The 115,343-nt window shown below is 73.0% G+C and carries 91 protein-coding genes, 1 tRNA gene and 1 pseudogene (2 of these 93 running past the window's edge); 26 read left to right on the plus strand and 67 right to left on the minus strand.

Annotated elements, in window-relative coordinates:
• The 12 genes from pgi to ACZ4M8_RS00580 form a co-directional block, all read right to left on the minus strand.
• Positions 1–568, minus strand: the beginning of a protein-coding gene (gene pgi, locus ACZ4M8_RS00525) for a glucose-6-phosphate isomerase (RefSeq protein ID WP_467603415.1). Its footprint begins 1,085 nt before the window's first position; only the first 568 of its 1,653 coding nucleotides appear in the window; its start codon is at positions 566–568; its stop codon lies off the left edge, out of view.
• A gap of 210 nt (positions 569–778) precedes the next feature.
• Positions 779–1,114: an RNA polymerase-binding protein RbpA gene (locus tag ACZ4M8_RS00530; protein WP_078653942.1), complete on the minus strand. Its 336-nt coding sequence runs from the start codon at positions 1,112–1,114 to the stop codon at positions 779–781.
• A 157-nt stretch (positions 1,115–1,271) separates the two neighbouring features.
• The gene (gene secG / locus ACZ4M8_RS00535; RefSeq protein ID WP_467601999.1) at positions 1,272–1,508 is read right to left on the minus strand and encodes a preprotein translocase subunit SecG; all 237 of its coding nucleotides are present in this window, start codon (positions 1,506–1,508) and stop codon (positions 1,272–1,274) included.
• Between the two features lie 154 nt (positions 1,509–1,662).
• Positions 1,663–2,439: a triose-phosphate isomerase gene (gene tpiA, locus ACZ4M8_RS00540; RefSeq protein WP_467602002.1), complete on the minus strand. Its 777-nt coding sequence runs from the start codon at positions 2,437–2,439 to the stop codon at positions 1,663–1,665.
• Between the two features lie 6 nt (positions 2,440–2,445).
• Positions 2,446–3,657, minus strand: coding sequence for a phosphoglycerate kinase (locus tag ACZ4M8_RS00545; RefSeq protein ID WP_467602005.1), 1,212 nt, complete (start codon positions 3,655–3,657; stop codon positions 2,446–2,448).
• 141 nt (positions 3,658–3,798) lie between these two features.
• Positions 3,799–4,803, minus strand: coding sequence for a type I glyceraldehyde-3-phosphate dehydrogenase (gap, locus tag ACZ4M8_RS00550; protein WP_467602008.1), 1,005 nt, complete (start codon positions 4,801–4,803; stop codon positions 3,799–3,801).
• 227 nt (positions 4,804–5,030) lie between these two features.
• Positions 5,031–6,020: a DNA-binding protein WhiA gene (whiA, locus tag ACZ4M8_RS00555; RefSeq protein WP_030282946.1), complete on the minus strand. Its 990-nt coding sequence runs from the start codon at positions 6,018–6,020 to the stop codon at positions 5,031–5,033.
• On the minus strand, positions 6,011–7,066 hold the full coding sequence (locus tag ACZ4M8_RS00560) for a gluconeogenesis factor YvcK family protein (protein WP_467602011.1): 1,056 nt from the start codon (positions 7,064–7,066) through the stop codon (positions 6,011–6,013). The genes whiA and ACZ4M8_RS00560 overlap by 10 nt, the downstream gene beginning before the upstream one ends.
• Positions 7,063–8,025, minus strand: a complete 963-nt coding sequence (gene rapZ / locus ACZ4M8_RS00565) for an RNase adapter RapZ (protein ID WP_384589397.1) — start codon at positions 8,023–8,025, stop codon at positions 7,063–7,065. Before rapZ ends, ACZ4M8_RS00560 begins: the two co-directional genes overlap by 4 nt.
• On the minus strand, positions 8,025–10,106 hold the full coding sequence (gene uvrC, locus ACZ4M8_RS00570; protein WP_467602014.1) for an excinuclease ABC subunit UvrC: 2,082 nt from the start codon (positions 10,104–10,106) through the stop codon (positions 8,025–8,027). The genes rapZ and uvrC overlap by 1 nt, the downstream gene beginning before the upstream one ends.
• 186 nt (positions 10,107–10,292) lie before the next feature.
• The gene (locus tag ACZ4M8_RS00575) at positions 10,293–11,129 is read right to left on the minus strand and encodes a hypothetical protein (RefSeq protein ID WP_467602017.1); all 837 of its coding nucleotides are present in this window, start codon (positions 11,127–11,129) and stop codon (positions 10,293–10,295) included.
• Between the two features lie 4 nt (positions 11,130–11,133).
• Positions 11,134–11,763: a papain-like cysteine protease family protein gene (locus ACZ4M8_RS00580; RefSeq protein ID WP_467602020.1), complete on the minus strand. Its 630-nt coding sequence runs from the start codon at positions 11,761–11,763 to the stop codon at positions 11,134–11,136.
• Positions 11,764–12,000: 237 nt separating this feature from the next.
• Between ACZ4M8_RS00580 and ACZ4M8_RS00585 the strand changes: the two genes are divergently transcribed.
• The gene (locus ACZ4M8_RS00585) at positions 12,001–12,936 is read left to right on the plus strand and encodes a hypothetical protein (RefSeq protein WP_467602023.1); all 936 of its coding nucleotides are present in this window, start codon (positions 12,001–12,003) and stop codon (positions 12,934–12,936) included.
• Between the two features lie 106 nt (positions 12,937–13,042).
• Here the strand turns inward: ACZ4M8_RS00585 and ACZ4M8_RS00590 are convergent, their stop codons facing one another.
• Complete coding sequence (locus tag ACZ4M8_RS00590; protein ID WP_467602026.1) at positions 13,043–13,450, minus strand: Rieske (2Fe-2S) protein; 408 nt, start codon at positions 13,448–13,450, stop codon at positions 13,043–13,045.
• A 138-nt stretch (positions 13,451–13,588) separates the two neighbouring features.
• A complete protein-coding gene (locus ACZ4M8_RS00595; protein WP_467602028.1) occupies positions 13,589–14,590 on the minus strand; it encodes a zinc-dependent alcohol dehydrogenase family protein in 1,002 nt (333 codons plus the stop codon).
• A gap of 326 nt (positions 14,591–14,916) precedes the next feature.
• Here ACZ4M8_RS00595 and ACZ4M8_RS00600 point away from each other — a divergent pair, with 326 nt between their 5' ends.
• On the plus strand, positions 14,917–15,999 hold the full coding sequence (locus ACZ4M8_RS00600; RefSeq protein ID WP_467602031.1) for a LacI family DNA-binding transcriptional regulator: 1,083 nt from the start codon (positions 14,917–14,919) through the stop codon (positions 15,997–15,999).
• Entirely contained in the window at positions 15,996–16,967 is a 972-nt protein-coding gene (locus ACZ4M8_RS00605; protein WP_467602034.1) for a carbohydrate kinase family protein, read from the plus strand. The genes ACZ4M8_RS00600 and ACZ4M8_RS00605 overlap by 4 nt, the downstream gene beginning before the upstream one ends.
• Positions 16,968–17,401: 434 nt before the next feature.
• Here the strand turns inward: ACZ4M8_RS00605 and uvrA are convergent, their stop codons facing one another.
• Entirely contained in the window at positions 17,402–20,425 is a 3,024-nt protein-coding gene (gene uvrA / locus ACZ4M8_RS00610) for an excinuclease ABC subunit UvrA (RefSeq protein ID WP_467602037.1), read from the minus strand.
• Between the two features lie 278 nt (positions 20,426–20,703).
• Positions 20,704–21,402 (minus strand): TetR/AcrR family transcriptional regulator, encoded by a 699-nt coding sequence (locus ACZ4M8_RS00615; protein ID WP_467602040.1) that lies wholly within the window; start codon positions 21,400–21,402, stop codon positions 20,704–20,706.
• 76 nt (positions 21,403–21,478) lie between these two features.
• Between ACZ4M8_RS00615 and ACZ4M8_RS00620 the strand changes: the two genes are divergently transcribed.
• From ACZ4M8_RS00620 to ACZ4M8_RS00630, 3 genes are all read left to right on the plus strand, one after another.
• Positions 21,479–23,062 carry an FAD-dependent oxidoreductase gene (locus ACZ4M8_RS00620; RefSeq protein ID WP_467602043.1) on the plus strand — a complete coding sequence of 528 codons (1,584 nt, stop codon included), beginning with the start codon at positions 21,479–21,481 and terminating at the stop codon, positions 23,060–23,062.
• Between the two features lie 259 nt (positions 23,063–23,321).
• Positions 23,322–24,053, plus strand: coding sequence for a maleylpyruvate isomerase family mycothiol-dependent enzyme (locus ACZ4M8_RS00625; protein ID WP_467602046.1), 732 nt, complete (start codon positions 23,322–23,324; stop codon positions 24,051–24,053).
• Between the two features lie 9 nt (positions 24,054–24,062).
• Positions 24,063–24,719, plus strand: a complete 657-nt coding sequence (locus ACZ4M8_RS00630) for an MBL fold metallo-hydrolase (protein WP_467602049.1) — start codon at positions 24,063–24,065, stop codon at positions 24,717–24,719.
• Between the two features lie 104 nt (positions 24,720–24,823).
• Here the strand turns inward: ACZ4M8_RS00630 and ACZ4M8_RS00635 are convergent, their stop codons facing one another.
• Positions 24,824–25,807 (minus strand): TerC family protein, encoded by a 984-nt coding sequence (locus ACZ4M8_RS00635; RefSeq protein ID WP_467602052.1) that lies wholly within the window; start codon positions 25,805–25,807, stop codon positions 24,824–24,826.
• A 295-nt stretch (positions 25,808–26,102) separates the two neighbouring features.
• Positions 26,103–28,247, minus strand: coding sequence for an excinuclease ABC subunit UvrB (uvrB, locus tag ACZ4M8_RS00640; RefSeq protein ID WP_467602055.1), 2,145 nt, complete (start codon positions 28,245–28,247; stop codon positions 26,103–26,105).
• Between the two features lie 779 nt (positions 28,248–29,026).
• Here uvrB and ACZ4M8_RS00645 point away from each other — a divergent pair.
• The 3 genes from ACZ4M8_RS00645 to ACZ4M8_RS00655 all read left to right on the plus strand — a co-directional run bounded on the left by ACZ4M8_RS00645 (position 29,027) and on the right by ACZ4M8_RS00655 (position 31,135).
• Positions 29,027–29,911, plus strand: coding sequence for a glycerophosphodiester phosphodiesterase (locus ACZ4M8_RS00645; RefSeq protein WP_467602058.1), 885 nt, complete (start codon positions 29,027–29,029; stop codon positions 29,909–29,911).
• A gap of 91 nt (positions 29,912–30,002) precedes the next feature.
• Positions 30,003–30,566 (plus strand): methylated-DNA--[protein]-cysteine S-methyltransferase, encoded by a 564-nt coding sequence (locus ACZ4M8_RS00650; RefSeq protein ID WP_467602061.1) that lies wholly within the window; start codon positions 30,003–30,005, stop codon positions 30,564–30,566.
• A gap of 26 nt (positions 30,567–30,592) precedes the next feature.
• A complete protein-coding gene (locus ACZ4M8_RS00655) occupies positions 30,593–31,135 on the plus strand; it encodes a DUF1697 domain-containing protein (RefSeq protein WP_467602064.1) in 543 nt (180 codons plus the stop codon).
• 83 nt (positions 31,136–31,218) lie between these two features.
• Here ACZ4M8_RS00655 and ACZ4M8_RS00660 read toward each other — a convergent pair whose 3' ends face one another.
• Complete coding sequence (locus ACZ4M8_RS00660) at positions 31,219–31,680, minus strand: type II toxin-antitoxin system PemK/MazF family toxin (RefSeq protein ID WP_467602067.1); 462 nt, start codon at positions 31,678–31,680, stop codon at positions 31,219–31,221.
• 140 nt (positions 31,681–31,820) lie between these two features.
• Here ACZ4M8_RS00660 and ACZ4M8_RS00665 point away from each other — a divergent pair, with 140 nt between their 5' ends.
• Positions 31,821–33,251 (plus strand): WGR domain-containing protein, encoded by a 1,431-nt coding sequence (locus tag ACZ4M8_RS00665; RefSeq protein WP_467602070.1) that lies wholly within the window; start codon positions 31,821–31,823, stop codon positions 33,249–33,251.
• A gap of 37 nt (positions 33,252–33,288) precedes the next feature.
• On the opposite strand, the gene ACZ4M8_RS00670 is transcribed toward ACZ4M8_RS00665, so the two are convergent.
• The 4 genes from ACZ4M8_RS00670 to ACZ4M8_RS00685 all read right to left on the minus strand — a co-directional run bounded on the left by ACZ4M8_RS00670 (position 33,289) and on the right by ACZ4M8_RS00685 (position 36,543).
• Positions 33,289–33,927 carry a nucleoside/nucleotide kinase family protein gene (locus ACZ4M8_RS00670; protein ID WP_467602073.1) on the minus strand — a complete coding sequence of 213 codons (639 nt, stop codon included), beginning with the start codon at positions 33,925–33,927 and terminating at the stop codon, positions 33,289–33,291.
• Positions 33,928–33,968: 41 nt separating this feature from the next.
• A complete protein-coding gene (locus tag ACZ4M8_RS00675) occupies positions 33,969–34,406 on the minus strand; it encodes a hypothetical protein (protein ID WP_467602076.1) in 438 nt (145 codons plus the stop codon).
• Between the two features lie 136 nt (positions 34,407–34,542).
• Positions 34,543–35,457: an IclR family transcriptional regulator domain-containing protein gene (locus ACZ4M8_RS00680; protein ID WP_467602079.1), complete on the minus strand. Its 915-nt coding sequence runs from the start codon at positions 35,455–35,457 to the stop codon at positions 34,543–34,545.
• 108 nt (positions 35,458–35,565) lie between these two features.
• Positions 35,566–36,543: a quinone oxidoreductase family protein gene (locus ACZ4M8_RS00685; RefSeq protein ID WP_467602082.1), complete on the minus strand. Its 978-nt coding sequence runs from the start codon at positions 36,541–36,543 to the stop codon at positions 35,566–35,568.
• 711 nt (positions 36,544–37,254) lie between these two features.
• Between ACZ4M8_RS00685 and ACZ4M8_RS00690 the strand changes: the two genes are divergently transcribed.
• Both ACZ4M8_RS00690 and ACZ4M8_RS00695 read left to right on the plus strand, forming a co-directional pair.
• Positions 37,255–38,808: an FAD-dependent monooxygenase family protein gene (locus ACZ4M8_RS00690; RefSeq protein WP_467602085.1), complete on the plus strand. Its 1,554-nt coding sequence runs from the start codon at positions 37,255–37,257 to the stop codon at positions 38,806–38,808.
• Positions 38,809–39,154: 346 nt separating this feature from the next.
• Positions 39,155–41,047, plus strand: a complete 1,893-nt coding sequence (locus ACZ4M8_RS00695; protein ID WP_467602088.1) for a CDP-glycerol glycerophosphotransferase family protein — start codon at positions 39,155–39,157, stop codon at positions 41,045–41,047.
• 85 nt (positions 41,048–41,132) lie between these two features.
• Here the strand turns inward: ACZ4M8_RS00695 and ACZ4M8_RS00700 are convergent, their stop codons facing one another.
• The 4 genes from ACZ4M8_RS00700 to ACZ4M8_RS00715 form a co-directional block, all read right to left on the minus strand.
• A complete protein-coding gene (locus ACZ4M8_RS00700; protein ID WP_467602091.1) occupies positions 41,133–43,271 on the minus strand; it encodes a hypothetical protein in 2,139 nt (712 codons plus the stop codon).
• An 89-nt stretch (positions 43,272–43,360) separates the two neighbouring features.
• Positions 43,361–45,292, minus strand: a complete 1,932-nt coding sequence (locus ACZ4M8_RS00705; RefSeq protein WP_467602093.1) for a helicase-associated domain-containing protein — start codon at positions 45,290–45,292, stop codon at positions 43,361–43,363.
• Entirely contained in the window at positions 45,289–46,926 is a 1,638-nt protein-coding gene (locus ACZ4M8_RS00710; RefSeq protein ID WP_467602096.1) for an SWIM zinc finger family protein, read from the minus strand. The genes ACZ4M8_RS00705 and ACZ4M8_RS00710 overlap by 4 nt, the downstream gene beginning before the upstream one ends.
• Positions 46,923–49,889, minus strand: coding sequence for a DEAD/DEAH box helicase (locus tag ACZ4M8_RS00715; RefSeq protein ID WP_467603416.1), 2,967 nt, complete (start codon positions 49,887–49,889; stop codon positions 46,923–46,925). The genes ACZ4M8_RS00710 and ACZ4M8_RS00715 overlap by 4 nt, the downstream gene beginning before the upstream one ends.
• 807 nt (positions 49,890–50,696) lie before the next feature.
• On the opposite strand from ACZ4M8_RS00715, the gene ACZ4M8_RS00720 reads away from it, so the two are divergent.
• Complete coding sequence (locus ACZ4M8_RS00720) at positions 50,697–51,011, plus strand: DUF6343 family protein (RefSeq protein ID WP_467602098.1); 315 nt, start codon at positions 50,697–50,699, stop codon at positions 51,009–51,011.
• A gap of 84 nt (positions 51,012–51,095) precedes the next feature.
• Here ACZ4M8_RS00720 and ACZ4M8_RS00725 read toward each other — a convergent pair whose 3' ends face one another.
• The 3 genes from ACZ4M8_RS00725 to ACZ4M8_RS00735 form a co-directional block, all read right to left on the minus strand.
• Positions 51,096–51,503: a tetratricopeptide repeat protein gene (locus ACZ4M8_RS00725; RefSeq protein WP_467602101.1), complete on the minus strand. Its 408-nt coding sequence runs from the start codon at positions 51,501–51,503 to the stop codon at positions 51,096–51,098.
• A 230-nt stretch (positions 51,504–51,733) separates the two neighbouring features.
• Entirely contained in the window at positions 51,734–52,324 is a 591-nt protein-coding gene (gene coaE / locus ACZ4M8_RS00730) for a dephospho-CoA kinase (RefSeq protein WP_467602103.1), read from the minus strand.
• Between the two features lie 264 nt (positions 52,325–52,588).
• Positions 52,589–53,536, minus strand: coding sequence for a proteasome assembly chaperone family protein (locus ACZ4M8_RS00735; protein WP_467602106.1), 948 nt, complete (start codon positions 53,534–53,536; stop codon positions 52,589–52,591).
• 445 nt (positions 53,537–53,981) lie between these two features.
• On the opposite strand from ACZ4M8_RS00735, the gene ACZ4M8_RS00740 reads away from it, so the two are divergent.
• Positions 53,982–54,959, plus strand: coding sequence for a right-handed parallel beta-helix repeat-containing protein (locus ACZ4M8_RS00740; protein WP_467602109.1), 978 nt, complete (start codon positions 53,982–53,984; stop codon positions 54,957–54,959).
• A gap of 205 nt (positions 54,960–55,164) precedes the next feature.
• On the opposite strand, the gene rpsA is transcribed toward ACZ4M8_RS00740, so the two are convergent.
• Entirely contained in the window at positions 55,165–56,679 is a 1,515-nt protein-coding gene (gene rpsA, locus ACZ4M8_RS00745) for a 30S ribosomal protein S1 (protein ID WP_467602111.1), read from the minus strand.
• A gap of 371 nt (positions 56,680–57,050) precedes the next feature.
• Here rpsA and ACZ4M8_RS00750 point away from each other — a divergent pair, with 371 nt between their 5' ends.
• Positions 57,051–57,878: a class I SAM-dependent methyltransferase gene (locus tag ACZ4M8_RS00750; RefSeq protein WP_467602114.1), complete on the plus strand. Its 828-nt coding sequence runs from the start codon at positions 57,051–57,053 to the stop codon at positions 57,876–57,878.
• Between the two features lie 81 nt (positions 57,879–57,959).
• Positions 57,960–60,836: an ATP-dependent RNA helicase gene (locus ACZ4M8_RS00755; RefSeq protein ID WP_467602117.1), complete on the plus strand. Its 2,877-nt coding sequence runs from the start codon at positions 57,960–57,962 to the stop codon at positions 60,834–60,836.
• A 423-nt stretch (positions 60,837–61,259) separates the two neighbouring features.
• On the opposite strand, the gene pgfA is transcribed toward ACZ4M8_RS00755, so the two are convergent.
• The 4 genes from pgfA to polA all read right to left on the minus strand — a co-directional run bounded on the left by pgfA (position 61,260) and on the right by polA (position 67,631).
• Positions 61,260–62,246, minus strand: a complete 987-nt coding sequence (gene pgfA / locus ACZ4M8_RS00760; RefSeq protein ID WP_467602120.1) for a cell envelope lipid trafficking protein PgfA — start codon at positions 62,244–62,246, stop codon at positions 61,260–61,262.
• Positions 62,247–62,290: 44 nt separating this feature from the next.
• A complete protein-coding gene (locus ACZ4M8_RS00765) occupies positions 62,291–62,425 on the minus strand; it encodes an SPW_0924 family protein (protein ID WP_467602123.1) in 135 nt (44 codons plus the stop codon).
• Positions 62,426–62,554: 129 nt separating this feature from the next.
• The gene (locus tag ACZ4M8_RS00770) at positions 62,555–64,402 is read right to left on the minus strand and encodes a lytic transglycosylase domain-containing protein (RefSeq protein WP_467602126.1); all 1,848 of its coding nucleotides are present in this window, start codon (positions 64,400–64,402) and stop codon (positions 62,555–62,557) included.
• Positions 64,403–64,892: 490 nt separating this feature from the next.
• Positions 64,893–67,631 (minus strand): DNA polymerase I, encoded by a 2,739-nt coding sequence (polA, locus tag ACZ4M8_RS00775; protein ID WP_467602129.1) that lies wholly within the window; start codon positions 67,629–67,631, stop codon positions 64,893–64,895.
• A gap of 271 nt (positions 67,632–67,902) precedes the next feature.
• Between polA and ACZ4M8_RS00780 the strand changes: the two genes are divergently transcribed.
• On the plus strand, positions 67,903–70,209 hold the full coding sequence (locus tag ACZ4M8_RS00780; RefSeq protein WP_467602132.1) for an FdhF/YdeP family oxidoreductase: 2,307 nt from the start codon (positions 67,903–67,905) through the stop codon (positions 70,207–70,209).
• A gap of 82 nt (positions 70,210–70,291) precedes the next feature.
• Positions 70,292–70,765, plus strand: coding sequence for a PaaI family thioesterase (locus ACZ4M8_RS00785; protein WP_467602135.1), 474 nt, complete (start codon positions 70,292–70,294; stop codon positions 70,763–70,765).
• Between the two features lie 139 nt (positions 70,766–70,904).
• On the opposite strand, the gene ACZ4M8_RS00790 is transcribed toward ACZ4M8_RS00785, so the two are convergent.
• Positions 70,905–71,582 (minus strand): ANTAR domain-containing response regulator, encoded by a 678-nt coding sequence (locus tag ACZ4M8_RS00790; protein WP_467602137.1) that lies wholly within the window; start codon positions 71,580–71,582, stop codon positions 70,905–70,907.
• 95 nt (positions 71,583–71,677) lie between these two features.
• Between ACZ4M8_RS00790 and ACZ4M8_RS00795 the strand changes: the two genes are divergently transcribed.
• A tRNA-Leu gene (locus ACZ4M8_RS00795) sits at positions 71,678–71,752 on the plus strand.
• A 247-nt stretch (positions 71,753–71,999) separates the two neighbouring features.
• Here ACZ4M8_RS00795 and pyk read toward each other — a convergent pair.
• From pyk to ACZ4M8_RS00820, 5 genes and pseudogenes are all read right to left on the minus strand, one after another.
• Positions 72,000–73,436 (minus strand): pyruvate kinase, encoded by a 1,437-nt coding sequence (pyk, locus tag ACZ4M8_RS00800; protein WP_467602140.1) that lies wholly within the window; start codon positions 73,434–73,436, stop codon positions 72,000–72,002.
• Positions 73,437–73,590: 154 nt separating this feature from the next.
• Positions 73,591–75,003 (minus strand): lysine N(6)-hydroxylase/L-ornithine N(5)-oxygenase family protein, encoded by a 1,413-nt coding sequence (locus tag ACZ4M8_RS00805; protein WP_467602143.1) that lies wholly within the window; start codon positions 75,001–75,003, stop codon positions 73,591–73,593.
• On the minus strand, positions 75,003–76,607 hold the full coding sequence (locus ACZ4M8_RS00810) for a pyridoxal phosphate-dependent decarboxylase family protein (RefSeq protein WP_467602146.1): 1,605 nt from the start codon (positions 76,605–76,607) through the stop codon (positions 75,003–75,005). Before ACZ4M8_RS00810 ends, ACZ4M8_RS00805 begins: the two co-directional genes overlap by 1 nt.
• Before the next feature lie 1,377 nt (positions 76,608–77,984).
• Positions 77,985–80,630, minus strand: a complete 2,646-nt coding sequence (pepN, locus tag ACZ4M8_RS00815) for an aminopeptidase N (RefSeq protein ID WP_467602149.1) — start codon at positions 80,628–80,630, stop codon at positions 77,985–77,987.
• Between the two features lie 455 nt (positions 80,631–81,085).
• A pseudogene (locus tag ACZ4M8_RS00820) lies at positions 81,086–81,955 on the minus strand (helix-turn-helix domain-containing protein); the annotation flags it as partial.
• A gap of 139 nt (positions 81,956–82,094) precedes the next feature.
• Here ACZ4M8_RS00820 and ACZ4M8_RS00825 point away from each other — a divergent pair.
• Entirely contained in the window at positions 82,095–83,861 is a 1,767-nt protein-coding gene (locus tag ACZ4M8_RS00825) for a glycoside hydrolase family 35 protein (protein ID WP_467602151.1), read from the plus strand.
• Between the two features lie 63 nt (positions 83,862–83,924).
• Here the strand turns inward: ACZ4M8_RS00825 and ACZ4M8_RS00830 are convergent, their stop codons facing one another.
• Positions 83,925–84,092: a hypothetical protein gene (locus ACZ4M8_RS00830; protein WP_467602154.1), complete on the minus strand. Its 168-nt coding sequence runs from the start codon at positions 84,090–84,092 to the stop codon at positions 83,925–83,927.
• 98 nt (positions 84,093–84,190) lie between these two features.
• Complete coding sequence (locus ACZ4M8_RS00835) at positions 84,191–85,000, minus strand: S1 family peptidase (RefSeq protein WP_467602158.1); 810 nt, start codon at positions 84,998–85,000, stop codon at positions 84,191–84,193.
• A gap of 535 nt (positions 85,001–85,535) precedes the next feature.
• Between ACZ4M8_RS00835 and ACZ4M8_RS00840 the strand changes: the two genes are divergently transcribed.
• Positions 85,536–86,051, plus strand: coding sequence for a hypothetical protein (locus tag ACZ4M8_RS00840; RefSeq protein WP_467602161.1), 516 nt, complete (start codon positions 85,536–85,538; stop codon positions 86,049–86,051).
• Between the two features lie 473 nt (positions 86,052–86,524).
• Positions 86,525–87,010: a PPOX class F420-dependent oxidoreductase gene (locus tag ACZ4M8_RS00845; RefSeq protein WP_399092485.1), complete on the plus strand. Its 486-nt coding sequence runs from the start codon at positions 86,525–86,527 to the stop codon at positions 87,008–87,010.
• A 259-nt stretch (positions 87,011–87,269) separates the two neighbouring features.
• Here ACZ4M8_RS00845 and ACZ4M8_RS00850 read toward each other — a convergent pair whose 3' ends face one another.
• The 14 genes from ACZ4M8_RS00850 to hisI form a co-directional block, all read right to left on the minus strand.
• Positions 87,270–88,730 (minus strand): glutamate synthase subunit beta, encoded by a 1,461-nt coding sequence (locus ACZ4M8_RS00850; RefSeq protein WP_467602164.1) that lies wholly within the window; start codon positions 88,728–88,730, stop codon positions 87,270–87,272.
• Positions 88,723–93,330, minus strand: a complete 4,608-nt coding sequence (gene gltB / locus ACZ4M8_RS00855; RefSeq protein ID WP_467602166.1) for a glutamate synthase large subunit — start codon at positions 93,328–93,330, stop codon at positions 88,723–88,725. The genes ACZ4M8_RS00850 and gltB overlap by 8 nt, the downstream gene beginning before the upstream one ends.
• Positions 93,331–93,620: 290 nt before the next feature.
• Positions 93,621–94,361 (minus strand): VIT1/CCC1 transporter family protein, encoded by a 741-nt coding sequence (locus tag ACZ4M8_RS00860; RefSeq protein WP_467602169.1) that lies wholly within the window; start codon positions 94,359–94,361, stop codon positions 93,621–93,623.
• Positions 94,362–94,739: 378 nt separating this feature from the next.
• The gene (gene lgt / locus ACZ4M8_RS00865; protein ID WP_467602172.1) at positions 94,740–95,744 is read right to left on the minus strand and encodes a prolipoprotein diacylglyceryl transferase; all 1,005 of its coding nucleotides are present in this window, start codon (positions 95,742–95,744) and stop codon (positions 94,740–94,742) included.
• 97 nt (positions 95,745–95,841) lie between these two features.
• Complete coding sequence (locus ACZ4M8_RS00870) at positions 95,842–96,651, minus strand: DsbA family protein (protein WP_467602175.1); 810 nt, start codon at positions 96,649–96,651, stop codon at positions 95,842–95,844.
• 120 nt (positions 96,652–96,771) lie between these two features.
• Entirely contained in the window at positions 96,772–97,599 is an 828-nt protein-coding gene (gene trpA / locus ACZ4M8_RS00875; RefSeq protein WP_467602178.1) for a tryptophan synthase subunit alpha, read from the minus strand.
• Positions 97,599–98,843, minus strand: coding sequence for a tryptophan synthase subunit beta (trpB, locus tag ACZ4M8_RS00880; protein ID WP_467602181.1), 1,245 nt, complete (start codon positions 98,841–98,843; stop codon positions 97,599–97,601). Before trpB ends, trpA begins: the two co-directional genes overlap by 1 nt.
• 409 nt (positions 98,844–99,252) lie before the next feature.
• On the minus strand, positions 99,253–99,561 hold the full coding sequence (gene trpM, locus ACZ4M8_RS00885) for a tryptophan biosynthesis modulator TrpM (protein ID WP_467602184.1): 309 nt from the start codon (positions 99,559–99,561) through the stop codon (positions 99,253–99,255).
• A 16-nt stretch (positions 99,562–99,577) separates the two neighbouring features.
• Positions 99,578–100,387: an indole-3-glycerol phosphate synthase TrpC gene (gene trpC, locus ACZ4M8_RS00890; RefSeq protein WP_467602187.1), complete on the minus strand. Its 810-nt coding sequence runs from the start codon at positions 100,385–100,387 to the stop codon at positions 99,578–99,580.
• 148 nt (positions 100,388–100,535) lie between these two features.
• Positions 100,536–101,000: a DUF2752 domain-containing protein gene (locus tag ACZ4M8_RS00895; protein WP_467602190.1), complete on the minus strand. Its 465-nt coding sequence runs from the start codon at positions 100,998–101,000 to the stop codon at positions 100,536–100,538.
• Between the two features lie 127 nt (positions 101,001–101,127).
• A complete protein-coding gene (locus tag ACZ4M8_RS00900; protein WP_467602193.1) occupies positions 101,128–101,367 on the minus strand; it encodes an HGxxPAAW family protein in 240 nt (79 codons plus the stop codon).
• Between the two features lie 85 nt (positions 101,368–101,452).
• Positions 101,453–102,100: a TIGR02234 family membrane protein gene (locus tag ACZ4M8_RS00905; RefSeq protein WP_467602195.1), complete on the minus strand. Its 648-nt coding sequence runs from the start codon at positions 102,098–102,100 to the stop codon at positions 101,453–101,455.
• A 79-nt stretch (positions 102,101–102,179) separates the two neighbouring features.
• The gene (locus ACZ4M8_RS00910) at positions 102,180–103,718 is read right to left on the minus strand and encodes an anthranilate synthase component I (RefSeq protein WP_467602198.1); all 1,539 of its coding nucleotides are present in this window, start codon (positions 103,716–103,718) and stop codon (positions 102,180–102,182) included.
• Positions 103,719–103,729: 11 nt separating this feature from the next.
• Positions 103,730–104,161, minus strand: coding sequence for a phosphoribosyl-AMP cyclohydrolase (gene hisI / locus ACZ4M8_RS00915; protein WP_467602201.1), 432 nt, complete (start codon positions 104,159–104,161; stop codon positions 103,730–103,732).
• A gap of 81 nt (positions 104,162–104,242) precedes the next feature.
• On the opposite strand from hisI, the gene ACZ4M8_RS00920 reads away from it, so the two are divergent.
• Positions 104,243–104,875, plus strand: coding sequence for a TIGR03085 family metal-binding protein (locus ACZ4M8_RS00920; protein ID WP_467602204.1), 633 nt, complete (start codon positions 104,243–104,245; stop codon positions 104,873–104,875).
• Between the two features lie 194 nt (positions 104,876–105,069).
• Here the strand turns inward: ACZ4M8_RS00920 and hisF are convergent, their stop codons facing one another.
• From hisF to hisD, 8 genes are read right to left on the minus strand one after another with little or no spacing between them, the layout of a single operon-like run.
• Positions 105,070–105,837 carry an imidazole glycerol phosphate synthase subunit HisF gene (gene hisF / locus ACZ4M8_RS00925; RefSeq protein WP_467602207.1) on the minus strand — a complete coding sequence of 256 codons (768 nt, stop codon included), beginning with the start codon at positions 105,835–105,837 and terminating at the stop codon, positions 105,070–105,072.
• 4 nt (positions 105,838–105,841) lie between these two features.
• On the minus strand, positions 105,842–106,276 hold the full coding sequence (locus ACZ4M8_RS00930; RefSeq protein WP_467602209.1) for a RidA family protein: 435 nt from the start codon (positions 106,274–106,276) through the stop codon (positions 105,842–105,844).
• Positions 106,277–106,299: 23 nt separating this feature from the next.
• On the minus strand, positions 106,300–107,028 hold the full coding sequence (gene priA / locus ACZ4M8_RS00935) for a bifunctional 1-(5-phosphoribosyl)-5-((5-phosphoribosylamino)methylideneamino)imidazole-4-carboxamide isomerase/phosphoribosylanthranilate isomerase PriA (protein ID WP_399092430.1): 729 nt from the start codon (positions 107,026–107,028) through the stop codon (positions 106,300–106,302).
• Positions 107,028–107,675: an imidazole glycerol phosphate synthase subunit HisH gene (gene hisH / locus ACZ4M8_RS00940; protein ID WP_467602211.1), complete on the minus strand. Its 648-nt coding sequence runs from the start codon at positions 107,673–107,675 to the stop codon at positions 107,028–107,030. The genes priA and hisH overlap by 1 nt, the downstream gene beginning before the upstream one ends.
• Positions 107,666–107,830 (minus strand): hypothetical protein, encoded by a 165-nt coding sequence (locus tag ACZ4M8_RS00945; RefSeq protein ID WP_399092424.1) that lies wholly within the window; start codon positions 107,828–107,830, stop codon positions 107,666–107,668. Before ACZ4M8_RS00945 ends, hisH begins: the two co-directional genes overlap by 10 nt.
• A complete protein-coding gene (hisB, locus tag ACZ4M8_RS00950) occupies positions 107,827–108,420 on the minus strand; it encodes an imidazoleglycerol-phosphate dehydratase HisB (RefSeq protein WP_345083166.1) in 594 nt (197 codons plus the stop codon). Before hisB ends, ACZ4M8_RS00945 begins: the two co-directional genes overlap by 4 nt.
• Positions 108,417–109,562 (minus strand): histidinol-phosphate transaminase, encoded by a 1,146-nt coding sequence (locus tag ACZ4M8_RS00955; protein ID WP_467602213.1) that lies wholly within the window; start codon positions 109,560–109,562, stop codon positions 108,417–108,419. The genes hisB and ACZ4M8_RS00955 overlap by 4 nt, the downstream gene beginning before the upstream one ends.
• Complete coding sequence (gene hisD, locus ACZ4M8_RS00960) at positions 109,559–110,926, minus strand: histidinol dehydrogenase (RefSeq protein WP_467602215.1); 1,368 nt, start codon at positions 110,924–110,926, stop codon at positions 109,559–109,561. Before hisD ends, ACZ4M8_RS00955 begins: the two co-directional genes overlap by 4 nt.
• Before the next feature lie 270 nt (positions 110,927–111,196).
• Between hisD and ACZ4M8_RS00965 the strand changes: the two genes are divergently transcribed.
• The 3 genes from ACZ4M8_RS00965 to ybaK all read left to right on the plus strand — a co-directional run bounded on the left by ACZ4M8_RS00965 (position 111,197) and on the right by ybaK (position 114,376).
• Positions 111,197–112,822: an oxidoreductase gene (locus tag ACZ4M8_RS00965; RefSeq protein WP_467602216.1), complete on the plus strand. Its 1,626-nt coding sequence runs from the start codon at positions 111,197–111,199 to the stop codon at positions 112,820–112,822.
• A gap of 228 nt (positions 112,823–113,050) precedes the next feature.
• Positions 113,051–113,797: an LON peptidase substrate-binding domain-containing protein gene (locus ACZ4M8_RS00970; protein WP_467602218.1), complete on the plus strand. Its 747-nt coding sequence runs from the start codon at positions 113,051–113,053 to the stop codon at positions 113,795–113,797.
• Positions 113,798–113,860: 63 nt separating this feature from the next.
• Positions 113,861–114,376 carry a Cys-tRNA(Pro) deacylase gene (gene ybaK / locus ACZ4M8_RS00975; RefSeq protein WP_467602220.1) on the plus strand — a complete coding sequence of 172 codons (516 nt, stop codon included), beginning with the start codon at positions 113,861–113,863 and terminating at the stop codon, positions 114,374–114,376.
• 160 nt (positions 114,377–114,536) lie between these two features.
• On the opposite strand, the gene ACZ4M8_RS00980 is transcribed toward ybaK, so the two are convergent.
• Together ACZ4M8_RS00980 and ACZ4M8_RS00985 are read right to left on the minus strand one after the other, a co-directional pair.
• Positions 114,537–115,220, minus strand: a complete 684-nt coding sequence (locus ACZ4M8_RS00980; RefSeq protein ID WP_467602222.1) for an ABC transporter permease — start codon at positions 115,218–115,220, stop codon at positions 114,537–114,539.
• Positions 115,221–115,290: 70 nt separating this feature from the next.
• On the minus strand, positions 115,291–115,343 hold the final stretch of the coding sequence (locus tag ACZ4M8_RS00985; RefSeq protein WP_467602224.1) for an ABC transporter permease. The gene runs 805 nt beyond the window's last position; 53 of the gene's 858 nt are visible here — the last part of the coding sequence; its start codon lies off the right edge, out of view; the stop codon is at positions 115,291–115,293.

Genomic DNA, 115,343 nt, shown 5'->3' on the forward strand with positions numbered 1-115,343 from the left:
CGCCGTCGACGTTGGAGACGAAGCGGAACTGCATCTCCCGGTGGGTGTAGGCGCGCAGCGCCTCGTACGCCATGGCGGGGCCCAGGTCGGAGCCGCCGATGCCGATGTTGACGACCGTTTTGATACGGCGTCCGGTGTGGCCCGTCCAGTCGCCGGAGCGGACCCGGTCGGCGAAGGTCGCCATCTTGGTGAGGACGGCGTGGACGGCGGGGACGACGTTCTGCCCGTCGGTCTCGATCACCGCGGAGCCGGGGGCGCGCAGCGCGGTGTGCAGCACCGAACGGCCCTCGGTGACGTTGATCTTCTCGCCGCGGAACATCGCGTCCCGCAGTTCGCTCACGCCCGTCGCCGCCGCCAGCTCCCTCAGCAGCAGCAGCGTCTCGTCGGTGATCAGATGCTTGGAGTAGTCGATGTGCAGGTCACCCACCTGAAGGGTGTAGCGCCCGGCGCGCTCCGGCTCCTGGGCGAACAGATCCCGCAGCTGGGGATCGCCCAGCTGCGCGCGGTGCGCGCCCAGCGCCGCCCACTCAGGCATCTGATCGAGCCTGCTGCGGCCTTCTGCGTTCATCTCGGACATCAGCCTTCTTCGTCTCGTACCGGCCCCGCCGCTCTCCAATTTAGTTGATCAGGGCGCGATATGAGGGGTCTGTCCGCTGTCGGCACACGGGTCGCCGGACGGCGCCGCGCACCGCCCCGTACCGCGCCCGGAACGCCAACGGCCCGGCCGGGGAAGGGTGTTCCCTCCCCCGGCCGGGCCGGTCGTGCGGGCGATGCGGCGTCAGATCTCGCCGCGGAGTTTGGCCAGCGCCTCGGCGAGGATCGCCTCGCCGTCCGCGTCGCTGCGGCGCTCACGCACATACGCGAGGTGGGTCTTGTACGGCTCGGTGCGCGGCGGGTCCGGCGGGCTGTCCCGGTCCTTGCCCGCCGGGAAGCCGCAGCGCTGGCAGTCCCAGGTGTCGGGAACCTGTGCGTCGCCGGCGAAGCTGGGCTGCGTCTCGTGCCCGTTGGCGCACCAGAAGGAGATCCGGGTACGCGGCGCGGACTCGCCGCGCTCGGCCTCCCCCATCGGCCCCGCCCCGACCCGGCTTCCTCGGATCGCGTTGCCACTTGCCACGGTCGTAACTCCCTGCGTAATGGTGCTGCACAGCATCGCGCGGCAGCTGCGCTGCGGGCGCTCCGGTCTCTGAAAGGCCCAACGCGCGCCCCGCGACGGGAGTTACCGCCCGCGACAGGACGCCGCCCCCATGATAGGCCGCGTCCCCGACACCATGTCAGCTGCCGAGCTTCATCAGGACACCGAGCACGACGATGCAGGCGAACCACAGGAGACCCACGACGACCGTGATGCGGTCGAGGTTCCGCTCGGCGACGGAGGAGCCGCCGACGGAGGACTGCATACCGCCACCGAACATGTCGGACAGGCCGCCGCCCTTCCCCTTGTGCATGAGCACCAGCATCATCAGCAGCAGGCTGAAGACGATGAGGGCGATCGAGAACCCGATGACCACGGCTGGACCAACTCTCTAGGACTGCGGACGGTATCGATGGCGCCGGTGCGGGCCGCGCGGCACACGGCGGCGACATCGTGCGGGGCCGGACCGCGCGCTGAGCGCCGGACCGGCCCCGACAGGGTACGACGGGCCGGGCCCGTCGTCATAGCTGCTACTGGTCGCGGAAGCGGACGATCTTCACGAACTCGTCCGCGTCCAGCGCCGCGCCGCCGACCAGGGCGCCGTCGACGTCGGGCTGCGCCATGATCGCGGCGACGTTGCCGGACTTGACGGAACCGCCGTACTGGATGCGGACCTTGTCCGCCAGCTCCTGGCTGTACAGCTCGGCGAGGCGGCCGCGGATCGCCCCGCAGACCTCCTGTGCGTCCTCGGGCGTGGCGACCTCGCCGGTGCCGATGGCCCAGACGGGCTCGTAGGCGATCACGAGGGTCCCGGCCTGCTCGGCGGGGACGTCCTTGAGGGCGCCGTCGACCTGGGCGAGGGTGTGCGCGACCTGGTTTCCGGCCTTGCGGACGTCCAGGCCCTCACCGACGCAGAGGATCGGCGTGATGCCGTGCTTGAAGGCGGCCTTGACCTTGGCGTTGCAGATCTCCTCGTTCTCACCGTGGTACTGGCGGCGCTCGCTGTGGCCGATCGCCACGTACGTGCACTTCAGCTTGGCGAGCATGGCGCCGGAGATCTCACCGGTGTAGGCGCCGGAGTCCTGCGCGGAGATGTCCTGGGCGCCGTACTTGATCTTCAGCTTGTCGCCGTCGACCAGGGTCTGCACCGAGCGGAGGTCGGTGAAGGGCGGCAGGACCGCGACCTCGACGGCGTCGTAGTCCTTGTCGGTGAGCGCGAAGGCGAGCTTCTGGACGTGGGCGATGGCCTCGAGGTGGTTGAGGTTCATCTTCCAGTTGCCCGCCATCAGCGGGGTACGAGCAGTCACGGTGGTTCAGTCCTCCAGAGCGGCGAGGCCGGGGAGCGTCTTGCCTTCGAGGTATTCGAGGCTGGCGCCGCCGCCGGTCGAAATGTGGCCAAAAGCATTCTCGTCGAAGCCGAGCTGACGGACCGCGGCGGCGCTGTCGCCACCGCCGACGACCGTGAAGGCGGACGAGTCCAGCAGTCCCTGCGCGACGGCCTTGGTACCGCCCGCGTAATCGGGGTGTTCGAAGACGCCCATCGGGCCGTTCCAGAAGATGGTGGCCGCGTCGGCGAGCTTCGCGGCGTACAGCTCGCGGGTGCGGGGGCCGATGTCCAGGCCCTCCTTGTCCGCCGGGATGGCGTCCGCGGCGACGGTGTCCGGGTTGGCCGGGGCCTTCGTCTTCAGGTCCGGGAAGTCCGCGGAGACCAGGACGTCGACGGGGAGCACGAACTCCACACCCTTGGCCGCGGCCCGTTCCAGGTACTCCTGGACGGCCGGGATCTGGTCCTTCTGGAGCAGCGAGATACCGACCTCGTGGCCCTGGGCGGCGAGGAAGGTGTACGCCATACCGCCGCCGATGAGGATGCGGTCGGCGCGCTCCAGCAGGTGGTCGATGACGCCGAGCTTGTCGGAGACCTTCGCGCCGCCGAGCACCACGGCGTAGGGACGCTTGACGTCCTCGGTGAGGCGCTTGAGGACGGAGACCTCGGTGGCGATCAGGTCGCCGGCGGCGTGCGGGAGACGCGCGGGGAGGTCGTAGACGGAGGCGTGCTTGCGGTGCACGGCGCCGAAGCCGTCGCCGACGTAGAGGTCCGCCAGCTCGGCCAGCTGGTCGGCGAAGGCGCCGCGCTCGGCGTCGTCCTTGCTGGTCTCGCCGGGGTTGAAGCGCAGGTTCTCCAGCACGGCGACCTCGCCGTCGCCCAGGGAGGCGACGGTGGCGCGGGCGGAGTCGCCGACCGTGTCGGTGGCGAAGGCGACGTCGCGGCCCAGCAGCTCGCCGAGCCGGGCGGCGGCGGGGGCCAGCGAGAACGCCGGGTCCGGGGCGCCCTTGGGGCGGCCCAGGTGGGAGGCGACGATGACCTTGGCGCCGTTCTGGGCGAGCTTGGCGATCGTCGGCTGGACGGCGCGGATACGGCCGTCGTCGGTGATGGTCGCGCCGTCGAGCGGCACGTTCAGGTCGGCGCGGACGAACACCCGCTTGCCCCCGACCCCGTCGGCGATGAGTTCGTCGATCGTCTTCATTGAGGAATGACTCCGTTGCATCAGATCAGCCATGGCTCGGGGCTCGTACGACGCGTCGTCGCGTCGTACGAGCCCCGACCGTACATCTCGGTGCGTGGGTGCCCGTGGCACGGGGCACCCGCCGGCCTCAGCCGGTGGAGATCAGAGCTGACCGCCGACGAAGGTGGTCAGGTCCACCAGGCGGTTGGAGTAGCCCCACTCGTTGTCGTACCAGCCGATGACCTTGACGCTCTTGCCCTGGACCATGGTCAGGGAGGAGTCGAAGGTGCAGGACGCCGGCCAGTTGACGATGTCCGAGGAGACGATCGCGTCCTCGGTGTACTCCAGGATGCCCTTGAGCTGGCCCTCGGACGCCTTCTGGAAGGCGGCGTTGACCTCGTCCTTGGTGACCTCGCGCTCCAGCTCGATGACGAGGTCGGTGACGGAGCCGGTGGGGACCGGCACGCGCATGGCGATGCCGTCCAGCTTGCCGGCCAGCTCCGGGATCACCAGCGCGGTGGCCTTCGCGGCGCCGGTGGTGGTGGGGATGATGTTCTCCGCGGCGGCGCGGGCGCGGCGCAGGTCCTTGTGCGGGAAGTCGAGGATGCGCTGGTCGTTGGTGTAGGCGTGGACCGTCGTCATCATGCCCTTGACGATGCCGAAGTTCTCCAGGAGAACCTTGGCCATCGGTGCCACACAGTTGGTGGTGCAGGAGGCGTTGGAGATGACGTCGTGCTTCGCGGCGTCGTACTTGTCCTGGTTGACGCCCATGACGATGGTGATGTCCTCGTCCTTGGCGGGCGCGGAGATCAGGACCTTCTTGGCACCGGCGGCGAGGTGCTTGGCGGCGTCGGCACGCTTGGTGAAGATGCCGGTGGACTCGACGACGATGTCGGCGCCCAGCTCGGCCCACGGGAGGTTGGCGGGGTCGCGCTCCGCCATGGTCTTGAACGTCATGTTGCCGACGGTGATCGTGTCGGCCGTGTGGCTGACGTCCTGCTTGAGGCGGCCCAGGATGGTGTCGTACTTCAGCAGGTGGACCAGGGTGGCGTTGTCGGTCAGGTCGTTGACACCGACGATCTCGATGTCCGCACCCTGCTCCAGGAGCGCGCGGAAGTAGTTGCGACCAATGCGGCCGAATCCGTTGATGCCTACGCGGATCGTCACGAAACCGATCTCCTCGTTGGTGCGCCGGCAGCGATACCGGCGAGCTGTATGGGATGTCCCCGACCGACTTCGACCCTACCCCCATTGCGAGACATACGTGACATTGACATCGGCCGCCACCGCACACTCACCACCGAAGACGAAAAGCCCCCGGCACCACCTCGGACACCGGGGACAGACCGCCTCTGACCTGCGAATCAGCGGGATTTCCGCATACTGTGACGCGGTCAGCCGACCATTCCGTCGGCCAGCTCCTCGGTGAGATTCGACTCGGTACCGGGGATACCGAGGTCCTGCGCGCGCTTGTCGGCCATCGCCAGCAGACGGCGGATCCGGCCGGCCACCGCGTCCTTGGTGAGCGGCGGGTCGGCGAGGGCACCCAGCTCCTCCAGGGACGCCTGCTTGTGCTCCATCCGCAGCCGCCCGGCCGCCGCGAGGTGCTCGGGGACCTCCTCGCCGAGGATCTCCAGGGCCCGCTGGACCCGGGCTCCGGCGGCGACCGCGGCGCGGGCCGAGCGGCGGAGGTTGGCGTCGTCGAAGTTGGCGAGGCGGTTGGCGGTGGCGCGCACCTCGCGGCGCATCCGGCGCTCCTCCCAGGCCAGCACCGACTCATGGGCGCCCAGCCGGGTCAGCAGGGCGCCGATCGCGTCACCGTCGCGGACCACGACGCGGTCCACCCCGCGGACCTCGCGCGCCTTGGCGCCGATGCCCAGCCGCCGCGCCGCGCCGACCAGCGCGAGCGCCGCCTCGGGGCCGGGGCAGGTGACCTCCAGCGACGAGGAACGGCCCGGCTCGGTCAGCGAACCGTGGGCGAGGAAGGCCCCGCGCCAGGCCGCCTCGGCGTCGCAGGTCGCCCCGGACACCACCTGCGGGGGCAGTCCGCGGATCGGGCGGCCGCGGCCGTCGACCAGACCGGTCTGACGGGCCAGCTGATCACCGCCCGCCACCACCCGGACGACGTACCGGCTGCCGCGCCGCAACCCGCCCGGGGCCATCACCACCAGGTCGGAGGAGTGCCCGAAGATCTCCAGGATGTCCTTGCGGAGCCGGCGGGCCGCGATGCCCGTGTCCAGCTCCGCCTCGATCACGATGCGCCCGCTCACCAGGTGCAGACCGCCCGCGAACCGCAGGATCGACGAGACCTCCGACTTCCGGCAGCAGGTCCGGGTGACGGGGAGCCGGGAGATTTCATCCTTCACCGCTGCCGTCATCGCCATGGGCCGATCCTTCCATGCATCCGAAAAATACGGTCGTACGCGGCGGCCAGCAGCTCGGGGTCGTGCCGGTCGGGGGCGCCGCCCGTCGGCCGGGCGGCGTCGCCCCGGGCGGCGACCGCCGCCAGCTCGACCTCGCTGCCGACGAGCTGCTTGGCGGCAGTCGTCAGACCCTCGATGTCGGGCACGGCGTCCCGGTCGGCCAGCACCACGTCGAAGGCGAGTTTAGGGGCGTGTCGGGCCAAAACCTCCAAATGACGCTGCGGGGAGAAGCCATCGGTTTCACCGGGTTGCGGTGCGAGGTTGAGTGAGAGGACCTTGCGCGCCTTGGTCTCCTCCAGCGCCTCGCGCAGCTGCGGCACCAGCAGATGCGGGATGACGGAGGAGAACCACGAGCCGGGGCCCAGCACCACCCAGTCGGCGTCGCGCACCGCGGCGACCGCCTCCGGGACCGCCGGCGGCGCCTCCGGGACGACATGGACGGACTGCACCTCACCACGGGTGAGCGCGACGGTGGCCTGGCCACGGACGGTCGTGACCTCCTCGGGCCGCGCCGCGTCGTGCCCACGGACCTGGGCCTGGAGCTCCAGCGGGACCGCCGACATGGGCAGCACCCGGCCGTGCGCGCCGAGCAGCTTGCCGACCAGGTCGAGCGCCTGGACGTGATCGCCCAGCTGCTCCCACAGCGCGACGATGAGGAGGTTGCCGACCGCGTGGTCGTGCAGCTCACCGCCGCTCTGGAAGCGGTGCTGGATGACGCGCGCCCAGGTCTGGCCCCAGTCGTCGTCACCGCACAGGGCGGCCAGCGCCTTGCGCAGATCGCCCGGGGGGAGCACACCCAGCTCGTCACGGAGGCGGCCGCTGGAGCCGCCGTCGTCGGCGACGGTGACGACGGCGGTCAGATCGCCGGTGATCCGGCGGAGCGCGGTCAGCGACGCGGAGAGCCCCATGCCGCCGCCGAGCGCCACCACCTTGGGTGTGCCCTTGTGCGGGCGGGCGCCGGGGACCAGCTTGCGGACGCGGCGCAGCCGCAGGGCACGGCCGGTCACTCGCGCCCCATGTCGCGGTGGACGGTGACGGTTTCCACCCCTTCGCCCACGAGGCGGCGGGCGAGCTTCTCGGACATCGCCACCGAGCGGTGCTTGCCGCCCGTACAGCCCACGGCGATGGTGACGTAGCGCTTGCCCTCGCGGCGGTAGCCCTCGGCGACGATGCGGAGCAGGTCGGCGTAGCCGTCGAGGAACTCCTTGGTGCCCGGCTGGTCGAAGACGTAGTCGGAGACCTCTTCACTCAGACCGGTGAACGGGCGCAGCTCGGGGACCCAGTGCGGGTTGGGGATGAAGCGGCAGTCGATGACCATGTCCGCGTCGACCGGCAGGCCGTACTTGAAGCCGAAGGACATGACCGTGGCGCGCAGCTCGGGGACCTCCTCGCCGGCGAACTGGGCGTCCATCTTGGCGCGCAGCTCGTGGACGTTGAGGCTGGAGGTGTCGATCACGAGGTCGGCGTCGCCGCGCAGCTCGCGCAGCAGGTCGCGCTCGGCGGCGATGCCGTCGACGATCCGGCCGTCGCCCTGGAGGGGGTGCGGACGGCGGACCGATTCGAAGCGGCGCACCAGCGCCTCGTCGGAGGATTCCAGGAAGACGATGCGGCGCTTGACGTTCTGGGCGTCGAGCGTGGCGAGGGACTCCTTGAGGTTGTCGAAGAAGCGGCGGCCGCGGACGTCGACGACGACGGCGATCTTGGCGACGTTCCCCTGGGAGCGGGCGCCGAGGTCGACCATCGGGGGGATCAGCTCGGGCGGAATGTTGTCGACGACGAACCAGCCGAGGTCCTCCAGGCATTTGGCCGCGGTGGAGCGGCCGGCGCCGGACATCCCGGAGATGATCACCAGCTCGGGGATGGCGGCGCTCTCCCCCTGGTCGGACTCGCGCATCGTGCCCGTACTCACCTGTGCACCGTCTTTCTCGGATGTCGCGGTTTCGTGCGTGTTGTGCGGTGTGCTCATCAATCCCGCCCCCGTTCGGATGACAACGTGGCCGGGGCGGCCCCGTCATCCTCAATGATCTCTCCTGTGGCGGTGTTCACCGCGGGTCCGGCGGGTGTCGCACCGGCCAGTGAGGCGAGCACCGACTCGGCGGTCTTCCGGCCGACGCCGGGGACCTCGCACAGCTCCTCGACCGTGGCCGCCCGGAGCTTCTTGAGCGAGCCGAAGTGCTTGAGCAGCGCCTGACGGCGGCTCTCGCCCAGCCCGGCCACGGCGTCCAGCGGCGAGGACTTCAGCCGCTTGCCGCGCTTGGTGCGCTGGTAGCGGATGGCGAAGCGGTGGGCCTCGTCGCGGACGCGCTGGAGGAGGTAGAGGCCCTCGCTGGAGCGCGGCAGGACGACCGGATCGTCCTCCCCCGGCAGCCACACCTCCTCCAGCCGCTTGGCCAGACCGCAGACGGCGACGTCGTCGATGCCCAGCTCGTCCAGGGCGCGGCGGGCGGCGGCGACCTGCGGGGCGCCGCCGTCGACGACGACGAGCTGCGGCGGGTAGGCGAACCGCTTGGGGCGGCCCTCCTCGTCCGTGGGGCGGCCGGCCATCGGATCCGGCTCCCCGGACGCGGCCTCGGCGCGCGCGGCGGCACCGGCCTCGCCGTCGCCCCCCTCGGGCGCCGCGGGCTCTTCCGTCCACTCCCCCGAGCGCTGCTTCTCCTGGAGGTAGCGCCGGAAGCGGCGGCCGATCACCTCGTGCATGGAGCGGACGTCGTCCTGGCCCTCGAAGCCCTTGATCTGGAAGCGGCGGTACTCGCTCTTGCGGGCGAGCCCGTCCTCGAAGACCACCATGGACGCGACGACGTCGTCGCCCTGGAGGTGGGAGATGTCGAAGCACTCGATGCGCAGCGGCACCGCGTCCAGGCCGAGGGCCTCGGCGATCTCCTCCAGGGCGCGGGAGCGGGTGGTCAGGTCGGAGGCGCGTTTGGTCTTGTGGAGCGCGAGGGCCTGCTGGGCGTTGCGGCCGACGGTGGCCATCAGGTCCTTCTTGTCGCCGCGCTGCGGGATGCGCAGCGAGACCTGGGAGCCGCGCCGCTCGGAGAGCCACTGCGCGACCGGCTCGACGGGCTCGGGCAGCGCCGGGACCAGCACCTCCTTGGGGACCGCGTCGCCGCGCTCCTCGCCGTAGAGCTGCTGGAGGGCGTGCTCGACCAGACCGGCGGTGGTGACGGCCTCGACCTTGTCGGTGACCCAGCCGCGCTGGCCGCGGACCCGGCCGCCGCGGACGTGGAAGATCTGGACGGCGGCCTCCAGCTCGTCCTCGGCGACGGCGATGAGGTCGGCGTCGGTGGCGTCGGCGAGGACGACGGCGCTCTTCTCCATGGCCCGCTTGAGCGCCCCTATGTCGTCCCGCAGGCGGGCGGCGCGCTCGTACTCCATCTCCTCGGCGGCCTCCTGCATGGCGCGCTCCAGGCGGCGGAGGTAGGCGCCGGTGCGGCCGGCCATGAAGTCGCAGAAGTCCTCGGCGAGTTCGCGGTGCTCCTCGGGGGAGACGCGGCCGACGCACGGTGCCGCGCACTTGCCGATGTAGCCGAGCAGGCAGGGGCGGCCGATCTGCGCGGAGCGTTTGAAGACGCCCGCGGAGCAGGTGCGGACGGGGAAGACGCGGAGCATCAGATCGACGGTCTCGCGGATGGCCCAGGCGTGGGCGTAGGGGCCGAAGTAGCGGACGCCCTTCTTCTTGGCGCCGCGCATCACCTGGACGCGGGGGAACTCCTCGCCCAGGGTGACCGCGAGATACGGATAGCTCTTGTCGTCGCGGTACTTGACGTTGAAACGCGGGTCGAATTCCTTGATCCAGCTGTATTCGAGCTGGAGCGCCTCGACCTCGGTGGAGACGACGGTCCACTCCACGGAGGCGGCGGTGGTGACCATCGTGCGGGTACGGGGGTGGAGGCCGGCCAGGTCCTGGAAGTAGTTGGCCAGGCGCTGGCGCAGGCTCTTGGCCTTGCCGACGTAGATGACCCTGCCGTGCTCGTCGCGGAATTTGTAGACCCCCGGCGAGTCGGGGATCTGTCCCGGCTTGGGTCGGTAGCTGCTGGGGTCTGCCATGACCACCACCCTACTGACCGCCACTGACAATCCGCGGGCCCGTGCGGGGCGGGAGGCGGGACCGCGGCGGCGCGTCCGGGGAGGGCGGCGGACGGGGGCCACGGCCCGGTGCGTCCCGGGCCCGTGGCCCCGTGCGGCACGGGGCACCCCGCCCGCCGCGGGGAGGCGGACGGACGGGGCGCCCGGTCAGCGGCGGCGCAGGCGGCGTACCGCGGTGGCGCCGGTCAGGCCCAGGGCGGCCAGGGCGGCGGCGCCGGCGACGGCCGAGGCGGCGGTCACCGGGACGCTGTCCCCGGCCGCGGCGACGGGCTCCTCCCGGGGGCCGGTCCGCGGTGCGGGGTCCTCCGCCGCGGGGGCGCCGTAGCCGCCGGCCTCGCCGCGCCGGTCGTAGGCGGAGCCGGGCAGCTTGTCGCCGTAGGCGGCGGCGACCCGGCGCTGGTAGGCGGCGACGGTGGTGCCCCGGTCACCGATGGCCTTGCGCGCCTCGGTGCCGAGCGGCCGGATGCGGTCGCCCTGCTGGACGTACCAGGCGTTGATCTGCGGTTCGTGGAAGACGGTGCCCCCGGCGGCGAGGCGCGATCCGGCGGCGACGGCGCGGGTCTCGTCGTCGCCGGTGGCGATGTTGACGACCTTCCAGGAGCCGCCGCGCCGGACCGTCCACACCGACGCGGTACGGCCGTCGGAGGCGGTGGCGCCGGTGGCGAGGAAGTCCAGCCGGGCCACGGGGGCGCCGGGCGTGCGGCGGACGAAGTCGGGCGACAGCGTGTAGACGGGGACGGTGCGGTCCCCGACGCGCGGTGCGGCCTTCGCCGCGGTCAGCGAGCCGTCGTGGGCGAAGAACTGCGCGAGGGTGGCGACGGTGGCGGGGGCGGCGGCGGCCTCGTGCGCGGCGGTGACACTCGCACGGGACGGCGCCGCGGGCGGCGCGGGCACGGCGGCCCAGGAGGTCTGGGCGGCGAGGCCGCAGAGCGCGGTGGCGAGGGCGCCGGCGGCCGCGGCCCGCAGGACGGTGCGCTGCGTCATGGCCTCAGGCTCCTATCCGGTAGAGGGAGTGGGTCCAGGAGAAGTCGCTGCCGTTGACGTAGTAGCCGTAATCTCCCCAGTTGTAGCGGTTGTTGGAGGGCCAGGGGTCGCCCCAGCGCACCCAGTTGCGGTCGGCGTCGTACCCGTAGAGGACGTGCATGTGGCCGCCGCCGGAGGCCCACTGGATGCGGGTCTCGACGGGGCGCCGGGCGTCGATCTCGCCGCGGACGGTGGCGTAGTTGAGGTAGCCGCTGACGTACGAGCCGGGGTTGAGGCCCATCCAGTCGAAGGCGTTCTGGACGTTGCCCAAGGTGGCCTGGTCGTTGGGGCAGTCGGTGTTCTGGGGGCGCCCGAAGGCGGCGTTGCAGAACTGGTTCTGGCTGTAGTGCCTGCCGAACCAGGCGGCGATGGTGCTGCCGGAGCCGGCCCAGCACCAGTTGCTGTTCTCCTGGGCCTGCATGGCGATGTCCAGGCTGTTCGCGGCGGCGCGCGGGGCGGCCCGGTGCGGCGTGGCGGACGGTGCGGACGCGGCGGGCGCCGCGGTGGCGGAGGCGGCGGGCAGGACGGTGAGGGCGACGGCGGCGAGCGCGGCGGCCGGCAGCCGTCTGCGGCGTACGGTGCGGGGACGGGACATGGCGTTCCTCCCGGACAGGGCGGTGGGGTGTGGAGGAGCGCATCCGGATGCTGCGAAGGAGCATCCGGTGTTGTCGCAGGCAGGTCAACACGCTTCAATGCGGGGTGACATGGGGGTGTGGACGAACGGGCCCGGGTGTGAACGGCCGGTGCCCGGCGTACTGCAGTGAATCAGCGGTCAGGGCGCGCGCCGTGCGATCCGGTAGTGAACGTTCACCCGCGCGCCGGAGGTTGAGAGATGGCACGGAACACTCCCGAGGCGGCCGAGCTGGCACAACTGCTGCGGACCGGCCCCTTCCACCTGGCCCTGCGGAGCGCGCTGAGCGTCCGCGGTCTGGCGCTCAACCGGGTGCAGCACAAACTCGCGCAGCGCGGCATCAAGGTGGGCGTGACGAGCCTCAGCTACTGGCAGCAGGGCGCCCGGCGCCCGCAGCGCCCCGAGTCGCTGCGGGCGGTGCGCGCCCTGGAGGAGGTGCTGGAGCTGCCCGAGCGGTCGCTGCACCGGCTGCTGGTCCCGGAGGGCGGCGCCCGGGACGGCGACCGCCCGTCGGCGCGCTCGTACCGCGCGCTGGTGGAGCCCGCCGACGCGCTCCAGCAGCTCTTCGCCGAGCTGGAGACCCCCGCGGACGACGGGCTGCACACCGTCGGCCACCACGAGCGGGTACACATCGGCCCCCGCCGTGAGCTGGGCGAACGCGAATCGTTCCAGGTGGTCCGGGCACACCGGGACGGGGTGGACCGCTATGTGGCCATCCACCGCGGCGACGTGGGCTGCGATCCGTCCCGGGTGACGGTCCGGGCGGCGGAGAACTGCCGCCTGGGACGGGTACGCGGCGACGCCGAGGCCGGGGTGGTGGTCGCGGAGCTGCTGTTCGACACCCGGCTGCGCGCCGGGGACACCCACGTCTTCGCCTACGCCTTCGAGGACGGCACCGGCGGCCCCAGTGCCGAGTACTTCCGCGGCTTCCGCTTCGCCGGCGGACAGTACGTCCTCCAGGTGCGCTTCGACGAGACGGCGCTCCCGGTACGCTGCCGCCGCTTCACCCGCTCCTCGGCCGGCGCCCCGCCCGCCGGCCGCCAGGAGCTGACGCTGAGCGGCCGCCACCGCGCCGTCCACCTGGTGGAGCAGGGCGTACGGCCCGGGATCGTGGGGATCGCGTGGGACTGGGGATGAGCGGCCGGACGGTGCCCCGGGCGGCGGCGTGCCAGGCCACGGGGAAGGTCCACTCCGGGGCGTGAGCGACCGGGCCGCGCGCCCCAAAAGCACACCGGCCGGGCGCTCAGCCCGCGATCAGCTTGCCGCCCTTGTTCCTGACCGGGACCTCCGGGAGCGGCTCGGTGGCCGGGCCCTGGAGGACCTGGCCGGTGGTGACGTCGAAGCGGCTGCCGTGGCAGGGGCAGTCGCCCTCCTTCTTGGTCACCTCGGAGAGCACACAGCCGGCGTGGGTGCACTTGGCGCTGAAGCATTTGAACGTGCCCTCGGAGGGCTGCGAGACGACCAGCCGGTTCTCGCGGTAGAGCTTCGCGCCGCCCACCGGGACCTCGGCGGCGTCCCCCAGCTCGATCGCCTTGTCGGGCATGCCGTCGTCCTTCCGGCCGCCGCCGGAGCAGGCCGCCACCCCGAAGCCCGCGGCGCCCACCAGCGCGGCGCCACGCAGGACGGTTCGGCGGGCGGGTGGCTGGCTCATGGCTGCTCCAGAGGGGTCACGGGGTCGGCGTCTACCGGATCCCGACCTTACCGGCACCCCCTCGGGGCCTTCCGTCCGGCCGTGTCCGGCGGAGGCCGTTCCGCGAGTGGCGGGCCCGGGGGCTCCGGTCCGGCCGTCTCAAGCGGGCGCCAGGTGGATCTTCCGGCAGCTGCCCGCGCGGAAGCGGCGTACCGCCTCGGCGGCGTCATCGAGCGGCAGCACATCGCTGACCAGCGGGTCGAGGTCCAGCCCGGCCGCCAGCACGTCGATGGCGGGCCCGAAGCTGTGGTGCACCGCCATCGAGCCGAGGATGTCGATCTCGTGGTGGTAGACGCGGTACGGCGAGAACGACGCCGTACGGGCCGGGTCGGCGACGCCGAACTGGAGGAACGTCCCGCCGCGCCGCACCCGTCCGAGACCGTCCTCGATGGCCGCGACGACACCGGTGGCGTCGATCACCACCTCGAATCCGGGTGTCCGCCCCAGGGCGTCCGCGTCGGTCACCGCCGCGTCCACACCGAACGACTCGGCGAAGGCCAGCCGGTCCGCGTTGAGGTCGACGACCGACACCGATGCGGCGCCGGCGGTCCGCACGAGCGCGGCCATCATCAGGCCCATCGTCCCGGCGCCGTAGATCAGGTAGTGCTCCCCGGGGCGGCGGGGCAGCCGGTTGAGGCCGTGCACCGCGCAGGAGAGCGGTTCGACGAGCCCGGCGGCGGCGGCCGAGAGCCCGTCGGGCAGTGCGTACGCGCAGCCCGCGGGGACCGCGACCAGTTCGGCGAAACCGCCGTCCCGGGTGACGCCGACGGCGCGGTAGTCGGCGCAGAGGTTGCCGCGGCCGATCCGGCAGTAGTGGCAGGTGCCGCACGGCATGTTGGGGTCCACCGCGACCCGGGTGCCGACGGGCGGGGCGCTCACCCCCTCGCCCAGCTCGACGACCTCGCCGGTCAGTTCGTGCCCGGGGATCAACGGGTAGCGCGCGGCGGGCAGTTCACCGTCCAGCAGATGCATGTCCGTACCGCACAGCCCGCAGGACGCGACGCGCACCAGCACCTCACCGGGCCCCGGACGGGGATCGGGCACCTCGGTGACGGCGATGCCGTCGGGGGTGCCCGGTTCGGTGACCACAAGAGCGCGCATCGGCGCCTCCTCACGACGTCGTGCGGGTTCGATGCCGGGAAGGTAGCCCGCGCGTAAACGCTTACGCAAGCGTTTACGCCCCTGTGCGGGGGCCGCTACGGTGGGCGGGTGCACCCTCCCGGCCCCCGCGCTCACGCCCCGTTCCCGCGCCGCACGCCGCCCGCGGCGGCGGACGACCGGAGCCTCTTCGGCTGCGCCCCCGGACCCGTACGGGGCGGACCCGTACGGGGCGCCCGGTGCCCGGCCGTGCGCCCCTGCGGGCGCGGAACCGCCACGGCACCCGCCCGCGGCGCCGCACGTGCACAAGGACCGGAGGGGGGAGCCGGATGACGACGATGGCGGACGTGGCACGGCACGCGGGGGTCTCCGTCGCCACGGTGTCGCACGTTCTCAACGGGACCCGTCCGGTGCGTGACACCACCCGCGCCGCGGTGCTCCGCGCCATCGACGAACTCGGCTACACCCCCAACACCCTGGCCCGTTCGCTGGTGACCGCCCGGACCCGCTCGATCGGGCTGGCGGTCTCCCCGACCAGCAATCCGTACTTCACCGAGATCCTCCAGGGCGTCGAGGCGAGCGCGCTGGAGGCGGGGTACGGCCTGCTGCTCGCCGATCCGCACGACGATCCCGTCCATGAGCGGAAGGTCGTCCAGCTGCTGCACGAACGGCGGGTGGACGGTGTGATCGTCGCGCCGTCCGCCGAGCCGTCGGAGACGGTCAGCTATCTGACCCGCCGGTCCGTGCCCGCCGTCTTCCTGGACCGGCTGGCCGGCGACGCACACGATCAGGTGTGCGCGGACAACACCGCGCCCATGCGGCAACTCGTCGAACACCTCGCCGACCTGGGGCACGTCCGTATCGGGCTGATCGCCGGGCTGCCGGGGCTGAGCACCACCACCGAACGCGTCGCCGGATACCGCGCGGGGCTCCGCTCGCGCGGGCTGCCGGACGACCCCGCGCTGCTGGCCGGCGGCAACTCCGAGGCGGCGGGCGCCGAGGCCGCCACCCATCAGGTGCTGGCCGCCGCCGATCCGCCGACCGCCCTGGTCACCGCCAACAACGCGATGACCATCGGCGCCCTGCGCGCCCTGGGCACCCGTGGTCTGCGGGTACCGCACGACGTGGCGCTGGCCTGCTTCGACGACTTCTCCTGGGCCGATCTCTTCACGCCCCGGCTGACCGCCGTCGCCCAGCCCGGCAGGGAGATCGGGGCGGCGGCGGTCCGGCTGCTGCTGGACCGGCTGGCCGACCCCGGCCGTGCGCCGCGCACCCTGCGGCTGCCGTGCACGCTGGCGCACCGCACCTCGTGCGGCTGTCCCGAGCCTCCTGACGGCGCCGTCACCACCCACCGGCCGGGCACGGCGCCGCCGACCACCCCGGCCACCGACGGAAGGAAGTCCGCCCCGTGATCGTTGTCGCCGGTGAGGCACTGATCGACCTCGTTCCCGCGCCGCGGGACGGCTCTCCCGAGGAGGGGCTGCCCGCCCTGCTGCCCCGGCTCGGCGGCGGACCGTACAACACCGCCGTCGCCCTGGGGCGTCTCGGCTCCGCGGTCGCCTTCTGCTCGCGGCTCTCCCGGGACACCTTCGGGACCGCGCTCCTCGGCGGTCTGCGTGCGGCCGGGGTGGAGGCCACGCTGGTGCAGCGGGGGGACGAGCCAACCACGCTGGCCGTCGCGGACATCTCCCCCGGCGGTTCGGCGGGCTACGGCTTCTACGCCGACGGCACCGCCGACCGCCTGTTCACCGTGCCGGACGCGCTGCCCGACGCGGTGCGCGCGCTCTCCTTCGGCACCTGTTCGCTGGTGCTGGAGCCGGGCGCGACGGCGTACGAGACGCTGCTGCGGCGCGAGGCCGGACGCGGGCTCTTCACCGCGCTGGACCCGAACGTCCGGCCCGCGCTGATCCCCGATCCCGCGGCCTACCGCGCCCGGTTCCGCACCTGGCTCCCCCACGTGACGCTGCTGAAGCTGTCGGAGGAGGACGCCCGCTGGCTCGCGGGGGCGGAGGACGGTGACGGGGCGGGGAACGGTGACTCCGTGGTGGCGTCCGCGATCCGGGAGTGGCTGGCCGCCGGGCCCGCCGCGGTGGTGCTGACCCGCGGCGGCGACGGACTGTCGGTGTGGACCGAGGGCGGCTCCGCGGTGTCGGTGCCCGCGGTACGGGGCCCGGTGGTGGACACCATCGGCGCGGGCGACACCGTCAACGCGGCGCTGCTGCACCGGCTCCGCGGTCACGACGCGCTCTCCCGCGCCGCCCTGACCGCACTCGGCGCCGACGACTGGCGCGACATCCTCACCTTCGCGGCCCGTGCGGCCGCCCTCACCTGCGCCCGCGCGGGCGCCGAACCGCCGTGGGCCTCGGAGTTGACGCGGTAACGCACCGGGGCGGCGGGGGTGAGACCGGGTTGCGGCCATGGGTGCCCCCCGAGTTGCGGGTGCCCGGGGCTGCGGTTCTGCGGGGCGTGGGTGCCCCGGGCGCTTGGGTGCCCAGGGGACGTTGATGCCCGGGAACGGGGCCGGCTGTACGGGATTCCGTGGAGCCGGGGCCATGGGCGGCTGTGCGGTTTCCTGTGGGTGCCGGGGCTGTGAATCGCTTGGCCCCCGGGTTTCGTACGGGGTCGGTGTTCCGTAAGTGGGTACGGGGCCGTCCGGGGGTTCGCGTTCCGTACGGGAGGTGGGCCGCGGCCGGTGGCTCCGCAGGCGGCGGGGCGAGGCGGCGCAGCCGTCTCGGGGTGGTGGTGGGCGTACGGGTCGCCGCTCTGCTCGCTCCGGGGAGCGGGCGGGGCGGCGACCCGTACGCCGACGCGGTGTCAGGAGGACCGGCGGGCCTTGGTGGTCGCCTTCTTGGCCGTGGTCTTCGCCGCACTCTTCTTGGCGGTGGCCTTCTTGGCCGTGGTCTTGGCGGCGGTGGTCCTGGCAGCCGCCTTCTTCGCCGCGGGCTTCTTCGCGGGCTTCGCCACCGCGGGCGCTCCCGAGGTGGCCGCGTCGCTGACCCGGTCGCCGAGGATGTCCCGCAGGAACTTGCCGGTGTGGCTGGCCGGGGTGGAGGCGACCTGCTCCGGGGTGCCCTCGGCGACGATCATGCCGCCGCCGTTGCCGCCCTCGGGGCCCATGTCGACGATCCAGTCGGCGGTCTTGATCACATCGAGGTTGTGCTCGATGACGATGACCGTGTTGCCCTTGTCGACCAGCCCGGACAGCACCGTGATCAGCTTGCTGATGTCGTCGAAGTGCAGCCCGGTGGTGGGCTCGTCCAGGACGTAGACCGTGCGGCCCGTGGACCGCTTCTGGAGCTCGCTGGCCAGCTTGACGCGCTGCGCCTCACCGCCGGAGAGGGTCGGCGCGGACTGGCCGAGACGGACATAGCCCAGACCGACGTCGTGCAGCGTCCTGAGGTGACGGGCGATGGCCGGCACCGCCTCGAAGAAGCTCAGCGCCTCCTCGATGGGCATGTCCAGCACCTCGGCGATGGACTTGCCCTTGTAGTGCACCTCCAGCGTCTCGCGGTTGTAGCGCGCCCCGTGACAGACCTCGCACGGCACGTACACGTCCGGCAGGAAGTTCATCTCGATCTTGATGGTGCCGTCGCCGGAACAGTTCTCACAACGGCCGCCCTTGACGTTGAAGGAGAAACGCCCCGGCAGATAGCCCCGGACCTTCGCCTCCATCGTCTCCGCGAAGAGCTTGCGGATGTTGTCGAACACCCCGGTGTACGTCGCCGGGTTGGAGCGCGGCGTACGGCCGATGGGCGACTGGTCGACGTGGACCACCTTGTCGACGAGCTCGTCGCCGTCCACCCGGGTGTGCCGTCCGGGCACCGTCTTGGCGCCGTTCAGCTCGCGCGCCAGGTGGGTGTAGAGGATGTCGTTGACCAGCGTGGACTTACCGGATCCGGAGACTCCGGTGACGGCGGTCAGCACACCCAGCGGGAATGAGGCGTCGATGTCGCGGAGGTTGTTCTCCTTCGCGCCGCGCACCGTCAGGCAGCGGGCCGGGTCGACGGGGCGCCGGATCTCCGGCGTCACGATGGACCGCCGCCCGGAGAGGTACTGGCCGGTGATCGACTCCTTGTTGGCCAGCAGCTCCTTCATGGGGCCGCTGTGCACAACCTTGCCGCCGTGCTCACCGGCGCCGGGGCCGATGTCCACGACCCAGTCGGCGACCTTGATGGTGTCCTCGTCGTGCTCGACGACGATCAGGGTGTTGCCCATGTCGCGCAGCCGCACCAGCGTCTCGATCAGCCGGTGGTTGTCACGCTGATGGAGGCCGATCGACGGCTCGTCGAGGACGTACAGGACGCCGACCAGACCGGAGCCGATCTGGGTGGCGAGCCGGATGCGCTGGGCCTCGCCGCCGGAGAGGGTGCCCGCGGCGCGGTTGAGCGAGAGGTAGTCAAGACCGACGTCGACCAGGAACTTCAGCCGCTCGTTGACCTCCTTGAGGACCCGCTCGGCGATCTTCTTCTCGCGGGCGTTGAGCGTCATCTCACGCAGGAAGTCGGCGCAGTCGCTGATCGACATGGCCGCGACCTCGGCGATCGACCTGCCCTGCACGGTCACCGCGAGGACGATCGGCTTCAGCCGGGTGCCCTCACACGTCGGGCAGGGCACCTCGCGCATGTAGCCCTCGAAGCGCTCGCGGCTGCTGTCGCTCTCCGCCTCGCTGTGTCGCCGCTTGACGAACGGCACCGCGCCCTCGAACGGCGTGGTGTAGGCGCGCTCCCGGCCGTAGCGGTTGCGGTAGCGCACCTCGATCTGCGTGCGGTGGCCGTTGAGGAGGGCCTTCTTGGCACGCTGCGGCAGGCCGGCCCACGGGATGTCGGTACGGAACCCGAGGGCGTCGGCGAGCGCGCCGACCAGACGGCCGAAGTACTCCTTGGTGTGGCCGTGCGACCAGGGGTGGATGGCCCCCTCGTCGAGCGAGCGGTCCTCGTCGGGAACGATCAGCTCCGGGTCCACCTCCATGCGGGTACCGATGCCGGTGCAGTCCGGGCAGGCGCCGAAGGGGGAGTTGAAGGAGAAGGAGCGGGGCTCCAGCTCCTCGAAGGAGAGGTCGTCGTAGGCGCAGTAGAGGTGCTCGGAGTACATCCGCTCGCGCTGCGGGTCGTCGGCGTCGAGGTCGACGAAGTCGAGGATGACCATGCCACCGGAGAGTCCGAGGGCGGTCTCGACGGAGTCGGTCAGCCGGCGCTTGGCGCTCTCCTTCACCGTCAGGCGGTCGACGACCACCTCGATGGTGTGCTTCTCCTGCTTCTTCAGCTTCGGCGGCTCGGCGAGCTGGATCGTCTCGCCGTCGACCCGGGCACGGCTGTACCCCTTGGTCTGGAGATCGGCGAAGAGGTCGACGAACTCGCCCTTGCGCTCACGGACCAGCGGCGAGAGCACCTGGAAGCGGCTGCCCTCGGGCAGTTCCAGCACCTTGTCGACGATGGCCTGGGGCGACTGCCGGGCGATCGGGCGCCCGCACTCGGGGCAGTGCGGCTTGCCGATCCGGGCGAAGAGCAGGCGGAGGTAGTCGTAGACCTCGGTGATGGTGCCGACCGTCGAGCGGGGGTTGCGGGACGTCGACTTCTGGTCGATGGAGACCGCGGGGGAGAGCCCCTCGATGAAGTCCACATCGGGCTTGTCCATCTGCCCGAGGAACTGCCGGGCGTAGGAGGACAGCGACTCGACGTAACGCCGCTGCCCCTCGGCGAAGATCGTGTCGAAGGCGAGCGAGGACTTGCCCGACCCGGAGAGCCCCGTGAAGACGATGAGGGAGTCGCGGGGGAGGTCGAGCGAGACGTTGCGCAGATTGTGCTCGCGAGCGCCACGGACGATGAGACGGTCGGCCACGCCGGTCGGCACCTTTCTTGGAGTGGGCGGGGAGCCGCGGGTACCGCGTCCGCCGCCCGGGTGATGAGCAGAGGCGGCGGAGCGGAGCGGAACCCCTTCCCAGGGTATGGGGACCGCCACGGCACTGTCTGATGTGATGCCACACACGAGCCTATAGCACGCGCATTCGAATTCTGGTCGTCGTTACCCCGCTTCACTCGAACGTGTGGCGGCGCCGGATCCTTCCCGATCACCACCGCCCGCCGCCCCGCCCGCAGCCGCGCAGGTCAGCCGGGCCGTCACCGCCCGCCGAGCACCGGCAGGGCCCGTTCCAGCGCATCGAAGGTGCGCTCCAGCACCTCCGCCTGCTCAACGGCGACCGCCTCCGCGGGGTCACCGTCGAGCTGCCGGCGCACCGCCGTCGCGTACGCGGCCCGCCACCCCGCGGCGATCAGCGCGGCCGCGAGCCGGGGCTCCGGATCCCCCGGCGCCGCACCGGCGGCCCGGCCCAGCTCCACCGCGAGCAACTCCTCAAGCTCCTCCAGGACCTCGCGCCCCCGGGCCCGCAGCGCGGGCGAGTCGAGAACCGTACGCCAGAAGCTCCCGAACCCCTCCCCCACCTGCGCCAGCGGATGCCCCGACGCCAGCAGCCCGGTCGCGAGCCGCCGCAACGCGGCGAGCGGCGTCTCGTCCGGCTCACGCTCCCGCACCGCGCGGACGAGCAGCCCGGCGGCCTCCGGCGCGCGATCGAGGAAGAGATCCTCCTTGCGCGGGAAGTAGTTGAAGACCGTCATCGCGGAGACCTCGGCGGCGGTGGCCACCTCGGCGACGGTGACCTGCTCGAAGCCGCGCTCGATGAACAGCCGCGTCGCCTCGCCGGAGATCCGCTGCCGCGTCCGCCGCTTCTTGCGTTCCCGCAGCGTGAGGCCCGCCTCCTCCGGATCCACGCCCGCCGGCCCGCCGCCGGCCCCCTCGTCCACCGCTCCCGTCGCATCCATGGGCGATATTTTACTTGCCATATTTTTTTAGTCACTACACTCTTGGTTCGGTAAGCGATACGGACAGGGGTGGGACATGCGCACGGACATCGCGGCGGGCATCGGGCCGGACACGGAGGTCGTCGTGGCGGGCGGCGGGCCGGTGGGGCTGATGCTGGCCTGCGAACTCGCGTTGGCCGAGATCGGCGTCGTGGTTCTGGAGCGGCTGACGGAGGTGGACACCACCATCAAGGCCGGAGCGATCAACACACCGACCGCGCAGGCCCTCCACCGGCGCGGCCTGCTGCCCGCCCTGGAGGAGGTGCAGCGCGCGGCCATGGAGCAGTTCGCGTCGTTCCTGCGGCAGCAGGGGGTCGCGTACGGGGACGGCCCGGTACGGCCACCGCGCTTCGCCGGGCACTTCGCGGGGATCACGCTCCGCGGCGATCTGCTGGACCCCGAGGATCCGGACTTCCGCGCCGCCGGTGCCGTCGAGGGCATCCATCTCGTCCCCCAGGCGGAGCTGGAGCGGCTGCTCGCCGACCGCGCCGCGGAACTGGGCGTCACCGTCCGCCGCGGCGTGGAGCTGACCGGCTTCGACGAGGCGGCGGACCATGTCACCGTCCACACCAGCGGCGGAACGCTGCGCGCCGGGTGGCTGGTCGGCTGTGACGGCGGGCGCAGTACGGTCCGGCGGCTCGCGGGCTTCCCGTTCCCGGGCACCGCACCGGAGATCACCGGCCGTCAGGCACTCGTCGAGATGACCGGCGGCGAGGGCCTGAAGCCCGGGTGGAACGGCACGGACACCGGCATCTACGTGTACGGGCCGCTGCCGGGGCGGATGCTCACCGTGGAGTTCGACGGTCCGCCCGCCGACCGCGGGGCGCCGGTCACCGCGGCGGAGCTGCAGGCGTCGCTGCGGCGCACCTCGGGCGTCGATGTCACGGTCACCAAGGTGCTGTCGGCGACCCGCTTCACGGACAACGCCCGGCAGGTCCCCGAGTACCGCAAGGGGCGGGTGCTGCTGGCGGGGGACGCCGCCCATGTGCACGCGCCCTTCGGCGGCCAGGGACTGAACCTCGGCATCGGTGACGCGGTGAACCTCGGCTGGAAGCTCGCCGCGACGCTCCAGGGGTGGGCCCCGGAGGGCCTGCTGGACACGTACACGGCGGAGCGGCACCCGCTCGGCGCCTGGGTGCTGGACTGGACGCGGGCCCAGGTGGCGCTGATGCGGCCGGAGTCGCACGCCCGGGCGCTGCGCGGCATCCTCACGGAGCTGGCCGGGACCGCCGAGGCGACCGCCTTCTTCGCGAAGCGGATCTCCGGCGTCCTGCACCGCGTCGATCTGCCCGGCGACCATCCGCTGATCGGCCGCAGCGCCCCCGACCTGCTGTTCTCCGACGGCACCCGGCTCGGCGACCAGCTGCGCCCCGGACGCGGCCTGTTGCTCGACCTGGCGGACGACGCCGCGCTGCGCGCCCGCGCCGCCGGCCACACGGACCGGCTGCGGGTGCTGACCGTCCGCCCCACCGGGCCCGCGCCCGCCGGGATGCTGATACGTCCCGACGGTTGTACGGCGTGGGCCGTGGCGGCCCCCGGGGACGGCTCCCCGGTGCCGCTGGACGGGTTGGACGACGCGCTGCTGCGGTGGTTCGGTGCGCCTCGCGAGGTCGCTGTGTGACGGCGCACCCGATGGCAGCCGGGGCGCACACCTCGGGAAGGGGGCGCACCCCGGGATGGCGTGCGCGGTGCGGCCCCGGACAGCCAGCGGGTGCGTACGGGCCCCGAGCCTGCTGCGCCGTGGTGCCGCGCCACCGGCGTGCTCCGGACGTGGCCGGGCTCCCCCGGGCGCACCGGCTCGTACCGGGGGCGCTCGGGGGAGCGGTGCGGCCGGTCGCGGCGGTCTCCCGCAGCCGCGTCCGCGGCGTTAGCGTCGGGGCATGACCGATACCGCGCCTGATTTCGCGCACGATGTGGCCGCCGTCCACGAGGCCACCGAGCGGCTGCTGACCGCCGTCGCCGGTCTCGACGATGCCGCGATCACCGAACCGTCCCTGCTTCCCGACTGGACCCGCGGCCATGTCCTGGCCCATCTGTCCCGTAACGCGGACGCCCTGGTCAACCTCCTCACCTGGGCGCGTACGGGCGTCCCCACACCGATGTACGCCGACGCCGCGACCCGCGCCGCCGACATCCGGCGGGACGCGCTCCGTCCGCTGGCGGCGCATCTGGAGGATCTGCGGGAGAGCGGGGAGCGGTTCACCGCCGCCGTACGGGCGCTCCCGGCGGACCGGCGGGGCTTCCGGGTCGAGATGCGCAACGGCGTGACGGAGCGTGCCGACCGGCTGCCGCTGCGGCGGCTCGGCGAGGTGGAGCTGCACCACGTCGACCTGGGGATCGGCTACACCCTCGACCGGCTTCCCGCGGCCTTCACCGACTCGGAGCTGGACTTCCTGACCGGCGTGAAGTTCGCAGGCCACCCGGAGCTTCCGGCACTGGAGCTGCGCACGCCGGACGGGCGATCGCGGCGCACCGGGCAGTCGGCGGAGGGCGCCTCACCGCTGGTGGTGGCGGGTCCCGCCACCGCGCTGCTGGGCTGGCTCACCGGGCGGGCCGAGCCGGACGAGCTGACCGTCGACGGCGGCGCGCTGCCCGTCGTACCCCCGCTCTAAGCTGGCGTCATGGCCTACAGCGGAGCAGTGAAGGTCGGCGGACCGGCCGACGTGCACGAGCTGACCGACCTGATGATCTCGAAGGTCGCGGTCGGTCCGTCGAACAACAACGCCTACGTCCTGCGATGCCGGGCGACCGATGAGCAACTGCTGATCGACGCGGCGGCGGAGCCGCACACCCTGCTCGCCCTGATCGGCGACAGCGGCATCGCCTCGGTGGTCACCACGCACCGGCACGGTGACCACTGGGGCGCCCTGCGCGAGGTCGTCGACGCGACGGGCGCCCGGACGTACGCGGGGCGGTACGACGCCGAGGGCATCCCGGTGCCCACTGACGTACCGGTCGACGACGGCGACGTGCTGCGCGTCGGCCGGGTCGAGCTGACCGCGCGGCATCTGCTCGGCCATACCCCGGGCAGCATCGCGTTGATCTACGACGACCCGCACGGCGCGCCCCACGTGTTCACCGGGGACTGCCTCTTCCCCGGCGGCGTGGGCAACACCTGGGGCGACGCGGAGCGCTTCACGAGTCTGATCGACGGCGTCCAGGCCAAGCTCTTCGATCAGCTCCCCGACGAGACCTGGGTCTATCCGGGGCACGGCGCCGACACCACGCTCGGTGCGGAGCGCCCGCATCTCGCCGAGTGGCGCGAGCGCGGCTGGTAGCCGCGTCCGCAGCATCCGGGCGGCGGGCCCCACACGCTCCGGCGTGCGGGGCCCGCCGTTGCCGTCCGGCGACCGGAACGCCCCCGGCCCGTTCGGCGTCGGCGTCAGACGCCCGCGGTGTCCCGCTGCTCCGCTTCCCGCTCCGTCTGCTTCCGGGCGGCGATGAGGCTGGTGACGGTGGTGACGACGAGGACCGCGCAGATGACGCCCAGCGAGACCGGAATGCTGATCTCCGGCACCGCGACCCCCGATTCGTGCAGCGCGTGCAGCACCAGCTTCACCCCGATGAAGCCGAGGATGACCGACAGGCCGTACGAGAGGTGGACCAGCTTCTTGAGCAGCCCGCCGATCAGGAAGTAGAGCTGCCGCAGCCCCATCAGGGCGAAGGCGTTGGCCGTGAAGACGATGTACGGGTCCTGGGTGAGGCCGAAGATCGCCGGTATGGAGTCCAGGGCGAAGAGGACGTCGGTGGTGCCGATCGCCAGCATGACGATCAGCATCGGCGTCATCAGCCGCTTGCCGTTCTCCACGACGAAGAGCTTCGTGCCGTGGTAGACGTCCGTCGACGGGAAGCGCTTCTCGACGGTCTTCAGGAAGCGGTTCTCCTCGAACTCCTCGTCCTCCTCACCGGCCATGGCCTCCTTGACGAGCTTCCACGCGGTCCAGATGAGGAACGCGCCGAAGAGGTAGAAGACCCAGGAGAAGTTGGCGATGATCGCGGCGCCGGCGCCGATGAAACCGGCGCGCAGCACGAGCGCGATCAGCACACCGACCATCAGCACCCGCTGCTGGTAGGCGGCCGGGACCGCGAACTTCGCCATGATCAGGACGAAGACGAAGAGGTTGTCGACGCTCAGGGATTTCTCGGTGATGAAACCGGCGAAGAACTCACCGGCCGGGCCGCTGCCGCCGAACAGCAGCAGTCCGAGTCCGAAGAGCGCGGCGAGCGTCATCCAGACGCCGGTCCAGATTCCGGCCTCCTTGAGGGAGACCTCGTGCGGGGTGCGGCCGCCGATGAAGAAATCGGCGGCGATCAGGGCGCAGAGACCGAGGATGGTCAGCACCCACAGGGTCAGGGAAACGTCCACTGCTCCTCCGGCAGAGTCGTACGGCACGTACAGCGTCGTGGCTGCCGGAGGTCTCTTCCGCCCGGCTCCCGAAGGCTGCCGGGCCGACGCCCCGGGATCGCGTCACACTCGTGATCCGTGATGACGGGGACGTCGTTGCAGGAGTACTCCCCTCCGCGGAGTAAGAGTAAAAGAACACCAAGAGAAAGTAAATGGAAAGGTAAAAACTGCTGGTGGGAGCGAGCTTTCCGTGCGGAGAGGCAGGTGCGCCGCGCGCCCGGCCGGGGCCGGCGCGCGGCGGTACGGCGCCCGGTGGTCAGCTCACACCGGCCTCCCGCATCTGACGCAGCTCCTTCTTCAGCTCGCCGACCTCGTCCCGGAGCCGCGCCGCGACCTCGAACTGAAGATCCGCGGCGGCGGCCCGCATCCGCTCGGTCATCTCCTCGATCAGCTCGGCCAGCTCGGCGGCGGGCCGGTCGGTCGGCGCCGTCGCCTTGCCCGCCTTGGCTCCCTTACCGGCCTTGCCGCCCTTCGCCGCCTTGCCGCCCAGCTCCGGAACGGGCGCCTTGGCCGATCCCCCGGAGTCGCCCTTGCGGTAGCCCGTCCCCAGCAGCTCCTGGGTGTCGATCTCCTCGCGCGCCAAGGTCGCCACGATGTCGCCGATCTTCTTGCGGAGCGGCTGCGGGTCGATGCCGTGGGCCTTGTTGTAGGCGAGTTGCTTCTCCCGGCGGCGGTTGGTCTCGTCGATCGCCCGCTCCATCGCCGGGGTGATCTTGTCGGCGTACATGTGGACCTGACCGGAGACGTTCCGCGCGGCGCGCCCGATCGTCTGGATCAGCGCCGAACCGGACCGCAGGAACCCCTCCTTGTCGGCGTCCAGGATGGAGACGAGGGACACCTCGGGGAGGTCTAGTCCCTCCCGGAGCAGGTTGATGCCGACCAGGACGTCGTACTCGCCCGCCCGCAGCTCGCGCAGCAGCTCCACCCGGCGCAGGGTGTCGACGTCGCTGTGCAGATAGCGGACCTGGATGCCCAGCTCCAGGAAGTAGTCCGTGAGGTCCTCGGCCATCTTCTTGGTGAGGGTCGTGACGAGAACGCGCTCGTCCTTCTCGGTCCGGGCCCTGATCTCGTGCACCAGGTCGTCGATCTGCCCGTCGGTGGGCTTGACCACCACCTCCGGGTCCACCAGCCCGGTCGGGCGGATGATCTGCTCCACGAAACCGTCGGACCGCGCCAGCTCGTACTTCCCCGGGGTCGCGGAGAGGTAGACCGTCTGGCCGATCCGCTCCAGGAACTCCTCCCACTTCAGCGGGCGGTTGTCCATGGCGGACGGCAGCCGGAAGCCGTGCTCGACAAGGGTCCGCTTACGCGAGGCGTCGCCCTCGTACATCGCGCCGATCTGCGGCACCGTCACATGCGACTCGTCGATGACCAGCAGGAAGTCGTCGGGGAAGTAGTCCAGCAGGGTGTTCGGCGCGGAGCCGGGCTCGCGGCCGTCCATGTGCATGGAGTAGTTCTCGATGCCGGAGCAGGAGCCGACCTGGCGCATCATCTCGATGTCGTAGGTCGTCCGCATCCGCAGCCGCTGGGCCTCCAGGTGCTTGCCCTGCTTCTCCATCGTGGCGAGGCTGTCGGCCAGCTCCGCCTCGATCCCGGCGATGGCACGCTCCATGCGCTCGGGCCCGGCGATGTAGTGGCTGGCGGGGAAGACGTAGAGCTCACGGTCCTCGCTGATCACCTCGCCGGTCAGCGGATGGAGCGTCGACAGCGCCTCCACCTCGTCACCGAACATCTCGATCCGGACGGCCAGCTCCTCGTAGACCGGGAAGATCTCGATGGTGTCGCCGCGCACCCGGAAGGTGCCGCGGGTGAACGCCACGTCGTTGCGGGTGTACTGGATGTCGACGAAACGGCGCAGCAGCTGATCGCGGTCGATCTCGTCGCCGACCTTGAGCGGCACCATGCGGTCGACGTACTCCTGCGGTGTGCCCAGGCCGTAGATGCAGGACACCGAGGCGACCACGACGACGTCCCGCCGGGTGAGCAGGGAGTTCGTCGCGGAGTGGCGCAGCCGCTCGACCTCCTCGTTGATGGAGGAGTCCTTCTCGATGTACGTATCGGACTGCGGGACGTACGCCTCGGGCTGGTAGTAGTCGTAATAGGAGACGAAGTACTCGACGGCGTTGTGGGGCAGCAGCTCGCGGAACTCGTTGGCGAGCTGGGCCGCGAGGGTCTTGTTGGGCGCCATGACGAGCGTCGGGCGCTGCAGCTTCTCGATCATCCACGCGGTGGTCGCCGACTTCCCGGTGCCGGTCGCGCCCAGCAGGACGACGTCCTTCTCACCGCCGCGGATGCGCTGCTCCAGCTCGGCGATGGCCGCCGGCTGGTCGCCGCTGGGCTGATAGGGGCTGACGACCTCGAAAGGCGCCACCGTGCGTTCGATCTTCGATACGGGCCGCATGGAAACCACCGTACGACCCACCACTGACATCCGGCCGGGAAACCCGTCCGACCAGCGCGTTCATCCGGTGGGCGGACCCCGCCGGCCCACCGGATGCCCGGCCCGCCGGGCGGCACCCGGGCCACGCGCGGTTACCGGAGCACACGCCCGTACGGCGCAACCGCCCGCTGTCTCCCGCTACGGGCGCGGCGGGACGTGAGGTCCGGGCGGGCGCCGCACGGCCGGGCGCGCGGCGGAGGTGCCCGGCGGAGAGGACAGACGGCCGGGAGTGGCCAGCAGGGCGGACGGGAGCGGCCGGCCGGGAGGACGGGAGCGCACGCCCGGCGCCATGGGCGTGGCATCCGGGTGCCAGGCGCTCCGGGGCCGCCCACGGCGGCCTGATCCGTCGGACCTCGCGAACCCCACTCTCCCCCGTGGCCGTCAGGCGCCACTCCCATGATCCGGAGTAACACCCTCCGGTCTTCCGGTAAGGCCAAAACCGGTCAGAGACGCGAAGGGTGACGAACCGTCGGTCGGGATGCGGGTTCGCCGTCACTCCGGCAAGTTGGACGGCGCCGGAGCGTCCATCTGTTGCACGGCGATTCCGGACAACCTGTCACCGCGCGTCTCAAACACGGAACACCGGCCACTTCTCGTTCAGTTTCTGTCCATCCCTCGCCTCCCTCTCCGTACCGCCCGGCTGCGAACCTCTGGCCGTCCGGCACGGCGTCAGGCCACGTCGCACCCCTCTCCGCACACCTCACACCCGGTCACGTCCACGACGTCCACGAGGAGTCCGTATGCGTCTTCGCACCGTCGCCACCACCCTCACCGGCGCACTCCTGGGGCTGTCCACGCTCGTCCTGCCCCCAGCCACCGCCCAGGCCGCCGGCGGCGGCCACAGAACCGTGACGGTCGCCCACCGCGGCGCCCCCACCCACGCGCCCGAGAACACCCTGGCCTCCGTCGACGAGGCCCACCGGCGCGGCTCCCGCTGGGTGGAGAACGATGTGCAGCGCACCAAGGACGGTCAGCTGATCGTCATGCACGACACGACGCTCAACCGGACGACCGACGTCGAGAAGGTCTTCCCGGGCCGCGCGCCCTGGAAGGTCGCCGACTTCACGCTGAGCGAGATCAAGAAGCTGGACGCGGGCAGCTGGTTCGGCGCGAAGTTCACCGGCGAGCGGGTGCCGACCCTCAAGCAGTACATGGCCGCGGTCACCCACAACCACCAGCGGCTCCTGCTGGAGCTGAAGTCGCCTGAGCTGTACCCGGGCATCGAGCTCCAGGTCCTGTCCCAGCTGCGCCACCAGGGCTGGCTCGACCGCGAGCACGTCAAGAAGCGCCTGATCATCCAGAGCTTCAACGGTGACGCGGTGAAGACCGTCCACCTGCTGCGGCCGGACATCAAGACCGGCTTCCTCGGCAACCCCACCGTCGCCGAGCTGCCCGAGTACGCGCGGTTCTGCGACCAGATCAACCCCTCCTACACGGTGACCACCCCGGCGTACATCAAGGCGGTGCACGCGCTGCGCGGGCCGCACGGCCGCCCGCTGGAGGTCTACACCTGGACCGTCGACAACGCCGCCACGGCGGTGAAGCTCGCCGGTGCCGGCGCGGACGGCGTGATCAGCAACACCGCGGACACGATCCGCGCCGCACTGCGCAAGAACGGTCTCTGACCTGGCCGTACGGCCTGGCGGGCGGATCCGGGGAGCAGCTCCCGGATCCGCCCGCCGCCGCGTTGTCAGTGCCACGCCCTACGCTGAAGGCGTGACGGATGCAGCGCAGGAATCAGCGCGGAACCCGCGGCGCGACTGGGCGTGGACGCGGACGGACTCCCCCATCGGGCCACTGCTGCTCGCGGCGACGGAGCAGGGCCTGGTCCAGGTCTCCTTCCACGCCGACGAGCGGACGACCCGGCGGGCCCTGGCCCGGCTGGAGGGGCTCTTCGGCACCGCCCCGCGCGTGGAGATACCGCATCTGTCCGTGGCGGTGGCGGAGCTGACGGCGTACTTCTCCGGTGAGCTGACCGTCTTCACCGTCCCCCTGGACTGGTCACTGACCTCCGGGTTCCACGCCCGGGTGCTGCACGCGCTCGACGCGGGTGTGCCGTACGGCAGCGTGGTCGGCTATCAGGACCTCGCCGACCGGGTCGGTGAGCCGGGCGCGGCACGGGCGGTCGGCGCGGCGATGGGTGCCAATCCGCTGCCCGTCGTCGTCCCCTGCCACCGGGTGGTGGCCAGCGACGGCGGTATCGGCGGTTTCGGCGGCGGTCTGGAGGCCAAGCGCATCCTGCTGGCCCTGGAAGGCGTCCTGCCCGCTCCCCTGTTCTGACCGCGCGGCGCCCGGAAGGCGGCACCATGTCCACACAGATCGCGCTGCTGCGCGGTATCAACGTCGGAGGGCACAACGCCTTCCCCAAGGCCCGTCAGCTGGAGCTGGCGCGGTCGGCGGGGTTGCGGGACGTCACCGTCCTCCTCCAGACGGGCAATCTCGTCTTCGCCGATCCCGGCACGCCGCCCGAGGAGACCGCGCGGCTGCTCCAGGAGCGGATCCTCGCCGACCTGGGGCTGACGGTCCCGGTCGTGGTGCGCACCGCGGCGGAGTTCGCCGCGGCCGTGGCGGCGAATCCGTACCCGCAGGCGGTGACGGAGCCCCGCACCCTGCACGTCACGTTCCTGTCCGCGGCGCCCGCCGACACCTCACGGCTGGACGCCCTCGATCAGGCGGCGTTCGCCCCCGACAGCTTCCGGCTGGTCGGGCGGGAGCTGTATCTGTACTGCGCAGACGGCATCGGCCGCTCCAAGCTCGCGCAGGCGGTGGGCCGGGCCCCGCTCGGCGTCACCGCCACCTCCCGGAACTGGAACACCGTGAGCAAGATCCTGGCGCTGGCCGGGGTCTGACCGTCCGGCCCGGGGCGCCGTGGTCCGGCGCCGTGCGACCGGCCGTCCCGTGGGCCGCCGGTCGCAGGCCGGGCCCGGCCGGTTCAGCGCCAGCCGTAGCGCTCCTGGAGCCGTCGTGCGACGAGGCCGAAGCGGGCCCGGTCCAGCGCGCACGCCTCCCGGCGCATGCCCCGGGCGTGGATCCGCAGGACCCGGTCCAGATCGACCCACGAGTCACGGCCCGCCCGGTCCCACGGCCCGGTGCCTATGGCCAGCCACTCCCGGTCCTGGTCGTGCGGCTTGCTGGACAGCCGCACGGCGAGCAGCGTCCCCGCCGCTTCCCGGGCGACGACCAGCACCGGCCGGTCCTTCCCCCTCCCGTCCCCTTCCTCGTACGGCACCCAGGTCCACACGATCTCGCCCGGGTCCGGGTCGCCGTCGGGGTCGGGCGCGTAGGACATCCGTACGGCGCCGACGGAGGCGGGCAGGGCGTCCGTCGTCGCGTGGGGTCCCCGGCTGCCGGGGAGCGCCGGGCCGTCGCCGGTCGCGTTGCTCGAAAACGTCACGGGCTCAACGCTAACCGCCGCCCGCTGAGCGCCCGTCAGGGGCCGGGCGGCGGCCGCGGAACCGGTCCGTTGTCAGTGGTCGGCCGTACGGTTTTCAGCAGCGGGGAAGGTCAACGGGACCGCCCGGGGAGGGGATCACCATGTCCGAATCCACGACGTATCTGGAGCTGTCCCAGGAGGGCGGCGGGGCGCACAAGTTCTACGAGGTGACGGTGGACGGGACGGAGGTGGCGGTCCGCTACGGCCGGATCGGCGCGGCCGGGCAGTCGCAGCGTTCCTCCTTCCCGACGGCGGAGAAGGCGCGGGCGGCGGCGGCCAAGAAGATCGGCGAGAAGGTCCGCAAGGGGTACGCCCCGGCGGTCCAGGGGCAGCGCGCCGCCCGGCCGGTGACGCGCCGCCAGGTCACCTCGGCGCCGTCGACGGCGCGCGCGGTCGCTCCCGTCCTGTGGCGGTTCCGCACCGGCTCCGCCGCGTTCGGTATCCACGTCGACGCCGACCGCTGCTGGGTCGGCAATCAGAACGGCGACGTCCACACCCTGGGCCACGACGGCGAGGTGCTGGCCCGCTACCAGCTCCCGGCGGGCGTCAAGTGCCTGGTGGCGGACGACTTCTGGATCTACGCCGGCTGCGACGACGGCTCGGTGTACGACCTCTCCTCGAAACTGCCGTTCGCCGCGTACGACATCGCCCCCGACGTCGACATCTTCTGGCTGGACATCCGCGAGGGCGTCCTCAACGTCGCCGACCGCGACGGCGGTCTGACGGTCATCGACCACGAGGACGAGTACCAGTGGTCGCGCCGCAGCAGTGGCAGCGCCGCCTGGATGGTGCGCCGCGACGACCGCGCCGTCTTCCACGGCCACAGCTGCGGCGTGACCGCGTACGCCGCCGACGGCAGCCGGGAGCTGTGGCACGCCCCCACCCGGGGCGCGGTCCTCTTCGGCTGGCAGGAGGACGGTTCGGTCTACGCCGGTACGGACCGCCGTGTGGTGCAGCGGCTGGCGAAGCGGGACGGCGCGGTCGAGGCCACGTACGCCTGCGACACCGTCGTCTACTCCTGCGCCACGGCGCCCGGCGGCCGGTACGTCTTCGCCGGTGACTCGGCGTCCTCGGTGTACTGCTTCGCCGCCGACGGCACCCGGCTGTGGAAGCTCGGCACCGGCGGCGGCTCCGCCCTGTCGATGCAGTACCTCGACGAGAAGCTGTACATGGTGACCACGGACGGTTCGCTGGTCTGCGTGGACGCGAGCGACGCCGCCGTGACGGCCGCGCGGGCCGGTACGGTCCCGGTCGCCAGGGACGTCAAGTCGGCCGCCGCGCTGCCCACCTACACCCCGTCGGCCACGGTGCAGACGGTGACGGCGACCGCCGCCTCCGGCATCGTCGTGGAGTGTGCCCAGGAGGGCGGGCGGCTGCGGGTGCACGTCGTGTCCGACGGCTTCGAGCCGTCCTGGAACGTGCAGTTCCCCCGTCACATACGCCGCCCCGGAGCGCGCTACGTCGTCGACGGACTCGCTCCGGCGGCAGGGGGTTTCTACCGCGTGCGGGGCGAGATCCGGCAGCTGGTCTGATCCGGGCCCCGGCACGGAGCACCCCCGGTCCCCCGGGTCAGGCCGGTCCGTTCCAGGCCGGGCGGCGCGGATCGTCGGCCCGTACGACGACATCCGCGGCGTCGGCCGGACGGGTCTCGTCCTCGTAGCGCGCGAAGGCCGGCAGCGTCCAGCGCTCCTCCTGCGGAGTGCGGCGGGCGAGGGCCGCGGCGGACAGCTTCAGGTGCACCGTGAGATCGAAGGGGAACCAATGACCGAGCAGCAGCGGTCCGTGCAGCAGCAGGACACCGCCGGGCGGCAGGGTCACGTAGGCGCTGCGGGTGGCCCGGTCGGCGGCCGGGTCCCACAGGTCCGGCAGGATCCGGCCGGTACCGCCGGGGTCCAGCGGCTGGAAGACCTCACGCCACAGGGCACGCCGGTCGAACCACTCGTCGTGGTAGGCGTCCGGGTCGGTGTGTCCGTACTCGAGGCGCAGCGAGGCGGGGCGCAGGAAGCCGTGGGTGCCGATGCGGCGCGCGGGCCGGCCGCGCAGCCGCAGGGCCTCCGCGAGCGCTGCGGCGAGCTGTCCCGGGTCGGCGGCGGGTGCGCCGTCGATGGCGATCCGCAGCCAGGGGCCGCCGTCCTGCGCCGGGGTGGCGGCGATGCGTTCGGCGAGCGCGTCGGTCAGTCGTTCCCAGGTGATCGGATGGAGCCGCACCCCGTCATTGTGCACGCCGGCGGGGTGCGGCCTCCCGTGGGTCAGCGCGGGGAGGGCCCGCCTCCGTTGTGGAGGTGGGAGATCACCCCGGCCTGGATCACCGTGCCCTGCTGCACGGTGCCGCTCATGACGTTGTGCACGTCGCGGACCGACACCGCGTCCGGTGCGGGCCGCCACTCCGCCTCCAGGGCCGCCAGCTCCTCGGCGGCGCCCGGGTCCTCGCGCAGCAGCCGGCGCAGCTGGCTCCGCCAGGTGGCGAGGACGTCGGCGGCCGATTCCTCGTCACCGTCCTGCTGCGCTGCCGTCAGGTCCTCCCGTGAGGCGTCGAGTTCCTGCCGGAGCGCCTCTTCGTCGTCCCCGCGCCGCCGGGCGAGGAAGGCGGCGAACCGCCCGCGCACCTGTGCCCAGCCCTCCGTGGCCATCTGCTGTACGAGGGCCGTCGCCCCGGCCGTGGCGAGTGCCGTCAACTCCGCGTCCATCGGTTCCCCTTGTCCCCGTTGCCGTTCCGGTGCCGTCGTCGGTGCGGCGGCCGTCCGACGGTACGCCGCGGCCGCCGCCCGCGTCACCGCGTCCGGGCCGCGGGGCGGTGAGCGGGGGACGGCGGCGTCCGGCGGCTCAGCTCTCGTCGGCTCCCGGGCGGGCCGCGCCGTAGCGGCTGAGTTCGGCCGCCGCCTCCTTCGTCGCCTCGATGACGCTGTGCGGCGCCTCCGGCATCACCGACTTCTGCTTGAGCAGCAGCACCGCCCCCATGATCGCGCCGTCCCAGATGATGGGCGCCGCGCAGGAGTTCCACCCGGCCATGCACTCCTCGTAGCCCAGGGCGTGGCCGAGATCACGGACCTCGGCCAGCGAGGCGCTCAGCGCGTCGTTGTCCCGGTAGACGCCGGGCCCCGCCTGGTCCGGCACGGGCTCGGCCAGCACCCGCTGCTGCAGCTTCTCCGGCAGGTACGCGAGGATCGTCCGACCGGAGGCCCCGGTGCGCAGGGAACGCGTCACGGACAGCACGTCGCGGGGTGTCATGCCCAGTTCGGCGAGGTCGGAGTCGCCGACGGCCATGTCGACGCACTGCCGCTGTGCCCCGGAGAACGGCGCCACCATGTAGAGGAACGCCAGGCCGCCGTCGGTGGCCATCCGCAGCTCGCGCAGCACCGTCTGCGAGACGGCGCCGTCGAGGCGGTGGTCGAGGGCGGTGAAGGCGAGCCGGGCGGCCGAGGTGCGCAGCCGGTAGAGGCCGCGGTCGACGCGCTCGAAGATCTGCTGGTAGATGCCGGACTGCAGGATGCGGTAGACGACGGAGTCGTCCAGGCCGGTGAACTCCGCGATCTCGCCGGGGCCGTGAGCGGATCCGCCGAGTTCGGCGAAGGCGGTCTGGACGAGGAAGACCCGCTCCGCATGGCCGGATCCTGTCGTCCGCGCGGTGCCCCCGGCGACGCGCGGACGCCGTGTGGTCTTCCTGCGGGCGGTGGCGCCCGCAGCGGCCGGGCCGGTGGACATGGCGACGGTGTCGGGCGCGGTGATGCGGTTACCCATCGTGTGCTCTCTCCCCTGGCAGTGGTCAGCGCCCGTGGGCGCACGGTGGTGGCGCCGGGCGCCGCCGGATGCCACGCGGCTCGCCGGTGGCGGACGCCCGGACCGGTCTCAGGCCACGCTCCCCGGCACGGCCGCGGTGGTCCGGTTCCTGACGTCGAGCGTGAGCTTGCCGGTCGGGGTGCGGGCGGCCAGATCGCGGTGGGCGCGCGCCGCCTGGTCGAGCGGGTAGCGGGCCCCGGTGAGAGGGGTGAGGGTGCCGGCCTCGACCGCGTCGAAGAGCGCTCGCATCGAGGTCGGCAGGGCGGTCCGGTCGCCGTAGAGCTGCGGCAGCCAGAAGCCGGAGACGGTGAGGGACCGTTCCATCAGGTGCCGGGTGGGTACCTGCGCCATCTCGCCGCTCGCGTAGCCGTACACCGCGAGGCGGCCGCGCGGGGCGACGGCGTCGAGGGTGCGGTGGAAGGTGTCGCCACCGGTCATCTCCAGGGCGGCGTGGACGGGTCCGCCGGCGGCCTCCAGGATCTGCTCGGTCAGGTCCTCGGTGGTCGAGTCGACGGCCGCGCGGGCGCCGAGCTCCACGGCCAGCTTCCGCTTCTCCTCGCTTCCGGCGAGGGCGATGACCTCGACCCCGGCGTGCGCGGCGAGCTGGACGGCCAGCGAGCCGACCCCGCCCGCGGCGGCGGGCACCACCAGCTTCTCCCCGGCGGTGACGCCCAGCGTGGTGAAGAGCAGGTGCCAGGCGCTGTTGCCCTGGAGCGCCAGCGCGACGGCCTGCTCGTCGCTGACGCCGTCGGGGACGTCCCAGGTGACGCGGCGGTGCAGCAGGGCCTGTTCGGCGTAGCCGCCGCCCCGGGACAGCCCGATGACGCGGCGTCCGCCGTCCGCCGTTCCCATGACCTCGTTGCCGGGGATGTACGGCAGGTCGACCGGCGCCAGGTAGGTGTTGCCCCGGACGTGCATGTCGGCGTAGTTGATCCCGGCGAGGTGTACCTCGACCGCCAAGTGGCCGGGGCGGGGTCCGGGTTCGGGGACCTCCTCGCTCCGCAGCACCTCGGGGCCGCCGAATTCTCGCATCACGATCGCGTGCACGACTCTCCCTCAGGGGTCTCGGTGCTGTGCCCGCACAGGGTAGGCACGCCTCCCGTGTTCCAGGTCCCGTCCGACCATTTCACGCCAACCCCAGTGGGTTTCCCGGCCCGTTGTGCCGCGTCAGACGAGAAAGTCCGCCGGCTTTTCTCTCCTCGCGAGAAACTGCCCGCACGCTTTCCGCCCATTGCGTCGTTTTGCATCAGATCTACGCACCGGTATCAGCGGGGTGGCTCCCGTGTGCCCCTCGGATACTTGCGGGTATCGCATGCGATCTCCGCGGCCTACGATCCGGTGTCGTGTCCGCCGTCGCCGGGCCGGGACGGCCACGCTCCCAGGGGCTGCACGCGCTCCGCCACGGGGCAGCCGCCCACGGGGTGCGCGACGGGCGGACGACGGGGCGCACCACCGGGCGGTTTCACGGGGTGTGCACGGGCTGAGGGGGGTCATGATGCGGAAATCCGTCGGCGTACCGGCGTTCGCGCCGCGGTGTCAGGACGTTCAGCTACCGGAGTTACCCCTGACGGCGGGGGTCCGCCGGGTGCGCGCGAGGCTGTCCGCCCTCCCGTCGGTATCAGCCTCCTTCACGGCTGTCTCCGGCGCCGTCGTGGCGGCCGCGCGGCGCCGGGCGCGCCCTGCGCCGGTGCCCCCGTTCCTCCCGGCACCCCTCGCCCGCCCGGTCATCGCGCGCACCTGCGGAGAAAGAGGCTGCCCATGAACACGCCCAGCGGTATGAGCAGCGGCGGGCTCCACTTCACCCACCCGTATCTCGCCGTGGTGACGGGGGGCGGTGTCGCGGGGATGCTCGCGGCGGCGGCGCTGTCCGGGCACGCCGATGTGGTGATCGTCGAGGAGGAGACGGTGCCTCGCGAGTCGGCGTCACGGCGGGCGCTCCCCCATCCGCGGCAGGCGCCGTTCCTCTCCGCCGCGGTCGCCGAAACCGTCGAGGAGCTACTGCCGGGGGTGACGGGACGGCTGCTGGAGGTGGGCGCCCGCCGGTTGCCGCCGGCCGCGGAGCCCGCCCCCGCAGCGAGCCGGGTGCGGCGCCGGACAGTGCCCGGCTCGCTCCTCTCCTCCTCCCACGATCTGCTCGAACGGGTGGTCCGCGAGCAGGTGCTGTCGCTACCGGGCGTCACCCTCCTCGACGGCGCCGAGGCCGAGGGCCTGACCGGCACGCCGGAGGACGTCACGGGCGTACGGATCCGGGAGACGCTCAGCGGTGTGGCGCAGCGGCTCGACGCGGATCTGGTGATCGATGCGACGGGGCGGTCCTCCCGGACCCCGGAGCATCTGGTCTCCTTGGGCCTGCCGGAGGTCCGCGAGACGGTCGTGGACGACGGCTTCACCTTCGCCACCCGCGTCTTCCGCGCCCCTTCCGGAAGCGGCCCAGCGGTACTCGGCACGGCCCCCGGCGCCGGGCGCGGGCTCGACCGGTACGCGAGCCTGGTGCCGATCGAGGACGGATGCTGGCTGGTCACACTGGCGGGGGCGCCGGGTGCGGAGCCGTCGCACACCGCCGACCGTTTCGTGCCCTTCGCCCGCGAGGTGGGGGACGGCGTCATCGGAGAGCTCATCGCCGACGCCGAGCCGTTGAGCGAGGTGCGGCTCTCCCGGAGCGCGAGGTACCACCGGCGGTGGTACGAGGAGCTGGCGGCCTGGCCCACGGGGTTCGTCGTGCTGGGTGACGCCGTGGCCACGTTCCCCGCCGCGGACGGCCGAGGGCTGAGTGCCACCGCGCACGCCGCCGTGGCGCTGCGTGACGGGCTGCACCGCCAGGGTCTGGACGCTCCGGCGCTCGCCCGCGGGCTGCAGCGGACCGTCGGCCGTCTCCTCCACACGCCGTGGACGCTCGCCACCGGCCAGGACACGCGGCGGCCGAACGCCTCCGGGCCGCTCCCTTCTGCGGTCGCGCGCCTCGCCCGCGGGCCGGTGCACCGCATGCTGCGTTCGGCCGCGAACCGGCCCACGGACCGCGGCGCTCACCCGGACCTCGCGGCTCCGGCCACGCTCGGCACCCGCCCCGTGCCCGGGGGACGGCTGCCCGTCGCCTCCCCCCACCCGTTGATCACTCCGCCGCCCTCGGCGTCCCTCCCCTCGACGGCCCTGCCTCCGCGCCGCCCGGTGTCCCCCACCGGCGCCTTCGCCGACGGGTCCCGTCTCGCCGACGGCGAACCGGTGGCGGACGGAATGCCGCCGGTCCCACCGCGCGAGTCGGGACCGACTCCGGGGCGGACGGGGGCGGGGGACGAGACGGCGACGGAGTGGTGAGAGGGGGCCGCGTTCCTGACCGCCCCTCACACCCCCGCTTCCCCTGCGGTTGCGCGCCCCGCTTTCCGGCCCGGCCCCTCGCGGCACGGACTCGTACGAAGCGGGCGGGGGCGTACCTGCTCCGACGGTGTCTCAGCCACTGACTTACGGTGGTGGATTCACGGAAACATCGGAGAAGGACAGAGGGTTGCGGGAACCGGTGAAAGGCGCTAATGGCAGGCTGGCCGCGAACCGCGAACCGCGAACCGCGAACCGCGAACCGCGAACCGCGAACCGCGAACCGCGAACCGCGAACCGCGAACCGCGAACCGCGAACCGCGCGGAGTGCGGATGCCGGTGCGGGGACATGCTCGACACCAGTCACGGCCTGATCCCTCCGCTGCGGGTGCCGGTCGGGGCGGACCCCGAGCGCTGGCGGACCTTCCCCACGGAGCGGACCGTCGTGGTCATCGCCCGGACGGTCACCTCCACCGTCCGGGTGCTCGATGTCCTGGGCCCGGTCTTCCGCGACGAGTCCCGCGTCGACCTGGTCTTCGCCTTCGACCCCAGCTCGGCCTTCAACGACGGTGTCCACGACCTGATCCGCTCGGTGGGCGCCCGGGTACTGCCCTGGCACCAGTACCGGGATCTCGCCCCCGACCTGGTCATCACGGCCACCGAGAATGCCGATCTCGCCGTCGAGGGGCACACCGCTCCCGTCCTCGTGCTGCCGCACGGCGTCGGATTCCACAAGGTCGTACCGGACTCCCGCAGTGACCAGGACCGTCTCGCCGGTGTCGTCCCCGACGCACTGCTGCGCAGCGGCCGGGCGTGGCTCGCCGTCTCCCACCCCGATCAGGCCGAGCAGTTGGCCGCCGCTCACCCCCTGACGAAGGGCCGCACGCTGCTCATCGGCGATCCCTGCCACGACACCTTGGTCAACGGCGCGGACCTGCGCACCACGTACCGCGACGCCCTCGGCGTCACCGGCAACCGCCGTCTCATCGCGCTCAGTTCGACCTGGCGCGACCGGTCGCTCCTCGGGCAGAACCCCGCACTGCCCGCCCGGCTCCTCGCCGAACTGCCGATGGACGATTACGCGGTGGCGCTGGTGACCCACCCCAACATCGTTTCCGCGCACGGCGTCTACCAGCTCCGTTCACTGCTCGCCTCCCCGCTGAGCGCGGGGCTGTTGCGCATCCCGCCGACGGACGGCTGGCAGGCCACCCTGATCGCCGCGGATCTGCTGATCGGTGACCACGGCTCGGTGACGTTCTACGGAGCCGCGCTGGGCAAGCCGTTGCTGCTCGGCACGTTCAGCGAGGAGGAGGCGGTTCCGGGTACGCCGATGGCCGAACTGGGCAGGCGGGTGCCGCGTCTGGAAGCCCGTGCCCCGCTCCGTCCGCAGATCGAACGCGCCTTGAGCGACGCCGCCCATGGGCCGGGCGACGGTGAATCCATGCGCGACCTGGGGGCGATGGCTCTCGTCGCCCCCGGCCACGCGCTGCGTCGGCTGCGTACCGCGATCTACGGTCTTCTCCGCCTCAGCCTTCCTGAGCGTCCCGCTCCTCTGCCGCGGTTCGCGCCGGAGGCCCCCTGCCCGGCTGACCCGCTTCCGGACATCACCGCGGTTCACCTCACGACCGAGGTCCGTGACACGCCCGACGGCCCGCGGGTGGACATCGGCCGGACGCCTGCCGCGGTCGGCCACTTCGCGGATGCGGCAGGCCCGGAGGCGACGACCGGCACCACAGGTGAGACCGGCGGCGGGGACGATTCCCCTGCCGCGGACCCCCCGCTGCCCTCCGGCGACACCTTCCGGCATCTGTCGTGCAGCGACCTGGAACGCGACCGGGAACTGCCGGAGAACGCGTCCGTACTGGTACGAGATACCACCGCCGCGTCCACCGCCGAGGCCGACCGGTGGAGCGCGGAGGTCTTCTCCCGCTATCCGGGCTCTCTGCTCACCGCGACCTCCGTCACCGGTGCGGGCTGCCGGGTGGGGCTCCGCGACGGCCGGACGGTCGTGGCTTTGCTCACGGAGGACCGCCACGGCGCCATGATCACGGCAACGCTCGTCTACGCGTTGCTCCGGTCGGGACGCCCGCTGGCAACCGTCACCTTCGCTCTCGGCGACCACTCCGGGTCCACCGAGCTCCGCGTCATCGACCAGGACGGTACGGCGCCCCCGCACCCCGCCTCGGCGCCGGATACGTGTCGGACACCGCCGGTCACCGAGGGGTGCGCGGGCCGGGCCTGAGCAGGACCGCCTGCCGCGCGGTTTCCGGTGCGGGTGGCCGCGTTCGGCCGTGCCGTGAGGAGGGCAGCTCCAGGAGCCATCGACGTCAGGCCCGCGGTGGTTCCTCGGATTCCTCCCCGGTCCGGGACAGCCGGCGGCGCAGTTCTTCGGCCCGGGGTGCTCCGCCCTCTTCGTAGATGGTCAGCGCGGTGGTCAGGTGGCGGCGCCACAGCTCGCGGTCGCCCCGCTCCTCGGCGATGACGGCCAGTTTCTCCCGGGCCGGTGCCTCGTAGTGGAGGGCGCCGCGCTCCCGCAGCATGCCGACCGCCTCTTCGAGGGCCGCGACGGCTTCATCGCTCCGGCCGAGCCGGTGTTCGGCGCTCCCGATGGCCGCCAGGGCACGGGCCCCCATCCTCCGGTCGTCCAGAGCCATGAACCGGTCGTAGGCGTCCCGCAACGTGCTGAGGGCCTGTTCGGTACGGTCGGCGGCGTCCTCGGCGCAGCCCATGAAGTAGAGGCCGATGGCGATGCCCCGGGCGTCCCCGGCGGCGCGGTAGAACGTCATCGCCTCCTCGTACGTCGCGATGGCCCGGGACGGATCGCAGCTGTCCCAGTACCGGCCGTAGAACTCCCGGACGGAGGCACGGAGCAGGGTGTGGCCGGAAAGGTCGGCCTTGGCGAGGGCGGTCTCCAACTCGCCGCGGGCACGCTCCGGTTCGTCGCGGTCCATCAGCGGACGGGAGAGGAGGGCCCGCAACCGGGCCTCGGCCGCCGGATTGCCGTCGGCGGCGGCGTGGGTGGCGCCCAGCTCACCCGACCTGACCCAGTCGTGGAGGTAGCGCCTGTTGAGGTAGAGCGCGGTGAGGGCCTCGGCGAGCTCCCAGGCCGGCCGGTGCCAGCCGTGCTCGGCAGCGGTGCGCTGCGCCGCGAGGAGTTCGCCCCGCCAGGCGTCGAGCCAGTCCAGTGCCTGCTGCCGGTCGTCGAAGGCGGGGACTCCCCCGGCGCTGTCCAGCCGCTCGACGTACGTTCCGATGCGCATCCTTCCGGCCATCACGGAGAGGTCGGCCTGCGCGGCGCGGGCCAGGAGGTGGTCCACCACCCGCCTTACGGCCTCGACGCGTTCAGGGCCGGGATCGGTGCGGGTGGCCTGTTCGCGTGCGTGGAGGCGGATGAGGTCGTGGAAGGTGTAGCGGCCGTCGGGCGCGACGGTGATCAGGTTCGCTTCTTCCAGGCCGTCGAGCTGTTCCTGGGCCTCGGCGGGCGTCGTGCCGGCCAGTGCGGCGGCGGAGGCGGCGTCCCAACTGCGTCCCGGGTGGAGGCCCAGGAGCCGGTAGAGCCGGGCGTCCTGCGCGGGGAGGCCGTCGTAGGCGATGGAGAAGACGGCGGCGACCTTGCGGTCCCTGCCGATACGCAGGGCCTGCAGACGGTGGTGTTCGTCGGCGAGTTCGGCGGCGAGGGCCGCGGTGGTCAGCCGGGGATGGGCAGTGAGGCGGGCGGCTGCGACGTGGAGGGCCACGGGAAAACCGCCGCAGTACTCCACGATGCGCCGGGCGTCCGCGTCGTCCGGGGCGATGCGGGCCTCCCCGCACAAGCGGCGCAGCAGTTCGAGGCCGTGCTCGGGCGTGAAAGGTGTCAGGGGCATCAGCTGCGCTCCGTCCATCGTCAGCTCGCCGAGCCGGTCCTGGCTCGTGGCGAGGACCACGCTTCCGGGGGCGCCCGGAATCAGGGCCCGGACCTGGGCGGGCTCCGTCACGTCGTCGAGCACCATGAGCACCCGGTCGCCGGCGGTGCGGGTGCGGAACATGGCGGACAGCTCGCCGAGGGTGCGGGGGAGGTACTGATCCGCGACGCCGAGGGCGCGCAGGCACTGGCTCACGCCCGCGGAGACGTCGCCGCCCGCCTCTTTGCGCAACGCGGCGAAGTCGACGTAGAAGGCTCCGCCGGGGAAGCGGGCTTCGTCCTGGCGTGCCCATCGGCATGCGGTCGTGGTCTTGCCGACGCCGGCCATGCCGCTGAGGACGGCGACGCGTGGGGCGGCGTGGAGGTCGCCGGTCCAGTTGTCGATGGCTTCCAGTACGGGCTCGCGGTCGACGAACTGGGGGTGCTCCGCCGGGACCTGGCGCGGGGTGGGCGCTTTCGGGGGCGGGGGTGGTGGGGCCTGCCAGAAGTTCTCGATCGTTCCGGCCTGGATCACTGTGCCCTGGACGTCGCCCGAGACGCTGTTCGCCACGTTTCCGCCGCTCACACCGTGTGTCCCCATTCCGGCCTCACCCTCCCCGTTCGCCGTGCTCGACTCCGTACGGTGAAACGCTACTTGACGCGAGCAGCGGCGTGTCAGGGCTGTGGACAACCCGCGGGGGGCGGGGCGGGGGTGCCGAGGAGGCGATGGGCGAGGGCCAGTGTGGCGTCGGGGTCGCGGACGGGGACGGGTGTCCGGGTGCGGTGGGTGGGGCGGCGTTCCACCTCGGTGACGCCGGTGTCGGATTCGAGGGCGGGGGCGTAACCGGCCGCGCGGAGGGCTTCGAGGGTGTCGGCGGGTGGGTGGTTGCTGACCAGCACGGTGGGGGCGAGGGCGCGGAGTCCGAGGTGGCTGAGGGCGCGGTGGGCGGCGAGTTCGGCGATGAGGCTCTCGTCGTCGGAGCGGAGGGCGCAGGCGGCGGGGACCACCCGCACCCGGCCGTGGGCCCGCGCGGCGTCCTCGACGAGGTAGGTGAGGGGCTGGGGCAGGCGGCCGTCGGCCGAGGCCGCGGCGAGGGCGTCGAGGAGGGCGGTGGGGCGGTGGCCGCCGTCGAGAGCACGGCGTACGGATGCGGGCGTGAAGCGCCAGGTGACGGCGTGGCCCTCGGATTCGCGGTCGGCGGTGGCGGTGAGCAGGTCGGTGAGGGCGGCGGTGGGGCGGCCGGGTACCACGGCGGTCAGGTCGGCCTGGAAGTGGGCGTGGCCGAGGGGGGCGGGCAGCAGGTCGTGGAGGGCCGGGTCGAGGCGCCGGGGTTCGGCGAGGAGGGCAGCGCCGAGCGGGGTGAGTGTGCCGTGGGCGACGAGTCCCAGGTAGGCGGCTTCGTGGAGGGTGTGGACGGCGCGTTCCTCGATCTGCGGCTGGGCGTCGAAGGCGAGGGGGCGGTGCCATCGGGCGGCGTCCAGGAGTTCCCTCAGCGGGGTGTGCGCGGCGGTGTCGTCGTCCGGTTGTACGGCGTCGGGCAGCGGCGGGAGGGGCGCTCCGGTGCCGAGGGGAACGTCGGCGAGTGCGGCCAGCAGGGCGTGCCTGAGGGCGGGGGCGTGCCGGTCGTGGCCGCGGACGAGGGCGGTCGGGGTTTCCCCGTAGGGGGTGTGGGTGGGGAGGCCCCACAGCGATGACCAGGCGGTGAGCAGGGGGGTGAGACGTTCGCCGGGGGTGCGGGCGAGCCAGTCGTCGTAGGCGGCGGTGGGGAGCGCGGTGATGCCGGAGGGGGTGCGGGTCAGGGCGATGAGGTCCGCGGCGAGGGCGAGGTCGAGGAGGAGGCGGGTGTGGGGTTCGGTGGCTCCGGCGGCCTTGGCGAGGCGTTTGGTTTCGCGGACGGTCAGCCCGCCGGATTTGCGGAGTGCGGCGGGCTGGACGGCGAGTGCGGCGAGCAGGCGTTCGGCGGTGGTGGCGAGGGTCGCCGCCGCAGCGGCGGATTCGTCGTGGAGCGCGGTGGAGGCGAGCGACCGGGTGCCGAGCGTGGCGGGGTGCGGGGAGGGGCGGGGCGGAGCCGCGGTGAACGGTCCGGGCGGGGCGGCTGCGAGGAGCTGGGCGGTCCGGGGCGGTACGACGATGTGGCCGTCCTCGGTGAGGGCGGCGATGCCGTCGTCGCACAGGGAGCGCAGGGCGGCTTCGGCGGTGGCTCGGGCGGCCCCGGAAGTGGCGCCGAGGGCGGTGTAGGTGGCGTCGGGTGCGACGGGGGCGCTGGCCAGCCGGGCGAAGGAGAGCCGGTGCGCCATGAGGGCCTGGTAGTCGGCGCCGGATGAGGGGGCGGCGGGGGCCGGGGCGTCCTGGCCGGCGTGGTCCTGGCTGATGCGGGCGGTGGTGGCGAGGACCTGGAGACGGGGGTGGTCGAGGTGGAGTACCAGGTGGTGGAGGGTTTCGTACGACCACAGCGCGGTGGCGAGGTCCCGTAGTCCGGTGGCTGCGGGGCGCAGGGAGAGCGGGGCCGCGTGCCGGGTGAGGAGTGCGGCGAGTTGCTCGGGGGTGCGCTGCGCGAGGGAGCGGGTGAGTGTGTCGAGTCCTTCCACCGTAGTGAGGTTAGTCATCGCGTGCGGAGGTTGTGGAGGGCGGTCAGCGGGTCGGGGTCGGCGGGGCCGGTGGGCCACCAGTCGTCGGCTCCGGGGTCGGATTCGTACGGGTACCAGAGGCCGTCGCGGCCGAAACGGAGCTGGTGGCGGCGGTCGGGGTCGGTGAGGCGGTTGTGTTCGGGGCGCAGGGGTGGGTGGCCTGCGGCGAGCAGGGCGCTGCGGGCCCGGTCGAAGTCTCCGGCGGGCGGGTCCCAGGGGGCTTCGAGGAGGGCGAGTCCTTCACGCCCTCCTTGGCGCCATGCGGCGACGGAGCGGGCGACGTCCTCGGGGGTGCGGCCGGTGGCTGCCGCGAGATCGCGGAAGAGGGCGCGGGTGGCGGAGGTGAGTCCGGCGGTGGGGTGGGCGGTGGCGGCGAGGCGGAGGGCGTCCTGCCAGGGGGTGAGTGCGGCGGCCGGGTCGGATGCCGCGGGGCGGGGCGCGCCGGGGTGTCCGGAGCCGGCCAGCCGGGTGTGGGCCCGGGACGCCGCGTCGGCGGCGAGGAATTCGAGCGCGGCGGGGTCGAAGGGCAGGGCGGTGCCGTCGGGGAGCGCCGGGGTGGTTCCCGGGGCGTCGGGGAGCGGCAGCGGCGGTGGGAGCGGCGGGCGGGGGCGAGCGGCGAGGGCGTCGCGGGCGGGCACTCCGCGCGGGGTGCCCGCGGATCGGTGGGCAGGGGCCTGGGCTCGGCCGTGGTGAGGCGCCGGCGCCGAGGGGACGTCCGACGCCGGGCCGAGGCTCTCCGGTGGCGTCCGGTACGAGGCGTGGGGGTGGGGCGGTCCTCCGGGCCGGTGCGCGTCAGCCGGGGACGGTTCCGTCGGGCCGGGGCCGATCGCCGCACGCGGCCCGGCGACTTCCCGGGGCGCGTCGGGGACGTGGTTCTCGCGGTGCCGGTGGGTCTCCCGGGCGGTGTGGACGGCGCTGCGGCGGGTGAGTTCGCCGAGGAGTTCGCGTTCGCCCCGGCCGCGCAGGAGGAGCAGGACGAAGGGGTCGGCGTCCAGGAGGCGGGCCAGGTGGCAGCAGAGAGCGGCGGCGTGTTTGCAGGGGCGCCCGTGGTCGGGGCAGGAGCAGCGCAGCGTGAGGTCCCCGGGCACCGGCAGCAAGGGGGCGGTGCCGTGCGCGAGTGTTTCGGGGAGCTTCTTGGCCAGGAGTGCGGCCAGGTGGTCCGGTTGGGCGGCGACGGTCTCCAGGAGGGTGTCCCACTCCTCGTCGGGGAGGGTGCGGAGGCGGATCTCGGCGCTGTAGGGGCGTGGCCGGCTGCCGCGGATGGTGGCGAGGACGCGCCCGGGGGTGATGTTGACGGTGTCGACGTGGCCGTCGCGGGCGTAGGCGCGGCCGCGGGCCAGCCGTGCGGGGTCCAGGGCGGTGGTTTCGAGGGCGTCGAGCCAGGCACGGCCCCACCAGGTGGTGGCGAAGGTGTCGCCCGTGGTGTGCGGTGGCAGTGGCGGGAAGGTGCGGGAACGGTCGGCGCGGGCGAGTCGGTCCTCGGCGGTTCTGCGTCCGGCGTCGTGCCGGTCCCGGAACGGCGGGGTGCCGGTGGTGTCCGGTCGGCCCGCCGGGCGGCGGCGGGGGCCGCCGGTGAACGGATCGAGGTGTCCGGAGGCGGGGCGTGGGCTCATGTGGGCCTCCGGAGCGAGACGAGGTCGGCGAGGTCGGCGTCGGAGAGTTCGGTGAGTGCGGTGGCGCCGGTGGAGAGCACCGCGTCGGCGAGTGCTCTCTTGGCTGTGAGGAGCTCGGCGATGTTGTCCTCGACGGTGCCTTCGGTGATGAGGCGGTGCACCTGGACGGGCTGGGTCTGGCCGATCCGGTAGGCACGGTCGGTGGCCTGTTCTTCCACCGCGGGGTTCCACCATCGGTCGTAGTGGATCACGTGGCCGGCGCGGGTGAGGTTCAGGCCGGTGCCCGCGGCCTTGAGGGAGAGCAGGAAGACCGGGACGTCGCCGGACTGGAAGCGGTCGACCATCTCCTCGCGCCGGGCGACGGGGGTGCCACCGTGCAGCAGTTGGTTCGGGATGCCGCGGGTGTGGAGGTGGTGTTCGAGCAGCCGGGCCATTTCGACGTACTGGGTGAAGATCAGGGTGGCGCCGCCCTCGGCGAGGATGGTGGCGAGCAGTTCGTCGAGGAGTTCGAGCTTGCCGGAACGGGCGACGAGCCCCGGCGCGGCCTCCTTGAGGTACTGGGCGGGGTGGTTGCAGATCTGCTTGAGCGCGGTGAGCAGCTTCATGACCAGGCCGCGGCGGGCGATGCCTTCCGCTCCCTCGATGGCGGCGAGGGTTTCCCGGACGACTGCCCGGTAGAGGGCGGCCTGTTCGCGGCCGAGCGCCACCGGGTGGTCCGTCTCGGTCTTGGGCGGGAGTTCCGGGGCGATGCCGGGGTCGGTCTTCCTGCGGCGCAGGACGAAGGGCCGCACCATCCGCGCGAGGCGTTCCGCGGCGCCGGGCACCTCGCCGCCCTCGACGTCCCTGGCGTGCAGCGCGCGGAACGTCTTCAGCGGTCCGAGGAGCCCGGGAGTGGTCCAGTCGAGGAGCGCCCAGAGCTCGGAGAGATTGTTCTCGACGGGGGTGCCGGTGAGGGCGATACGGGCGGGCGCCTCGATGCCGCGCAGTGCTCTGGCGGTACCGGATCCGGGGTTCTTGATGTGCTGGGCCTCGTCGGCGACGATCCAGGCCCAGCGACGCCCGGCCAGTTGGGCGGCGCTGCTCCGCATCGTCCCGTAGGTGGTGAGGACGAATCCGCTGTCCGCGCCGTCGAGGCTGCGGCCCCCTCCGTGGAAGCGGCGTACAGGGGTCCCGGGGGCGAAGCGCTCGATCTCGCGTTGCCAGTTGCCGAGAAGGGAGGCGGGGCAGACCACGAGCACCGGGTCGGCGGGGTTCCGGTGGAGGTGGAGGGCGATGACGGTGACGGTCTTCCCCAGGCCCATGTCGTCGGCGAGGCAACCGCCGAGGCCGAGGGAGGTCATGGTGTCGAGCCAGGTCATACCGCGGAGCTGGTAGTCCCGGAGCGTGGCGCGGAGCGCAGGCGGTTGGGGCAGCGGGCGGGCGGATCCGGTGAGACGGTCGCGCAGCGCGGCGAGCGCCCCCAGGGGGACGACCTCCACCTTTTCGCCGTCGATGTCCGTGGCACCGTCGAGGGTGGCGGCCAGGGCGTCGGCCGGTTGCAGAAGGCCGAGTTCTCGTTTGCGGGCCTTGCGGACCAGGGCGGGGTCGACCGTGACCCATCGGTCGCGCAGCCGGACCACGGGACGGTGCGCCTCGGCGAGTTCGTCCATCTCCGCCTCGGTGAGGGGCGCCCCGTCCATCGCCAGCTGCCAGCGGAATTGCAGGAGCTGTTCGGTGTCGAAGAAGCCGAATCCGTCGGCCGCGGTACCGGGGGCGGGGCGGATCACTGCGGTGGCGGTGAGGCCGCGGGCCAGCTCCCGGGGCCAGTGGACGGCCACTCCGGCGGCTTTCAACCGGGGCGTCACCGCGCTCAGCAGGTCGGCGAGTTCGTCCTCGTCGAGCGGTAGGACATCGGGAACCGGCCGATCGAGGAGCCGGCCGAGCGGGGACCAGATCCGTGCGGCCCGGCGGAGCGCGAGGAGGGTATCGACGCGGGAGCGGGGGCCGAACCGGTGGGTCCCGGTCCCTTCCCACAGGTCAGCTGCGTCCATCACCAGTGTGGGGTCGGTGAGGCTGTGGACCTGGAGTACGGCCGCGGCGGCGTTCCGCTCCGTGCCGTCCGTGTCGTGTCCGTCCGTGGGCTGCGGTGTGCCGGGGCTGTCGAAGAGCCGGTGCGGGGCCAGGTCCAGGCGGAGGGAGAGGCGTACTCCGGCGTCGGCACCGGCTGCGGTTTCGGCCGCCCACTCCCGCGCCCCGGGGATCGCCCGCGGTGCCTGGGCGGCGAAGGCGGGCCCGGCGAGGAGCGCGGCGCCCGGTGTGCGCGGCAGGGTGTCGGTGACGGCGTCGACGAAAAGCCGGACGAGGGCGGCCGGATCGGGGAGTCGCAGAGGTCGGGTGCCCGGCAAGGGCGTGGCGTACGCCTCGCCGGGCATGGCCGCGGCGATGGCGGCGAGGTGCGCGGCGTCATCCGGGTCGAGCGGCCCGGCGCGCCAGGCGTCGATGTCGTCCTCGGTGAGGCCGGGCAGTAGCCGCCCCCGCGCCACGAGGTGGAGTGCGTGGTGAGCGGCGGCGCCCCAGCAGGCGGCCGCCGGGTGAGCCTCAGGGGCACTCCGGGCGTCGAGCAGCAGCGGAAGCGCGTCGGCGATCGGCAGGAGCACAGCCGGGACCGTGCTGCTCCGGGCACCGTTACCGTGACGTCGGGCGACGGTCAGCTGCGCGACGCGGGCGGACGGACCGCTGCCGACGGCCGCCCCACCGCCTCCCGCTCCGCTCTCGCGTTCGTCACCGTTCCCGCACGGGAGCGGGGCCCCGTCCGGCCGCCAGAGCGCGACGCTTCCCGCGCGTGGCGGCGAGCCGGGCAGGAAAATCGCGGCACACGTGACCAAGTCCTCGCAGGCCGCGCCACCGACAGCAGAGGGCACGGCCGGCAAGGCGCTTCTGGCCGGACCGGCGTGCTCCGCCCGCTGCCCGCTGCCCGCCGCCATACCCACTCCTCCCAGATCATCACTCACGGTTACATTTCCTGCCGAGCCAGCGGCCCTCGTCCGCCGTTCGCGCCCGACCTGCGAGTCTACGGTCGCCCGCACAGTCCCCCCTCCCCCGCTTCGCTTCGCTCCGTCGCGAGCGCCTTGCGCCCGCGGATCGATTCGACCGATCTGTGAGCGATGGAACCAGACGCCACTGACAATCGCGTCTGAGCTGCGCTTCTCCCCTTCTCCTGCGGCTACATCCGCTCACATGCATCACGCGGCGCCGGGCCCTGACGCGAGAGTTATCCACAGTTCACGAAAGCCCTCGCACGCCAGCGACAAGAAAGTTACAGTGAGTCACGAAATCACTTTCCGTGACCACGCCCTCCCTTCCGTCGAGGAGATATTCATGCGTCCCCGCACCACGACACGCCCGCCGCCGAACAGTCCACAGCGAAGGAAGCTTTACCGGCCGACCCACACCTTGCGACCTCGCCGGCCCCCGGAACGGAAAAGAATCACGGCCCTCGGTGCCGGCGCACGAAGCGCCAGCCGAAGGCAGACACAGGCGCTGTCTCATCACGAACAGGCCCCTCGCCGAGGCGCCGCCCACGCCTTCCCCTGGGCGTCACCTCTCGGCTCCAGGGCGGGCCAAAAGGCACGGAGAGCGACCTGAGTTACAGAGCGGCGCTGCCCCCACCCCTCACCGACCCGCTCGCGCCTACAGGCTCACGCCGCATACACAGGGTGATGGGGCGCTACGGACCGGTGAGTGACGGCGCCACGTTTCAGGAGCACCATGGACACAGGAGATGGATGGTAATGCGCACGGGAAACGAGCCCCTCCACGCACGCAGTCCGTTGAAAATCCGCTTCGGACTGATCATCTGGGGTCTGGTCTGGGCCGTCGCCGGTACCGTCGCGTTCGTCATGGTCGGCAGACCTGGCTGGGCAGCGGCCTGCGCCGCCCTGGCCATGGTGACCCTCATGGACCTGGCCATGGTCATCCGGCACATCCACCAGGGACCGCACTACCAGCCGGGCAAGGACGTACCGCCCTACGAGCCCGACCACGGGCAGAACGACGCCCGCACCCGACGTCGGCCGTCCGGACCACGCAGAACGCGTCCCCCGTAACGCCGCCCCTCCCTTTCCGCCATCCTGAGCAGAGGAAGAAGAAAGGGAGCGGACGGGGCGCTACACGTTCACGAAAGCTCACGCTCAGGCAGTAGGAGCGGGCGGCAGACCGGGACCGGCTTCGTCAGCACCGGAGCCGAAGCGAGCGGCTTCGATGAAGTCGGGCCGCGGGTCGAGGGCCGCAGCAAGGCGGAAGTGGCGCTGCGCCTCTTCCGGGCGACCGGCCCGCTCAAAGGTCCGACCCAGGGCGAAATGCGCGAACGCGTTGTCCGGCTCACGCTCCAACACAATCTGGAACTCCAGCTCAGCGGGACGGAGTTGCGCAGCGAGGAAGAAGGAGCGAGCACGCAGCAGCCGCGCCGCGGTGTTCTCCGGGTGCGCGGCGATGACGGAATCGAGCAGCCGGATCGCTCCGCGAGGATCCCGGGCGTCCAGCAACTGCTCCGCGGCACGGTAGTCGATGACGTAGGTCTCGGGGCTGCGCTGCTGCACGGTGGCCTCCTTCCGGTACGTACCGGGCGCCCCTCTTGGAGCACCCGGTCGGATTCTCACCGCACAACGACGACATCCGCCAGCGCATTCCCGGCGGAGGGCGGTGAGAGACCTGCGAGGCGCACCACACCGTCGTCACCGAAACGCGGATCTGCACCACAAGGCGCGGACGCGGACACGGCAAGGAGGGGCGGGCGGGAGGAGGGGGAGGGGGGAGGAGGGAAAGCCCCTCACCCCTCCCCCAACCGCTCCCAAACCTCACGCACCTGCGGCTCCAGCGCTTCCAACGGCCCATCGTTGTCAATCACGACGTCGGCCACGGCAAGGCGCTGCTCACGGGTGGCCTGGGCTGACATCCGAGCTTTCGCCTCGTCCTCGGACATGCCTCGCAGGCGTACCAGCCGGTCCAGTTGGGTTTCGGGGGCCGCGTCGACGACAACGACCAGGTCGTAGAGGGAGGCCAGACCGTTCTCGGTGAGCAGCGGTACGTCGTGGATGACGACGGCGTCGGGCCCGGCAGCGGCTTCCAGTTGGGCGGTGCGGGCTCCGACGAGGGGGTGCACGATGGCGTTGAGGGCCTGCAGTTTGGCGGGGTCGGAGAAGACGATGCCGCCGAGTTTGGGGCGGTCGAGGGCACCGTCCTCCGTCAGCACGCCTTCGCCGAACTCCGCCACGACTGCTGCCAGTCCGGGTGTCCCCGGGGCGACGACTTCGCGTGCGATCTTGTCCGCGTCCACGATCACCGCGCCGTAGGAGGCCAGTAGTCGCGAGACCTCGCTCTTGCCAGCTCCGATTCCGCCGGTCAGTCCCACCTTCACCATGCGCCCACGCTATACGCAGGGCTCACGGCTCCGCTCGGGACCACGGGAATCCAGACCACCGGCCACCGCAGACGCGGGAAGCCTTACCCAGGGGACGTCAAGCCGGAAGGCCAGGTTTGCGCGCCATGGAGCCCAGACCCTCGCGCCACCGCTCCGTCAGCATCCCGCGGCCGTGAGCAAGGCACCATCCCCCACAACCGCCGGGCTCCATAGCCGACGGCCTCAAAGACCGCCCCGCCACACCACGCCCCGTCTCCCCATCCGTCAAGCGGTCCCGCCGTCGGCCTCGCGTTCCGCCAGGAAGCGTTCGAGTTCGTCGCCGATCTCCTCGGCGGACGGCAGGTCGACCGCTTCCGCCACGAGGTTGCCGCGGGTTTCGGCGCCCGCCACCGCGTCGTATTGGTGCTCCAATCCGCTGACCAGGGCGACCAGTTCCTCGTCCCCCTCGGAGATCTGCCGTTCGATCTCCTCCTGGGTGCGGAGTGCCTCGGTGCGCAGTGAGTGGGCGGCGCCGGGCAGAACCAGGCCGGTCGCGGCGGTCACCGCTTCCAGTGCGGTGAGCGCGGCGTCCGGGTACGGCGACCGGGCGATGTAGTGCGGGACGTGTGCGGCGACGCCGAGCACGTCGTGTCCCGCTTCGGCGAGCCGGAATTCGATCAGGGCTTCGGCGCTGCCGGGAACCTTGGCCTCTTCGAAGACATCGGCGTGGCCGGGCATCAGGTCGGTGCGGTTGCCGTGCGGGGTGATGCCGACGGGGCGGGTGTGCGGGACACCCATCGGGATGCCGTGGAAGTTGACGGAGAGTCGTACGCCGAGGCGTTCGACCATGTACTGGACGGCGGCGGCGAACCGCTCCCATTCGACGTCCGGTTCGGGTCCGGACAGCAGCAGGAAGGGCGCGCCGGTGGTGTCCTCGACGAGCCGCAGCTCGATGCTGGGCGTTTCGTAGGCCGTCCAGCGGTGGCGGTCGAAGGTCAGAAGGGGGCGGCGAGCCCGGTAGTCGATGAGCCGGTCGTGGTCGAAGCGGGCCACGACGCGGTGCGGCAGGTCGTCCAGCAACCGTTCGACGATCTGGTCGCCGGTTTCACCTGCATCGATGTAGCCGTCGAAGTGGTACAGCAGCACCAGTCCGGCGGAGTCCTCGGCGGTGATGGCTTCCACCTCCGCGAGCCCGCTCGGCTCCCATTCGTACAACCCCTGGGGATCCAACACAGTGTCCGCTCCTCCTCGCGTCCTCTGGGACAACATCCGGCCGGGGTGCCACATTCCCGGTTGTGATCGTCGGCGCGACAACGTCCGGCCAGGTTTTCCGCCGCCGATCCGTCGCGGGACCGGGTCGCCGAGCTGTCGGACCGCCGTCTTCCCGCACTCGGGCTCGGGGTCTCCGGCCAGGGAAAGGGAAACGGCGCGCTCAGAGGATTGTGGAGGATCCGGCGGCTTCGCGTCCTTCCGATGACGTGACACGGCCCCATGGTGGTACGCGGTTCCGGGTAGCGGTGTGTGCAGCCGCACATCACCTTCCGTTCACTCTTCTGAACTCCGTCTTCAGTTATGCCCATGCAGGGCTCTTGACGCTCGAACTGCCGCGCCCCTAGCTTCTCGACCACCCTCGCGATTCACATTTCCGCCCCACGTTCATATACGGAAAGGCAGATGAATGCGCACCGGTCCCCTTCTCACCACCTCGGCCGCCCTCGCCCTGGCCGTCGGCGCGGCCCTGGCCGGCACGGCGGGCGCCTCTCCGGCCACCTCCCCCACACGCGTCATCGACGTCGCGAACGCCTCGCAGCTCAAGACCGCCCTCACGGACGCGAAGCCCGGCGACACGATCCACCTCGCCGACGGCACCTACAAAGGCAACTTCAAAACATCGGCCGCGGGCAGCTCCGGGTCCCGGATCACGCTCACCGGATCACCGAAGGCGATCCTCACCGCGGGCGGCGGCTACGGTCTGCACCTGAACGGCGCCTCGTACTGGACGATCAAGGGCATCACCGTCACCGGCGGCCAGAAGGGCATCATGATGGACGGCGCGAACGGCGTCGTGATCGACTCGGTGACCGTGCACGACCTGGACATGGAAGGCGTCCACTTCCGTAAGTCCAGCAAGAACGGGGTCATCAAGAACTCGACGATCCGCGACACCGGCAAGGGCGGCAGCGGAATGGGCGAGGGCGTGTACGTCGGCAGCGCGGGCGGCACCGACGATCACAGCGACCATGTCCAGGTCCTCAACAACACCATCGGTCCGGGCGTCGGCGGCGAGAACGTCGATGTGAAGGAAGGCACGACGGGCACGAAGATCGTCGGCAACACCTTCGACGGCAGCGGGCTGACCGGCGCGAACTTCGACGACTCCTGGGTCGATGTGAAGGGCAACGACGTCCTGGTGGAGAAGAACACCGGCCGTCACACCACCAACAACGGCTACGAGACGCACACCCAGGAGGACGGCTGGGGCTGCGGCACCGTCTTCAAGGGCAACAAGTCCGACCTGAGCGGCGCCTCCGGGAAGGGCCGCTACGGCTTCAACATCACGAACTACGACGCGAAGAAGTGCTCCGTGACGATCGCGGGTGACAACACCGTGACCGGCGGGCGCGGCGTCGCCAACCCGGGGATCCCGGTGGGCTGATCCACGACGGCCGGACGCGGGGACAGCGGCCAGAACTCTGACAGCTGAGCCCCGGCCCGGCACTCGGACTCCGTTCCACCGCCGATGACCGGCGACTCCGAATCGGGCACCGCCCCGATCACGGTCGCCTCTCCGGGAACGACGAAGGCCCGCCCCGAAGTGGGGCGGGCCTTCGCCTATCGGCTAGTGCCTAGCGGGGAGCTTGTCAGCTCTGGCCGCCGGCCAGCTTCTCGCGGAGCGCGGCCAGGGCCTCGTCCGACGCCAGGGCGCCGGAGTTGTCCGCCGACTCCGAGGAGTACGAGCCGCCGCCGGCGTTGCCGCCGCCGGTGTTGCCGCCACCGGCCACGGGAGCCGCAGCACCCTCGGCCGCAGCCTGCTCGTCGGCCTCGCGGGACTTGATGACCTGCGCCTGGTGCTGCTCGAAGCGCTGCTGGGCCTCGGCGTACTGGTTCTCCCAGGCCTCGCGCTGGGCCTCGTAGCCCTCCAGCCAGTCGTTGGTCTCCGGGTCGAAGCCCTCGGGGTAGATGTAGTTGCCCTGGTCGTCGTAGGACGCGGCCATGCCGTACAGGGTCGGGTCGAACTCGACGGCCGTCGGGTCGGCGCCGAAGGACTCGTTGGCCTGCTTCAGCGACAGCGAGATCCGGCGACGCTCCAGGTCGATGTCGATGACCTTGACGAAGATCTCGTCGTTGACCTGGACGACCTGCTCCGGGATCTCCACGTGGCGCTCGGCCAGCTCGGAGATGTGGACCAGACCCTCGATGCCCTCGTCGACGCGGACGAACGCACCGAACGGCACGAGCTTGGTGACCTTACCCGGGACGACCTGACCGATCTGGTGGGTCCGGGCGAACTGCTGCCACGGGTCTTCCTGGGTGGCCTTGAGCGACAGGGAGACGCGCTCGCGGTCCATGTCGACGTCCAGGACCTCGACCGTGACCTCCTGGCCGACCTCGACGACCTCGGAGGGGTGGTCGATGTGCTTCCAGGACAGCTCGGAGACGTGGACGAGACCGTCGACGCCGCCCAGGTCCACGAAGGCACCGAAGTTGACGATGGAGGAGACGACGCCGGAGCGCACCTGCCCCTTCTGGAGGGTGGTGAGGAAGGTCTGGCGGACCTCGCTCTGGGTCTGCTCCAGCCAGGCACGGCGGGACAGGACCACGTTGTTGCGGTTCTTGTCCAGCTCGATGATCTTGGCCTCGAGCTCCTTGCCCACGTAGGGCTGGAGGTCGCGGACGCGACGCATCTCGACCAGGGAGGCCGGGAGGAAGCCACGGAGGCCGATGTCGAGGATGAGACCACCCTTGACGACCTCGATGACGGTACCGGTGACGATCCCGTCCTCTTCCTTGATCTTCTCGATCGTGCCCCAGGCACGCTCGTACTGAGCGCGCTTCTTGGACAGGATGAGGCGGCCTTCCTTGTCCTCCTTCTGGAGAACCAGGGCCTCGATCTCGTCGCCGACGGCGACGACCTCGTTGGGGTCGACGTCGTGCTTGATCGACAGCTCGCGGCTGGGGATCACGCCTTCGGTCTTGTAACCGATGTCGAGCAGGACCTCGTCCCGGTCGACCTTCACGATGACGCCGTCGACGATGTCGCCGTCGTTGAAGTACTTGATCGTCTCGTCGATCGCGGCGAGGAAGGCTTCCTCGTTACCGATGTCGTTGACCGCAACCTGCGGGGTGGTGGCGGTGGTCTCGGTGCTGCTCGTCATGTGGGAAAGGGCTCCGGTACGGACATTGAAGTCGTAGGTACTGCTACGCCGAGAGCCGTTATCGCTTCTGCACAAGCCGGACAGCGTCAGAGGCGTTTCCCCGAGAGCCCCGCATGGACCGGAGCCAACCGAAACGCCTCGAAAACCGAGGGGACATACATACAGATGCGAGCGCGACCTGCTCCGTCTGAGGCGCACAAGCCCGCAGCGCAACTTGTAGCATACGGGGGCAGCCGGGCAGGGTCAATGCGCGAAGCCGCACACCCAGGGCAGAACGCCCGATTACCGGCGCGCGTGATGTTCCGCGGGGCCGGAAGGGCCTCGCCGTCCCTACTGCTGCAAGTTCAGCGAAGACTACGACGACGGGCGCGATGAACCAAGAGTACGAGCCGGAGGCGACCCGACGTCATGCCTCGGCGACGGAAAGCAGCCGGGCCAGCCGCGGCTGGTGGGACCGGAACGCGGACGAGTACCAGAGCGAGCACGGCGCGTTCCTCGGGGACGACCGGTTCATCTGGGGCCCGGAGGGACTGGACGAGGAGCAGGCCGGGCTGCTCGGGCCGGCGGAGGGGCTGAAGGGCCGGCGGATCCTGGAGATCGGGGCGGGCGCGGCGCAGTGTGCGCGCTGGCTCGCGGCGCAGGGTGCGCACCCGGTGGCGCTGGATCTCTCGCACCGGCAGTTGCAGCACGCGCTGCGGCTCGCGGACGGGGCGGACGGTGCAGCGGGCGGTGCGGTGGAGCTGGTCGAGGCGGACGCGGGGGCGTTGCCGTTCCGGGACGGCGCGTTCGACCTGGCGTGTTCCGCGTATGGCGCGATTCCGTTCGTGGCCGATCCGGTGCGGGTGTTGCGCGAGGTGCGGCGGGTGCTGCGGCCGGGCGGACGGTTCGTGTTCTCGGTGACGCATCCGATCCGCTGGGCGTTCCCGGACGAGCCGGGGCCGGAGGGGCTGTCGGTGGCCGCGTCGTACTTCGACCGGACGCCGTACGTGGAGCAGGACGAGAGCGGGCGCGCGGTCTACGTCGAGCATCACCGGACGGTGGGTGACCGGGTGCGGGACGTGGTGGCGGCCGGGTTCCGGCTGGTGGATCTGGTGGAGCCGGAGTGGCCGGACGAGAACACGCAGGAGTGGGGCGGCTGGTCGCCGTTGCGCGGATATCTGATCCCGGGGACGGCGATCTTCGTGTGCGAGGCGGAGTGAGCCGGCGGTGACGGGGCGGGCCCGCCCGGGTTGCGGGACGGGCCCGTCCGGTGGCGTCGGCGGGGGCGGCAGACTGGGCGGGTGATCCGCGATGACGTACTGAGTCTGCTGCCCGCCCGTTCCGCGCTGCCGGCGCTGCGTGAGGCCCTGGACGGGCCGGGGAGCGCGGTGCTGTGCGCGCCGCCCGGTACGGGTAAGACGACGCTGGTGCCGCTGGAGCTGGCGGGGCTGGTGGGGCCGGGGCCGGGGCGGCGGGTGCTGGTGGCGGAGCCGCGGCGGATCGCGGCGCGGGCGGCGGCGCGGCGGATGGCGTGGCTGCTGGGGGAACGCGTCGGTGAACGGGTGGGGTTCACGGTGCGCGGGGAGCGGCGGGTGGGGCCGCGGACGGCCGTGGAGGTGGTGACGACCGGGGTGCTGCTCCAGCGGTTGCAGCAGGATCCGGAGCTGGCGGGCGTCGATGTGGTGGTGCTCGACGAGTGCCATGAGCGGCATCTGGACGCGGACACGGCGGCGGCGTTCCTGTTGGACGTACGGGCGGCGCTGCGGCCGGAGCTGCGGTTGGTGGCAGCGTCGGCGACGACGGACGCGGCCGGGTGGGCGGCGCTGCTGGGCGGTGCGGAAGGGCCCGCTCCGGTGGTGACGGCGGAGGGCACCTCGTACGAGGTGGAGGTGGTGTGGGCGCCGCCGGAGCGTCCGGTGCGGCCGCCGCACGGGACGCGGGTGGATCCGGCGCTGCTGACGCATGTGGCGGGGGTGGTGCGGCGGGCGCTGCGGGAGCGGTCGGGGGATGTGCTGTGTTTTCTGCCGGGTGCCGGGGAGATCGGGCGGGTCGCGGGGCTGCTGGCCGGGGTGGAGGCGGAGGTGTTGCAGGTCCACGGGCGGGCTCCGGCGGAGGTGCAGGACGCGGTGCTGGCCGGGGGTGACGGGGTGCGCCGGGTGGTGCTGGCGACGGCGGTGGCGGAGTCGAGTCTGACGGTGCCGGGGGTCCGGGTGGTGGTGGACTGCGGGCTGGCGCGGGTGCCGCGGACGGATCACGCGCGGGGCCTGGGGGCGCTGGCGACGGTGCGGGCGTCGCGGGCGGCGGCCCGGCAGCGGGCGGGGCGGGCCGGGCGCGAGGCGCCGGGTGCGGTGTATCGCTGCTGGTCGGAGGGGGAGGACGGGCGGTTGCCGCGGTTCCCCGATCCGGAGATCAAGGTGGCGGAGCTGTCGGCGTTCGCCTTGCAGGTGGCGTGTTGGGGGGATCCATCGGCGGCGGGGCTGGCGTTGCTGGATCCGCCGCCCGCGGGGGCGATGGCGGCGGCGCGGGAGGTGCTGGGCGCGGTCGGAGCGGTGGACGCGGACGGCCGGGTGACGGAGCGGGGGCGGCGGCTGGCGCGGCTGGGCGTGGAGCCGCGGCTGGCGCGGGCGCTGCTGGACGGCGCGCGGGAGGTCGGGGTGCGGCGCGCCGCCGAGGTGGTGGCGCTGCTGAGCGAGGAGCCGCCGCGGTCGTACGGGGACGATCTGGCGGCCGCGTGGCGGCAGGCACGGCGTGGCGGCGACGCGTATGCCGCGCGGTGGCGGCAGGAGGCCCGGCGGCTGACGTCGGCGGTGGCGGGGCTGGGGCCGGAGGACGGCGCGGACGGTACGGGTGATGGGGACGGGGGCGCGGAGGGCCTGGGGGGCTTCGGTGGGGCGGGGGCGCGTACCGGCGCCGGATCGGTGGAAGGCCGTGGGCGCTCCGGTGGTGAGGGGGCAAGCTCCGGGGTCGGCTGCGCAGAGGCCCTCGAGCGCTCCGGTGGGGCGGGGGCCGAGGCCGGTTCCTCGGGGCCTCAGGGGCGCTCCGGTGGTGCAGGGGCCGCGCGCGATTCCCCGGGTCGCCACAGGCGCTCCGGCGGTGAGGGGGCAAGCTCCGGGGTCGGCTCCGCTGAGGGCCGGGGGCGTCCCGGTGGGGCGGGTGCCGGGGCGAGGGATGACGAGGCGGTGGCCGGGTTGGTGGCGGCGTTGGCGTTTCCGGAGCGGGTGGCTCGGGCGCGGGGCGGCGGCAGTTTTCTGATGGCGTCCGGGACGCGGGCGGAGACGGGGGAGGCGGGTTCGCGGTTGCGGGAGGCGCGGTGGCTGGCGGTCGCGGTGGCGGACCGTCCGGTGGCTTCGGCGTCCGCGCGGGTGCGGCTGGCGGCGGTGATCGACGAGGCGACGGCTCGGGCGGCGGCGGGGGCGCTGTACTCCCGTGGCGAGGAGGTCCGGTGGGCGGACGGTGAGGTCGTGGCGCGGGAGGTGGCGCGGCTGGGGGCGATCGAGCTGGTGACGCGTCCGCTGGCGGCGCCGGACGCGGGCGCGGTGCGGGCGGCGGTGGCGGAGGGGTTGCGGCGGGAGGGCGTCGGGCTGTTGCGTTGGTCGGCCGGGGCGGTGTCGCTGCGGCAGCGGATGGCTTTCCTCCACGGGGAGCTGGGGCAGCCGTGGCCGGACGTGTCGGACGCGGCGCTGCTGGAGCGGGCCGGGGAATGGCTGGGCGTGGAGCTGGAACGGGCGCGCCGGCGGGCGGATCTGGAGCGGATCGACGCCGGGGCGGCGCTGGGGCGGCTGCTGCCGTGGGCCTCCGGTGACGCGGTGCGCTTCGACGAGCTGGCGCCGGAGCGGATCGAGGTGCCGAGCGGTTCGCGGGTACGGGTCGACTACAGCGGTGCGCAGCCGGTGCTGGCCGTGAAGGTGCAGGAGATGTTCGGGCAGCAGGAATCGCCGCGGGTGGCGGGCGGGCGGGTGCCGGTCCTCGTCCATCTGCTCTCCCCCGCCGGGCGTCCGGCGGCGGTGACGGCGGATCTGGCGTCCTTCTGGCGCGACGGCTACCGGGCCGTACGGGCGGAGCTGCGGGGACGTTACCCGAAGCATCCGTGGCCGGAGGATCCGTCGGCTGCCGAGCCGACGCGGCACACGACGGCACGGATGAAGGGGACGAAGGAGGCGAAAGGACGGCAGCGCTGAGATTGTCCGGCGGGCTCCGGCGGGCGGGGAACGGGTCGGTCGTGGCGGGCCAGGGACGGCCGGTATCAGGGGTGACGGAGGCTGCTCTCCGGCGGGAGCGGCGTCGGGCGGTGGCGGCTGCGGCGGGCGCCGTCGCCGCGGGGCGGAGGGTGCCAGGTCGTGGCGGGGCGGACGGCCGACGGGCGGCGGCGCGCCGGACAGAACCAGCGGCGTGATGAGTCGTGAGGAAAGGGGCGGACAACCGGCCCGGCCGGGAACGGTCATCGGCTCACGGCGACGCGCCGGGCCCCGGGAAGACGCGGGCGGAGCCGAGCCCTCGGGCGGCCCCGTACAAGGCCCGTCGGGCGTTGCGGCGGCAGGTCAACTCGGCTGAGCCGGCAGGGCGTTCATCGGCGCTCCCCCTCCTTCGATCTCCGTTCCACCTTACGGTCCCCCACTGACAGCGGGCCGTGTCGTGGCGGGCGGGCCGGTGGGGCGGGAGCGGGCCTCCAGGGTGAGGCTGAGGGCCAGGAGGGCCAGGCCGAGGGCGAGGAAGCCCCAGGGCAGGTAGCTGGTGAGGAGGAGGACCAGGGTGCGCTGGGAGGAGACGAGGGCGACGACGGCGTCGACGTAGTCGGGGCGCATCTTGACGTGTCCGGCGAAGGCGGTGACCTTGCCGCCGCCGGGGAGCAGGTCGCCGCCGCGCAGCTCCTCCTTGTGGATCTCCTCGCCGTTGACGGGTGCGCCGGTGACGGGGTCGACCCAGAACATGCGCTTGGTGGTGTACCAGCGGGTGGTGCCCATCTTCCGTACGGAGTCCGCCGTGACGCCCTTGATCGGGAGTTTCTTCGGCAGCGCGACCCGGGTCCAGGGGATGGTCTGCTCGAAGTAGTAGACCTCCATGCCGTGGAAGGTGCGGGTGCCCTTGTAGTGGATGGGGGCGGAGGTGCGGGTCTGGGCGTCGAAGTAGGCGTAGTCGCGCTTCTCGACGAGGAAGGGCCATTTGTACTCGATGCCGTCGCGGCGTACGGCGTCGCCGTCGACGCTTTCGCCGGTGGCGTGGACCGGTTCCTGGCTGTGGGCGTCGAAGATGTAGCGCTCGGGGATCTGGGAGACCATTTTTCCGTCGGGCCCGGCGACGTAGGTGAGGGTGTCCCAGACGACGACGTCGCGGTCGGCGGTCCGCTCGATGCGGTCGGCGGCGGCGACGTTGCCCTTGAGGGTCTGGACGACGGTGAGCCGGGGGACCTTCTTCGCCTTCATGGTGCCGTAGTCGACGAGGGTGGCGGGCTCGGCGACCAGGACGGTGTCCTGGTACTGGCTGGGCGGGATCTTCGCCAGGCGCGGGAAGGCGTACCAGCGCAGCAGCGGGGAGAGCGCGGTGCAGAAGACGGCGGCGGCGAGGAGTATCAGGCTGGCTTTGCGGCGCATGGCGGTGCGTCCCTTCCCTTCCGGGGTGTGCGGCGTCCGTGCCGTCAGGGGTGGGCGGGGACGGTGGTGCGCAGCGGCTTGGGGGAGGTGGTGCCGTCGGGCGCGCCGATCGCCGTGATGGCCAGGACGAGGAGGAGGGCGGCGGCGAGACCGGTGGCGGCCGCGGTGAGGGCGCGCATGGGCGGCTCCCGGGAGCTGATGCTTCGTCAGGGAGGGGGCACCGTAGCAACGGGCGGCCGAGATGAGAACACGTGGCACCGCCGCCCTGCCCGGGGTGGGCGGGGCGGCGGTGGCGGCGCGGCGGGCGGTCAGCCGGCGGGGGCCGTGACCTTGAGTTCGAGGGTGAGGACGGCGCCGTCGTCGGTGGTCAGCCGGAGCCGGAAGGTGCCGGTGTGGTCGGCGTCGGTGCGGATCTCCGGGAGTTCCAGCAGGCCGTGGGCGTCGGTGGTGAGGCCGGTCAGGGTGCGGCGCGCGGCGCCCTCGGGAGCGTCGCCGTCGTGGGGGTCGGCGAAGAAGGGGCCGGTGGGGTTCGGGACGGGGAGGTCGGGGGCGCCGGTGACCATGGTGGCGGTGACGGGTACGCCCGCGACGGGCTCGCCCCGGTGGCTCGCCTCGATCACGATGCTGCCCGCGGCGTAACTGTCGCCCGCGGTCACGGTCAGCGCCTTGTCCGAGGTGCGACTGAGGGTGTCGGCCTTCGGGGCGGGTGGCGCCTCGACCGTGGCGGAGAAGTCGACGGGCGGCACGGTACGGCCGACGGCGGTGGCGCGGACGGTGAACGTTCCGGCCCTGTCTCCGGCGCGCAGCTCGGGGGCGGTGGCCAGACCGTCCTTGCCGGTGGTGACGGTGGCAGCGGTGGCGCCGTCCGGGAAGCGGGCGTCGGTGGTGCCGGTGACGGTGAACCGTACGGGGGCACCGGCGACGGGTTTCCCGGCGGCGTCCTGGGCGCGCACCTGGGGCGGGGTGGTGAACTTCCCGCCCGTGGTGGCGGTGAGGTCCTTGTCCCCGGTCCGTTCGAGGGCGGTGAGGGGCGCGGGGTCGGCGTGGTCGGTGGGGGGCTTGGTGCCGGCGCCGCCCGTGCCGTTGTCGCCGGAGTCACCCGGGGTGCCGCCGGTGGCCGGCGGCGTGGTGGTGTCCGGGGATGGGTCGTGCGTGTCCGGCCGATTGTTCCCGTGGTCCTCGGCCGGGGTCCTTCCGGGCTTCTTGCCGGGCTTCTTCGCGGCGCCCCTCGTGGGGCCGCCCGGTGTGCGGCCGGGCCCGGACGGTCCCGTTCCGGGGCGGACGGTGCCGCCGTCGCGGTGGCGGGCGGGCAGGACGCCGGTGCCGTCCGGGACCTCGTGGGTGCCCTTGCGGTAGAAGGCGTACCAGGCCAGGACGGTGCGCAGGTAGTCCTCGGAGTGGTTGTAGCCGAGGATGGCGCGGTCGAGGTCGCGGGCGAAGGTGAGATCGCGGCCGCCGCCGCAGAGGTAGTGGCCGGCGGCGAGCGCCGCGTCGAAGACGTTGTGGGGGTCCTTCTTGCCGTCACCGTTGCCGTCGGCGCCCCAGCCGCTGCCGTCGGGGCCGCCCTGGGACCAGGTCGACGGGATGAACTGCATCGGGCCCACCGCACGGTCGTGGGTGAGATCGCCGTCGTAACGGCCCTGGTCGGTGTCGGTGATGCGGGCGAAGCCCTCGCCGTTGAGCTGGGGGCCGACGATGGGCCGCAGGGTGGTGCCCTCGGAGTCGACGGCGCCGCCACGTGCCTGACCGGATTCCACCTTGCCGATCGCGGCGAGCAACTGCCACGGCAGCCGGCAGCCGGGATCGGTGGCGCCGACACTCGCCTCGGCCTTCTTGTACGCGGCGAGGACGGTGGCGGGGATTCCGGCCTCGGCGGGCCCGGTGACGACCGGCCCGCCGGGCTTCCCGCGCGAAGCGCCGGGCTTCTTCCCCGAACCGTCGGGCGGTACGGGGCTGTTGAGCGGCGGCAGGTCCGTGTAGTAGGGCGAGTCGCCGTCGACGGTGGAGTCCGCGGGCGGCCGCAGCGGGCGCTCCCGGGCCTGGGCGCGTTCGACCGTGCCCGGCGCCTGAGAAGCCGTCAGGGCGGCCACCACCAGGGCCGCGATCGCCGCCGACCCGGCTCCTCGGCGGACCCGCCGCCCGAACGTGGCTGCCATGCGTGCCTCCCCTGCCGTGGTGGACCGCGCCGGAGCCGCCGTTTGCGTGCTCCCCTGCGCGCCAACGGACGCGACACTACGACACCTGGAGACGCACATCTACCGCCATCCTCGGTCGAGATGGTGAACCGTACCGGTCAGAGTTGATCGCTTATCGACCACTTGTCGCGAACGCGCAAGGAGCTTGAAGAAAGCCCTGCCGCATGCCCGGCGAGCGTCTCAAACCGCGGAACAAAACGCGGAACAGGAACAACGGCCTTCGCCCTGCTCCTCAGGCCGCCGGAACCGGGAACACACACCTGCTGTCCAGGAGCAGCCGGACACCCGGCGGGCGGCGAACCCCCGTGAGAGCCGGGAGCCTTGGCAGGCCAGGGAAGCACGACGCCCCTCCGGCCTGCGGAAGGAAGCAGGCCGGAGGGGCGTGCGGCGGCGAGCGGGGGCTCGGCCCTCGGCGGCCACGGCGGGTGGTGCGCCCGCGGCCGGCGGTCCGTCAGTGGGCGGCCGACTCCCAGTCCGCGCCGACGCCGACGGAGACGTCCAGCGGGGCGCGCAGCTCGACCGCGCCCGCCATCTCGCGGCGCAGCAGCTCCTCGACCTGCTTGCGCTCGCCGGGTGCCACCTCGACCACGATTTCGTCGTGCACCTGGAGCAGCATCCGGGACGTCAGTCCGGCCGCCCGCAGCGCCTCGTCGACCTTCAGCATCGCGATCTTGACGATGTCGGCGGCGGTGCCCTGGATCGGGGCGTTCAGCGCCATCCGCTCGGCCATCTCACGGCGCTGGCGGTTGTCGCTGTTGAGGTCGGGGAGGTAGCGGCGGCGGCCGAGGATCGTCTCGGTGTAGCCCGTGGCGCGGGCCTCCTCCACGACGCGCTGGAGGTAGTCCCGCACGCCGCCGAACCGCTCGAAGAAGTTGTCCATCAGCTTGCGCGCCTCGTCCGGCTGGATGCCCAACTGCTGCGAGAGCCCGAACGCCGACAGACCGTAGGCCAGGCCGTACGACATCGCCTTGATCTTGCGGCGCATCTCCGGGTCGACCTCCGTCTTGGGGACGGAGAAGACATGGGAGGCGACGGTGGTGTGCAGGTCCTCACCGGAGGTGAACGCCTCGATCAGGCCCTCGTCCTCGGAGAGGTGGGCCATGACCCGCAGCTCGATCTGGCTGTAGTCGGCCGTCAGCAGGGTGTCGTAGCCCTCGCCGACGACGAAGCTGCGGCGGATGGCGCGGCCCTCGTCGGTGCGGACCGGGATGTTCTGGAGGTTGGGGTCGGTCGAGGAGAGACGGCCGGTGGCGGCGACGGTCTGGTTGAACGTCGTGTGGATGCGGCCGTCCGCGGCGATGGTCTTGATCAGGCCCTCGACCGTGGCGCGCAGCTTGGACTGCTCACGGTGGCGCAGCATGATCACCGGCAGTTCGTTCTCGGTCTGGGCGGCGAGCCAGGCGAGGGCGTCGGCGTCGGTGGTGTAGCCGGTCTTGGTCTTCTTCGTCTTCGGCAGGCCCAGCTCGCCGAAGAGGACTTCCTGGAGCTGCTTGGGCGAGCCGAGGTTGAATTCGTGGCCCGCCGCGGCGTGCGCCTCCTGGACGGCCTGCTGCACCGCCCCGGCGAACTGCTGCTCCATCCGCTCCAGCCAGCCGCGGTCGGCGGCGATGCCGTCGCGCTCCATACGGGCCAGCAGGGCGCTGGTGGGCAGCTCGACGTCGCGCAGCAGCTCGGCGGCGCCGACCTCGGCGAGCCGGGTCTCGAAGGCGGCGCCGAGATCCAGCACCGTACGGGCCTTGGCCATCAGCGCGTCGGCCTCGGCCTCCTCGTCGGCGCCGAACGCCAGCTGGCCGCCCGCCTCGGCGGCCGGGGCGAGATCGCGGCCGAGGTACTCGACCGAGAGGGCGTCGAGGGCGAAGGAGCGGCGGCCGGGCTTGACCAGGTAGGCGGCGAGGGCGGTGTCCATGGTGACGCCGTCGATCCGCCAGCCGTGCTCGCCGAAGACCCGCATCAGACCCTTGGCGTTGTGCATGACCTTGGGGCGGTCCGCGGCGGCACTCCAGGCGGCGAAGGCCCGCTCATCGGCCTCGTCGAGCTGCGCCGGGTCGAACCAGATCGCCGGGCCCTCGGCCGTGGCCAGCGCGATCTCGGCGACGCTGCCGCTGCCCAGGGACCAGACGTCCACGGTGGAGACGCCCAGCGGACCGGTGCCGTGCTCGGCGAGCCAGGGGGCCAGCTCACCGGCGCCGGCGACGGTGCCGTCCACCTCGACGCCGCCGACCGCGGCGGGCTCGTCGGCGCCCTGGTCGGCCCCCGGGTCGACGGCGTGCAGACGGTCGCGCAGACCCTGGTTACGGATCTCCAGGCCGTTGAGGAACGCGGTGAGCTTCTCGCGGTCGTACGCCTCGCGGACCAGCTCACCGGGGCCGCAGGGCAGCTCCACGTCACGGACCATCTCCGTCAGCCGGCGGTTGAGCTTGACGGACTCCAGGTGATCGCGGAAGTTCTGGCCCGCCTTGCCCTTGACCTCCTCGGCCCGCTCCACCAGCTCGGCGAAGGATCCGAACTGGTTGATCCACTTCGCGGCGGTCTTCTCGCCGACGCCGGGGATACCGGGGAGGTTGTCCGACGGGTCGCCGCGCAGCGCCGCGAAGTCCGGGTACTGGGCGGGGGTCAGGCCGTACTTCTCGACGACCTTCTCCGGGGTGAAGCGCGTCAGCTCGGAGACGCCCTTGGTGGGGTAGAGGACCGTGACGTCGTCGGTGACGAGCTGGAAGGAGTCGCGGTCGCCGGTGACGATGGAGACGGCGAAGCCCTGGGCGGTGGCCTGCCGGGTGAGCGTGGCGATGACGTCGTCGGCCTCGAAGCCCTCGACGGCGAAGCGCTTGACGTGCATCGCGTCGAGCAGCTCGCCGATCAGCTCGACCTGGCCGCGGAACTCGTCGGGCGTCTTGGAGCGGTTCGCCTTGTACTCGGGGAACTCCTCGGAGCGCCAGGTCTTGCGGGAGACGTCGAAGGCCACCGCGAAATGGGTGGGCGCCTCGTCACGCAGGGTGTTCGCGAGCATGGACGCGAAGCCGTAGATCGCGTTGGTCGGTTGCCCCGTGGCGGTGGTGAAATTCTCCACGGGCAGGGCGAAGAACGCCCGGTAGGCCATGGAGTGCCCGTCCATCAGGAGCAGGCGGGGACGGTCGCCCCCCGCCGCTGCGGTGCCGGTCGTTTCGCTCTTCTTCGCTGCCTTTGCTGCCACGCCCCCGATCCTGCCACGCCCCACTGACAATCCCCGCCGCGGCGGGGACGGGCGGCGGGCGGACGGCCGGGAGGGAGGCGGCGGCCACCGGCCCCGCCCTGCGCACGGTGGACTCCGCGCGCAGGTTTTCCACAGGCGTCCGTCCCGCCGTCGCGGCGTTGTCCACAGGCTCTGCCCGCCCGCCACGGTCCATGACAGGATCGGATGTGCACGGCAACGATCCGGCCCGGCCCCCGTGCGCCGGACGGCCCACGGCCCGAGGGAGAGCGTCATGGCAGGCAAGCCGCCCGCATCCGATCCGGTTCAGGACGCGCCCGAGGTCGGCGCGCCCCAGCACTCCGCCGTCGGCCTCCCCGCGATCACCAACGCGCTGCGCATCTCGCAGCAGCAGATGGGCGTGCGCCGTACGGCCCTGACGCTGCTGCGCGTCAACCAGAAGAGCGGTTTCGACTGCCCCGGGTGCGCCTGGCCCGAGGGCGAGCAGCGGCACACCGCGGAGTTCTGCGAGAACGGCGCCAAGGCCGTCGCGGAGGAGGCGACGCTGCGCCGCGTCACCCCGGAGTTCTTCGCCGCGCACCCCGTCGCGGATCTCGCCGGACGCAGTGGTTACTGGCTCGGCCAGCAGGGCCGGCTGACCCACCCCATGTACCTCGCCGAGGGCGCCGATCACTACGAACCGGTCTCCTGGGAGCGTGCCTTCGACATCCTGGGCGAGGAACTGACGGCCCTCGGATCGCCCGATGAGGCGGTCTTCTACACCTCCGGCCGCACCAGCAACGAAGCCGCCTTCCTCTTCCAGCTCTTCGCCCGCGAGTTCGGCACGAACAACCTCCCCGACTGCTCCAACATGTGCCACGAGTCGTCCGGCTCGGCGCTGACCGAGACCCTCGGCGTCGGCAAGGGCAGCGTACTGCTGGAGGACCTCTACAAGGCCGATCTGATCATCGTCGCCGGGCAGAACCCCGGGACCAACCACCCCCGGATGCTGACCGCGCTGGAGAAGGCGAAGGCCGGCGGCGCGCGGATCATCTCCGTCAATCCGCTGCCCGAGGCCGGTCTGGAGCGGTTCAAGAACCCGCAGACGCCACGCGGTCTGGCGGGCGGCGGCACGGCGCTGACCGATCTCTTCCTCCAGGTCCGCATCGGGGGCGACCAGGCGCTCTTCCGTGCCCTGTGCCGCCGCGTCCTGGAGACCGAAGGCGCGCTCGATCAGGAGTTCATCGACGCGCACACGCACGGCTTCGAGGAGTTCGCGGCCGCCGCGCGCGCCGCCGACCCCGAGGAGACGCTGCGCGCCACCGGGCTGCGCCAGGAGGAGATCGACGCGGCGGCGGAGATGGTCCTCGCGTCGCGGCGCACCATCGTGTGCTGGGCGATGGGCCTGACGCAGCACAAGCACTCGGTGCCCACCATCCGCGAGGTGGTCAACTTCCTGCTGCTGCGCGGCAACGTCGGCCGCCCCGGCGCCGGGGTCTGCCCCGTGCGCGGGCACAGCAACGTCCAGGGTGACCGCACCATGGGCATCTTCGAGCGGCCCGCGCCCGCCTTCCTCGACGCCCTGGAGAAGGAGTTCGGTTTCGCGCCGCCCCGCAAGCACGGGTACGACGTGGTCCGGGCCATCCGGGCGCTGCGTGACGGCGACGCCAAGGTGTTCTTCGCGATGGGCGGCAACTTCGTCTCGGCCACCCCCGACACCGATGTCACCGAGGCGGCGGTACGGCGCGCCCGGCTGACGGTGCACGTCTCCACCAAGCTCAACCGCTCGCACGTGGTGACGGGCGCGCGGGCGCTGATCCTGCCGACGCTGGGCCGTACGGAGCGCGATGTGCGAGGCGGCGCCGAGCAGTTCGTGACGGTCGAGGACTCCATGGGGATGGTGCACGCCTCCCGGGGGCGGCTGGCCCCGGCCGGTCCGCAGCTGCTGTCGGAGACCGCGATCGTGGCCCGGATGGCCCGCCGCGTCCTCGGCGAGCGGAGCCGTACGCCGTGGGAGGAGTTCGCCCGCGACTACGGGACGATCCGTGACCGCATCGCCCGGGTCGTCCCCGGCTTCGAGGACTTCAACGCCAAGGTCGCCCGCCCCGGCGGCTTCACCCTGCCGCACGCGGCCCGGGACAGCCGCAGCTTCCCCACCGCCACCGGGAAGGCCAACTTCACGGCGGCGCCCGTGGAGTACCCGCGCGTCCCCGAGGGCCGGCTGCTGCTCCAGACGCTGCGCTCGCACGATCAGTACAACACTACGATCTACGGTCTCGACGATCGCTACCGCGGTATCAAGAACGGCCGCCGGGTCGTGCTGCTCCACCCCGAGGACGCCCGGGAGCACGGCTTCGCCGACGGTGACTACGCCGACCTGGTCAGTGAGTGGACGGACGGCAGCGAGCGCCGCGCGCCCGGGTTCCGGGTGGTGCACTACCCCACCGCGCGGGGCTGCGCGGCGGCGTACTACCCGGAGACCAATGTGCTCGTCCCGCTCGATCACACCGCCGACACCAGCAACACCCCGGCGTCGAAGTCCGTGGTGATCCGGCTGGAGCGGCCCGAGGACGAGAGGGCTGACGGGGCCCCGGAGCGGTGACCCCGCGCCCGGCGGCGCCGGAGCGGGCTGATAGGAACATCCGGATCACCGATCAGCACGGACGAGCGGACGGAGCGAGCACTTGGGCACGCAGCAGACCACCACGTTCCCGCGGGAGGTCCTCGACCAGTGGGCCGGGCCCGGCCTCGATCTGCCCGCGCTCTTCTCCGCCGGGCACCTCGGCAGCCGGATGAGTGTGCAGGTCATCGAGGCAGGTCCGGACCGCGTCGTCGGCACGATGCCGGTCGAGGGCAACACCCAGCCGTACGGGCTGCTGCACGGCGGCGCGTCCGCGGTGCTGGCGGAGACCCTCGGGTCGGTCGGCGCGATGCTGCACGGCGGCCCGTCGAAGCTGGCCGTCGGCGTGGACCTGAACTGCACCCACCACCGCGGGGTCCGCTCGGGCCTGGTGACCGGCGTCGCCACCCCGGTCCACCGGGGGCGCTCCACCGCGACGTACGAGATCGTGATCACCGACGAGGCGGACAAGCGGGTCTGCACCGCCCGCCTGACCTGCATGCTCCGGGACGCCCCCGAGGACGCCTACCGAAGCTGAGGCCCCACCCGCCCGCGGCCGCCCCGCCCGTGCGCCCGGCAGCCTCGCTCGGGCGTCCGCCCGGCACCGGCCCCGGGCACACGTGTGGCCCCGCACCGTACGACGGTGACGGGGCCACACGGGCAAAACCTCCGGGCCGCTACTGCCCCGGCTGGTCCTTCCGGTCCTTCTGGTCCTTCTGCTTCTTCTCCTCGGCGTCCTCGATGACCGCCTCGGCGACCTGCTGCATGGAGAGCCTGCGGTCCATCGACGTCTTCTGGATCCAGCGGAACGCGGCCGGTTCGGTCAGCCCGTACTGGGTCTGCAGGATGCTCTTCGCGCGGTCGACCAGTTTGCGGGTCTCCAGCCGCTGGGTGAGGTCGGCGACCTCCTTCTCCAGCGTCTTCAGCTCGGTGAAGCGGCTGACCGCCATCTCGATGGCGGGGACGACGTCGCTCTTGGAGAACGGCTTGACGAGATACGCCATCGCGCCCGCGTCCCGGGCGCGCTCCACCAGCTCGCGCTGGGAGAAGGCGGTCAGCATCAGGACGGGGGCGATGCTCTCCCCGGCGATCCGCTCGGCGGCGGAGATGCCGTCCAGGATCGGCATCTTCACGTCGAGGATGACCAGGTCCGGACGGTGTTCACGGGCCAGTTCGACGGCTTTCTGCCCGTCACCGGCCTCACCGACGACGGTGTAGCCCTCCTCCTCCAGCATCTCTTTGAGGTCGAGACGGATGAGGGCCTCGTCCTCGGCGATCACGACGCGCGTCGTGAGCGGGGGGACGTGCGACCGGTCATCATCGGCGGCGGGCTGCTCGGGCTCGGCGGCGCTCACGGGTCTCCTCGTTCAGGCAGGTGGTGCCCCTTTAGCGTACCCAGCTCCTGTATGGTGGGAGCACGACGGGGGCTCCTCAGCCTTCGATTCCCAAGGCCCTGGTACCCCAACCGGTTAGAGGGACGGTGCTCAAACCACCGACAGTGTGGGTTCGAATCCCACCCAGGGCACTTCGCCTCACTTTCGAAGGCCAGACCTCGCTCCGCCGATCGGTGATCTTCACCCGTCATGACGAGCGCGTCCGGTAGCCCTCCCCTCGCGAGAGGCCCGGTGCCTCTGCCCCCGTACGGCGCTCCGCCCCGGCTTCCTGCCATGGCAGGCAGAGGGCCGAAGCACTGACAGGAACGGCGGTCAGAACCTCGGCCCGGCATCAACGCCCGCGCACGGGCGGCTGTTTCCCCCGGCGGAACGGCGGAGCTATTTCCCGCCGTCGTCCTCGCCGATGCGGTGGACCCGGACGAGGTTGGTGGAGCCAGGAACGCCGGGCGGCGAACCGGCGGTGATGATCACCAGGTCTCCCCGTTCGCAGCGGCCGATCTTCAGCAGCTGCTCGTCGACCTGCGCGACCATCTCGTCGGTGGAGGCGACGGTCGGGCCGAGGAAAGTCTCCACGCCCCAGGTGAGGTTGAGCTGCGAGCGGGTCGCCGGGTCGGGGGTGAAGGCGAGCAGCGGGATGGGCGAGCGGTAGCGGGAGAGCCGGCGGACGGTGTCGCCGGACTGCGTGAAGGCGACGAGGAACTTCGCGCCGAGGAAGTCGCCCATCTCGGCGGCCGCGCGGGCGACGGCGCCGCCCTGGGTGCGGGGTTTGCTGCGGTCGGTCAGCGGCGGCAGGCCCTTGGCGAGGATGTCCTCCTCGGCCGCCGTGACGATGCGGCTCATGGTGCGGACCGTCTCGGTGGGGTACTTCCCCACGCTCGTCTCACCGGAGAGCATCACCGCGTCCGTGCCGTCGATGACGGCGTTGGCGACGTCGGACGCCTCGGCGCGGGTGGGCCGGGAGTTGTCGATCATCGAGTCCAGCATCTGGGTGGCGACGATCACCGGCTTGGCGTTGCGCTTGGCCAGCTTGACGGCGCGCTTCTGGACGACCGGCACGGCCTCCAGCGGCATTTCGACGCCGAGGTCACCGCGGGCGACCATGATCCCGTCGAAGGCGGCGACGATGTCGTCGATGTTCTCGACGGCCTGCGGCTTCTCGATCTTGGCGATGACGGGGAGGAAGCGGCCCTCCTCCCCCATGATCCGGTGGACGTCCTCGATGTCGTGGCCGCTGCGGACGAAGGAGAGGGCGATGAGGTCGACGCCGGTGCGCAGCGCCCAGCGGAGGTCGTCCTCGTCCTTGCCGGAGAGGGCGGGGACGGAGACGGCGACGCCGGGGAGGTTGAGGCCCTTGTGGTCGGAGACCATGCCGCCCTCGACGACCCGGGTGCGAACGCGGGTCCCGTCGGTGCCGGTGACCTCCAGGGTGACCTTGCCGTCGTCGACGAGGATGCGCTCGCCCGTGGTGACGTCGGCGGCGAGGCCGTCGTAGGTGGTGGAGCAGAGGTGGCGGTCGCCCTCGACGGAGGGGTCGACGGTGATGGTGAACGTGTCGTCGCGTTCGAGAAGTACGGGGCCTTCACGGAAACGGCCCAGGCGGATCTTCGGACCTTGAAGATCGGCGAGGACACCGACGCTGCGGCGGGTGTCCTCGGCCGCCGCGCGGACCCGTGCGTAGCGTGCTTCGTGATCGGCGTAGCCGCCGTGGCTGAGGTTGAGGCGTGCGATGTCCATACCGGCGACAACGAGGTCTTTGATCTGCTCGTACGTGCCGGTGGCCGGTCCCAGTGTGCAAACGATTTTTGCTCGGCGCATGGGGCGACCCTATGTCGTACCCACTGGTAGAGAACGGTGCCGTGGCGACTGCCCAACGACCGCTGGATGAAAGGTTGTTGACGAGTATTGAAATGCGCGGCCCGCCGCTCCGATGAGCGGCGGGCGGGGCGTGCGGGCGTCATATGACGTGGCGTCAGGCGTGGTGGGCGGGTGCTGCCCGGGGCGGGACGACGGTCGCGGGGCCGGTGGGGTGCGGGAGGCCGAACGTGGTGAAGGCGGTGCGGTCGGGCAGCGGGTAAGGGGTGTTTCCCGTGAGGGAGTTGAGGATGGTGGCGCTGCGCCAGGCGGCGAGGCCGAGGTCCGGGGTGCCGACGCCGTGGCTGTGGCGTTCGGCGTTCTGGACGTGGACGGCGCCGGTGACGGCGGGGTCGAGGACCATCCGGTGGTCGGTGTCGACGCGGGGGCGGCCCGCGGCGTCCCGGCGGATGTACGGGTCGAGGGCGGCGAGGAGGGTGTCGAGGCGGCGTTCGCGGTAGCCGGTGGCGAGGACGACGGCGTCGGTGGTCAGGCGGGTGCCGGTGTCCTGTTCGGGGTGGGTGAGGTGGAGTTCGACACCGCCGCCCGGGGTGCGGTCGGCGGCCGCCACGTGAACGCCCGGGGTGAGGACGGCGTCCGGCCAGCCGCCGTGCAGGGTGCGGCGGTACAGCTCGTCGTGGATGGCGGCGAGGGTGTCGTGGTCGATGCCCTTGTAGAGCTGCCACTGGCCGGGGACGAGGGCGTCGCGGACCGGTTCGGCCAGGGCGTGGAAGTAGCGCGTGTAGTCCGGGGTGAAGTGTTCGAGGCCGAGCTTGCTGTACTCCATGGGCGCGAAGGCGGGCGTACGGGCGAGCCAGTGCAGGCGTTCGCGGCCCACGGGGCGGGCGCGCAGCAGGTCGAGGAAGATCTCGGCGCCGGACTGGCCCGCGCCGACAACGGTGACGTGGTCGGCGGCGAGCAGGCGTTCCCGGTGGTCGAGGTAGTCGGCGGAGTGCAGGACCGGCGCGGCGGGGGACGCGGCGAGGGGCCGCAGCGCCTCCGGGACGTACGGGGCGGTCCCGATGCCGAGGACGAGGTTGCGGGCGTAGCCGCGGCCCAGGGCCTCGGCTTCGCCGTCGGCGCCGAGGTGGGTGTAGTCGATCTCGAAGACGGCGTGGGAGGCGTTCCAGCGTACGGCGTCGATCTGGTGGCCGAAGTGGAGTGCGGGCAGGTGCTCACTGACCCAGCGGCAGTACGCGTCGTACTCCGCGCGGTGGATGTGGAACCGCTCGGCGAAGTAGAAGGGGAAGAGGCGGTCGCGGCTGCGGAGGTAGTTGAGGAAGCTCCAGGGGCTGGTGGGGTCGGCGAGGGTGACGAGGTCGGCGAGGAACGGGACCTGGAGGGTGGCGCCCTCGATGAGGAGGCCGGGATGCCAGTGGAAGGCGGGGCGCTGGTCGTAGAAGGCGGTGCGCAGGCCGGTCAGGGGCTGGGCGAGGGCGGCGAGGGAGAGGTTGAAGGGGCCGATACCGATGCCCGCCAGGTCGAGGGGGTCGGTGGGGGCTGCGGTGCCGGCGGGGTGCGCGGTGGTCATCAGGGGATGTGGCCTTCCACGAGCTTCAGGAGGTGGGCGAGGTCACCGGCGTCGGTGTGCGGGTTGAGGAGGGTGGCCTTGAGCCAGAGTCCGGTGGAGGTGGCGGCGCGGCCGAGGACGGCGTGCCCGTCGGCGAGGAGGGCGCGGCGGATCGCGGCGACGGTGGCGTCGTCCACGCCGGTGGGGCGGAAGAGGACGGTGGTGAGGGTGGGGCGGGAGTACAGGTCGAGGTGGGGGTGGTCCTCGATGAGGTCGGCGAGGGTGGTGGCGGCGGCCAGGGTGCGGTCGACGAGGTCACCGATGCCGCGGCGGCCGAGGGCCTTGAGGGTGACGGCCGCCTTGAGGATGTCGGGGCGGCGGGTGGTGCGCAGGGAACGGCCGAGGAGGTCGGGCAGGCCCGCTTCGGTGTCGTCGTCGGCGTTGAGGTAGTCGGCGCGGTGGTCGAGAGGGGCGAGGTCGGCGGTGCCGGGGACGGCGAGGAGTCCGGCTGCGACCGGCTGCCAGCCGAGTTTGTGCAGGTCGAGGGTGACGGTGTGGGCGCGGTCCAGGCCCGCCAGCAGGGGGCGGTGGGTGTCGCTGAAGAGGAGCGCGCCGCCGTACGCCGCGTCGACGTGGAAGCGGGCGCCGTGGTGGTCGGCGAGGTCGGCGAGGGCCCCGAGCGGGTCGAGGGCGCCGGAGTCGGTGGTGCCCGCGGTGGCGGTGAGCAGGACGGGGCCACGGAGGCGGGCGAGGGCGGCATCGACGGCGGCCGGGTCGAGGACACCGTCCGGGGTGGGGAGGGTGACGGGTGCGGGGAGTCCGAGGAGCCAGGCGGCGCGGTGGATGCTGTGGTGGGCGTTGGCGCCGCAGACGATACGGAGCGGGGACGCGTCCGCCGCCGGTGGCGGGAGGGCGTCGGCGGGGCGGCGCGGGGCGCCGATGACGGGGGCGAGGGTGGTGGCCGGGGCCGGGCCGGCGGTGGTACGGCAGGCGTGGGTCCGGGGGACCGCCGCCGAGTGCCGCGCTCCCCCGGCGTACCGCTCCCCCGTGGCGGGGCGGGCGGCGCGGGCGGCCTCGCGGGCGAGGAGGACGGCGAGTTGGTTGGACTCGGTGCCGCCGGTGGTGAGCAGGGCGTCCGGACCGTCACCGGGTGCGTAGGCGTCGTCCGCCGTCGGTGCGGGCCGGGGTGCGTGAGGGAAGACGAGGGCGGCGAGTTCGCGGGTGGCGAGGGCTTCGAGGGCGGAGGCGGCGGGGGCCTGGTCCCAGGAGTCCATGGAGGGGTTGAGCGCGGACGCGGCGAGGTCGGCGGCGGCGGCGACGGCCAGCGGCGGGCAGTGCAGATGGGCCGCGCAGTGCGGGTCGGCGGGGTCGGCGGCGCCGGCGGCCAGGGTGCGGATGAGGGTGGCGAGCGCGGTGTGCGCGCCGTCGCCGTCGTCGGGCAGGAGGGGTGCGCAGGCGGCGTGGACGGCACGGGCGACGGCATCCGGTCCGCCTGCGGGGAGGGGGCCCGCGCGGTCGGCGGCGCCGTCGGCGAGGGCGCCGAGGACGGTGTCGAGGAGGGGGCGGAGCGCGCGGGGGCCTTCGATACCGCCCGCGAGGGCGGCGTCGGTGGCGGGCACAGGCATGAACGTGCCCTTCCGTGTGGAGAGTTGGTGGGGGAGCGGCCGCCCCGCGTCGCGCGGGTGGCCCGGCGTTAGGCGGCCCTAAGTTACTTTCCTCGTACGGTACGTAGCCACCGGGGGCGGTGGTTCCACCCATTCGTGGGAGGCGAGTGCCGCAGGTGTTCGGGTGGGGCGCGCGCGGGCCGGGGCGGTGGGCCGGAGGGCGAGGGCGCGGTCGGCCGTTGTGTGACCCACGTGGGGGGAGCCGGAGCGCGAGCGGGGCCGGGCCGGGGCAGGACCGGACAGGTGGCCCGAAAGCGGTACGGGGCGAGCCGGGCCGGGGGCCGTATCCGCAGGTCGCGGCACGGCCTCGGGCGAAGCGCCCGGGTGGGCCGGGCCCCTGGCCACCGGAGGTCGAGCCGGGGTGGCGCGACGGCCCGGCAGGCCAGGGCGGCAAGGGAGGACGGACGAGGGCGAGGCCGTGCGCCAGGGCGGGGCGAGGGCCGGGTGTCCGGCCGGGGCCCGAGCTGGGGTGGGGTCGGAGCCAGTTCGGACCGGTGCCCGGAGCCAGGACGGGGCGAGGGCCGGGTGTCAGGCCGGGGCCCGAGCTCGGGTGGGATCGGAGCGAGGCCGAGTCGGGGCCTGCAGTCAGGCCGGGGCGAGGCCGGAGCCCGAGTCGGAGCGAGGCCGAGTCGGCGCCCGGCGGCCGGAGCCCGAGCTGGGCGAGGTCGGAGCCAGGCCAGACCGGTGCCCGCAGCCGGGGCAGGGCCGGAGCCCGGGGCAGGGCCGGCCCGAGCCAGGGCGGAGTGGCAGCCAGACCCGGACGAGGTCCAAGCCCGAGCCGGGTGGAGGCGGAGCAAGGCCGAGTCGGCGCCCGGCGGCCGGAGCCCGCGCTGGGCGGGGTCGCAGCCAGGCCGACCCGGTGCCCGCAGCCAGGCCGGGCGGGGCCGGAGCCCGAGCCGGGGCCGGAGCCCGAGCCAAGGCGGAGTCGCAGCCAGACCCGGACGAGGTCCAAGCCCGAGCCGGGTGGAGGCGGAGCGAGGCCGAGTCGGCCCCCGGGGGCCGGCGCCCGAGCTGGACGGGGTCGCAGCCAGACCCGGACGAGGTCCGACCCAAGCCAGGGCGGAGTCGGAGCCGACCCGGCCCGGCCCCGGCTCCCGGAGGCCCGAGGCCGGAGCCAGACCAGGGCGACGGGCGCCAGGCCGGGGCGGAGCAGGTATCCGGCCAAGCCTTCGCTCCGCTCGTCGGCCCGGCTCCCGTTGCCGGGCCAGACGTCAGGCCCCAGGCCAGCACCAGACACCAACCGTCAGGCATCGGGCACCAGACACCAACAGACAGGCGTCGGCGGCGGCGTCGGGCACCAACCGTCAGGCGTCGACGTCAGGCATCAAGACCCGGGCGTCAGGCTTCGGGGATGTGAGAGGTGTCAGGGGTGTCAGGGGTGTGGGCCTGGCGGATGCGCAGGGCGCGGGCCAGGTCGTCGAGTTGATCGGTGAGGCCGCGGTGGAGGGCGGGGGTGGGGGATTCGGTGGTCAGGCAGGTGTGGCCCAGGCGGAGGGTTTCCTCGTCGATGAAGGGGGTGGGGAAGGCGTGGCGGGTGGCGGCTTCGGCGAGGGCGGGGCCGCGGTGGACGGCGAGGGTGACCGCGTCGGTGAAGAAGCGGGCGACGTAGGGGCGGAGGAGGTCGTGCTGTTCGGGGGCCCAGAAGCCGGTGGCGGTGGCGGTGAAGAGGTAGTTGGAGGGGGCGGCGTCGGCGTCGGTGGTGAACAGGGCCTGCCAGGCGGCTTCCTTGGCGGCCGGGTCGGGCAGGGCGGCGCGGCAGCGGGCGGCGCCCTCGGTGCCGGTGGCGCTGGGGTCGCGGGCGAGTTCCTCATCGATGCGCTCGGGGGTGAGGGCGCCGAGGGTGGCGAGGCGGGCGAGGATGCGCCAGCGGAGTTCGGGGTCGAGGTCGGGGCCGCCGGGGACGCTGCCGTCATCGAGCCAGTCCCGGATGCCCTCGGGGGAGGTGGCGTTGTCGATGAAGGCGCGGACGGCGATCAGGCGCAGGCTGGTGGCGGTGGGGTCGGTGGCGCCTTCGGTGTGGCGCAGGATGTCGCGGCTCAGGGCCGTGAGGGTGCCGAGGGCGGCGTGGCGTTCGGCGGCGGGGAGGTAGCGGTCGGCGACGGGGGTGCGGGCGAACCGCAGCACTCCGGCGACGACGGCGGGGTCCGGCTCGGCGGGCAGGTGCCGGCGGACGATGTCGAGGTAGGCGGCGGGGGCCAGGTCGCCGTCGCGGACCATGTCGCGGGCGGCGGTCCACAGCACGGCACGGGTGAGCGCGCCGCCGTTCGCGGCGGGGATGCCGGACAGGGACCGGGCGGCGGTCTCCCAGGAGGCCGGGTCGAGGCGGATCTTGGTGTAGCTGAGGTCGCCGTCGTTGAGGACGACGAGGGCGGGGACGGGCCCGGGGAGGGTGTGGCGGGTGGTGCCTTCATCCTGGGGGATGTCGACCTCGAAGCGGTTCCGCAGGGCGAGGCGGGCGGGGGCGGGAGGGGTGACGCGGGTGCCCGCGAGGGCGGCGAGGCGGGACGTGCCGGAGGAGGCGTGCGCGGTGGCGGTGGGGTCCTGGTCGTAGAGGCCGATGGCGATGCGGTGCGGGCGGCTGCCGTGGTGGGTGAGGGCGAGCTGCCAGGTGCCGCCCTGCGGTTCGACGGTGGCGGTGAGGGTGTCGGGGCCGGTGGTGCGCAGCCAGCGGGCGGCCCAGCCGGGGACGTCGCGGTCGGTGTGGCGGGCGAGGGAGTCGAGGAAGTCGGCGAGGGTGGCGTTGCCGAAGCGGTGACGGGTGAGGTGGTCGTTGATCCCGGCGAGGAAGTCCTTCTCGCCGATCCAGGCGACGAGTTGGCGCAGGGCGGAGGCGCCCTTGGCGTACGAGATGCCGTCGAAGTTGAGGAGGGCGGAGGCGGTGTCGGGGACGTCCTCGGGGGCGGGGGCCACCGGGTGGGTGGAGGGGCGCTGGTCGGCCTCGTAGCCCCAGCTCTTGCGGACGGTGCCGAAGTCGACCCAGGTGTCGGTGAAGCGGGTGGCTTCGGAGAGGACCTGGTAGCCCATGTACTCGGCGAAGGACTCGTTGAGCCAGATGTCGTCCCACCAGCGGAGGGTGACGAGGTCGCCGAACCACATGTGGGCCATCTCGTGGGCGATGACCATGCCGCGGGTCTGGCGCTCGGTGTCGGTGACGGCGGAGCGGTGGACGAATTCGTCGCGGAAGGTGACGAGGCCCGGATTCTCCATCGCGCCGGCGTTGAACTCGGGGACGAACGCCTGGTCGTAGGAGTCGAAGGGGTACGGCTCGTCGAAAAGGTCGCGGTAGCGGTCGTAGCAGCGGCGGGTGAGGTCGAAGAGCTCCTCGGCGTCCGCGTCGAGGTACGGGGCGAGGGAGCGGCGGCAGTGGATGCCGAAGGGCAATCCGGCGTGCTCGGTGCGGACGGAGTGCCAGGGGCCGGCGGCGACGGCGACGAGGTAGGTGGAGAGCGGCGGGGTGGGGGCGGCGCGCCAGACGCCGCCGCCTTCGTGGGTGGTGACGCCGTTGGCGAGGACGGACCATTCCTCGGGGGCGGTGACGGTGAGGGCGAAGACGGATTTGAGGTCGGGCTGGTCGAAGGTGGCGAAGACGCGCTGGACGTCCTCCATGAACAGCTGGGTGTAGACGTAGCTCTCGCCGTCGGCGGGGTCGGTGAAGCGGTGCATGCCCTCGCCGGTGCGGGAGTAGGACATACGGGCCTCGACGCGCAGCTCGTGGTCGCCGGCGGCGAGGCCGGTGAGCGGGAAGCGGTTGTCGTCGAGGAGGGCGGGGTCGAGGGGGGTGCCGTCGAGGGTGACGGAGAGCAGCGCGGCGGGCTTGACCTCGAAGAATGTGGTGACGGGGGCGCCGTCGCGGACGGTGAAGCGGATGTCGGCGCGGGAGCCGAAGTGCTTCTCGCCCTGGGTGAGGTCGAGGTGGATGGAGTGGTGGCGGACGTCGAGGAGTCCGGCTCGGGTCTGCGCCTCGTCGCGCTGGAGTGCGGGCATGGGATTCATGCTGCCGTACGCGCCCGTTCGGCCGCACGGGGTGTGGACAACTTCGCGGACGGGAGGCTTCCGTGACCGCGGGGCGGGCCCCGGGCCGCGCGGTTGGGGCCGAGGGCGGTCAGGTCGTTCTCGCCGTGACGGGCACCGGCTCCGCGGGCCGCGTCCTGCTGACGTCACTTGCCGCGGTCTGCTTCTTCGGCTCCGCCATCTGCCTCCTCCGCTGCACACCGGAGCTGTACCCGACCCGGACGCGGGCGCCGGGCCACGCCGCGGGCGGCGCCGCGGGCCGGCTGGGGGTGACCGGCGGGCCCGTCGTCGGCGCGGTGTGCGCGGCGACCGGGCTGCCCGGGGTGTTCGGGACGCTCCCCGCGGTCGCCGCCGCCGCCGCGCCGGCCGCCGCCCTCTTCACCGAGGAGACCCGCGACCGGCCGCTGGAGGAGGTCTCCCCCTGACCGCACCACCGGCGGATCGTCCGGGTCCGGCACCGTGTCGGACCAGCCGCCCGGCACACTGCGCCCCTGCCGCTCGCGGAAGCGCACCGGGGAGACGCCGACCCGGCGGGCGAACAGCCGGCTGAAGTACGCCGGATCGTCGTACCCGACCCGGCGGGCCACGGCGGCGACGGGCAGCTCCGTCGCCGCCAGCAGCTCCTTGGCCCGGCCCAGCCGGATGCCCAGCAGATAGTCCTTGGGCGTGCACCCGGCCGCGCTGCGCACCGCGGCGCGCAGCGCGGCCGGGCTCATGCCGTTACGCGCCGCGTGCCCGGCCACCGTCAGCGGCGCGAAGGCGTCCCGGGCCAGCGCCCGCAGCACCGGGTCGCCGTCCGTGTCGCTCCCGGCGCGGGCCCGGCGCAGCGCCACGAGGAGTGCGTGGACGGCGGCGGAGGTCTCCACCTCCAGCAGCGGGTTGTCACGGCGCGCGGCGCGGGCGATCCGGCCGACGGCGGCGCGCGGGGCGACGGTGTCGGTGAGCGGCACCGGGCAGCGGTCCGCCTCGATGTACCCCAGCTCCCGGTAGGTGGCGGTGGCCGGCCCCGTGAAGTCGACGAAGCTCTCGTCCCAGCCGCTGTCCGGATCGGCGCCGTAATGGTGGACGACGCCCGGCAGCAGCCACAGCAGGGCGGGCGCGGTGATCTCCCGGATGTGGCCGTCAGCCCCCGCGTACCAGCCGCGTCCGGCGCTGATGACCAGCGCGACATGGTGGTCCAGGGTGCGCGGCCCGACCGGCGGCAGCGTGCCGTGCTGGAGACCGACGCCCAGGCAGACCAGACCGAGACGGTGGTGAAGCGGTGTGGGTGTGAAGTAGCGCATCCAGGTGTGGTACATCTCCGGCCTTCCCGCGGTCCGCCGGTACGGTCCGCCGCCGCTCCGTCCAAACAGCGCCGATCTTTGTCCATGGACCGCCGCCCGGCCAGGGGGCGAGGGTGGGCGGCACGGACGGCGACGGCGGAGGGCGGGCGGCACGGTGGCGTACGAGGCGGCCGGATTCACGGTGGGCGAGCAGGACTTCCTGCTGGACGGGCGGCCGGTGCGGCTGCTCTCCGGCGCACTGCACCACTTCCGCGTCCACGAGGCGCAGTGGGACCACCGGCTGGCGATGCTGCGCGCCCTGGGCCTGAACTGCGTGGAGACGTACGTCCCGTGGAACCTCCACGAACCCCGCCCCGGCGAGCTGCGGGACGTCGCGGCGGTCGGCCGGTTCCTGGACGCGGCCGGGCGCGCCGGTCTGCGGGCGATCGTGCGGCCCGGCCCGTACATCTGCGCCGAGTGGGAGAACGGCGGACTGCCGCACTGGCTGACCGGGCGGCTGGGACGCCGCGTGCGGACCGGTGATCCGGAGTATCTGCGGGCGGTGGAGCGCTGGTTCACGGCGCTGCTGCCGCAGATCGTCCCCCGGCAGTGCACCGCCGGCGGCCCGGTGGTGCTGGTGCAGGTCGAGAACGAGTACGGCTCGTACGGGTCGGATTCCGGCCACCTGGCCCGGCTGGCGGAGCTGCTGCGCGAGCGGGGTGTGACGGTGCCGCTGTTCACCTCGGACGGGCCCGAGGACCACATGCTGACCGGCGGCTCGCTGCCCGGTGTGCTCGCCGCGGTGAACTTCGGCTCGGGCGCCCGGGAGGCGTTCGCCGCGCTCCGCCGCCACCGCCCGTCCGGCCCGCTGTTCTGCGCGGAGCTGTGGTGCGGCTGGTTCGCGCACTGGGGCGAGGAGCCCGCGCCGGACGGTGCGGAGCGCGCGGCGCGGGAGCTGCGGGCCGCCCTGGAGTGCGGCGCGTCCGTCAACCTCTACATGGCGCACGGCGGCACCAGCTTCGGCGGCCACGCGGGCGCCAACCGCGCGGGCGCGCTGCACGACGGCCCGCTGGAGCCGACCGTCACCTCCTACGACTACGCCGCTCCGATCGACGAACGCGGCCGCCCCACCGCCAAGTTCGCCCTCTTCCGCGACGCCCTCGCCCCGTACACGGACGCCCCGCCGCCCCCGCCGCCCGCGCCCTGGCCGGTGCTCGGCGCGCCCGCCGACGTCCACCTGGACGGATGGGCGGCGCCCGGCGCGGTCCTGGACGCGCTCGGCGGCCCGGAGGTGACCGCGCCCGTCCCGCCCACCTTCGAGGAACTGGACGTGGACCGCGGTCTGGTCCGCTACCGGCTGCGGGTGCCCGGCCCCCGGCAGCCGTACCCGCTGCGGGTCCGGGGCCTGCGGGACCGCGCCGTGACATTCGTGGACGGGGTGCCGGGCCCGGAGCTGACGACCGAGGACGCGCTGCTCGGCGACGTCCCGGGCCCGGCGGAGGTCGAGCTGTGGGTGGAGTCCCTGGGCCGGGTCAACTACGGCCCCCGCCTCGGCGAACCCAAGGGCCTCACCGGCGGAGTCCTGCACGAACGCCAGTATCTGCACGGCGTCCGCGCCCGCGGTCTGCGCCTCGACGCGCTTCAGGACGCGGCGTCCGTGGCCCGCCTCTCCCTCGCCCCGCCCCGCCCCGGCGCCCGCGGCCTGCACCGCGGCACGGTCACCGTCCCGCCGGGCCACAGCGGCGACGCCCGGCTCGAACTCCCCGGCTGGACCCGCGGCTTCGCCTGGCTCGCCGGCTTCCCCCTCGGCCGCTACTGGTCGGCCGGCCCGCAACACACCCTGTACGTCCCGGGCCCGGTCCTGCGCGAGGGCCCGAACGAAATCCTCCTGCTGGAGCTGGCCGGGGCGGCGGGGGTGGGGCAGGTGCGGCTGGTGCCGTGAGGGGCGGCGGGCGCGCCCCGGCGACACGGGCGGCGCGGGACGGGCCGGCGCCGGCCGGATCGGTCATGGTCTCCCGCAGCGCGGCGGCCCCGTCCGCCGGTCGGCGACGCCGTCGCCGCCGCGGTCCCCGGTGACGATCACCATGGCGAGGGGGTACGCGACGCGGTCGGCGGCGGCGCGGTGGGTGACCGCGGGGGCGTGCGCCCGCCCGTCGACCAGCACCTCGCGCACCGCCCCGGCACCGGCGGGGCCGGCCGGTACCGGGGCGGTCAGGTGCGGCGGACCGGGGGAAGTCCGCCACACCGGTGGGGGGACGCGTCGGTGAGGGCTCAGGCGCCCAGGCCGGACGCGGCTTTCTGGATGTCCGCGGCGAAGGTGCTCACCTCGGAGTAGACGCCGGGCTTGCCGGGGCGGGCGCAGCCCTCGCCCCAGGAGACGATGCCGACCTGGATGAACTCACCCGCGTCGTCCTTGCGGAACATCGGGCCGCCGGAGTCGCCCTGGCAGGTGTCGACGCCACCGGTGTCGAGCTTGCCGGCGCAGATCTCGTCACCCGGGGTCAGCGAGTCGCCGTACGCCTTCTCGCAGGTGGCGTCGTCGATGAACGGCACCGTCGCCTTCAGGAGGTAGCGCTGCTGGTCGCCGCCCTCCTTGTCGGCGCCCCAACCGGCGATGGTGAAGTCACCGTTGTTGAACTTGTCGTCCTGGGCGATCTTCAGGGTGGGCTGGTCGATCGGCTTCTCCAGCTTGATCAGCGCCCAGTCCTTGCCCTTGCCGTCGTAGCCCGGGGCCTGGAGGACCTCGGTGGACTTGACCGTCACGGCGGCCGGGTCCTCCAGGTCGACGACGCCACCGGTGGCGGTGATGCCGGTGTTGGGACCGCTGCCGTCGACGCAGTGCGCCGCCGTCAGCACGATGTCCTTGGCGTACAGCGCGCCGCCGCAGCCCATCGACAGCCGGACCATGAAGGGGAATTCACCCTGGTCGGCCTTGGTGCCGCCGACCACCTTGGTGCCCACCGAGCCGGAGGTGTCGGGGGCGGGCGCCGCGAAGGCCGTGCCGGGCAGGAGGCTGAAGGCGGCCAGGGCGACGGCGCCGGCGGCGGTGGTTCTCTTGAGGTGCTTCAGGGAGCTGCGCAACGGGCTTCCTTTCGTGGGGGGTTGCACGTCGAGGACGAACGCGTGCCCCACCGGAGCCGGTGCGCGGCACAGCTGCGGAACAGGCAGCCTGCCGTGCGGCCTGCGGACCCAGTGGGGGATGAGTCCGTAAAGCGCTCTGTGATTATGTGAGCGGACGCTCAGCGTGACAAGGGTGTACAACCCGCCAACTCCCTTGGCCCCGGCCGCCCCACACGCCCCATCACCGCCACCCGGCCCCCGCCACCACCACCTCCGCCACCGCCCGCACGCCGCCGACCAGCGGATCTCCGTACGGAACGCGGACGGTCCCCGTGCCGAGGGCGGCGAACCCGCCCCGGGCGGCGCGACGGGAGCGAGCGACCCGGCGGCGCGCGGCGGACGGTGCCGGTCGGCCGGCGGCTCCCCGTACGGGGAGAAGGCACGGCGGACAGGCCGCCACGGCGCGGTGTCCTCCCGCCGTCCCTGAGAACGCGCGGACGGGGGCGGAACCCGATCGGCCCCGGCTCCGTCCCATGCGTGACCCGAGGAGGCAGACATGTGGAACCCCACCGCACCGCGGACCCGCACCCCCGCCGGGAAGAACCGCGCCGCCCGGCGCACCCTGGCCGCCCTGACCGCCCTGACCGCCGCCGGTACGGCACTGGCCGGGTGCGGCCAGGCGAAGCAGACCGTCGGTGCCGCGCCGCCCGGCAAGCCGAGCGCGTTCGAGCAGCGCGCCGACACCATCGTGCGGGACTGGCCGAAGGTCGAGCCGGTCGCCGGGCACAAGGAGGCGCTGCTGCCGCTGGCCGGTGCCGACAAGCCGGGCGTCTCGGCGCGGAAGGTGACGGTGACCGTCGGGCACGGCGCCTGCGACGCGAAGTACGGCGCGCACGTCCGCGAGTCGGAGAAGCTGGTCGTGGTGTCCGGCTGGAGCCGCAAGAAGGACGACAAGAAGATGTGCACCGCCCAACTCGCCACCGACCAGGTCACGGTGGAGCTGAAGCAGCCGCTGGGCCACCGCACCCTGGTCGACGCGGCCACCGGCAAACCGCTGGCCGGTCACCGCTGAACCGCCGCCGCACCCGCCGTCCGCACGGCGCCGCGCCCCTTCCCGCGACGCCCCGGCGGACGGCGGGCCGGACGGCACCGGCGGGCCGGGGCGGGGCGGCAGGGGTACCGCGGCGTGTGGGGCGCCGCGGTACCTCTGCCGGCCCGCCCCGGCCCGTTCCCAGGTGGCACGACCGGACGCCGGGGCACGACCGGGCCCGGCGGCACCGGGAGCGGCCACGCGCCGGACGGGAGCGCCCACGCGCCGGGGCCACCGCACCGGGCGCCCACCCGCCGGAGCCGCACCGGCGCCCGCGCACCCGTGTCACCACCCTGCGGGCAGAGCGAACGCGGCCCGAAGCCGCGGGCACACCCGCGCACCGGCACCCGGCGGGCACGGCCTCTCCCCCGCCCCGGCCACACCCTTCTCACCCGCCCCGTACGTACCCGTGCGACACGGGCCTTCGAGTGCGCTCCACGCCCTAGGCTGAGCCCATGAGCCCCTCCATCGCCCGTAACACCCGAGTGGACCTGCCCGAGTTGCTGGAGTTCGTCCGTCCCCGGCACCGCGCGATCCTGCTGACCCGCCGCTCCGACGGGACACCGCAGGGCTCGCCGCTGACCTGCGGGGTGGACGACGACGGCCGGCTGGTCATGTCGACGTATCCCGAGCGTGCCAAGGTGCACAACGCCCGCCGGGCGCCGTCGGTCAGCGTGATCGTGCTGTCCGACGAGTGGAACGGCCCGTGGGTGCAGATCGACGGTGAGGCCGAGGTGATCGACACGCCGGAGTCCGTCGAGCCGCTGGTCGAGTACTTCCGCAACATCGCCGGTGAGCACCCGGACTGGGACGAGTACCGCGAGGCCATGCGCACCCAGGGCAAGTCCCTGATCCGGGTCACCCCGCGCCGCTGGGGCCCGATCGCCACCGGCGGTTTCCCGGCCCGGCTGGTCGCCGAGGACGACGAAGCCGGGAAGTAACGCCCCGGTCCGCCGGCGCGGAGCCCCACCGCCCCGTCTCCACCGACGCCGAGCCCGCCCGTACCGCTTTAAGGTACGGGCGGGCTCTTCAGCGGTACGGGCCGCCCGCCCCACGCCGGGGCCGGGCGGCCCGTCAAGAGACGCGCGACGCCCGCCCGCCGGTCGGGGAATCAGGCAGGCGTCGCGGTATGGGCCCCGGTATCGCTCCCGGGACCCATGCCGCCGTACGCCGTTGTACGGGACAGGAAGGGACGTACCGTCACACGGCGAGTGCGCGGTCCGTCGGCTTGATGGGAGCCGGCAGGGCGCTGGCTCCGGTGAGGAAGCGGTCCACCCCACGGGCGGCGGAGCGGCCCTCGGCGATGGCCCACACGATGAGCGACTGGCCGCGCCCCGCGTCACCGGCGACGAAGACACCGGGGACGTTGGTGGCGAACTCCGCGTCGCGGGCGATGTTCCCGCGGGCGTCCAGCTCCAGGCCGAACTGCTCGACCAGCCCGTTCTCCCGGTCGGTGCCGGTGAAGCCCATCGCCAGGGTGACCAGCTGCGCCGGGATCTTCCGCTCGGTTCCGGGCTTCTGCTCCAGCTTGCCGTCCTTGAACTCCACCTCGATCAGGTGCAGCCACTGGACGTTGCCGTCCTCGTCGCCCTCGAAGTGGGTGGTCGAGACCGAGTAAATGCGCTCGCCGCCCTCCTCGTGCGCGGAGGTCACCTTGTACAGCATCGGGAACGTCGGCCACGGCTGTCCCGCGGTCCGCTCCTCGCCCGGCTTCGGCATGATCTCCAGCTGGGTGACGGACGCCGCGCCCTGACGGTGGGCGGTGCCCACGCAGTCCGCGCCGGTGTCGCCGCCGCCGATGACGACGACGTGCTTGCCCTCGGCGGTGATCGGGGCGACGGTCAGATCGCCCTCCTGCACCTTGTTGGCGAGCGGCAGGTACTCCATCGCGAAGTGGATGCCGTTCAGCTCCCGGCCGGGCACCGGCAGGTCGCGGGAGGTGGTGGCGCCCGCGGCGATGACGACGGCGTCGTACCGCTTGCGCAGCTTCTTCGCGTCGATGTCGCGGCCGATCTCCGTCTCCGTACGGAACTTGGTGCCCTCCGCCCGCATCTGCTCGATACGGCGGTTGATGTGCCGCTTCTCCATCTTGAACTCGGGGATGCCGTACCGCAGCAGCCCGCCGATGCGGTCGGCGCGCTCGTAGACGGCGACGGTGTGACCGGCGCGGGTCAGCTGCTGGGCGGCGGCCAGTCCCGCCGGGCCGGAGCCGATGACGGCGACGGTCTTGCCGGAGAGCCGCTCGGGCGGGCGCGGGGTGACGTCGCCGCTGTCCCACGCCTTGTCGATGATGGTGACCTCGACGTTCTTGATGGTCACCGGCTGCTGGTTGATGCCGAGGACGCACGCCGCCTCACAGGGCGCCGGGCACAGCCGCCCGGTGAACTCCGGGAAGTTGTTGGTGGCGTGCAGCCGCTCGGACGCGGCGCTCCAGTCGTCGCGCCAGGCGTAGTCGTTCCACTCGGGGATGAGGTTCCCCAGCGGGCAGCCGTTGTGGCAGAACGGGATGCCGCAGTCCATGCAGCGCGACGCCTGCTCGCTGATGATCGGCAGCAGGGCGCCGGGCCGGTAGACCTCGTTCCAGTCCTGGACGCGCTCGGGCACGGGACGGGCCGTGGCGACCTCGCGGTCGTGGTTGAGGAAGCCCTTCGGGTCAGCCATGGGTCGCCGCCTCCATCATCTTCTCGTGGGTCTCGGACTCGGAGAGTCCGGCCTGCTCGGCGGCGTCCTTGGCGGCGAGCACTGCCTGGTAGGTGGGCGGGACGACCTTGCTGAAGCGGGCAGCGGCGGCGTCCCAGCCGTCGAGGAGCTTCGCGGCGACGGTCGAGCCGGTCTCCTCCTGGTGGCGGCGCACCACACCGTGCAGCCACTCCTTGTCGGCGTCGTCCAGCGCGCTGACCGCACCGGCCAGCTCCTTGTTGACGCGGTCGGGGTCGAGGTCGATGACGTACGCGGTACCACCCGACATCCCGGCGGCGAAGTTCCGTCCGGTCTCGCCGAGGACGACCGCGCTGCCGCCGGTCATGTACTCGCAGCCGTGGTCGCCGACGCCCTCGGAGACCACCGTGGCACCGGAGTTGCGGACACAGAACCGCTCGCCGACCCGGCCCCGCAGGTACAGCTCACCGCCGGTGGCGCCGTAGGCGAGGGTGTTGCCGGCGATGACGGAGTACTCCGCGAGGTGGTCGGCGCCGCGGTCCGGGCGGACGACGATCCGGCCGCCGGAGAGGCCCTTGCCGACGTAGTCGTTGGCGTCGCCCTCCAGGCGCAGGGTGATGCCGCGCGGCAGGAACGCGCCGAAGGACTGGCCGGCGGAGCCGGTGAAGGTGAGGTCGATGGTGTCGTCCGGCAGCCCGGCGCCGCCGAACTTCTTGGTGACCTCGTGGCCGAGCATGGTGCCGACGGTGCGGTTGATGTTGCGGATCGCGATCTGCGCGCGGACCGGCTGGGCGTCCTCGGGGGTGTCCGCGGCCAGCGCGTCGGCGGCGAGCCGGATCAGCTCGTTGTCCAGCGCCTTCGCCAGCCCGTGGTCCTGGACGACGGCCTGGTGGCGGACGGCGCCCTCGGGCAGCTCGGGCACGTGCAGCAGCGGGCCGAGGTCGAGGCCCTGGGCCTTCCAGTGGTCCACCGCCCGTGTGGTGTCGAGGAGTTCGGCGTGACCGATCGCCTCGTCGAGAGTGCGGAAGCCCAGCTCGGCGAGGAGTTCGCGGACCTCCTCGGCGATGAACTCGAAGAAGTTGACGATGTACTCGGCCTTGCCGCTGAACCGCTCGCGCAGCACCGGGTTCTGGGTGGCGATACCGACCGGGCAGGTGTCGAGGTGGCAGACGCGCATCATGACGCAGCCGGAGACGACCAGCGGCGCGGTCGCGAAACCGAACTCCTCGGCGCCCAGCAGCGCGGCGATGATCACGTCGCGGCCGGTCTTGAGCTGCCCGTCGGTCTGCACCACGATCCGGTCGCGCAAGCCGTTGAGCAGCAGCGTCTGCTGTGCCTCGGCCAGACCCAGCTCCCAGGGGCCGCCGGCGTGCTTGAGGCTCGTCAGAGGGGACGCGCCCGTTCCGCCGTCGTGGCCGGAGATGAGGACGACATCCGCGTGCGCCTTGGAGACACCGGCGGCGACGGTGCCGACGCCGACCTCGGAGACCAGCTTCACGTGGATCCGCGCCGCCGGGTTGGCGTTCTTCAGATCGTGGATCAGCTGCGCGAGATCCTCGATGGAGTAGATGTCGTGGTGCGGCGGGGGCGAGATCAGGCCGACGCCGGGCGTGGAGTGCCGGGTCTTCGCCACCCACGGGTAGACCTTGTGGCCGGGCAGCTGACCGCCCTCACCGGGCTTGGCGCCCTGGGCCATCTTGATCTGGATGTCATCGGCGTTGACGAGGTATTCGCTGGTCACACCGAAGCGGCCGGAGGCGACCTGCTTGATGGACGAGCGGCGCGCCGGATCGTACAGCCGCTCCGGGTCCTCACCGCCCTCACCGGTGTTGGACTTGCCGCCGAGCTGGTTCATCGCGATGGCGAGCGTCTCGTGCGCCTCCTGCGAGATGGAGCCGTACGACATGGCACCGGTGGAGAACCGCTTGACGATCTCCGCGGCGGGCTCGACCTCGTCCAGCGGGACCGCCGGACGCGCGCCCTTGATCCCGAAGAGGCCGCGCAGCGTCATCAGCCGCTCGGACTGCTCGTTCACCCGGTCCGTGTACTGCTTGAAGATGTCGTACCGGCGCGAGCGGGTGGCGTGCTGGAGCCGGAAGACGGTGTCCGGGTCGAAGAGGTGCGGCTCGCCCTCGCGGCGCCACTGGTACTCGCCGCCGATGTCCAGCGCGCGGTGGCTGGCGGCGATACCGGACGCCGGGTACGCCTTGGCGTGCCTCGCCGCGACCTCCTCGGCGACGATGTCCAGACCCGCGCCGCCGATCTTGGTGGCGGTGCCGTGGAAGTACGTGTCGACGAACGTCTCCTCCAGGCCGACGGCCTCGAAGACCTGCGCGCCGCGGTAGGAGGCGACGGTCGAGATGCCCATCTTGGACATGACCTTCAGCACGCCCTTGCCGAGCGCCTTGATGAGGTTGCGGATGGCGTCCTCGGGGTCGGTGCCCGCGGGCAGGAACGTCCCCGCGCGGACCAGGTCCTCGACGGACTCCATCGCCAGGTACGGGTTGACCGCGGCGGCGCCGTAGCCGATCAGCAGCGCGACATGGTGCACCTCGCGGACGTCACCGGCCTCGACGAGCAGCCCCACCTGGGTGCGCTGCTTGGTGCGGATGAGGTGGTGGTGGACGGCCGAGGTGAGCAGCAGCGACGGGATCGGGGCGTGCTCGGCGTCGGAGTGCCGGTCGGAGAGGACGATCAGCCGGGCACCGGCCTCGATGGCGGCGGCGGCCTCCGCGCAGATCTCCGCCAGCCGCGCGGCGAGGGCCTCGCCCCCGCCGCCGACGCGGTAGAGACCGGAGAGCGTCACGGCCGCCATACCGGGCATGTCGCCGTCGGCGTTGATGTGGATCAGCTTGGCCAGCTCGTCGTTGTCGATCACCGGGAACGGCAGGGTGACGCTCCGGCAGGACTCGGCGGTCGGCTCCAGCAGATTGCCCTGCGGGCCGAGCGAAGAGATCAGCGAGGTGACCAGCTCCTCGCGGATGGCGTCCAGCGGCGGGTTGGTGACCTGCGCGAACAGCTGGGTGAAGTAGTCGAAGAGCAACCGCGGACGGGCCGAGAGCGCGGCGATCGGCGAGTCCGTACCCATCGAACCGATCGGCTCCGCGCCGGACTTCGCCATCGGCGCGAGCAGGACCCGCAGCTCCTCCTCGGTGTAGCCGAAGGTCTGCTGGCGGCGGGTGACCGAGGCGTGGGTGTGCACGATGTGCTCCCGCTCGGGCAGGTCCGCGAGGTCGATCAGCCCCTCGTCCAGCCACTGCTGGTACGGATGGGCACCGGCCAGCTCCGCCTTGATCTCGTCGTCCTCGATGATGCGGTGCTCGGCGGTGTCGACGAGGAACATCCGGCCCGGCTGGAGGCGGCCCTTGCGGACGACCTTGGCCGGGTCGATGTCGAGGACGCCGACCTCGGAGGAGAGCACGACCAGGCCGTCATCGGTGACCCAGTAGCGGCCGGGGCGCAGCCCGTTGCGGTCGAGGACCGCGCCGACCTGCGTACCGTCGGTGAAGGTGACGCACGCCGGGCCGTCCCAGGGCTCCATCATCGTGGAGTGGTAGCGGTAGAACGCGCGCCGGGCCGGGTCCATGGCCGGGGCGTTCTCCCACGCCTCGGGCACCATCATCAGCACCGCGTGCGGCAGCGACCGCCCGCCCAGGTGCAGCAGCTCCAGCACCTCGTCGAAGGAGGCGGAGTCGGAGGCGTCCGGCGTACAGACCGGGAAGAGCCGGTCGACATCAAGGTCACCGAAGAGCTGCGAGGCGAGCTGCGATTCGCGGGCCCGCATCCAGTTGCGGTTGCCCTTGACGGTGTTGATCTCACCGTTGTGCGCGACGAAGCGGTAGGGGTGGGCCAGCGGCCAGCTCGGGAAGGTGTTGGTGGAGAACCGCGAGTGGACCAGCGCGATGGCCGACGCGAACCGCCGGTCGGACAGGTCCGGGAAGAACGGCTCCAGCTGCCCGGTGGTGAGCATCCCCTTGTAGACGAGGGTGCGGGCGGAGAGCGACGGGAAGTAGACGCCCGCCTCGCGCTCGGCCCGCTTGCGCAGCGCGAACGCCTTGCGGTCCAGCGCCAGACCGGTGTTCTCCCCGTCGGCGACGAACAGCTGGGAGAAGGCCGGCATGGTGGCGCGGGCTCCGTTGCCGAGGAGTTCGGGGGCGACCGGGACGACGCGCCAGCCGAGCACGGTCAGGCCCTCCTCCCCGGCGATCGTCTCGATCTGCGAGACGGCCGCGGCCGCCCGGTGGGCCTCGGCCGGCAGGAAGGCGATGCCGACGGCGTATGCGCCGGCCTCGGGGAGACCGAAGGTGACCTCCTCGCGCAGGAACGCGTCCGGCACCTGGAGCAGGATGCCCGCACCGTCGCCCGAATCGGGCTCGGAGCCGGTCGCACCGCGGTGCTCCAGATTGGTCAGCACCGTGAGCGCCTGCTCGACCAGCGCATGACCGGGCTCACCGGTGAGGGTGGCCACGAAGCCGACGCCGCAGGCGTCGTGCTCGTTGCGCGGGTCGTACATCCCCTGCGGGGCGGGGCGCCCGTCCATGGGCGACCAGGCGGCGCGGGTGGCGCCGGCGGTGGCCGCGGAGTGCGTGGACGCGGAACGCATCGGCTCTCCCAACGTCGTCGTGGCATAGGCACTGCCGAGGGACGACGTTGGCCCTCCGCGAAATTTCGTGCAGGTTACAGGATGGCTCGCTTCTCGGGAAGCGGATAGAGCCTTCCAACATGCGGACACCGTGACTGCGGTGTGTGAGGTCGCGGACAACCAACCCGGTCCGGAAACGGGGCGCCCACCGAGCGACATTGCCCGCGTGGCGCCCCGGCCTTATGCCCGGTGGTCACAGAGATGAAACCGCCGAGTAACTCAATAATTATGCGAGCTCCCGCATGGGAGCGTCACCCTACGACGGTTCCGAACACCGCTCCCAGGATGTACGTCACACCCGCGGCCGCGCCACCGAGGAGCAGCTGCCGCACCCCGCTGAACCACCACGAGCGGGCGGTCACCCGCGCCACGACCGCCCCGCACGCGAAGAGTCCGAGCAGCGCCAGCGCCACCGCGGGCCACAGCGCGGAAGCGCCCAACAGATAAGGAAGTACGGGCAGCAACGCGCCCAGCGCAAACGATCCGAAGGAGGAAACCGCTGCCACGGTGGGCGACGGAAGGTCGGACGGATCGATGCCCAACTCCTCGCGGGCATGGATCTCCAGCGCCTGCTCGGGGTCGCGGGAGAGCTGTTCGGCGACCTTCCGGGCCAGCTCCGGCTCCACCCCGCGCGAGACGTAGAGGGCCGCCAGCTCATCCCGTTCGTCCTTCGGGTGCTTGCGCAGTTCGTCCCGTTCGATGTCCAGCTCGGCGAGGACCAGCTCACGCTGGGAGGCGACGGAGGTGTACTCACCGGCGGCCATCGAGAAGGCACCGGCGGCCAGCCCGGCCAGCCCGGTGATGATGATCGTCTGCTGCGAGACCGCGCCGCCGGCGACACCGGTCATCAGCGCGAGGTTCGAGACCAGGCCGTCCATCGCGCCGAAGACGGCGGGGCGCAGCCAGCCGCCGTTGACGTCACGGTGGGTGTGGTTGTCGCGGTGGGCGACGTGGGTGGACGCCGGGACATCCATGACATCGATGACGGACATAGGGACCTGCTCCCTTCAACGAGGTGTGGGCCGCTGCTCGGCACTTTCCCCTCCAACACCTCGAAACTAGGCGTGACGTCCCCTCCACCGCTAGCAAGGAAGGCCGAACTTACCTCTCTGACCTGCGGTTTCTTCCGGCAGCCCACCGTGAGATCCCGATCACAAGGCCCGTGCGGACCGCCGGTCCGGCCGCCCGCACACCGCCGTCCGGACCGGACCGGCGGACCGCGGCACGGCGCCGCCCGGCCGCCGGGCGCGGACGGCGCACACCGGCCCGGGGAGGGCGCACACAGCACCGCGCCGGGCGGAACCCGTTATACGGTTCCGCCCGGCGCGGTGCACGGACGTGACGCCGCCGCCCGGGGCGACGGCGCGCGCTCAGCTCTTCTTGCCGCTCCCGGCGGTCTTCGCCTCGCCCTCGGCGGCCTTCTCGGACTCCCCGGCGCCCGGCCCGTCCTCCCCGGACCCGGCGTCCTTCTTCTCCGCCGCAGCACCGGACTCCGCCGTCGCGGCGCCGTCCGCCGCCTGCGCGTCCGCCGGCTCGCCGCCGGCCAGGGCCTCCTGCGCGCCCGGCTCGACGACCTCCTCGCGGCCCGGCACCCGCCGGGCGGAGACGACCAGGTAGACCACGGCGAGGACCAGACCGATGAGCGCGGTCCAGACGTTGAGCCGCAGCCCGAGGATGTGGTGCGCCTCGTCGACCCGCATGTACTCGATCCAGGCACGGCCGGTGCAGTACGCCGCGACGTACAGGGCGAACGCCCGGCCGTGGCCGAGGCGGAACCGCTTGTCGGCCCAGATCACCAGCGCGGCGACGCCCAGGCACCACAGGCACTCGTAGAGGAACGTCGGGTGGTAGGTGCCGCCGATGCGGCCGATCGCCGGGTCGTCGCTGATCTTCAGCGCCCACGGCACATCGGTCGGCCGGCCGTACAGCTCCTGGTTGAACCAGTTGCCCCAGCGGCCGATGGCCTGGCCGATGGCGAGGCCGGGGGCGAGGGCGTCGCAGTAGGCGGGCAGCGGGATACCGCGGCGGCGGCAGCCGATCCACGCGCCGACCGCGCCGAGCGCCACCGCGCCCCAGATGCCGAGGCCGCCCTCCCACACCTTGAAGGCGTCGAGCGGATGGCCGTCCTTGCCGAAGTACGGCTCGTACGTCGTGATGACGTGGTAGAGCCGGCCGCCGACGAGGCCGAAGGGCACCGCCCAGACGGCGATGTCCGCCACCGTGCCGGACCGGCCGCCGCGCTGCACCCAGCGCTTGTTGCCGAGCCAGACGCCCAGGAAGACACCGATGATGATGCAGAACGCGTAGCCCCGGAGCGGGATCGGGCCGAGATGTACGACGCCGACCGACGGGCTGGGAATGAATGCGAGGTCCATGGCAGTCACGACGCTACCCCGCCGGGCGGGGTCGGCGGCAACCCGCCCGGCAACGGCTGCGTAACAAGGCCGTCCCGGGCGGTGGCGTGCCGTGTGATCAGGGCTGAGGCGTGGCGGTGCGGGCCGGCTGCTTGCCCTTGTTGGCGTCCTGCACCATCTTCTTGAAGTCCGCGGGCGTGAACTGGCCGTTCTTCTCCTTCGCCAGGTCCTTGCCGTTGAGCAGCACGGTCGGGGTGCCGCGGTAGCCGGACGTGGTGAACGCGTCGTTGGACCGCCGGACGAAGGCGTCGTACGTACCGGACTCGACGCACTGCTCGAAGGCGTCGGTGGTCAGCCCGGGGACCTTGCCCGCGAGCTGGATCAGCTTCTTCTTGTCGGCGAAGGCGTCCTGCTGCTCCGGCGGCTGGTTGCTGTAGAGGACGTCGTGGTACGCGCGGAAGTGGCCGGTGTGCTGGGCGCAGAGCGCGGCGTTGGCGGCGTTGAGGGAGCCGGTGCCGCCTCCGTTGCCGTCGATGATCGTGACGAGGTGGTACTCGCTCTTCAGCTGCCCGGCGTCCTCCAGCTCGTGGATGACCGAGCGGAAGCCGGTCTCGAACTGCTGGCAGGCGGGGCAGCGGAAGTCCTCCCAGACCGTCAGGGTGGAGGGGGCGCCGGACGCGCCGACCGGCACCGCGGGCCGGTCGCCGCCGCGCGCGCCCTTCGGCACCGCCAGCGGTTTGGCGCTCTCCTCGTCCCCGCCGGAGTTCGACGCCCAGACGGCGATGGCGCCGGCCACCGCCAGGACCACGACCACCACCGCGGCGACGATCGCCTGGCGGTTGCGCCGGGCGCGGGCCTTCTCCTTCTCGCGCTGTGCCTTCAACCGCTCACGGGCGCTGCTCTTACCGTCATCGTTCTTCTGGCTCACCCCAGGAAAACGAAGCGGAGGGGCGCCGCCGCACCCCTCCGCACCGATGTTCGCCCTATCGGGGGACGGATCCCGCCGCGCCGCACACCCGTGCCCCGCGGCCCGCCCGCCCCGGCGGCGTCAGGAGCGCTTGCGCACCCCGGCCGCCAGCTCCCCGGCCAGCGTCCGGACCCCGGCGAGCGCGGCCTCCAGATCGCCCTCGTCGGCCAGCATCCGCTTGACGAACGCCGAGCCGACGATGACGCCGTCCGCGAACTCCGCGACCTCCGCGGCCTGTTCGGGGTTGGAGACGCCGAGGCCGACGCAGACCGGCAGGTCGGTGGTGGTGCGGGTGCGGCGGACCAGCTCCCGCGCCTCGTGGCCGACCGACTCGCGGGTGCCGGTGACGCCCATCAGCGACGCCGCGTAGACGAAACCGCTGCCCGCCGCGGTGATCTCGGCCAGCCGCGCGTCCAGGCTGCTCGGCGCGACGACGAAGACGGTCGCCAGGCCGTGCCGCTCGGCGGCCGCCCGCCACTGGGCGGACTCCTGGACCGGCAGGTCCGGCAGGATGCACCCGGCGCCGCCCGCGGCGGCCAGATCGGCGGCGAACCGCTCGACGCCGTAGCGGTCGACCGGGTTCCAGTACGTCATGCAGAGCACCGGGGCGCCGGTGGCGGCGTGCGCCTCGCCGACCGTGCGGATGACGTCGGTGATCCGCACGCCGCCGCGCAGCGCGATGTCGTCCGCGGTCTGGATGACCGGCCCGTCGAGGACCGGATCGCTGTGCGGCAGGCCCACCTCGACGATGTCGCAGCCGCCCTCCAGCATCGCGGTGGCCGCCCGGATGCCGCCCTCCACGGTCGGGAATCCGGCCGGGAGGTAGCCGACCAGCGCGGCGCGGTTCTCCTCACGCGCCGTCGCCAGCACCGAGTCCAGCAGCGCGATGTTGCCCGTCGTCCCCGTCATCACTTCTCTCCCTCACCGGCGTTGTCGTACAGCCCGAAGTAGCGGGCCGCGGTGTCCATGTCCTTGTCGCCCCGGCCCGAGAGGTTGACCAGCAGCAGGCCGTCGGGGCCCAGCTCGCGGCCCAGCTCCAGGGCGCCGGCCAGCGCGTGCGCGCTCTCGATGGCCGGGATGATGCCTTCGGTACGCGACAGCAGCCGCAGCGCCTGCATCGCCGCGTCGTCGGTGACCGCGCGGTACTCGCCCCGCCCGGTGTCCTTGAGGTACGAGTGCTCCGGCCCGATGCCCGGGTAGTCCAGCCCCGCGGAGATCGAGTACGGCTCGGTGATCTGCCCGTCCTCGTCCTGGAGGACGTACGACCGCGAGCCGTGCAGGATGCCGGGGGTGCCGGCGGTGAGGGTGGCGGCGTGCTCGCCGGTGGGGACGCCGTGGCCGCCGGGCTCGCAGCCGACCAGCCGGACGCTCTCGTCGGGCAGGAAGGCGTGGAAGAGGCCGATGGCGTTGGAGCCGCCGCCGACGCAGGCGACCGCGGCGTCGGGCAGCCGCCCGGCGCGCTCCAGGATCTGCCGCCGCGCCTCGACGCCGATGACCCGGTGGAAGTCGCGGACCAGCGCCGGGAAGGGGTGCGGTCCGGCGACCGTGCCGAAGAGGTAGTGGGTGCGGTCGACGTTGGCGACCCAGTCGCGGAACGCCTCGTTGATGGCGTCCTTGAGGGTGCGGCTGCCGGAGGTCACGGCGATGACCTCGGCACCGAGCATCCGCATCCGGGCGACGTTCAGCGCCTGCCGCTCGGTGTCGATCTCGCCCATGTAGATGGTGCAGTCGAGGCCGAAGAGGGCGCAGGCGGTGGCGGTGGCGACGCCGTGCTGGCCGGCGCCGGTCTCCGCGATGACGCGGGTCTTGCCCATCCGCTTGGTGAGCAGCGCCTGCCCCAGCACGTTGTTGATCTTGTGCGAGCCGGTGTGGTTGAGGTCCTCGCGCTTGAGGAACACCCGGGCGCCACCGGCGTGTTCGGCGAACCGCCGCACCTCGGTGAGGGCGCTGGGCCGCCCCGTGTAGTTGACCATCAGTTCGTCGAGCTCGGCCGCGAACGCCGGGTCGGCCTTGGCCTTCTCGTACTCGGCGGCGACCTCGTCGACCGCGGCGACCAGCGCCTCGGGGATGAACTTGCCGCCGTAGGCGCCGAAGTAGCCCGAGGGGCCGGGAACCAGCCCCTCCGGGTCGGGCACGAAGAATTCGGAGGACATCTGAGCACTCCTCTGCCGGGGCCCTCGCCCCGGACATCTGGGTCGTTCGGAGAGAAAAGAAGAGGGGGTGACGTGTGGAGACGTAAGGGGGTAGGCGCCGCCGCGGGCGTGGTGCCGGGCGCGGACGGGGTACGCCGGCGGACCGGCCTCCGGACGTACGGGCTCCCGGTGACCGTGCGGCCACCGGGCGTTCGCCGGACGACCGGTGATAGGGCCCGGGTGCCGGTCACGGCCACCGGGCGCCGGCGTACCGTGCGGGCGCCGCGCGCTGTCTAACGGGCGACCGGCCCGTGAGGACACCGGCAGCAGGCACCCGGCCGGAGATCCGGCCGCGGCTTCCCGCCGGAGGGCACACCGGCGGCCCGCGGCGGGGTAGCGCCACGCACCGGCCGCCGGGGCCGCGCACGCGTCAGCGCACGGGCCCCCGGCACCATCGCATGCCGTTGGTCTGGCCGGGCTCGGAGCCGATGTGGTACCTGACCCGGCGGCCGTGCACCCGGCGGGCGGGGGCCCGGCAGCCGCGGTGCCAGGGCGGCAGCGCGCAGCGGACGGCCGCGCGGCGCGGGGCCCGGCGGACCCGGCACACCGAGGCGGGCCCGTGGCCGGGGAGGGCGGGAGTGCCGAGGCCGCAGCCGTCAGGCATCCCGCTGCCACCGGGCACGCCGGGCCCGCCCGGGAACTGCTCCCGGGCGGTGCGGTGGGTGCCGGTGGCGGTCATGGGTGGTCTTCCGTGCTCAGGCCCGGCCGTGCCGGATCGCGGGGTGCGAGCCGGCCGCGACCAGATCGGCGACGGCGGTGCGCGGGTCCTTGCCGGTGACCAGCGATTCGCCGACGAGGACGGCGTCGGCGCCGTCGTTGGCGTACGCGATCAGATCGTGCGGGCCGCGCACGCCCGACTCGGCGACCTTGACGATGTGGTCGGGGATCTCGGGGGCGATCCGGGCGAAGTTGCCGCGGTCGACCTCCAGGGTCTTGAGGTTGCGCGCGTTCACGCCGATGATCTTGGCGCCGGCGGCCACCGCGCGCTCGACCTCCTCCTCGTCGTGCGCCTCGACCAGCGGCGTCAGGCCGATCGATTCGGCCCGCTCGATGAGCGAGACCAGCGCCTCCTGCTCCAGCGCGGCGACGATCAGCAGCGCGAGGTCGGCGCCGTACGCACGGGCCTCCCACAGCTGGTAGGCGGTGACGATGAAGTCCTTGCGCAGCACCGGGATGTCGACCCGGGCGCGGACCGCTTCGAGGTCGGCGAGCGAGCCGCCGAACTTGCGCTGCTCGGTGAGGACGGAGATCACCGCGGCGCCGCCCGCCTCGTAGTCGGCGGCGAGGCCCGCCGGGTCGGCGATGGCGGCCAGCGCGCCCTTGGAAGGGCTGGAGCGCTTGACCTCGCAGATGACCGTCACGCTCTCGCCCTTGAGGGCGGCGACGCCGTCCTTGGCCGGGCGGGCGGCGCGGGCGCGCTCCTTCAGCTCGTCGAGGCTGACGCGCGCCTGCCGCTCGGCGAGGTCGGCGCGGACTCCGTCGATGATCTCGTCGAGCACACTCACGCGAGCGGCCTCCTTCTGAAGCGGTGGAAGGGACGGGCGCCGGCGGCGAGCGGTACTCCCCGTAGGCACTTCTGATGGTATCCGGCCGCGGCCCGAGGTCGGGCACCCGCCCGCGGCCGTCCCACGAACTGGACAGCCGAGCCCCAGGTCAGGGCCGCAGGAAGAGGCCGAAGGGCAGATTGCGGACGACGGTGAAGAGCGTGAGGACGGCGGCCGACGCCCACCAGTGGACGGGGCGCGGGCGCGGCCCCGCGGTCGGCAGCCCGCGTGCCGCGCGCACCGTCCAGACCACCCAGAACACCGCGCAGAGCGCGTACCCGGCCACCGCCACGGCGTTGGCGCCGAGCGCGGCGGGCAGCTCGCCGTGGGCCACCGCGTGGGCGCTGCGCAGCCCGCCGCAGGCCGGGCAGTACAGGCCGGTCAGGTGCAGCAGCGGGCAGACCGGGTAGTGGCCGGGGCGGTTCGGGTCGACGGCGCCGACGTACCCGAAGGCGGCGACCGCGGCGGCGGCCGTGCCCAGCGGGGCGGCGAGGCGGCGCAGCGGCCCCGGGCGGCCGCCGGGCGGCGCGGGACGGGCGGCTGCGGGCCGGGGCGGGGCCACGGGTGCGTTCACCCCGCCGATTGTCCCCGGGGACGGGCGAAGGCGCCGCTTCCCGGCAGCCGTACGGAGTACGGACGGCGACCGGGAAGCGGCGCCTTCGGAGCTTTCGGTGTGGCGCCGGGCGGGGCGCCACACAAGGTCAGCCCTCCTGGGGCCGGGCCACGGCGACCGGGGCGGCGGAGCGCTTGGGCTGCGAGCCGAGGCCGGCGACGCGCATCACACCGCCGACGACGGCGCCGAGGCCGATGAGGACGATGCCGGCCCAGAAACCGGGCACGTTGGCCAGGACCGTGAAGGCGCCCGCGACGCAGAAGCCGATGAACGAGATGATGACGCCGGTCCAGGCGGCGGGGGTGTGTCCGTGGCCACTGCTCGACATGAGTGCTCCTCGTAGCTCTGTCGCGCCGGATCGGGGCGCGGTGATACCTCGTCGTCCATTGTCACCGATGCCGGGGGAAACGCCGTTACCGGGTGGGGTCCTCGCCCCGGTCCAGCGACTTCCACAGCTCCTCGGGACGGTCCGGGTCCACCGGCGCGGCGGCCCTGCGCGGGGTGCGGGCGCCGCCCGGCGCGCGCTCGTAACGGCCCGACATCGCGGGCCAGTGGCGGCCGAGGAGGAGGGCGAGGAGACCGGCGGTCAGCAGCAGTACGCCGCCGGCGAAGGAGACCCACGGCCAGAGGCTGTGCGTGACGTGATGCACATCCGTACCGCTCAGTCCGACGGCGGTGGCGGCCTGCTCGCGCAGGGCGGTGGTGTCGCCGTACCCGAGAGCAGCGGCGAGCGCGGTGCCCGCGCCGCTGAGGGCGAGGAGGGCGGCGACGGCGTACCGTCCGGCGCGCCGCACCGCGAAGACCGCGACCAGCGCGGCGAGGCCGACGACGGCAAGCGCGGCGGGGACGCCCGTGACGTCCGAGCCGGTCACCGAGCGCGGCAGATCGCCCTGGGCGAGGGCGGCGGTGCCCCGGGACCAGACGCGGCCCGACGCGAGCAGGACGAGAGCGGAGCCGGCGGCGCCCAGCAGCAGGGCCGCGGCGAGGCTGCGCCGGGCGCTGCGGGGCCGGGCGGTGGGCACGGGCGCGGTGGCGGCGGGGGGCTGGGTTGCGGCACTCACTCCCCCACTATCGCGCACCGCCCGCGGCGACCGGGCCACGGGGTGGCCGGTGCCGCGGGCGGTACGGGAGGTGTGCCGGTCAGCCGCCGAGGCGGTTGGCGGTGTGGACGGCGCGCAGCACGGCGGCGGCCTTGTTGCGGCACTCGGTGTCCTCGGCGACCGGGTCGGAGTCGGCGACGACGCCCGCACCGGCCTGGACGTACGCGGTGCCGTCGCGCAGCAGGGCGGTGCGGATGGCGATGGCGGTGTCGGAGTCGCCGGCGAAGTCGAGGTAGCCGACGCAGCCGCCGTACAGACCGCGGCGGGTCGGCTCCAGCTCCTCGATGATCTGCAGCGCGCGGGGCTTGGGCGCGCCGGAGAGGGTGCCCGCGGGGAAGCAGGCGGTGAGGACGTCGAAGGCGGTGCGGCCCTCGGCGACGGTGCCGGTGACGGTGGAGACCAGGTGCATGACGTGGCTGTAGCGCTCGACCGACATGAAGTCGACGACCTCGACGCTGCCCGGTGCGCAGACCCGGCCCAGGTCGTTGCGGCCCAGGTCGACGAGCATCAGGTGCTCGGCGCGCTCCTTGGGGTCGGCCAGCAGTTCGTCGGCGAGGGCCTGGTCCTCCTGGACTCCCGAGCCGCGCGGGCGGGTCCCGGCGATGGGGTGCACCATGGCGCGGCCGTCCTCGACCTTGACCAGCGCCTCGGGGCTGGAGCCGACCACGTCGAAGGCGCCGCGGTCGCCGTCGGCGGCGAAGCGGAAGAGGTACATGTACGGGCTGGGGTTGGTGGCCCGCAGCACCCGGTAGACGTCCAGGGCGCTCGCCGTGCAGGGCGTCTCGAAGCGCTGCGAGGGCACCACCTGGAACGCCTCACCGGCGCGGATGCGCTCCTTGATGTCCTCGACGGCGTCCTGGTAGGCGGCGCCGCCCCACTCGGCGGTGAACGGCGGCAGCTCCGACGGCGGCAGCGCGGCGGCGCTCGCGGGCGCCGGGCGGGCGAGGTCGTCGGCCATCGCGTCGAGGCGGGCGACGGCGTCCGCGTACGCCTCGTCGACGCCGGTGTCGAGGTCGTTGTGGTTGATGGCGTTGGCGATGAGCAGGACGGTGCCGTTCCAGTGGTCGAGGACGGCGAGGTCGGAGGTGAGGAGCATGGTCAGCTCCGGCAGCCCGAGGTCGTCCTCGGTCCGCTCGCCGATCTTCTCCAGGCGGCGGACGACGTCGTAGCCGAGGTAGCCGACCATGCCGCCGGTGAAGGGCGGCAGACCGGCGTCCTGAAGCAGGTCACGCGGGGTGTGCAGGGCCTCGACGGTGGCGCGGAGCGCGGCCAGCGGGTCGCCGCCGGACGGCATGCCGACGGGCGGGGTGCCCAGCCAGTGGGCCGCGCCGTCGCGGACGGTGAGCGTGGCGGCGCTGCGGACGCCGATGAACGAGTACCGCGACCACGTACGTCCGTTCTCGGCTGATTCCAGGAGGAAGGTGCCGGGGCGCTCCCCGGCGAGTTTGCGGTAGAGGCCCACCGGGGTGTCGCCGTCGGCCAGCAGGCGCCGGGTGACGGGGATGACCCGGCGGTCCTTGGCGAAGGTGCGGAAGCTGTCGAGGTCCGGTGTGGCGGTGCCGGTGGTTCCCGTGGTCATGGCAGCGGAGCCTACTGGTCGCCGTCCGTGAGCAACACGTCGGCGTCGAAGCAGGTACGGGCCCCGGTGTGGCAGGCGGCGCCGGTCTGCTCGACGGTGACCAGGACGGTGTCGGCGTCGCAGTCGAGGGCGACGGAGCGGACGCGCTGGACATGGCCGGAGGTGTCGCCCTTGACCCAGTACTCGCGGCGGCTGCGGGACCAGTAGGTGCAGCGGCCGGTGGTGAGGGTGCGGTGCAGCGCCTCGTCGTCCATCCAGCCGAGCATGAGGACCTCGCCGGTGCCGTACTGCTGGGCGATGGCCGGGACGAGGCCGTCCGCGCCGTGCTTGAGGCGGGCGGCGACGGCGGGGTCGAGGGCGGTGCTGCCGGGGGCCGCGGGGCCGTCCGGGGCGGTCCGGTCCTGCGGGGCGGTGGCGGCGGTGTCGGTGGCGCGGCTGCTCATGGGGCCATTGTGCCGTGCGGGTCCGGTGGCGCGGGCGGCCCGCGCGTGGCAGGGCGGCGGGGCCGGCCGTAGGCTGACCGTATGTCGACCCATGCGAAGCGTGAACGGCTCCTGCTCGCCGACCTGTTGGAGAGCGCCGGTCCCGACGCGCCGACGCTCTGCGAGGGCTGGCGCACCCGTGATCTGGCCGCCCATGTGGTGGTGCGCGAGCGCCGCGCGGACGCGGCGGGCGGTCTGCTCGTCAAACCGCTGGCGGCGCGGCTGGAGCGGGTCCAGGCGGAGTTCGCCGCCAAGCCGTACGAGGAGCTGCTGGGGCTGATCCGCAGTGGCCCGCCGCGGATGTCGCCGTTCGCGCTGAAGCAGATCGACGAGGCGTCGAACACCGTCGAGTTCTACGTCCACGCCGAGGACGTGCGGCGGGCGCAGCCCGACTGGGCGGCGCGGGAGGTGGACCCGGTCTTCGCGGACGCGCTGTGGACGCGGCTGGAGAGGACGGCGAAGCTGCTGGGCCGGAAATCGCCGGTGGGCCTGGTGCTGCGGCGCCCGGACGGCCGGACCGCGGTGGCCCACCGGGGCGCGCCGGTGGTGACGGTCGTCGGCGAGCCCGGCGAGCTGACCCTCTTCGCCTTCGGCCGCCAGCAGGCCGTGGACGTGGAACTGACCGGCGACCCGGAAGCGGTGGCCGGCGCCCGGCAGGCGGCGCTGGGGATCTGAGGGCCCGGCGGTCGGGGCGGGCGCGTCACGGAGGGGGCCGCGGGCGGGCCCGGAGCCGGGCCTGCCCGGTCGGCCGCGCCCGGAGCCCCGGCCCCGCGCCCGGCCGGGCCGGATTCCGCTACGGGCCGGGCCCCGCTCCGTACGGGCCGCCGCGCCTCCCCCACCGGACCGGCGGAACGCCCGCGCGTCCCGCCTCACCGCACCGGGTGGCCCGCCTCCCGCAGGGCGCCCTTGACCTCGCCGATGCGCAGGTCGCCGAAGTGGAAGACGGAGGCGGCGAGGACCGCGTCGGCGCCGGCGGCCACGGCGGGGGCGAAGTCGGCGAGGCGGCCCGCGCCGCCCGAGGCGATGACGGGGACGGAGACGTGCTTGCGGACCGCCTCGATCATCTCCGTGTCGTAGCCGTCCTTGGTGCCGTCGGCGTCCATGGAGTTCAGCAGGATCTCTCCGGCGCCCAGCTCCGCCGCGCGGTGCGCCCATTCGACGGCGTCGACCCCGGCGGAGCGGCGTCCGCCGTGCGTGGTCACCTCGAAGGACGTGGTGCCGCCGTCGGACGGCACCCGTCGGGCGTCGACGGAGAGCACCAGCACCTGGCTGCCGAACCGCTCCGCGATCTCCCGGATCAGCTCGGGCCGGGCCAGCGCCGCGGTGTTCACACCGACCTTGTCGGCGCCGGCGCGCAGCAGCTTGTCGACGTCCTCGGCGGTGCGCACGCCGCCGCCGACGGTCAGCGGGATGAAGACCTGCTCGGCGGTGCGGCGGACCACGTCGTAGGTGGTCTCGCGGTTGCCGGAGGAGGCGGTGATGTCGAGGAAGGTCAGCTCGTCGGCGCCCTCCTCGCCGTAGATCCGCGCCATCTCGACGGGGTCGCCCGCGTCGCGCAGGTTCTGGAAGTTCACGCCCTTGACGACCCGGCCGTTGTCGACGTCCAGGCAGGGGATGACTCGGACCGCCAAGGTCATGGCGTCAGGCTCCTTCGGAGGGTTGCGTGCGGCCTTCCGGTTGCGTGAAGGCTTCGGGTTGCTTGAAGGCTTCCAGTTCTACTTCGACCAGGACGCGGGAGTCGACGAAGCCGGAGACCACGACGAGGGTCGCGGCCGGCGGCGCGGCGCCGAAGATCTCCCGGTGGGCGCGGCCGACCGCGTCCACGTCCCGCGCGTGGGTCAGATACATCCGGGTGCGCAGAACGGCACAGGCGTCCAGGCCGAACGGCTCCAGGGCCGCCAGGGCGTTGCCGAAGGCGGCCTTCGTCTGCTCGTAGGGATCGCCCTCGCCCTGGAGCACGCCGTCGGCGAGCGGCAGCGTGCCGGCGACCAGGACACGGTCGCCGGCGGCCACCGCGCGGGCGAAGCCGATCGTCTCTTCCCAGGGACTGCTGGTCCGTACCCGCTCGATGGTCATCACGCCGCCTTTCGGTCATCCGGTCACGACACTGCCGCGAGCGCCTCTTGAAGGGTGAACGCCTTCGCGTAGAGCGCCTTGCCGACGATCGCGCCCTCCACGCCCTCGGGGACCAGGGACGCCAGCGTCCGCAGGTCGTCGAGGGAGGAGACGCCGCCGGAGGCGACGACAGGGCGGTCGGTGGCCGCGCAGACGTTCTTCAGCAGCTCCACGTTGGGGCCCTGGAGCGTGCCGTCCTTGTTGATGTCGGTGACGACGTAGCGGGCGCAGCCCTCGGAGTCGAGGCGGGCCAGCGTCTCGTAGAGGTCGCCGCCGTCGCGGGTCCAGCCGCGGCCGCGGAGCGTGGTGCCGCGGACGTCCAGACCCACCGCGATCTTGTCGCCGTGCTCGGCGATGACCTTGGCGACCCACTCGGGGGCCTCCAGCGCGGCGGTGCCGAGGTTGACGCGGCGGCAGCCGGTGGCGAGCGCCGCCTCCAACGAGGCGTCGTCGCGGATACCGCCGGACAGCTCGACCTTGATGTCCATGGCGCGGGCCACCTCGGCGATCTGCGCGCGGTTGTCGCCGGTGCCGAACGCCGCGTCGAGGTCGACGAGGTGCAGCCACTCGGCACCGGCCTGCTGCCAGGCCAGCGCCGCCTGGAGCGGGTCGCCGTAGGAGGTCTCGGAGCCGGACTCGCCGTGCACCAGACGGACGGCCTGGCCGTCGCGGACGTCGACGGCGGGGAGGAGTTCGAGCTTCGGGTGGGCCATCACAGGGTCTCGATCCAATTGCTCAGCAGCTGGGCTCCGGCGTCGCCGGACTTCTCGGGGTGGAACTGCGTGGCCCACAGCGGGCCGTTCTCGACCGCGGCCACGAAGGGCGCACCGTGGGTGGCCCAGCTGACCTTGGGGGCGGCGATGTGCGGGTTGCCGATCTCCAGCTCCCAGTCGTGCGCCGCGTAGGAGTGGACGAAGTAGTAGCGGGCGTCCGCGTCCAGACCGGCGAAGAGGCGGGAGCCGCCGGCCGCCTCGACGGTGTTCCAGCCCATGTGCGGGACGACGTCGGCCTTGAGCGGGCCGACGGTGCCGGGCCACTCGTCGAGGCCCTCGGTCTCCACACCGTGCTCGATACCGCGGGCGAAGAGGATCTGCATCCCGACGCAGATGCCCATGACCGGACGGCCGCCGGAGAGGCGGCGGCCGACGATCCAGTCGCCGCGGGCGTCGCGCAGCCCCTTCATGCAGGCGGCGAACGCGCCGACGCCGGGGACGAGCAGCCCGTCGGCGTTCATCGCGCGGTCGTAGTCGCCGGTGATCTCCACATCGGCACCGGCACGGGCCAGGGCGCGCTCGGCGGAGCGGACGTTACCGAAGCCGTAGTCGAAGACCACGACCTTCTTCGCGGCCGTCAATTCCACACCTCCAGCCGCATCACCCCGGCGACGAGGCACATCGCCGCGCCGATGGACAGCAGCGTGATCAGGCTGCGGGGCATCTTCTGCTTCCAGAAGGAGTAGATGCCGCCGACGAGGAAGAGACCGACCAGGATGAAGACGGTCGACAGGCCGTTCACAGGGCACCCTTCGTGGAGGGGAGGATTCCGGCGGCGCGCGGATCGCGTTCGCTGGCGTACCGCAGCGCCCGCGCCAGCGCCTTGAACTGGCACTCCACGATGTGGTGGGCGTTGCGGCCGTACGGGACGTGGATGTGCAGGGCGATCTGCGCCTGGGCCACGAAGGAGTCGAAGATGTGCCGGGTCATCGTCGTGTCGTAGGTGCCGATCATCGGCGCCATGTTCTCCGGTTCGGTGTGCACGAGGTACGGGCGGCCGGAGAGGTCGACGGTGACCTGGGCGAGGGACTCGTCGAGCGGCACGGTGCAGTTGCCGAAGCGGTAGATGCCCACCTTGTCGCCGAGCGCCTGCCGGAAGGCGGCGCCGAGCGCGAGGGCGGTGTCCTCGATGGTGTGGTGGGTGTCGATGTGCAGGTCACCGTCGGTCTTGACGGTGAGGTCGAAGAGACCGTGGCGCCCGAGCTGGTCGAGCATGTGGTCGTAGAAACCGACGCCCGTCGACACATCGACCTGGCCGGTGCCGTCGAGGTCGATCTCGACGAGCACCGAGGTTTCCTTGGTGGTGCGCTCGACGCGTCCGACGCGGCTCATGCGCTTGGCTCCTTCATGATCTGGCGTACCGCTTCGAGGAACGCGTCGTTCTCGGCCGGGGTTCCCGCGGTGACCCGCAGCCAGCCCGGCACACCGTTGTCCCGGACCAGGACGCCCCGGTCCAGGAGGGCCTGCCAGGCGGCGTGCGCGCCGCCCGCGCCGTCGAACCGGCCGAACTGCACGAAGTTGGCGTCGGAGTCGACGACCTCGCAGCCCGCCGCGCGCAGCTCCGCCACCAGGCGGTCGCGTTCGGTCTTCAGCTGCTCGACGTACTTCAGCAGGGTGTCGGTGTGCTCCAGGGCCGCGAGCGCGGTCGCCTGGGTCACGGCGGAGAGGTGGTAGGGCAGCCGGACCAGCTGGACGGCGCCGACCACGGCGGGATCGGCGGCGAGGTAGCCCAGGCGCAGCCCGGCGGCGCCGAACGCCTTCGACATGGTCCGCGAGACGACGAGGTTGCGCCGCCCCTCGATCAGCGGCAGCAGCGAGCGGCGGTGGCTGAACTCGCCGTACGCCTCGTCGATCACCACCAGCGCGCCGCCGGTCGCCGCCCGCGCCGCCTGCGCGGCGTCGTACAGCGCGAGGACCGTCTCCGCGTCGACGGCGGTGCCGGTCGGGTTGTTCGGCGAGCAGATGAAGACCACGTCCGGGCGGCGCTCGGCGATGAGCGCCGTGGCCGCCGCGACGTCGATGGTGAAGTCGTCGTGGCGCGGCCCGGAGATCCACTCGGTGCCGGTGCCGCGGGAGATCAGCCCGTGCATGGAGTACGAGGGCTCGAAGCCGAGGGCCGCGCGGCCGGGGCCGCCGAAGGTCTGGAGCAGCTGCTGGAGGACCTCGTTGGAGCCGTTGGCCGCCCAGACCTGCTCCTCGGTGACCGGGTGGCCGCCGGTGCGGGTGAGGTAGCGGGCCAGCTCGGTGCGGAGCTCGACGGCGTCGCGGTCCGGGTAGCGGTTGAGGTCGCGGGCGGCGTCGGCGACCCGCTCGGCGATCCGCCGGACCAGCTCCTCGGGGAGCGGGTAGGGGTTCTCGTTGGTGTTCAGCCGGACCGGTACGTCCAGCTGCGGGGCGCCGTACGGGGACTTGCCGCGCAGTTCGTCCCGGATGGGAAGCGCGTCCCAGGGGAACGCGTCGGGGCTGTTCGTCACTTGCTCTGCGGGACCTTCCAGTCATTGCGATCCTCGCGCTCCCCCTCGGGGAAGCGCGCCAGAACGGCCGCGCCGTGGGCCGGGAGATCCTCGGCCTCGGCGAGGGTCACCACGTGGTGGGCGACCTCGGCCAGCGCGTCGCGGGAGTAGTCCACGACATGGATGCCGCGCAGGAACGACTGCACGGACAGGCCCGAGGAGTGGCAGGCGCAGCCGCCCGTCGGCAGGACGTGGTTGGAGCCGGCGCAGTAGTCGCCCAGCGAGACCGGGGCGTACGGGCCGACGAAGACCGCGCCGGCGTTGCGGACCCGGGCGGCGACGGCGGAGGCGTCGGCGGTCTGGATCTCCAGGTGCTCGGCGCCGTACGCGTCGACGACCGTCAGGCCGTCGTCGAGACCGTCGACGAGGACGATCGCGGACTGTCGGCCGGCCAGCGCCTCGGTGATCCGCTCGGTGTGCTTGGTGGCGGCCGTCTGCGTCTTCAGCTCGGCCTCGACCGCCTCGGCCAGCTCGGCGGAGTCGGTGACGAGGACGGCGGCGGCGAGCGTGTCGTGCTCGGCCTGGCTGATCAGGTCGGAGGCGACGTGGCGGGCGTCGGCGGTGGCGTCGGCGAGCACCGCGATCTCGGTGGGCCCGGCCTCGGCGTCGATGCCGATCCGGCCCTTGAGCAGGCGCTTGGCGGAGGCGACGTAGATGTTGCCGGGGCCGGTGACGAGGTTGACCGGGCGGCACTCGTCGGTGCCGTACGCGAACATCGCGATGGCCTGGGCGCCGCCGGCGGCGTAGACCTCGTCGACGCCGAGCAGCGCGCAGGCGGCGAGGATCGTCGGGTGCGGCAGACCGCCGCCCCACTCACTGTTGAAAGGGGCCTTCTGCGGCGGCGAGCTGATCGCGACGCCCTCGACCCCGGCCTCCTGGGCGGGGACGACGTTCATCACGACGGACGACGGGTAGACCGCGCGGCCGCCGGGGACGTACAGCCCGACCCGCTCGACCGGCACCCAGCGCTCGGTGACCGTGCCGCCGGGGACGACCTTGGTGGTGGTGTCCGTACGGCGCTGTTCGCGGTGGACGAGGCGGGCGCGCCGGATGGACTCCTCCAGGGCGGCGCGGACGGCCGGGTCCAGCTCGGCCAGGGCCCGCTCGATCGCCTCCGCCGGGACCCGGACCCGCTCGATCTCGACACCGTCGAACCGCCGCGCGCAGTCGATCAGCGCGGCGGTGCCGCGATGGCGTACGTCCTCGCAGATGGGCCGCACCTTCTCCAGGGCGGCTTCCACGTCGAACTCGGCACGGGGCAGCAGGTCGCGCAGGGCGCCGCCCTCGGGAAGGGCGTCACCGCGCAGATCGATTCGGGAGATCACCCTCCCAGTGTCTCAGACCCGCCCTCCGGTCCGGCCCGCCGTATCACCCAGTGATACACCGCACAATGCGCTGCGGACGGGCCCGTGAAGTTGACCGGAGTTGGCCCTGACCACGCGTGTTCAACGGGTCACGGGGCGGGCAAAGGCCGGATGACGGCTTCGGCGTGTCCCGCCGCCCGCCCCCGGTTCCCGCTCCGCGCACCGGTGTGGCGCGCGGCCGGCGGGCGACACGCGGGCGCATTCGGACATCGGACGGAAGGGGGACGCGACGTGCTCGAACCCGGGGACGGGGACGCACCGGCGGATCTGCAGCTGACATCGGCGGAATGGAGCATGTGGCAGGCGTTCCGCAACGGCAGCACCTGCGACCTGCACATCGGGGATCCGGCCCGGGACGATCCGCACGGCCGCCACCTGTGGGGGCCGGAGCGCCGGATACGGGCGCGGGTGCTGGCGCTGCTGCTGCTCGACGGGCCGCCGGCGCAGCCCGGACGGGTCTCGGCGCTGAAGGTCACCGGGGCGTACATCACCGACATCCTCGACGTCGCGGGGGGCTCGATCAAGCCATTCGTGGAGCTGCGGGACTGCCGGTTCGAGGGCGAGGTCGTCCTGCCGGAGGCGCACTTCACCACCTTGCGGCTGGTGAACTGCGCGATGCCGCGGGTGGAGGCGGCGCGGCTGACCACCGAGGGCGATCTGCACCTGCCGCGGTGCGTGGTGCTCTCCGGCGTCCGGCTGACGGACGCGCACATCGGCACGGACCTGCTGCTGAGCCAGGCGGTGGTGCACAAGGACCGCCAGGGCCGCTCGATCACGGCGGACGGGATGACCGTCACCCAGGACCTCCAGGCCGAGATGCTGGAGTCGTACGGCGAGCTGTCGCTGCGCGGGACGACCGTCGGCGGTTCGCTGAGTCTGCGCGGCAGCCGGCTGAGCAACCCGTTCGGCCGCCGTGCGCTGAACGCCCCGCAGCTGACCGTCGAGCGCACCTTGCACCTGACCGCCGCGGGCCTGCTGAACTCCCCGTTCGCCTCCGGTGCCACGCCGCCGTTCGGCACCGTCCACACCCCGGCGTACGGCACGGTCACCACCCCGCCGCGCGGTACGCGGATGCAGCGGTTCGAGTGCGAGGGCGGGATGCGGCTGGACGACGGGCGGTTCGGCGACGCGGTCGACCTGGAGCACGCGCGGTTCGTGATGGAGTCCGACCAGGAGCTGTCGCTGCGCCGGATCCAGACGCCCGAGCTGCGGTTCCTCGGGGAGCGGCCGCAGCGGGGCCGGGTGATCGTCTCCGGTGCCCGGGTCGTCAACCTCGTCGACCGCTCCGCCAGCTGGCCCGGTGCGGGCAGCCTCCAGATGGCCGGTTTCGCCTACGAGACGCTGATCCCCCGGGGCCACTTCCCGCTGTCGGCGCGGTTGCAGTGGGTGGCGGCGGCGACCCCGGAGTACGCGCCGGAGCCGTACGAGATGCTCGCCACGGCGCTGCGCACCAGTGGTGAGGACGCGGACGCGCGGGTGGTGCTGCTGGCCAAGCAGCGGCGGCGCCGGGAGACACTGCCGGTGGCCGGGAAGGCGTGGGGCTACCTCCAGGACTGGACGGTGGCGTACGGCTACCGCCCCGGGCGGGCCTCGCTGTGGATGGCGATCCTGTGGGCGCTGGGCACGGTCTTCTTCACCTCCTCGCCGCCCCCACCGCTCAAGGCCGACGAGGCGCCGCCGTGGAACCCGTACCTGTACGTCCTGGATCTACTGGTGCCGGTGATCGACCTCGGGCAGCGGGCGGCGTGGAATCCGCGCGGCGGGGCGCAGTGGGTGGCGGCGGTGCTGGTGATCGCGGGCTGGATCCTGGCGACGACGGTCGCGGCGGGCGCGTCGCGGCTGCTGCGGCGGCAGTAGCGGGGGCGGGGGCGGGCTGCCCGGACCGGGCGGCCCGTCGGACGTCGGGCGGTGCCGGGCGGGTGAGCGGTGCACGGCGGTGAGCGGTGCCCGGCGGTGAGCGGTGCCCGGCGCCCGCCGGGCGCGGGGCGGGCCGCCTCGCTCCGCACCCGCCGTCACCGGCGCTTTCGCCCTCCGCGTAGCTCCCCGCATCCGGGCGGCGCGGCCCAGCCTCTAGGCTTACCCGCTGTGACCTCCGTACGGCTGCCGCTCTTCCCGCTCAACTCGGTGCTCTTCCCCGGACTCGTTCTCCCGCTGAACGTCTTCGAGGCCCGCTACCGGGCGCTGATGCGCGACCTCGGTGAGCTGCCCGAGGACGAGCGCCGGTTCGGGGTGATCGCGATCCGCGACGGCCGCGAGGTGGCGCCGACCGCCCAGGGCATGCCGGACGCCACGCTGCCCGCCGCGAACGGGCCCGCCGCCGGGTTCGGTGACGACCCGATGGCCGCGTTCCACACCGTCGGCTGTGTCGCCGACGCGACGACGATCCGCGCGAAGTCCCCCGAGGAGGACTCCGGCTACGAGGTGCTGGCCACCGGCACCACCCGCTTCCGGCTGCTGTCGGTGGACGCCTCCGGGCCGTATCTGACCGCCGAGGTCGAGGAGCTGGCCGAGGACGGCGGCGAGGGCGCGGGCGCGCTGGCCTCCGGTGTGGTCCGGGCGTTCCGTACGTATCAGAAGCGGCTGGCCTGGGCGAACGAGCGGACGCTGGCCGGCGGGCAGGATCTGCCGGGCGATCCGTCGGTGCTGTCGTACCTGGTCGCCGCGGCGGCGGTGCTCGACGTCCCGGCCAAGCAGCGGCTGCTGGCGGCGGCCGACACCGCGGACCGGCTCGGTCAGGAGCTGGAACTCCTGCGCCGCGAGTCGGCGGTGCTCGGTAAGCTCCCGTCGCTGCCGGCGGTGGATCTGACCCGGCGGCCGACCAGCCCCAACTGACCCGCCGCGGCCCGCGGCCGGGCCGCGTGCCCGTCCCGCCCCCGAAGGCAAGGTGCCGACGAGTTGTCCAAGAAGCCGAAGAAGGACCGGGGCGCGTCCGCCGCGGCGGGCGGCACCCCGGCGACGGTCGCGCTGACCGCCGCGGGCGTGCCCTTCACCGTGCACGCCTACACCCACGATCCGGCCGCCGCCTCGTACGGCGAGGAGGCCGCCGAGGCGCTCGGAGTGGCGCCCGAGCAGGTGTTCAAGACGCTGCTGGCGGACGTCGACGGTGCGCTGACCGTCGCGGTGGTGCCGGTCTCCGGCTCCCTCGACCTCAAGGCGCTGGCGGCGGCGGTGGGCGGCAAGCGGGCCGCGATGGCCGATCCGGCCGCCGCCGAGCGGACCACCGGCTACGTCCGCGGCGGCATCTCCCCGCTGGGCCAGCGCAAGCGGCTGCGGACGGTCGTGGACGCCTCCGCCGAGGGCCGCTCCACCATCTGCGTCTCGGCCGGCCGCCGCGGTCTGGAGGTCGAGCTCTCCCCCGCGGACCTGGTCACCCTCACCGGCGCCGTGGTGGCCCCGATCGGACGGGACTGAGCGGACCGGGCGGACGGGCCGGCGGGTCAGCCGGGCACGGCGGACGGCTCCGGGCCGGACGCCGCGTCAGGCCGCTCCCGGCCCCCGGTCTCCGGCCCGTACGCGACGGTCCCCGGGGTACGCGGCACCTCCCGGCCCCCGCCGCGTACCCGCCCCGGCGTCAGCCCGCCGGATCGTCCTTCATCAGGTCCGGCGCCCCCGGCACCGGCGTCCCCGGCAGCAGATCCTCGTCGCGGGGGGCGAAGAGGCCGGTCAGGGCGAGTTGGGTCAGCATCGCGGCGATCGGCCAGGCCAGCAGAACGCCCATGGCCTGGAGGCGCAGCGGGCCGTCGAAGACGACGCCGGGGCCGACCTGTACGGCGTGGGCGGCGAGGTCGTCGGTCGGGCCGAGCACCATGCCGAGCTGCCAGCCCACGACGGAGCCGAGCAGTCCGCCGACGGCCAGCGCGATCACCAGCGGCACCCCGCCGCGGCGGCGCAGCCGGAACAGCACGGCCGTGGCGACGATGCCGAAACCGGCGGCGAGCAGCAGGAAGACACCGTCGGCGCCGATCGCCTCCTCGCCCTCGGTGTCCTTGAGGTAGACGCTGTGGGTGTTGGCGATCAGCGGGACGCGCGGGGCCAGCCAGAGCCAGAGCAGGCCGAGCAGCGCGCCGAGCAGCGCGAGGACGACGGCGGTCAGCGCCGCCTCCCGCAGCTCCTGGCCGAGCGGCGGTCCGTCGGACGCCTCACCGGTCGGCGGATACCCGGGCGGCTCGGCCGACGACCCCGCGCCGGCGTCGGTCGGCGGGGTCGGCGGCTCGTCGGACGGTTGGTTGTCGCGTGGCGTCAGCGGTGCGGTCACCCCGTCATCGTGCCAGGTGGGCGGGGTGGCTCCGGCGGCAGGACGGGGCCCGGGTCGCGCCGGCGGTACGTCAGCGGGTCGCCGCGCGGCGGAACGCCCAGGTCGCGGCGGTCAGCGCGAGCA

Source organism: Streptomyces sp. NPDC027185, from assembly GCF_055567035.1.

What these genes read in the sequence shown, in the direction of transcription:
- ACZ4M8_RS00545 (WP_467602005.1), bottom strand. Translation starts at nt 3,657, where the DNA reads ATGAAGACGATCGACGAACTCATCGCCGACGGGGTCGGGGGCAAGCGG.
- whiA (WP_030282946.1), bottom strand. Translation starts at nt 6,020, where the DNA reads ATGGCGATGACGGCAGCGGTGAAGGATGAAATCTCCCGGCTCCCCGTC.
- rapZ (WP_384589397.1), bottom strand. Translation starts at nt 8,025, where the DNA reads ATGAGCACACCGCACAACACGCACGAAACCGCGACATCCGAGAAAGAC.
- uvrC (WP_467602014.1), bottom strand. Translation starts at nt 10,106, where the DNA reads ATGGCAGACCCCAGCAGCTACCGACCCAAGCCGGGACAGATCCCCGAC.
- ACZ4M8_RS00575 (WP_467602017.1), bottom strand. Translation starts at nt 11,129, where the DNA reads ATGACGCAGCGCACCGTCCTGCGGGCCGCGGCCGCCGGCGCCCTCGCC.
- ACZ4M8_RS00580 (WP_467602020.1), bottom strand. Translation starts at nt 11,763, where the DNA reads ATGTCCCGTCCCCGCACCGTACGCCGCAGACGGCTGCCGGCCGCCGCG.
- ACZ4M8_RS00585 (WP_467602023.1), top strand. Translation starts at nt 12,001, where the DNA reads ATGGCACGGAACACTCCCGAGGCGGCCGAGCTGGCACAACTGCTGCGG.
- ACZ4M8_RS00590 (WP_467602026.1), bottom strand. Translation starts at nt 13,450, where the DNA reads ATGAGCCAGCCACCCGCCCGCCGAACCGTCCTGCGTGGCGCCGCGCTG.
- ACZ4M8_RS00595 (WP_467602028.1), bottom strand. Translation starts at nt 14,590, where the DNA reads ATGCGCGCTCTTGTGGTCACCGAACCGGGCACCCCCGACGGCATCGCC.
- ACZ4M8_RS00600 (WP_467602031.1), top strand. Translation starts at nt 14,917, where the DNA reads ATGACGACGATGGCGGACGTGGCACGGCACGCGGGGGTCTCCGTCGCC.
- ACZ4M8_RS00615 (WP_467602040.1), bottom strand. Translation starts at nt 21,402, where the DNA reads ATGGATGCGACGGGAGCGGTGGACGAGGGGGCCGGCGGCGGGCCGGCG.
- ACZ4M8_RS00620 (WP_467602043.1), top strand. Translation starts at nt 21,479, where the DNA reads ATGCGCACGGACATCGCGGCGGGCATCGGGCCGGACACGGAGGTCGTC.
- ACZ4M8_RS00625 (WP_467602046.1), top strand. Translation starts at nt 23,322, where the DNA reads ATGACCGATACCGCGCCTGATTTCGCGCACGATGTGGCCGCCGTCCAC.
- ACZ4M8_RS00630 (WP_467602049.1), top strand. Translation starts at nt 24,063, where the DNA reads ATGGCCTACAGCGGAGCAGTGAAGGTCGGCGGACCGGCCGACGTGCAC.
- uvrB (WP_467602055.1), bottom strand. Translation starts at nt 28,247, where the DNA reads ATGCGGCCCGTATCGAAGATCGAACGCACGGTGGCGCCTTTCGAGGTC.
- ACZ4M8_RS00645 (WP_467602058.1), top strand. Translation starts at nt 29,027, where the DNA reads ATGCGTCTTCGCACCGTCGCCACCACCCTCACCGGCGCACTCCTGGGG.
- ACZ4M8_RS00655 (WP_467602064.1), top strand. Translation starts at nt 30,593, where the DNA reads ATGTCCACACAGATCGCGCTGCTGCGCGGTATCAACGTCGGAGGGCAC.
- ACZ4M8_RS00665 (WP_467602070.1), top strand. Translation starts at nt 31,821, where the DNA reads ATGTCCGAATCCACGACGTATCTGGAGCTGTCCCAGGAGGGCGGCGGG.
- ACZ4M8_RS00675 (WP_467602076.1), bottom strand. Translation starts at nt 34,406, where the DNA reads ATGGACGCGGAGTTGACGGCACTCGCCACGGCCGGGGCGACGGCCCTC.
- ACZ4M8_RS00680 (WP_467602079.1), bottom strand. Translation starts at nt 35,457, where the DNA reads ATGGGTAACCGCATCACCGCGCCCGACACCGTCGCCATGTCCACCGGC.
- ACZ4M8_RS00690 (WP_467602085.1), top strand. Translation starts at nt 37,255, where the DNA reads ATGAACACGCCCAGCGGTATGAGCAGCGGCGGGCTCCACTTCACCCAC.
- ACZ4M8_RS00695 (WP_467602088.1), top strand. Translation starts at nt 39,155, where the DNA reads ATGCTCGACACCAGTCACGGCCTGATCCCTCCGCTGCGGGTGCCGGTC.
- ACZ4M8_RS00705 (WP_467602093.1), bottom strand. Translation starts at nt 45,292, where the DNA reads ATGACTAACCTCACTACGGTGGAAGGACTCGACACACTCACCCGCTCC.
- ACZ4M8_RS00710 (WP_467602096.1), bottom strand. Translation starts at nt 46,926, where the DNA reads ATGAGCCCACGCCCCGCCTCCGGACACCTCGATCCGTTCACCGGCGGC.
- ACZ4M8_RS00715 (WP_467603416.1), bottom strand. Translation starts at nt 49,889, where the DNA reads ATGGCGGCGGGCAGCGGGCAGCGGGCGGAGCACGCCGGTCCGGCCAGA.
- ACZ4M8_RS00720 (WP_467602098.1), top strand. Translation starts at nt 50,697, where the DNA reads ATGCGCACGGGAAACGAGCCCCTCCACGCACGCAGTCCGTTGAAAATC.
- coaE (WP_467602103.1), bottom strand. Translation starts at nt 52,324, where the DNA reads ATGGTGAAGGTGGGACTGACCGGCGGAATCGGAGCTGGCAAGAGCGAG.
- ACZ4M8_RS00740 (WP_467602109.1), top strand. Translation starts at nt 53,982, where the DNA reads ATGCGCACCGGTCCCCTTCTCACCACCTCGGCCGCCCTCGCCCTGGCC.
- rpsA (WP_467602111.1), bottom strand. Translation starts at nt 56,679, where the DNA reads ATGACGAGCAGCACCGAGACCACCGCCACCACCCCGCAGGTTGCGGTC.
- ACZ4M8_RS00750 (WP_467602114.1), top strand. Translation starts at nt 57,051, where the DNA reads ATGAACCAAGAGTACGAGCCGGAGGCGACCCGACGTCATGCCTCGGCG.
- pgfA (WP_467602120.1), bottom strand. Translation starts at nt 62,246, where the DNA reads ATGCGCCGCAAAGCCAGCCTGATACTCCTCGCCGCCGCCGTCTTCTGC.
- ACZ4M8_RS00765 (WP_467602123.1), bottom strand. Translation starts at nt 62,425, where the DNA reads ATGCGCGCCCTCACCGCGGCCGCCACCGGTCTCGCCGCCGCCCTCCTC.
- ACZ4M8_RS00770 (WP_467602126.1), bottom strand. Translation starts at nt 64,402, where the DNA reads ATGGCAGCCACGTTCGGGCGGCGGGTCCGCCGAGGAGCCGGGTCGGCG.
- ACZ4M8_RS00780 (WP_467602132.1), top strand. Translation starts at nt 67,903, where the DNA reads ATGGCAGGCAAGCCGCCCGCATCCGATCCGGTTCAGGACGCGCCCGAG.
- pyk (WP_467602140.1), bottom strand. Translation starts at nt 73,436, where the DNA reads ATGCGCCGAGCAAAAATCGTTTGCACACTGGGACCGGCCACCGGCACG.
- ACZ4M8_RS00805 (WP_467602143.1), bottom strand. Translation starts at nt 75,003, where the DNA reads ATGACCACCGCGCACCCCGCCGGCACCGCAGCCCCCACCGACCCCCTC.
- ACZ4M8_RS00810 (WP_467602146.1), bottom strand. Translation starts at nt 76,607, where the DNA reads ATGCCTGTGCCCGCCACCGACGCCGCCCTCGCGGGCGGTATCGAAGGC.
- pepN (WP_467602149.1), bottom strand. Translation starts at nt 80,630, where the DNA reads ATGCCCGCACTCCAGCGCGACGAGGCGCAGACCCGAGCCGGACTCCTC.
- ACZ4M8_RS00840 (WP_467602161.1), top strand. Translation starts at nt 85,536, where the DNA reads ATGTGGAACCCCACCGCACCGCGGACCCGCACCCCCGCCGGGAAGAAC.
- ACZ4M8_RS00845 (WP_399092485.1), top strand. Translation starts at nt 86,525, where the DNA reads ATGAGCCCCTCCATCGCCCGTAACACCCGAGTGGACCTGCCCGAGTTG.
- ACZ4M8_RS00850 (WP_467602164.1), bottom strand. Translation starts at nt 88,730, where the DNA reads ATGGCTGACCCGAAGGGCTTCCTCAACCACGACCGCGAGGTCGCCACG.
- gltB (WP_467602166.1), bottom strand. Translation starts at nt 93,330, where the DNA reads ATGCGTTCCGCGTCCACGCACTCCGCGGCCACCGCCGGCGCCACCCGC.
- ACZ4M8_RS00860 (WP_467602169.1), bottom strand. Translation starts at nt 94,361, where the DNA reads ATGTCCGTCATCGATGTCATGGATGTCCCGGCGTCCACCCACGTCGCC.
- lgt (WP_467602172.1), bottom strand. Translation starts at nt 95,744, where the DNA reads ATGGACCTCGCATTCATTCCCAGCCCGTCGGTCGGCGTCGTACATCTC.
- trpA (WP_467602178.1), bottom strand. Translation starts at nt 97,599, where the DNA reads ATGACGGGGACGACGGGCAACATCGCGCTGCTGGACTCGGTGCTGGCG.
- trpB (WP_467602181.1), bottom strand. Translation starts at nt 98,843, where the DNA reads ATGTCCTCCGAATTCTTCGTGCCCGACCCGGAGGGGCTGGTTCCCGGC.
- trpM (WP_467602184.1), bottom strand. Translation starts at nt 99,561, where the DNA reads ATGACCGCCACCGGCACCCACCGCACCGCCCGGGAGCAGTTCCCGGGC.
- ACZ4M8_RS00900 (WP_467602193.1), bottom strand. Translation starts at nt 101,367, where the DNA reads ATGTCGAGCAGTGGCCACGGACACACCCCCGCCGCCTGGACCGGCGTC.
- ACZ4M8_RS00910 (WP_467602198.1), bottom strand. Translation starts at nt 103,718, where the DNA reads ATGACCACGGGAACCACCGGCACCGCCACACCGGACCTCGACAGCTTC.
- hisI (WP_467602201.1), bottom strand. Translation starts at nt 104,161, where the DNA reads ATGAGCAGCCGCGCCACCGACACCGCCGCCACCGCCCCGCAGGACCGG.
- ACZ4M8_RS00920 (WP_467602204.1), top strand. Translation starts at nt 104,243, where the DNA reads ATGTCGACCCATGCGAAGCGTGAACGGCTCCTGCTCGCCGACCTGTTG.
- hisF (WP_467602207.1), bottom strand. Translation starts at nt 105,837, where the DNA reads ATGACCTTGGCGGTCCGAGTCATCCCCTGCCTGGACGTCGACAACGGC.
- ACZ4M8_RS00930 (WP_467602209.1), bottom strand. Translation starts at nt 106,276, where the DNA reads ATGACCATCGAGCGGGTACGGACCAGCAGTCCCTGGGAAGAGACGATC.
- priA (WP_399092430.1), bottom strand. Translation starts at nt 107,028, where the DNA reads ATGGCCCACCCGAAGCTCGAACTCCTCCCCGCCGTCGACGTCCGCGAC.
- hisB (WP_345083166.1), bottom strand. Translation starts at nt 108,420, where the DNA reads ATGAGCCGCGTCGGACGCGTCGAGCGCACCACCAAGGAAACCTCGGTG.